Source organism: Candidatus Enterococcus leclercqii (assembly GCF_009933135.1).
Lineage (GTDB): Bacteria > Bacillota > Bacilli > Lactobacillales > Enterococcaceae > Enterococcus_C > Enterococcus_C leclercqii.
In genome coordinates, this window is the sequence record NZ_MAEH01000016.1 from 57,672 (window position 1) to 172,454 (window position 114,783).

At 43.3% G+C, this 114,783-nt stretch carries 120 protein-coding genes and 3 tRNA genes (2 of these 123 running past the window's edge); 24 read left to right on the top strand and 99 right to left on the bottom strand.

The genetic code is table 11. From position 1 onward, the window contains the following. The 13 genes from BAU14_RS10670 to BAU14_RS10730 form a co-directional block, all read right to left on the bottom strand. Positions 1–273, bottom strand: the 5' end (the start) of a protein-coding gene (locus tag BAU14_RS10670; RefSeq protein ID WP_161900096.1) for an AAA family ATPase. 1,959 nt of this gene lie to the left of the window's left edge; 273 of the gene's 2,232 nt are visible here — the first part of the coding sequence; it begins with the start codon at positions 271–273; its stop codon lies off the left edge, out of view. Next, positions 270–455 carry a hypothetical protein gene (locus tag BAU14_RS10675; RefSeq protein WP_161900097.1) on the bottom strand — a complete coding sequence of 62 codons (186 nt, stop codon included), beginning with the start codon at positions 453–455 and terminating at the stop codon, positions 270–272. Before BAU14_RS10675 ends, BAU14_RS10670 begins: the two co-directional genes overlap by 4 nt. A 3-nt stretch (positions 456–458) precedes the next feature. Beyond that, positions 459–2,051, bottom strand: coding sequence for a DEAD/DEAH box helicase (locus tag BAU14_RS10680; protein WP_161900098.1), 1,593 nt, complete (start codon positions 2,049–2,051; stop codon positions 459–461). 8 nt (positions 2,052–2,059) lie between these two features. Further along, entirely contained in the window at positions 2,060–2,806 is a 747-nt protein-coding gene (locus BAU14_RS10685; protein ID WP_161900099.1) for a hypothetical protein, read from the bottom strand. 5 nt (positions 2,807–2,811) lie between these two features. After that, entirely contained in the window at positions 2,812–3,240 is a 429-nt protein-coding gene (locus BAU14_RS10690) for a replication terminator protein (protein WP_161900100.1), read from the bottom strand. Between the two features lie 12 nt (positions 3,241–3,252). After that, on the bottom strand, positions 3,253–3,849 hold the full coding sequence (locus BAU14_RS10695; RefSeq protein WP_161900101.1) for a hypothetical protein: 597 nt from the start codon (positions 3,847–3,849) through the stop codon (positions 3,253–3,255). 19 nt (positions 3,850–3,868) lie between these two features. Beyond that, on the bottom strand, positions 3,869–4,957 hold the full coding sequence (locus BAU14_RS10700) for an ATP-binding protein (protein WP_161900102.1): 1,089 nt from the start codon (positions 4,955–4,957) through the stop codon (positions 3,869–3,871). Next, positions 4,957–6,273 (bottom strand): AAA family ATPase, encoded by a 1,317-nt coding sequence (locus BAU14_RS10705; protein WP_161900103.1) that lies wholly within the window; start codon positions 6,271–6,273, stop codon positions 4,957–4,959. Before BAU14_RS10705 ends, BAU14_RS10700 begins: the two co-directional genes overlap by 1 nt. Positions 6,274–6,284: 11 nt before the next feature. Then, complete coding sequence (locus tag BAU14_RS10710; protein WP_161900104.1) at positions 6,285–6,920, bottom strand: hypothetical protein; 636 nt, start codon at positions 6,918–6,920, stop codon at positions 6,285–6,287. Continuing rightward, positions 6,917–7,228 carry a hypothetical protein gene (locus BAU14_RS10715; protein ID WP_161900105.1) on the bottom strand — a complete coding sequence of 104 codons (312 nt, stop codon included), beginning with the start codon at positions 7,226–7,228 and terminating at the stop codon, positions 6,917–6,919. The genes BAU14_RS10710 and BAU14_RS10715 overlap by 4 nt, the downstream gene beginning before the upstream one ends. Positions 7,229–7,261: 33 nt before the next feature. Next, the gene (locus BAU14_RS10720) at positions 7,262–8,065 is read right to left on the bottom strand and encodes a helix-turn-helix domain-containing protein (protein WP_237580455.1); all 804 of its coding nucleotides are present in this window, start codon (positions 8,063–8,065) and stop codon (positions 7,262–7,264) included. Next, positions 8,062–8,241, bottom strand: coding sequence for a hypothetical protein (locus tag BAU14_RS10725; RefSeq protein WP_161900107.1), 180 nt, complete (start codon positions 8,239–8,241; stop codon positions 8,062–8,064). The genes BAU14_RS10720 and BAU14_RS10725 overlap by 4 nt, the downstream gene beginning before the upstream one ends. 73 nt (positions 8,242–8,314) lie before the next feature. Then, complete coding sequence (locus BAU14_RS10730; protein WP_237580456.1) at positions 8,315–8,539, bottom strand: hypothetical protein; 225 nt, start codon at positions 8,537–8,539, stop codon at positions 8,315–8,317. A 156-nt stretch (positions 8,540–8,695) separates the two neighbouring features. On the opposite strand from BAU14_RS10730, the gene BAU14_RS10735 reads away from it, so the two are divergent. Then, positions 8,696–8,884: a hypothetical protein gene (locus BAU14_RS10735; protein ID WP_161900108.1), complete on the top strand. Its 189-nt coding sequence runs from the start codon at positions 8,696–8,698 to the stop codon at positions 8,882–8,884. Between the two features lie 135 nt (positions 8,885–9,019). Here BAU14_RS10735 and BAU14_RS10740 read toward each other — a convergent pair whose 3' ends face one another. Then, positions 9,020–9,202 carry a hypothetical protein gene (locus BAU14_RS10740; RefSeq protein WP_161900109.1) on the bottom strand — a complete coding sequence of 61 codons (183 nt, stop codon included), beginning with the start codon at positions 9,200–9,202 and terminating at the stop codon, positions 9,020–9,022. A gap of 295 nt (positions 9,203–9,497) precedes the next feature. Here BAU14_RS10740 and BAU14_RS10745 point away from each other — a divergent pair, with 295 nt between their 5' ends. The 4 genes from BAU14_RS10745 to BAU14_RS10760 all read left to right on the top strand — a co-directional run bounded on the left by BAU14_RS10745 (position 9,498) and on the right by BAU14_RS10760 (position 12,375). After that, on the top strand, positions 9,498–9,866 hold the full coding sequence (locus BAU14_RS10745) for a helix-turn-helix domain-containing protein (protein WP_161900110.1): 369 nt from the start codon (positions 9,498–9,500) through the stop codon (positions 9,864–9,866). 1 nt (position 9,867) lies between these two features. Then, a complete protein-coding gene (locus BAU14_RS10750) occupies positions 9,868–10,542 on the top strand; it encodes an ImmA/IrrE family metallo-endopeptidase (protein WP_161900111.1) in 675 nt (224 codons plus the stop codon). Positions 10,543–10,605: 63 nt separating this feature from the next. Further along, positions 10,606–10,890: a hypothetical protein gene (locus BAU14_RS10755; protein ID WP_161900112.1), complete on the top strand. Its 285-nt coding sequence runs from the start codon at positions 10,606–10,608 to the stop codon at positions 10,888–10,890. Between the two features lie 351 nt (positions 10,891–11,241). After that, on the top strand, positions 11,242–12,375 hold the full coding sequence (locus tag BAU14_RS10760; RefSeq protein WP_161900113.1) for a tyrosine-type recombinase/integrase: 1,134 nt from the start codon (positions 11,242–11,244) through the stop codon (positions 12,373–12,375). 133 nt (positions 12,376–12,508) lie between these two features. Here the strand turns inward: BAU14_RS10760 and rplS are convergent, their stop codons facing one another. The 3 genes from rplS to BAU14_RS10775 all read right to left on the bottom strand — a co-directional run bounded on the left by rplS (position 12,509) and on the right by BAU14_RS10775 (position 14,310). Then, on the bottom strand, positions 12,509–12,856 hold the full coding sequence (gene rplS / locus BAU14_RS10765) for a 50S ribosomal protein L19 (protein ID WP_010754280.1): 348 nt from the start codon (positions 12,854–12,856) through the stop codon (positions 12,509–12,511). A 144-nt stretch (positions 12,857–13,000) separates the two neighbouring features. Then, the gene (locus BAU14_RS10770; RefSeq protein WP_161900114.1) at positions 13,001–13,681 is read right to left on the bottom strand and encodes an MATE family efflux transporter; all 681 of its coding nucleotides are present in this window, start codon (positions 13,679–13,681) and stop codon (positions 13,001–13,003) included. Between the two features lie 38 nt (positions 13,682–13,719). Continuing rightward, the gene (locus BAU14_RS10775) at positions 13,720–14,310 is read right to left on the bottom strand and encodes an MATE family efflux transporter (RefSeq protein ID WP_161900115.1); all 591 of its coding nucleotides are present in this window, start codon (positions 14,308–14,310) and stop codon (positions 13,720–13,722) included. A 346-nt stretch (positions 14,311–14,656) separates the two neighbouring features. Here BAU14_RS10775 and BAU14_RS10780 point away from each other — a divergent pair, with 346 nt between their 5' ends. Then, the gene (locus tag BAU14_RS10780; protein WP_161900116.1) at positions 14,657–15,163 is read left to right on the top strand and encodes a GNAT family N-acetyltransferase; all 507 of its coding nucleotides are present in this window, start codon (positions 14,657–14,659) and stop codon (positions 15,161–15,163) included. 62 nt (positions 15,164–15,225) lie between these two features. Here BAU14_RS10780 and trmD read toward each other — a convergent pair whose 3' ends face one another. The 12 genes from trmD to rpsP form a co-directional block, all read right to left on the bottom strand. Beyond that, complete coding sequence (gene trmD, locus BAU14_RS10785; RefSeq protein ID WP_161900117.1) at positions 15,226–15,984, bottom strand: tRNA (guanosine(37)-N1)-methyltransferase TrmD; 759 nt, start codon at positions 15,982–15,984, stop codon at positions 15,226–15,228. Beyond that, positions 15,974–16,498 (bottom strand): ribosome maturation factor RimM, encoded by a 525-nt coding sequence (gene rimM / locus BAU14_RS10790; RefSeq protein WP_161900118.1) that lies wholly within the window; start codon positions 16,496–16,498, stop codon positions 15,974–15,976. The genes trmD and rimM overlap by 11 nt, the downstream gene beginning before the upstream one ends. A 79-nt stretch (positions 16,499–16,577) precedes the next feature. Beyond that, positions 16,578–17,123, bottom strand: a complete 546-nt coding sequence (locus BAU14_RS10795) for a DUF3267 domain-containing protein (protein WP_161900119.1) — start codon at positions 17,121–17,123, stop codon at positions 16,578–16,580. Positions 17,124–17,413: 290 nt separating this feature from the next. Then, positions 17,414–18,697: a class C sortase gene (locus BAU14_RS14440; RefSeq protein ID WP_161900120.1), complete on the bottom strand. Its 1,284-nt coding sequence runs from the start codon at positions 18,695–18,697 to the stop codon at positions 17,414–17,416. A gap of 159 nt (positions 18,698–18,856) precedes the next feature. Further along, complete coding sequence (locus BAU14_RS10805; RefSeq protein WP_161900121.1) at positions 18,857–20,767, bottom strand: pilin N-terminal domain-containing protein; 1,911 nt, start codon at positions 20,765–20,767, stop codon at positions 18,857–18,859. A 2-nt stretch (positions 20,768–20,769) separates the two neighbouring features. Continuing rightward, positions 20,770–22,323, bottom strand: coding sequence for a SpaH/EbpB family LPXTG-anchored major pilin (locus BAU14_RS10810; protein WP_161900122.1), 1,554 nt, complete (start codon positions 22,321–22,323; stop codon positions 20,770–20,772). After that, positions 22,324–25,383 carry a VWA domain-containing protein gene (locus BAU14_RS10815; RefSeq protein ID WP_161900123.1) on the bottom strand — a complete coding sequence of 1,020 codons (3,060 nt, stop codon included), beginning with the start codon at positions 25,381–25,383 and terminating at the stop codon, positions 22,324–22,326. 426 nt (positions 25,384–25,809) lie between these two features. Continuing rightward, on the bottom strand, positions 25,810–26,679 hold the full coding sequence (locus tag BAU14_RS10820) for a hypothetical protein (protein ID WP_161900124.1): 870 nt from the start codon (positions 26,677–26,679) through the stop codon (positions 25,810–25,812). Between the two features lie 70 nt (positions 26,680–26,749). Then, positions 26,750–27,001, bottom strand: a complete 252-nt coding sequence (locus BAU14_RS10825) for a hypothetical protein (RefSeq protein ID WP_161900125.1) — start codon at positions 26,999–27,001, stop codon at positions 26,750–26,752. A gap of 152 nt (positions 27,002–27,153) precedes the next feature. Then, on the bottom strand, positions 27,154–27,405 hold the full coding sequence (locus BAU14_RS10830) for a hypothetical protein (RefSeq protein ID WP_161900126.1): 252 nt from the start codon (positions 27,403–27,405) through the stop codon (positions 27,154–27,156). 270 nt (positions 27,406–27,675) lie between these two features. After that, positions 27,676–27,921, bottom strand: a complete 246-nt coding sequence (locus tag BAU14_RS10835) for a KH domain-containing protein (RefSeq protein WP_161900127.1) — start codon at positions 27,919–27,921, stop codon at positions 27,676–27,678. Positions 27,922–27,932: 11 nt separating this feature from the next. Then, positions 27,933–28,205 (bottom strand): 30S ribosomal protein S16, encoded by a 273-nt coding sequence (gene rpsP, locus BAU14_RS10840; RefSeq protein ID WP_161869595.1) that lies wholly within the window; start codon positions 28,203–28,205, stop codon positions 27,933–27,935. A 266-nt stretch (positions 28,206–28,471) separates the two neighbouring features. Here rpsP and BAU14_RS10845 point away from each other — a divergent pair, with 266 nt between their 5' ends. The 3 genes from BAU14_RS10845 (at position 28,472) to BAU14_RS10855 (ending at position 29,920) form a co-directional block, all read left to right on the top strand. Continuing rightward, complete coding sequence (locus tag BAU14_RS10845; protein WP_161900128.1) at positions 28,472–29,014, top strand: hypothetical protein; 543 nt, start codon at positions 28,472–28,474, stop codon at positions 29,012–29,014. A gap of 12 nt (positions 29,015–29,026) precedes the next feature. Beyond that, the gene (locus BAU14_RS10850) at positions 29,027–29,251 is read left to right on the top strand and encodes a helix-turn-helix domain-containing protein (RefSeq protein ID WP_161900129.1); all 225 of its coding nucleotides are present in this window, start codon (positions 29,027–29,029) and stop codon (positions 29,249–29,251) included. Positions 29,252–29,365: 114 nt separating this feature from the next. Further along, the gene (locus BAU14_RS10855; RefSeq protein WP_161900130.1) at positions 29,366–29,920 is read left to right on the top strand and encodes an NADPH-dependent FMN reductase; all 555 of its coding nucleotides are present in this window, start codon (positions 29,366–29,368) and stop codon (positions 29,918–29,920) included. A gap of 235 nt (positions 29,921–30,155) precedes the next feature. Here BAU14_RS10855 and BAU14_RS10860 read toward each other — a convergent pair whose 3' ends face one another. The 4 genes from BAU14_RS10860 to BAU14_RS10875 all read right to left on the bottom strand — a co-directional run bounded on the left by BAU14_RS10860 (position 30,156) and on the right by BAU14_RS10875 (position 34,015). After that, on the bottom strand, positions 30,156–31,178 hold the full coding sequence (locus BAU14_RS10860) for a glycoside hydrolase family 18 protein (protein WP_161900131.1): 1,023 nt from the start codon (positions 31,176–31,178) through the stop codon (positions 30,156–30,158). A gap of 285 nt (positions 31,179–31,463) precedes the next feature. Further along, positions 31,464–32,735 carry a hypothetical protein gene (locus BAU14_RS10865; protein ID WP_161900132.1) on the bottom strand — a complete coding sequence of 424 codons (1,272 nt, stop codon included), beginning with the start codon at positions 32,733–32,735 and terminating at the stop codon, positions 31,464–31,466. A 15-nt stretch (positions 32,736–32,750) separates the two neighbouring features. Then, positions 32,751–33,632, bottom strand: coding sequence for an ABC transporter ATP-binding protein (locus BAU14_RS10870; protein WP_161900133.1), 882 nt, complete (start codon positions 33,630–33,632; stop codon positions 32,751–32,753). After that, on the bottom strand, positions 33,629–34,015 hold the full coding sequence (locus tag BAU14_RS10875; protein WP_161900134.1) for a GntR family transcriptional regulator: 387 nt from the start codon (positions 34,013–34,015) through the stop codon (positions 33,629–33,631). The genes BAU14_RS10870 and BAU14_RS10875 overlap by 4 nt, the downstream gene beginning before the upstream one ends. A gap of 122 nt (positions 34,016–34,137) precedes the next feature. Between BAU14_RS10875 and BAU14_RS10880 the strand changes: the two genes are divergently transcribed. Continuing rightward, positions 34,138–34,755, top strand: coding sequence for a DNA-3-methyladenine glycosylase I (locus tag BAU14_RS10880; protein WP_161900135.1), 618 nt, complete (start codon positions 34,138–34,140; stop codon positions 34,753–34,755). 79 nt (positions 34,756–34,834) lie between these two features. Beyond that, positions 34,835–35,638: an HAD-IIB family hydrolase gene (locus tag BAU14_RS10885; RefSeq protein WP_161900136.1), complete on the top strand. Its 804-nt coding sequence runs from the start codon at positions 34,835–34,837 to the stop codon at positions 35,636–35,638. Positions 35,639–35,898: 260 nt separating this feature from the next. Here the strand turns inward: BAU14_RS10885 and BAU14_RS10890 are convergent, their stop codons facing one another. The 9 genes from BAU14_RS10890 to BAU14_RS10930 form a co-directional block, all read right to left on the bottom strand. Continuing rightward, positions 35,899–36,417, bottom strand: a complete 519-nt coding sequence (locus BAU14_RS10890) for a GNAT family N-acetyltransferase (RefSeq protein ID WP_202622212.1) — start codon at positions 36,415–36,417, stop codon at positions 35,899–35,901. After that, positions 36,414–36,959 carry a GNAT family N-acetyltransferase gene (locus BAU14_RS10895; RefSeq protein WP_161900137.1) on the bottom strand — a complete coding sequence of 182 codons (546 nt, stop codon included), beginning with the start codon at positions 36,957–36,959 and terminating at the stop codon, positions 36,414–36,416. The genes BAU14_RS10890 and BAU14_RS10895 overlap by 4 nt, the downstream gene beginning before the upstream one ends. Then, positions 36,959–38,479: an Lsa family ABC-F type ribosomal protection protein gene (locus tag BAU14_RS10900; protein WP_161900138.1), complete on the bottom strand. Its 1,521-nt coding sequence runs from the start codon at positions 38,477–38,479 to the stop codon at positions 36,959–36,961. Before BAU14_RS10900 ends, BAU14_RS10895 begins: the two co-directional genes overlap by 1 nt. A gap of 324 nt (positions 38,480–38,803) precedes the next feature. Further along, positions 38,804–39,421 carry a Type 1 glutamine amidotransferase-like domain-containing protein gene (locus BAU14_RS10905; protein WP_161900139.1) on the bottom strand — a complete coding sequence of 206 codons (618 nt, stop codon included), beginning with the start codon at positions 39,419–39,421 and terminating at the stop codon, positions 38,804–38,806. Positions 39,422–39,446: 25 nt separating this feature from the next. Continuing rightward, positions 39,447–39,716, bottom strand: coding sequence for a DUF3923 family protein (locus tag BAU14_RS10910; RefSeq protein WP_161900140.1), 270 nt, complete (start codon positions 39,714–39,716; stop codon positions 39,447–39,449). Positions 39,717–40,282: 566 nt separating this feature from the next. Then, complete coding sequence (locus tag BAU14_RS10915; protein WP_161900141.1) at positions 40,283–43,762, bottom strand: SpaA isopeptide-forming pilin-related protein; 3,480 nt, start codon at positions 43,760–43,762, stop codon at positions 40,283–40,285. 392 nt (positions 43,763–44,154) lie between these two features. Further along, complete coding sequence (gene ffh, locus BAU14_RS10920; protein WP_161900142.1) at positions 44,155–45,567, bottom strand: signal recognition particle protein; 1,413 nt, start codon at positions 45,565–45,567, stop codon at positions 44,155–44,157. 15 nt (positions 45,568–45,582) lie between these two features. Continuing rightward, entirely contained in the window at positions 45,583–45,921 is a 339-nt protein-coding gene (locus BAU14_RS10925) for a putative DNA-binding protein (protein WP_161900143.1), read from the bottom strand. Between the two features lie 55 nt (positions 45,922–45,976). Next, the gene (locus tag BAU14_RS10930; RefSeq protein WP_161900144.1) at positions 45,977–46,441 is read right to left on the bottom strand and encodes a DUF523 domain-containing protein; all 465 of its coding nucleotides are present in this window, start codon (positions 46,439–46,441) and stop codon (positions 45,977–45,979) included. A gap of 238 nt (positions 46,442–46,679) precedes the next feature. Here BAU14_RS10930 and BAU14_RS10935 point away from each other — a divergent pair, with 238 nt between their 5' ends. From BAU14_RS10935 to BAU14_RS10945, 3 genes are all read left to right on the top strand, one after another. Continuing rightward, the gene (locus BAU14_RS10935; protein ID WP_161900145.1) at positions 46,680–47,417 is read left to right on the top strand and encodes a response regulator transcription factor; all 738 of its coding nucleotides are present in this window, start codon (positions 46,680–46,682) and stop codon (positions 47,415–47,417) included. Positions 47,418–47,419: 2 nt separating this feature from the next. Beyond that, positions 47,420–49,168: a sensor histidine kinase gene (locus tag BAU14_RS10940; RefSeq protein WP_161900146.1), complete on the top strand. Its 1,749-nt coding sequence runs from the start codon at positions 47,420–47,422 to the stop codon at positions 49,166–49,168. 308 nt (positions 49,169–49,476) lie between these two features. After that, on the top strand, positions 49,477–50,121 hold the full coding sequence (locus tag BAU14_RS10945) for an SDR family oxidoreductase (RefSeq protein WP_161900147.1): 645 nt from the start codon (positions 49,477–49,479) through the stop codon (positions 50,119–50,121). Positions 50,122–50,500: 379 nt separating this feature from the next. On the opposite strand, the gene BAU14_RS10950 is transcribed toward BAU14_RS10945, so the two are convergent. The 6 genes from BAU14_RS10950 to BAU14_RS10970 all read right to left on the bottom strand — a co-directional run bounded on the left by BAU14_RS10950 (position 50,501) and on the right by BAU14_RS10970 (position 56,904). Further along, the gene (locus BAU14_RS10950) at positions 50,501–51,382 is read right to left on the bottom strand and encodes a phosphate ABC transporter substrate-binding protein PstS family protein (protein WP_420022090.1); all 882 of its coding nucleotides are present in this window, start codon (positions 51,380–51,382) and stop codon (positions 50,501–50,503) included. A 456-nt stretch (positions 51,383–51,838) separates the two neighbouring features. After that, complete coding sequence (locus tag BAU14_RS14445; protein WP_272927991.1) at positions 51,839–51,973, bottom strand: hypothetical protein; 135 nt, start codon at positions 51,971–51,973, stop codon at positions 51,839–51,841. Positions 51,974–52,029: 56 nt separating this feature from the next. Then, complete coding sequence (locus BAU14_RS10955; RefSeq protein WP_161900148.1) at positions 52,030–54,111, bottom strand: ABC transporter permease; 2,082 nt, start codon at positions 54,109–54,111, stop codon at positions 52,030–52,032. Beyond that, positions 54,086–54,856 carry an ABC transporter ATP-binding protein gene (locus tag BAU14_RS10960; protein WP_161900149.1) on the bottom strand — a complete coding sequence of 257 codons (771 nt, stop codon included), beginning with the start codon at positions 54,854–54,856 and terminating at the stop codon, positions 54,086–54,088. The genes BAU14_RS10955 and BAU14_RS10960 overlap by 26 nt, the downstream gene beginning before the upstream one ends. Positions 54,857–55,234: 378 nt before the next feature. After that, positions 55,235–56,218, bottom strand: a complete 984-nt coding sequence (locus tag BAU14_RS10965) for a sensor histidine kinase (protein WP_161900150.1) — start codon at positions 56,216–56,218, stop codon at positions 55,235–55,237. Then, the gene (locus BAU14_RS10970) at positions 56,218–56,904 is read right to left on the bottom strand and encodes a response regulator transcription factor (RefSeq protein WP_161900151.1); all 687 of its coding nucleotides are present in this window, start codon (positions 56,902–56,904) and stop codon (positions 56,218–56,220) included. Before BAU14_RS10970 ends, BAU14_RS10965 begins: the two co-directional genes overlap by 1 nt. Before the next feature lie 171 nt (positions 56,905–57,075). On the opposite strand from BAU14_RS10970, the gene BAU14_RS10975 reads away from it, so the two are divergent. Then, entirely contained in the window at positions 57,076–57,279 is a 204-nt protein-coding gene (locus BAU14_RS10975; RefSeq protein WP_202622213.1) for a hypothetical protein, read from the top strand. Positions 57,280–57,657: 378 nt separating this feature from the next. Here the strand turns inward: BAU14_RS10975 and BAU14_RS10980 are convergent, their stop codons facing one another. After that, positions 57,658–58,830: a pyridoxal phosphate-dependent aminotransferase gene (locus BAU14_RS10980; RefSeq protein ID WP_161900152.1), complete on the bottom strand. Its 1,173-nt coding sequence runs from the start codon at positions 58,828–58,830 to the stop codon at positions 57,658–57,660. Between the two features lie 191 nt (positions 58,831–59,021). Continuing rightward, positions 59,022–59,789, bottom strand: coding sequence for an epoxyqueuosine reductase QueH (locus tag BAU14_RS10985; protein ID WP_237580457.1), 768 nt, complete (start codon positions 59,787–59,789; stop codon positions 59,022–59,024). Positions 59,790–59,983: 194 nt separating this feature from the next. On the opposite strand from BAU14_RS10985, the gene BAU14_RS10990 reads away from it, so the two are divergent. From BAU14_RS10990 to BAU14_RS11000, 3 genes are all read left to right on the top strand, one after another. Then, positions 59,984–60,376, top strand: a complete 393-nt coding sequence (locus BAU14_RS10990) for a hypothetical protein (RefSeq protein ID WP_161900153.1) — start codon at positions 59,984–59,986, stop codon at positions 60,374–60,376. A 507-nt stretch (positions 60,377–60,883) separates the two neighbouring features. After that, positions 60,884–62,074 carry an MFS transporter gene (locus BAU14_RS10995; RefSeq protein WP_161900154.1) on the top strand — a complete coding sequence of 397 codons (1,191 nt, stop codon included), beginning with the start codon at positions 60,884–60,886 and terminating at the stop codon, positions 62,072–62,074. Positions 62,075–62,090: 16 nt separating this feature from the next. Beyond that, entirely contained in the window at positions 62,091–62,696 is a 606-nt protein-coding gene (locus tag BAU14_RS11000) for a TetR/AcrR family transcriptional regulator (protein WP_161900155.1), read from the top strand. A gap of 588 nt (positions 62,697–63,284) precedes the next feature. Here the strand turns inward: BAU14_RS11000 and BAU14_RS11005 are convergent. The 22 genes from BAU14_RS11005 to BAU14_RS11110 form a co-directional block, all read right to left on the bottom strand. Further along, entirely contained in the window at positions 63,285–63,800 is a 516-nt protein-coding gene (locus tag BAU14_RS11005) for a type II toxin-antitoxin system Phd/YefM family antitoxin (RefSeq protein WP_161900156.1), read from the bottom strand. A gap of 315 nt (positions 63,801–64,115) precedes the next feature. Then, entirely contained in the window at positions 64,116–66,296 is a 2,181-nt protein-coding gene (locus BAU14_RS11010; RefSeq protein WP_161900221.1) for a heavy metal translocating P-type ATPase, read from the bottom strand. 160 nt (positions 66,297–66,456) lie between these two features. Continuing rightward, entirely contained in the window at positions 66,457–68,658 is a 2,202-nt protein-coding gene (locus BAU14_RS11015) for a heavy metal translocating P-type ATPase (protein ID WP_161900157.1), read from the bottom strand. Beyond that, positions 68,658–68,867, bottom strand: coding sequence for a copper chaperone CopZ (copZ, locus tag BAU14_RS11020; protein WP_161900158.1), 210 nt, complete (start codon positions 68,865–68,867; stop codon positions 68,658–68,660). Before copZ ends, BAU14_RS11015 begins: the two co-directional genes overlap by 1 nt. Positions 68,868–68,889: 22 nt before the next feature. Next, positions 68,890–69,366: a CopY/TcrY family copper transport repressor gene (locus tag BAU14_RS11025; RefSeq protein WP_161900159.1), complete on the bottom strand. Its 477-nt coding sequence runs from the start codon at positions 69,364–69,366 to the stop codon at positions 68,890–68,892. A 125-nt stretch (positions 69,367–69,491) separates the two neighbouring features. Further along, on the bottom strand, positions 69,492–70,481 hold the full coding sequence (locus BAU14_RS11030) for an aldose epimerase family protein (protein WP_161900160.1): 990 nt from the start codon (positions 70,479–70,481) through the stop codon (positions 69,492–69,494). Between the two features lie 202 nt (positions 70,482–70,683). Next, positions 70,684–70,755: transfer RNA gene (locus BAU14_RS11035), tRNA-Gln, on the bottom strand. 5 nt (positions 70,756–70,760) lie between these two features. Beyond that, a tRNA-Tyr gene (locus BAU14_RS11040) sits at positions 70,761–70,844 on the bottom strand. Positions 70,845–70,976: 132 nt separating this feature from the next. Beyond that, positions 70,977–71,210 (bottom strand): DUF2969 domain-containing protein, encoded by a 234-nt coding sequence (locus tag BAU14_RS11045; RefSeq protein WP_161900161.1) that lies wholly within the window; start codon positions 71,208–71,210, stop codon positions 70,977–70,979. 167 nt (positions 71,211–71,377) lie between these two features. Then, entirely contained in the window at positions 71,378–71,857 is a 480-nt protein-coding gene (locus BAU14_RS11050) for an NUDIX domain-containing protein (RefSeq protein ID WP_161900162.1), read from the bottom strand. A 65-nt stretch (positions 71,858–71,922) separates the two neighbouring features. Continuing rightward, positions 71,923–72,723, bottom strand: a complete 801-nt coding sequence (locus tag BAU14_RS11055) for a DUF2785 domain-containing protein (RefSeq protein ID WP_161900163.1) — start codon at positions 72,721–72,723, stop codon at positions 71,923–71,925. 100 nt (positions 72,724–72,823) lie between these two features. Continuing rightward, the gene (locus BAU14_RS11060; protein ID WP_161900164.1) at positions 72,824–73,645 is read right to left on the bottom strand and encodes a helix-turn-helix domain-containing protein; all 822 of its coding nucleotides are present in this window, start codon (positions 73,643–73,645) and stop codon (positions 72,824–72,826) included. A gap of 260 nt (positions 73,646–73,905) precedes the next feature. Continuing rightward, the gene (locus BAU14_RS11065; RefSeq protein WP_161900165.1) at positions 73,906–74,550 is read right to left on the bottom strand and encodes a CBS domain-containing protein; all 645 of its coding nucleotides are present in this window, start codon (positions 74,548–74,550) and stop codon (positions 73,906–73,908) included. A 3-nt stretch (positions 74,551–74,553) separates the two neighbouring features. Beyond that, positions 74,554–75,255, bottom strand: coding sequence for an ABC transporter ATP-binding protein (locus BAU14_RS11070; RefSeq protein WP_161900166.1), 702 nt, complete (start codon positions 75,253–75,255; stop codon positions 74,554–74,556). Next, a complete protein-coding gene (locus BAU14_RS11075; protein WP_161900167.1) occupies positions 75,255–76,031 on the bottom strand; it encodes an ABC transporter ATP-binding protein in 777 nt (258 codons plus the stop codon). Before BAU14_RS11075 ends, BAU14_RS11070 begins: the two co-directional genes overlap by 1 nt. Beyond that, positions 76,012–76,989 (bottom strand): branched-chain amino acid ABC transporter permease, encoded by a 978-nt coding sequence (locus tag BAU14_RS11080; protein ID WP_161900168.1) that lies wholly within the window; start codon positions 76,987–76,989, stop codon positions 76,012–76,014. Before BAU14_RS11080 ends, BAU14_RS11075 begins: the two co-directional genes overlap by 20 nt. 9 nt (positions 76,990–76,998) lie before the next feature. After that, the gene (locus tag BAU14_RS11085; RefSeq protein WP_161900169.1) at positions 76,999–77,880 is read right to left on the bottom strand and encodes a branched-chain amino acid ABC transporter permease; all 882 of its coding nucleotides are present in this window, start codon (positions 77,878–77,880) and stop codon (positions 76,999–77,001) included. Between the two features lie 78 nt (positions 77,881–77,958). After that, positions 77,959–79,143: an ABC transporter substrate-binding protein gene (locus tag BAU14_RS11090; RefSeq protein WP_161900170.1), complete on the bottom strand. Its 1,185-nt coding sequence runs from the start codon at positions 79,141–79,143 to the stop codon at positions 77,959–77,961. A 457-nt stretch (positions 79,144–79,600) separates the two neighbouring features. After that, positions 79,601–80,101, bottom strand: a complete 501-nt coding sequence (locus tag BAU14_RS11095) for a GNAT family N-acetyltransferase (RefSeq protein ID WP_161900171.1) — start codon at positions 80,099–80,101, stop codon at positions 79,601–79,603. Further along, entirely contained in the window at positions 80,098–80,385 is a 288-nt protein-coding gene (yidD, locus tag BAU14_RS11100) for a membrane protein insertion efficiency factor YidD (protein WP_161900172.1), read from the bottom strand. The genes BAU14_RS11095 and yidD overlap by 4 nt, the downstream gene beginning before the upstream one ends. Positions 80,386–80,793: 408 nt before the next feature. Next, on the bottom strand, positions 80,794–81,486 hold the full coding sequence (locus tag BAU14_RS11105; protein WP_161900173.1) for a 3D domain-containing protein: 693 nt from the start codon (positions 81,484–81,486) through the stop codon (positions 80,794–80,796). Positions 81,487–81,982: 496 nt separating this feature from the next. Continuing rightward, positions 81,983–82,942 carry a 2-dehydropantoate 2-reductase N-terminal domain-containing protein gene (locus BAU14_RS11110; RefSeq protein WP_161900174.1) on the bottom strand — a complete coding sequence of 320 codons (960 nt, stop codon included), beginning with the start codon at positions 82,940–82,942 and terminating at the stop codon, positions 81,983–81,985. 144 nt (positions 82,943–83,086) lie between these two features. Here BAU14_RS11110 and BAU14_RS11115 point away from each other — a divergent pair, with 144 nt between their 5' ends. Beyond that, positions 83,087–83,590, top strand: a complete 504-nt coding sequence (locus BAU14_RS11115) for a TetR/AcrR family transcriptional regulator (RefSeq protein ID WP_161900175.1) — start codon at positions 83,087–83,089, stop codon at positions 83,588–83,590. A gap of 100 nt (positions 83,591–83,690) precedes the next feature. Here the strand turns inward: BAU14_RS11115 and BAU14_RS11120 are convergent, their stop codons facing one another. From BAU14_RS11120 to BAU14_RS11200, 17 genes are all read right to left on the bottom strand, one after another. Then, complete coding sequence (locus BAU14_RS11120; RefSeq protein ID WP_161900176.1) at positions 83,691–83,867, bottom strand: DNA-directed RNA polymerase subunit beta; 177 nt, start codon at positions 83,865–83,867, stop codon at positions 83,691–83,693. A 63-nt stretch (positions 83,868–83,930) separates the two neighbouring features. Further along, entirely contained in the window at positions 83,931–85,232 is a 1,302-nt protein-coding gene (gene murA / locus BAU14_RS11125; RefSeq protein WP_161900177.1) for a UDP-N-acetylglucosamine 1-carboxyvinyltransferase, read from the bottom strand. A 94-nt stretch (positions 85,233–85,326) separates the two neighbouring features. After that, the gene (locus BAU14_RS11130; RefSeq protein ID WP_161900178.1) at positions 85,327–85,563 is read right to left on the bottom strand and encodes a DUF1146 family protein; all 237 of its coding nucleotides are present in this window, start codon (positions 85,561–85,563) and stop codon (positions 85,327–85,329) included. A gap of 444 nt (positions 85,564–86,007) precedes the next feature. Further along, the gene (locus BAU14_RS11135) at positions 86,008–86,433 is read right to left on the bottom strand and encodes a F0F1 ATP synthase subunit epsilon (protein ID WP_161900179.1); all 426 of its coding nucleotides are present in this window, start codon (positions 86,431–86,433) and stop codon (positions 86,008–86,010) included. A 45-nt stretch (positions 86,434–86,478) separates the two neighbouring features. Further along, positions 86,479–87,885 carry a F0F1 ATP synthase subunit beta gene (gene atpD, locus BAU14_RS11140; protein WP_161900180.1) on the bottom strand — a complete coding sequence of 469 codons (1,407 nt, stop codon included), beginning with the start codon at positions 87,883–87,885 and terminating at the stop codon, positions 86,479–86,481. A 186-nt stretch (positions 87,886–88,071) separates the two neighbouring features. Then, positions 88,072–88,974 carry a F0F1 ATP synthase subunit gamma gene (locus BAU14_RS11145; protein ID WP_161900181.1) on the bottom strand — a complete coding sequence of 301 codons (903 nt, stop codon included), beginning with the start codon at positions 88,972–88,974 and terminating at the stop codon, positions 88,072–88,074. Positions 88,975–89,024: 50 nt separating this feature from the next. Beyond that, positions 89,025–90,587: a F0F1 ATP synthase subunit alpha gene (gene atpA / locus BAU14_RS11150; protein ID WP_161900182.1), complete on the bottom strand. Its 1,563-nt coding sequence runs from the start codon at positions 90,585–90,587 to the stop codon at positions 89,025–89,027. A 60-nt stretch (positions 90,588–90,647) separates the two neighbouring features. Continuing rightward, the gene (locus BAU14_RS11155; protein WP_161900183.1) at positions 90,648–91,187 is read right to left on the bottom strand and encodes a F0F1 ATP synthase subunit delta; all 540 of its coding nucleotides are present in this window, start codon (positions 91,185–91,187) and stop codon (positions 90,648–90,650) included. After that, positions 91,174–91,698 carry a F0F1 ATP synthase subunit B gene (gene atpF / locus BAU14_RS11160; protein ID WP_161900184.1) on the bottom strand — a complete coding sequence of 175 codons (525 nt, stop codon included), beginning with the start codon at positions 91,696–91,698 and terminating at the stop codon, positions 91,174–91,176. The genes BAU14_RS11155 and atpF overlap by 14 nt, the downstream gene beginning before the upstream one ends. Before the next feature lie 104 nt (positions 91,699–91,802). Next, the gene (gene atpE / locus BAU14_RS11165; RefSeq protein WP_161869654.1) at positions 91,803–92,015 is read right to left on the bottom strand and encodes an ATP synthase F0 subunit C; all 213 of its coding nucleotides are present in this window, start codon (positions 92,013–92,015) and stop codon (positions 91,803–91,805) included. A 52-nt stretch (positions 92,016–92,067) separates the two neighbouring features. Beyond that, complete coding sequence (atpB, locus tag BAU14_RS11170; RefSeq protein ID WP_161900185.1) at positions 92,068–92,796, bottom strand: F0F1 ATP synthase subunit A; 729 nt, start codon at positions 92,794–92,796, stop codon at positions 92,068–92,070. Positions 92,797–93,238: 442 nt separating this feature from the next. Next, complete coding sequence (gene smpB / locus BAU14_RS11175; RefSeq protein WP_161900186.1) at positions 93,239–93,700, bottom strand: SsrA-binding protein SmpB; 462 nt, start codon at positions 93,698–93,700, stop codon at positions 93,239–93,241. Positions 93,701–93,792: 92 nt separating this feature from the next. After that, positions 93,793–96,162: a ribonuclease R gene (gene rnr, locus BAU14_RS11180; protein WP_202622219.1), complete on the bottom strand. Its 2,370-nt coding sequence runs from the start codon at positions 96,160–96,162 to the stop codon at positions 93,793–93,795. Beyond that, the gene (locus tag BAU14_RS11185; protein WP_161900188.1) at positions 96,159–96,920 is read right to left on the bottom strand and encodes an alpha/beta hydrolase; all 762 of its coding nucleotides are present in this window, start codon (positions 96,918–96,920) and stop codon (positions 96,159–96,161) included. The genes rnr and BAU14_RS11185 overlap by 4 nt, the downstream gene beginning before the upstream one ends. A 324-nt stretch (positions 96,921–97,244) precedes the next feature. After that, complete coding sequence (secG, locus tag BAU14_RS11190) at positions 97,245–97,481, bottom strand: preprotein translocase subunit SecG (protein WP_161900189.1); 237 nt, start codon at positions 97,479–97,481, stop codon at positions 97,245–97,247. 271 nt (positions 97,482–97,752) lie between these two features. Continuing rightward, on the bottom strand, positions 97,753–98,028 hold the full coding sequence (locus BAU14_RS11195) for a GNAT family N-acetyltransferase (RefSeq protein WP_161900190.1): 276 nt from the start codon (positions 98,026–98,028) through the stop codon (positions 97,753–97,755). 59 nt (positions 98,029–98,087) lie between these two features. Further along, the gene (locus tag BAU14_RS11200; protein ID WP_161900191.1) at positions 98,088–98,354 is read right to left on the bottom strand and encodes a (4Fe-4S)-binding protein; all 267 of its coding nucleotides are present in this window, start codon (positions 98,352–98,354) and stop codon (positions 98,088–98,090) included. A 307-nt stretch (positions 98,355–98,661) separates the two neighbouring features. On the opposite strand from BAU14_RS11200, the gene BAU14_RS11205 reads away from it, so the two are divergent. After that, entirely contained in the window at positions 98,662–99,351 is a 690-nt protein-coding gene (locus BAU14_RS11205; protein WP_161900192.1) for a hypothetical protein, read from the top strand. Positions 99,352–99,418: 67 nt separating this feature from the next. Here BAU14_RS11205 and BAU14_RS11210 read toward each other — a convergent pair whose 3' ends face one another. After that, positions 99,419–100,393: an alpha/beta hydrolase gene (locus BAU14_RS11210; protein WP_202622215.1), complete on the bottom strand. Its 975-nt coding sequence runs from the start codon at positions 100,391–100,393 to the stop codon at positions 99,419–99,421. 332 nt (positions 100,394–100,725) lie between these two features. Between BAU14_RS11210 and BAU14_RS11215 the strand changes: the two genes are divergently transcribed. Beyond that, positions 100,726–101,430: a TIGR00266 family protein gene (locus BAU14_RS11215; protein WP_161900193.1), complete on the top strand. Its 705-nt coding sequence runs from the start codon at positions 100,726–100,728 to the stop codon at positions 101,428–101,430. Between the two features lie 140 nt (positions 101,431–101,570). After that, entirely contained in the window at positions 101,571–103,298 is a 1,728-nt protein-coding gene (gene spxB, locus BAU14_RS11220; protein WP_161900194.1) for a pyruvate oxidase, read from the top strand. Between the two features lie 83 nt (positions 103,299–103,381). Here the strand turns inward: spxB and BAU14_RS11225 are convergent, their stop codons facing one another. From BAU14_RS11225 to rpoN, 7 genes are all read right to left on the bottom strand, one after another. Further along, positions 103,382–104,407: a branched-chain amino acid aminotransferase gene (locus BAU14_RS11225; RefSeq protein WP_161900195.1), complete on the bottom strand. Its 1,026-nt coding sequence runs from the start codon at positions 104,405–104,407 to the stop codon at positions 103,382–103,384. Between the two features lie 265 nt (positions 104,408–104,672). After that, positions 104,673–105,977 (bottom strand): phosphopyruvate hydratase, encoded by a 1,305-nt coding sequence (gene eno / locus BAU14_RS11230; RefSeq protein WP_161900196.1) that lies wholly within the window; start codon positions 105,975–105,977, stop codon positions 104,673–104,675. A gap of 118 nt (positions 105,978–106,095) precedes the next feature. Beyond that, positions 106,096–106,851: a triose-phosphate isomerase gene (tpiA, locus tag BAU14_RS11235; protein ID WP_161900197.1), complete on the bottom strand. Its 756-nt coding sequence runs from the start codon at positions 106,849–106,851 to the stop codon at positions 106,096–106,098. Positions 106,852–106,962: 111 nt separating this feature from the next. Next, the gene (locus BAU14_RS11240; protein ID WP_161900198.1) at positions 106,963–108,153 is read right to left on the bottom strand and encodes a phosphoglycerate kinase; all 1,191 of its coding nucleotides are present in this window, start codon (positions 108,151–108,153) and stop codon (positions 106,963–106,965) included. Positions 108,154–108,287: 134 nt separating this feature from the next. Then, a complete protein-coding gene (gene gap, locus BAU14_RS11245; protein WP_161900199.1) occupies positions 108,288–109,289 on the bottom strand; it encodes a type I glyceraldehyde-3-phosphate dehydrogenase in 1,002 nt (333 codons plus the stop codon). 41 nt (positions 109,290–109,330) lie between these two features. After that, positions 109,331–110,422 (bottom strand): sugar-binding transcriptional regulator, encoded by a 1,092-nt coding sequence (locus BAU14_RS11250; protein WP_202622216.1) that lies wholly within the window; start codon positions 110,420–110,422, stop codon positions 109,331–109,333. Positions 110,423–110,601: 179 nt separating this feature from the next. Beyond that, the gene (rpoN, locus tag BAU14_RS11255; RefSeq protein WP_161900201.1) at positions 110,602–111,921 is read right to left on the bottom strand and encodes an RNA polymerase factor sigma-54; all 1,320 of its coding nucleotides are present in this window, start codon (positions 111,919–111,921) and stop codon (positions 110,602–110,604) included. Positions 111,922–111,973: 52 nt separating this feature from the next. Between rpoN and BAU14_RS11260 the strand changes: the two genes are divergently transcribed. Beyond that, positions 111,974–112,045 (top strand) — tRNA-Arg (locus BAU14_RS11260). 543 nt (positions 112,046–112,588) lie between these two features. Here BAU14_RS11260 and rpoE read toward each other — a convergent pair. Next, positions 112,589–113,212 (bottom strand): DNA-directed RNA polymerase subunit delta, encoded by a 624-nt coding sequence (gene rpoE, locus BAU14_RS11265; protein WP_161900202.1) that lies wholly within the window; start codon positions 113,210–113,212, stop codon positions 112,589–112,591. A gap of 163 nt (positions 113,213–113,375) precedes the next feature. Further along, positions 113,376–113,810 (bottom strand): DUF1934 domain-containing protein, encoded by a 435-nt coding sequence (locus tag BAU14_RS11270; RefSeq protein WP_161900203.1) that lies wholly within the window; start codon positions 113,808–113,810, stop codon positions 113,376–113,378. Positions 113,811–114,086: 276 nt separating this feature from the next. Here BAU14_RS11270 and BAU14_RS11275 point away from each other — a divergent pair, with 276 nt between their 5' ends. After that, positions 114,087–114,783, top strand: the 5' portion of a protein-coding gene (locus tag BAU14_RS11275) for a lipoate--protein ligase family protein (protein WP_161900204.1). 128 nt of this gene lie beyond the right edge of the window; the window shows 697 of its 825 coding nt (coding positions 1–697); the start codon lies at positions 114,087–114,089; its stop codon lies off the right edge, out of view.

The following is a 114,783-nucleotide window of genomic DNA, read 5'->3' on the forward strand; positions in this document are numbered from 1 at the left end:
TTTATAAGGAGAAACCCAGCCGCTATCTTTTGCCAACTGGGTAATGGTAGCTCCTGTTACTGGTTGATTGGTTCCTTCAAAGCTATCCCATTTTTTGAAACATTCTCCGCTGTGGTAACGTTCAGGATCGGACTGGCTCCAACTATCCCAGTCTGCCGCTGTGTAACCTTCGTGTTTTAAAGCCATGCCGACATTGACCCATTCCTGATAACTAAGTCCAGCTGGATTCACATATTCCAATAATTCATTTAAATCAACTTTATTTTCACTCATAGCTTCACCAGTTTCTTCGCATACGGATTCCAGCGAAAACATTCCCTAGTCCGAATATTGATCACTAACTTTGTTCCACAAATTGCTATTGCTGAAAAATGTTCGCTATCAATCTGACGATATTTCCGCAATCCTTGATAGCCGAATTTTTCCACGATCAAACGGATTTTCTTTTTTGGCATTTGCTATCCCTCCGGTACATACGTAGAAGGAATAACACCTGCAGGAGTTCGCCAGCCACTCGCAGCAATTCGACTAATCATTGAACGGGCACTTTCAAACGTCCAAGTTCCAACTCGTTTGAAACCACGTTGTTCAAGCTGTCTAATTTGTCGAGGAGTAGCCAGGCCAGCATTCTTTCGCTTATTCAAGCGTTCTAGCATCAGGCTAGCTTTTCCCGCATTATCAATTTGATCAGGTAGAATTCCCAGTTTTTCTAAAGCTTTTACCTGTTGGTCAGAAGGTGGAGCCATTTCCCAACCGAAGGAAGGCACGTAGCTCGTAAGGTCTTCAGCTTGAATAGACATTTCAAATTGCAATGGATCTACTAATTTTTGTTTCCGACGACGCATTTCCGCCAATTGTTTAGCCAAGGCTTCTTCACGTTCGGCCACAACATCTTTTTCTGCTTGTACTTCTGCTTCTTCGAGATCAAGAGCGATTCCTTCTGCCCCAGCTTCCTCGATGTTTTCCGTCATCTTCTTGGCCACATCATCAGAGGTAGTAATCAAATGTGCCGGATGGCAAAGCTCATGGCGTTCGGTATGCCAGAGAAAATCTAGCAGTAAAAGTTCTTCTTTTCCGGGAGATAATCGAGTTCCCCGCCCTACCATTTGACTGTAAAGAGAGCGAACCTTTGTCGGTCTGAGAACTACGATGCAATCAACTGCCGGGCTGTCCCATCCTTCCGTTAAGAGCATTGAATTACAGAGCACGTTGTACTTGTCGTTTTCGAAGTCTTCTAGGATTTCCGCCCGGTCCTTAGATTCACCATTGACTTCCGCAGCACGAAATCCTCGGTCGTTCAAAATATCTCGAAACTTCTTAGACGTTTTGACTAATGGCAAGAAAACAACTGTCTTCCTGTTTTTACAGTGCTTTGCCATTTCATCAGCTATCTGATAAAGATACGGGTCTAGTGCAGTACCTAAATCCTTGGTGGAGAAATCTCCAGCTTGTTGCTTCACGGCTGAGAGGTCTAATTTAAGAGGAATCGTCAGAGCTTTAATTGGGGAAAGAAAGCCTTCTTTGATGGCCTTAGGTAACGTGTACTCGTAGGCCAAGGATTCAAAGTATGTTCCTAGGTTTTGCATGTCCCCTCTATCAGGAGTTGCGGTAACACCAAGAACATTTGATTGTTCGAAATGCTGTAACACTCGCTGGTAGCCATCACTGATAACATGGTGAGCTTCATCGACTACAATCGTGTCAAAATAATCGGGAGGAAACTGGCTAAGCCGTTTCTCCCGTTGCATGGTCTGTACGGATCCAACGACTACCCGGAAGAAACTTCCGACGCTAGTCTGTTCCGCTTTTTCGGTTGCTGTTTTAAGTCCAGTCGACTTTTCTAGTTTATCGGAAGCCTGGTCAAGCAATTCACCGCGGTGGGCCAGGACGAGCACACGCTCGCCCAATTTCACCCGATCCTCGATGACCTTACTGAATACGATTGTCTTCCCGCAGCCGGTAGGGAGGACTAAGAGCGTTCGTTTCTTCCCAGCTTCCCATTCCTGTTGGATGGCAGTTCGTGCTTCCTGTTGGTAAGATCGAAGTTTCATAGTGCCTCCTATGCAATAATCGTAATCCGGCCAGATTCAATTTCTTCAGCCAACTGATCCTTGAGATACTCACGGATATTCACAATTGCCTGATTTCGCCAAGCACCACCATCTGCTTCGAAGATGGCACCACGAGGACCGTCTTTCATCCGGAAAATGAACTGACTCTCAGGTTGTTCAACTTCCAGGAACGTTCGATACGGAGCTAAGTCGACTGGATTAGGTACTCGTACATCCGCTTTCGTTGCAATGCCTTGATTGATGGTAACTGCTTGGCTCACACCATCGTCACCAGTTTGGCGGATATTATCCTCGGATACATTTCCCACTACTTGTAGCAAGATAGCTCGGTGATCGTTTGGCACAAACTTCGATTGCAGGGCAATATTGAAAGATTCCATGTCGTGGAAATAGCCGAAGCCAAAATCTGGAACAATAGCTTGTGCGACAGCCAAGGATTCCCGGTTGCCATCAATTTCAAGTGGTCCTCTTAGATAAACAGTCGTTTCATTTTTGATATGAACCAGCAGCGACGTATCTTTCCGCTCAATACCTGATTTGATGTAATTCACAAATCCAGACAGGGTATTGATTTCAAGAGCTGATTTTGCGACGATAGCTCGTTCTCGAATTTCCGACACATTTCCCTCTTGGTCTACGCCAAAAATACGACCGTCATCTAGTTCTACAATACGTTCATCGGGACGTACCCCTAATGCTGCCAATCTATCAATTGCTGCTACTGTTAAATCCATCTAAATCATCCTCTCTTTTGTTGTAAATCAATAATTTGTTTTTGCTTTGCTTGCTCTTTTTCGATCACATCAATCGGTACCCCGACATCGGTTTTTACTTCGCCATCCACGGGATCAATAAATGTTTGACCAGGTACGGTAGATTTCAACTCATGAGCTTCCACTTTGCCTGTTGCTAGATCCTTACCGGTCAATACAGTGGTTGAGACACCTTCTACAGGTGCAACCTTGACTGAGAAATCACTCGATACGGTTACAACTTGGCGGTTCTCGTCTGGCTTGAATTCAAGTTTGATTGTTACGCCGCGTTTGGCCGTTGCTGGTGTATTCGGATCATGAATATTGGCAAATACTTTTTCGAGTTCGCCATTCAGTTTTTCCTGAATGGCGCCGTTCGCTAATTCTGAGAGCTGCAAGTCAATTTCTTTTGTCATGAATCCGTCCCCCTAAAATGCCCCTGGTGTGTAATTACCTGGTTGTTGTGGAGCTTGATTGAAACCAGTTTGTGGTTGATTTTGCATTGGCTGTTGTGGGTAAGTTGGTTGTTGTGGCACTGTCTGTTGATAATTTGGTTGTGCCACTGGTTGACCAAGCTGTTGAACAATCGTTGGCGTTTCCTTATCTGCATAGTAAGAAGAATCGCTTGGGTAAAAACGATCTACTTCGTTGTATAAATTATCTTTATAGGTTCGGTTCTTAATCTTCACAGCCCCTCTTGCCCCTACTACGTTATTCCAGTTCATCTTCAATGGTTCGCCTTTGCGCTTTTGACCAATTGCAGAAAAGAACGCAGATAGTAAGCCTTCCGTAGAAGAGTGCAAATAAAGATTATTTACAACTGTTGCTTCTCCTTTATCCGTTGTGATTTTCAGTGTAATCTTAGCCATGTTGCAGGCAGATAATTTTGAACTTGGCCCAGGAGTATAGCGAGCACGTTCGAATTTATCTACTGTGAAAATATAATCTCCTGGTTCTAGTACGATTGGTTCTGTACTGTCTTGTTGAATTACGTCATCCCATCCAAATTCATGATCTTGATACATATAAAATTCCTCCTATTATTTAAAATGCTTGTTTACTACGATTTTCTTGAATCATGGCAAAGACTTGCGGCCATGCTCCTACTAAAACACCATTGATATAGCCTTCTTCATAATTAGCAATCGGTGTTCCAACGGCGTAATACCCTTTTGATTCAGTTGCCATTTGAATCTCAGCAGGCAAAACATTATTTTGAATCATCAAATCTTTAAGAGCTTGAGGAATCCCCGTGTAGTCTACTGGATCAGGTGCAAAATTCGGCGTAGTATCTGGCTGGATAACTGTTGGTTGCTCAGGTTGAACTGGCGTCGGAATTGTCGCTGGTGCTTCCGGTGTAGGCACAACTGGCTCTGGAACTACTGGTGCTGGTTGTGTAACTGGTTGTACGGGTGAAAAAATATGCGCTAAATGTGCAAAGTTCAAATCCATTTCATCAGGTAAATTAAACCGATTCTTCGCATCCCATGCTGGATGATGAGTGGTATAAATGACCCGTTTCCCACCTTGTCCTTTGAATTTAGTACCTTTATCGTCGGTCGCCACCGACATTGTTTTGTAATTACAAAACAGCACCATGTCCGCCCATTCCTTAACAAGGGCAGCAGTCTTTGCTGTGGTTTTATTTCCAAGTTTTAACTCCCAGCGGTCATACGCACCTAATTCATCTGGTTGCTCAAATTTCGTAATCTTCGCATGGGCAGTTAGTACCACGTTAATTCCCATTTCAATTAGGTCGGTAAGACGATTCAAAAATTTCCCAAACTCTTCTTCTAATTGGATATAGCCCTCGCCATAGCCAAACTTTGTAATACTATCCTTATTCCCGCGGGAGCAGACAAATTCGGTTGCTAATCGTTCAGCCCAATCAATCGTATCCACCACTAGGGTTTTACAAGGCATGGCTTGCTTAACAAATTCAATTTGTTGCAGTAGCATGGTCCAGCTACTAGGCTTATCAAGACGGGCAACATCCATGTTATTGGTACTACCTTCCGTATCAATAAAAAGTGGTTCTGGAAATTGCGCTGCCAAAGAGGACTTACCAATTCCTTCTGGACCATAGACCACTACTTTTTGTGCCTTCGCAATAGGACCTTTCGAAATATTCATTAAAATGTTCCTTCCTTCCATTTAGTTTGTTGAGGTGCTGGTCCGACCTCAATTGCATCCGGAGTAACAGTTTCATTCTTCACTGCGTAACCATCCTCGATAATTATTTCGCATTCATCGCCAGTGCTGACCCGGGTGGCAATCGCCTGTAGGCCTTCTTGTTCAAGCCATTGGCCAAACTCTTCTAATGACTGCATATCCATCTGTTCCAATTTATCCAACAGAATAAAGCCACAGTCTGGTTTCAGTTTCCGGACGATTGCCGTGGAAACTTTTAACTGATCAGACCCGGACATGTTGTCCCAGCGTTGACCGTTGTAGGTCAGCTCCCCTTCCACTACAGATAGACCAGGCAAAGGCAAATCAGCCTTATCAAGTAATTCAGCTTTCTGTCGACGAATTTCATCAATCTTGGTAGTTTCGGCAATATACTGAGCTTCGTATTCTTTGGCATCATCTTCGGCTTTTTCTTTGTCAAGATTGGCCCGGACTTTCCGATTGATTTCATCAATTTGTGCCAAGTTCTGTTCCAACTGTTCGGTCGATTCATCTTGTAAATCCACTGCGGACTTTTGAGCAATTTCTAGGTTTTGTGAGGTCTCAGCATGCTGCGCTTCCATCTGCAGGAGCTGTTGGCGAGTTTGCTCAATCCGCTGACGTTCGAGCTCCCACTGCTGACTGATTGCATGGACTTGCTCCCGTTTCCGTTGATTCTCGCCATTTCTTGCTAGAATCTCTTGCTGTTGGGCAATTAGCTCGCTAACTTCGACAGGTAATTTAGGCGCATCCGGATAATAGGTTTGTTCAGCCGCATATTTCTTTTTCTGATCAGCAATCTGACCAATTGCGTGACGATGATTGTAGATTTCCTGTTCTAAGCGTTCCAATTCATACAATTGAGGACCGACACCGATAATTTGAAGGAGAGTATTCGCCTTTTCTTTGCTGGTAGAGTCCATAAATTTTGGAAGGTCAATGGCAAGCTCCTCTACGAAGCTATTTAGGAGGTTCTGACCGCCTTTTTGGCCGTTAGGGTCAACTACCTTCAAGTCTGAATTCTTTCCCTTGCGCTCCACAATCAGGCCGTTGTCCATGACAATATGGAGATGTGGTGGATTTACTGAGCCTTCTCGATGAGCTTGGCTAGGCTTGTACTTGTTGCCACCTAGACCCCAAGCGATTGCATCTAATACACTAGTCTTGCCTTGGTTATTATTCCCGCCCACAATGGTTAGGCCATTAGCGGTTGGCTCAATTTTCACTGCTTTGACGCGCTTGACATTCTCGATTTCGAGTTTATTAATTTTTACCGACATCTAATTCCCTCCTAAATATGGCAATCCACTAAAGTAAAAAAGTAATCCGGATATTTCTTGAGTACATCATTAAATTTTGAACTATACTCTTTACGACTTTCAGCAGTCGCAGAGTTGATTCCAAACCAACCCATTTCACCTTTTTCAAGCCATTCTCCTTCGGGGGTGACAATAGCAAAAGTGGCAAAACTAGATTGATCAATCGCATAACTCTCTCTATCACCAAACTGATTCTTGTAGTAGTCCCCACTCAAGAAGCTTGGAAAATCACTTTTTTCTTCGCCAGGTTTTAATTCGTGCCCCTCTACTACTACATCCCAAAAACGAATTGCTTCTTCGTATTCTTTTTGAACTATTCCAAGGTTGATTTTGTTAATGATTGATTGATTTGCATATTTCCCATCAATTAATGGAATTCCGCCATCCCAACGACCACCAATGGAATACCAATCCCACTTTCTATTAGGGTTTTCCCAATACCCCTTTTGATTCATTTCCTCGTCAAAATCTGCATCATCATCAGGATAGAATTTCAAATACTTTTTAGGGCAATCATCCATATTATTTTCTTGAAATGGAGCCAATGCTTTATCAACTAAATTCTTGCTTGGGCTTTTTGTAATAACTCCTACAGAAAAATGACTCATTTGTTTTTACCTCCGAAAATCTGATCAAAGATATTGGAAAACTCGCCGATATCTTCTTTTTCTGATACTGTCTCCGTAATTTCTATAGCTTTTAATCCTGCTTCACGTAAAATTTTCGTGGGAATTGGTAGATCTTTATCAAAATCTCTTTCTTGAGCTGCTAAACAAAACGCTACATCAGTTAAATTGCCAGTAAGCATAGTTATTACATTGGATTTCTTATTCAAGGTGCAAATCCCTGACACGCCTTCTTTTTTGCACTCCTCTTGTAGCTCTTTTAATAAGTTTTGAATTTTTTCGTTAATCATGATACGCTCTCCTTAGTATTAGTATTGACTGACTCATTGCTTGCCGGCCGAGTCGGTCTTTTTTGTTGCCAACAATTCTCCATTGGGTAAAAAGTATTGTTCTGTACGCTGACCATTAACGATTACTATGATCAAAATCAAACTGATTTGTTTTGATTCGATTGAAACATTTGACGGGTTCTCTACTGTTTTAACCATCGTAGTGTCCTCCTTTTTCTTAGGAATATGGGCAAAACGAGCATCATTAAATTTATCCATAGCCTTCTTAGACTTAATACTAGTTGTCCCATTTTTAGGAGACGTATTAATTGTTCCGTCTTTTCTTAAACGGTTAATTTTCCCTACCACCTGTTCGTAAGTCCTGTTGCACAATCTTCCGAGTTCTGTGTGATTGCAGCAATATCCATTTTCATCAAATTGAATATTCACTAATAGAGTATCAACTTCTGTTTGGGTCCAGTTTTTCTGAGCAATAGTTTGTTTCAACTTGCCGGTTTTTTTGAGCCTCATAATCCTACCGCCAATTGAACTTTCCGACCTATCAAGACTGTTCCCAATATCTGCGTAACTTTCGCCTTTTTTGTACATAGCAATAATTCTTTTATCTTCACTATCTGTAAACTTTCGCCCTTTAGGATCAAACGCCTTGCTAAAATCAGTTTGCGGAAATTGTCCATCTCTTCGTAATTTGTAGATTTTTACATCTACCGATTTCCGAGTACGACCTAACTTTTTTGCAAGTTGTTCAACGTTCAAGACCACATTTGTTTCAGCAAGAAGTGCATTCTTTTTGAGGTATTCGATTTCTTTAGTAGTCCAATTTTTCAATCGAATCACCCCCTTCTAGCTCGTTTACCCAACAAGTAAGTTCCGCCAATGATTACTGGTGACCAGGTAAGGCATAACGCTGCTATAATTGACTGACTTGCCAGAAATGCCACAACGGTGGAAAAAATTCCAAGAAACACCAAAAACAAAATCCATTCGAACGTATAATCTTTAATTTCTTTCATTTCATTCTCCTTTCGCCAATCATAGACACTGCTAGAAACAGGGTGCCAATCGCCGCAGCTAGTAAATAAATTTTCATGACCGTTCTCCAACTCGCTCATAGTGAAGGCGCTTGGCGGATTCGTCCTGCATGAATCTTTCATAAATCTCCATGTTGATGTAGACCTCTTGCGACGTAACCGCAATGTATCCTCCCCGGTATTTCGGAACTTTGAACTTTTTCATACGTCGAACGTAAGTTGACTCAGAGTAGCCTTTCTTTTCCATGAACTCTTTCTTGGTCAGGATATTTTCATTCACTGGAATTCCTCCCTACTCTTCCCAAACCCTAAAATGTCATCGCCGTTTCGTGTTGTTTTGATTAAATCAGTCATTTGTTATTTTCCTTTCTTTTCTTTGGTATAATTTCCTTATTAGCTAGTGGTCAGCTGAAATACTGATAAGGGGGTGTTAACAATGAGTAAAACTGATAAGGAACTAGCCATTGATGTAGCCATCGCTGTAATCAATGCCCATCCTGCTACAAAAGTTGCACTTAGTAGCGGTGGTAGCACAGAGGTATATGGACTTGACCTGAAATCAATCAACAACATCATTCAGTCTGTTCATAAAACGCTTCAAAGTTTGCCTGAGGAAAAACATTAACACTCGCAGTAACTTTATACTTTTCATTTAGAACTTCTAGGTCCGCTAGGAGTTCTTTTGCTTGTTCAAATGTTTCAAGTTGCGCTGTTATGGTGATTCCAGTTGATTCTTCCTTCCTCATTTTCCGTTTCCCTCCTATCGAATTTTGTATTTTGAAACAATATCCGTGATCTGTTTCCAATGATTATCCGGATTTTTCAAAATTTTTCTCAAGTACTGTTCTGTGATGTTCATTGCACTAGCAACATCTGGAATGCTCCAATTATTGCTTTCGAAGTGTGCCATGATTTTTTTTACCGTCTCTTGCGCATTCGCCATCGTACATCCTCCTTTCTAGAAATTAGAAACAAGTTCGACAACATTTTTCTAAACTCCGTTGACATTTTTAGATTGATAATCTATACTGAGAACATAGTTAAATAAGACATAAAAACACTGTTTTTATAGCTTTCTTGGCGGTCAGCTTATTCTAATCAGGTGTATTTTTTACTGTCTTTTTTGTTGGCGAACTTGTTTACAAGAATCAGTATAGATTATTAATGTATTTAAGTCAATAACATTTACATTATTTATCTAAATTATTTTTGTGAGCATTCAGAAAGGTTGATTTTCAATGAATACTTACGAAAGAATCAAAGAATTAGCGAAACTAAAAAAGATATCAATCAGACAACTAGAAATTAACTTTGGTTACTCAAATGGATATATCGGGAGTTGGAAAAGACAGACTCCTAATTCGGTTGAATTAGCACGTTTAGCTGACTACTTTGATGTTAGCGTAGACTATCTTCTCGGCCGTACGGATAATCCTTCCATATCAAATGAGGATTCCAACAAGTCCATGGCTAAACAAGTTATGATGCGCATGAACACAAACGGATTAACCGAAGAGGACCTAGAAGACATAGAGAAGGAAATGGAAACATTTTTTAAATGGCGTTTGGAACAGATACGACAAGAACGAGAACAAGGTGGCAAGTGATATGTCAGAAGCTGTAGATGAGTATTTACATTTTTCTCAATTGATTAATTCAGAACTCGCTCTAATGATGTTAGATAGCGAGATGAACTCTGAAAATTACAATCGACAAGTCGTTTGGACGCAGATCTTACAACAAGGCGTTCAAATTAGAGGGTATCGTTTTCCCGGAAAATCTAGGGGAGTTATTTCTGGAATGATTGTTAAAGATGAACTTGAGACTACTCTCACTTACAATATGTCAATGCCAATTAATCACCAAAATTTCACCATATCACATGAGATGACTCACTTTTTACATCATATGAAATCGGGAACTGGAATGTTTTCTGATACGAAAGATTGTTTGGAGTATAGTCCTGTCGAGATGATTCAAGAATTTCAAGCAAATATTGGAGCATCTGCTATCCTAATTCCGGATGCTGTTCTGATTGCTGAACTAAAAAAAGGAACCGCACCTGTCCACCTTTCAAAAAGGTATGGGATTTCAGAAGCGGCTCTATATATGAGACTTGCTCAGACAATGCACACTCACATCGGTTCTTCCTGGGATCTTTCTCGAAAATCAGCATCCCGAATGGTGAACACTAATGCTACAGGATCACTTCGAACACTTGGGCATAATTGGGAAAAAATTGCTATGTACACTGATCCTTTTTACGAACTTTTAGCGATATAAAAAAGCCCATGCTGCGAACCTCGATTTCGAGATATCGTAAAAATATTATTGGAGGAATGAAAAATGGCGAAATTGAAATGCCCCAGCTGTAAGAGCACTAACGTACAATTGATCGGGACTGATGTGAACATAAAGAAAACAAAAAGCAGCTCCAGTCTAAATTTGAACCCATTGAAACCATTTACCGTCTTTAATCACAAAGAGAAAAAAATCAAGAAAAAATCTAAGGGTAAGGTCGCAGCGGCCGTTTTAAGTGGCGGTACATCCCTTATGTTTGGAGGAACAAAAGATAATAAGTCCCGAGAGTATCATTGCATCGAGTGCGGCAAAGTATTTCGCGGAAAGTAGGGCTACCTTTCCGTACCTAAAACCAATCTACTCGTATTTTCGACAGAGATATACTCTTCAGGAGGATAATAATGAAAAGTAAAATAAAGAAGGCCAGAAAAAAACTACATGAAGATGTAGCTTCTATTTACTTCGGAAAACCTTTATTTGCGAGGATTACTTTGTGGATTATAATAGCGATACTCGCAATTGATCTAGTTTATCGCTTTTTAATCAAATAGTTCAGTTTTCAAGTACATCAATCAAAAAAAACACCCACTGCCCCTGACAAGAACGTGGATGTGTTGAAAATAAACCGCAAATAGGCTTATTCGTTATGCCTATTTTACCAAAGATAGGAGTGGATTACCAATGTGGATTGAAAAAAGAGCAAATGGAAAGTACAGGTATTCTGAACGGTACGAAGACCCCTACACCGGTAAGCTCAAACGTGTCAGTATCACCTTTGACAATAAGACCAGGCAGACGCAGAAAGACGCTCAGTATGCACTAAACAACAAGATTGCTGACGCGATGAATCAGATTCAACTAAAGAAACCGAACATCACCCTCAAACAGCTTTATGATGAATGGTATGAGGTCTACAAGCAGCAGGTCGCAGAAGGTACCTACTACCCAACTAAAGATATGCTTAAAGCACCGCTGAAGGACATTGGACACGATGCAATTGTAAACAAAATTGATTATGTACTCCTAAATAAGATCCTCGATGGCTATGTCTACGAAAAGGAACTCTCCAACTCATATGTCTCCACTATCAAATCAAAACTGAACCAGATGATGAAGTATGCCGTTCGTCAAGGATATATTATAAATAATCCAATAGAAAAGGTAGAAATCAATTTCAAGAGAAATACTGGTGGACAGAAGATTAAAGATAAGTTTCTTGAAGATGATGAGTATAAACAGCTAATAGCATATACTGAGAAAGCAAATAGCCGATATGCCTTACTTTTCCAATGGCTTTATCTCACCGGTATGCGTGCAGGCGAAGGAACTGCACTCCAGAAATCTGACGTTGTTCAGCAAGAGGACGGCGAATGGATTGCAAAGGTTGACGGAACCATGCTGGCGAAAGGTCGCAAGGTACACGAGATGGCGAAATCCAATATGCCCAAAACAGCTGCTGGTGTACGTGACGTCATTCTGTCTTCGAAGGCTGTCGAAATTTATCAAAAACAGTTAGAAATGAATCCAGAGGGTTCTTTCCTGTTTCAGACATCTCACGGTACCCCCTTTCAGCTGCAGGCCGTCAACTCATTTCTTCGTAATCATAAAGTTCGAATGGGCTTTTCCGAAGATAAACCCCTGAGTTCGCATATCTTTCGCCACACTCACATTTCAAAATTAGCTGAAATTGGTGTCCCTATGTATGTGATTCAAGATCGAGTGGGTCACGAGGATAGCAAGATTACACAGCAGATTTATCTCCATGTCACGAAGAAAACAAAAGAGAAGCTCGCCACAAATTTAGAACTGCTTTGAAAGCTTGCCCCCATTCTGCCCCCAGAGCTAATATTTAGAGCTATTTTACACATTTCCCACAAACAAATATAACAAATAAAAAGAAAAAGACCACTGATTTAACAGTGGTCTTTCGTCATTCATATAACAGATATTAACGACGGATTTCTTTGATACGAGCTGCTTTACCGTGCAATGCGCGCAGGTAGTACAGTTTCGCACGACGAACTTTACCGTAACGTACGACTTCGATTTTTGCAACACGCGGTGTGTGCAATGGGAAAGTACGTTCAACACCCACACCGTTAGAGATTTTACGAACAGTGTAAGTTTCGCTGATACCAGCGCCGCGGCGTTTGATAACAACACCTTCAAACAACTGGATACGTTCACGAGTTCCTTCGACAACCTTTGCGTGAACACGTACAGTGTCCCCTGGGCGGAAAGCCGGGATGTCAGAGCGTAATTGCTCTTGAGTCAATTCTTGAATCAATGGGTTCATTTTGCATTCTCCTAATTTCCAAACATTCATAAGGTCATATACCCCAGCGGAATATCGTAATTGTTGAGCAGTGCGCTCACCAAAATATGTTACCACACAGATGAGCCCCTGTAAAGTAAATTTTATAAACGGCATCTGGATGGCCTACTTCTCTTCCCCATGACGGATGCGGCACAGTCGGCGCTTAAAACTTAGCTGAAAGGCGCCTGCTGCTCCTAAATTTCCAGCAGCAGCTAATAACAAGATAACCTCCAAGCGATTGGGAAGTAACCAGAGCAACAGGAGCACTAATCCGTTGACACACGCAGTAATTTTTAAAGCCACTTCTTCGCCGCTGAGAGCTTGTAGACTATACTTGTGAACTTCATAAAATGGTCGAGTGCTTTCACAAAGAATCACTACACCCAAAACCGAGACAGCCGTCTGGGCAACTTGAGGAATATCTGTTACCAAAGAAATCAGTGACTTTTGCCAAAACCAACTACAAATAGCCAGAATCCCATAAATTCCAATAATCAGTTGTAGCGTTATTTTTGGTAGTTGCCTAGCTTCATCTAACTCTCGCTTTCCAATTTTTTCACCTATAAGAACCAGCAACCCGCTGCAATACATAAACATCGGTGCTAGAAAAATCTCGGTCAATGTTCGGCAAACCTGATAAGCGGCAAATATCAGACCACCTAACCGGACAAGAGCGGCCGTCAGTAGGACTTGGAACACCGAACCTTCTAGCAATTCTTGTAAAAATAAGATTCCGCTCTTTTTCAACAGGAACAGCCATTGCTCTCCTCTGATGCCTCTTAGAGCTGCTAATTCATCTCTCAATAGCCAACCATAATATAGACAAAGTATGGCTTCAGAGGCTAGACCGGCGCAAGCAATGCCAATATCCGCTCGTTTCCTGTCAATAGTTGGACTGCCAATAGCCAAGTCAAAGCTAGCTGTACACCGCTACTAAAGACTCCAGCACGAAAAACAGCGCCGGTTTTTTTGACAACTTTCAACTGATTTGATAGTGAAAACACGCACAGCGTCAGCAAAATGTGCCAACTACTAATTCTCATATAGCGGTTTCCCAGCTCAAGAAGTTCACCATCAAACCGATAGATTCCTTTCAAAATCACACCGCTAAACAGCAGACCTAAGCTGACGAGCAATACGCCTAAGCCCAAATTCAATAGCAACAAGGATTTGAACAAAGTTCGGGCAGCTGGCGAATGTTTATCCTCAACTCTTGAAGCATAGATCATATAGGAAACTGTTCCACTACCCAAAATACCAATCAGAGAATACAAGAGTCCGTCTACCGTCCCAATCACAGCGATGGCATTCGCAGAAATATGACCGGAAACAACTGCGAGCCAAAATTCAACAATTAATTGAACAATATTTTTACCTACAAGCGGCAACGAAAAGGTGTTTAGTTCGTTACGCAGATTACGATTTTGATTCATTTTCAACAACCCTTCCACTGAACTGAAAAGATTATTTCTGCGTAAGCAAAAAAAGACCGCTAGCCGCCGTCTCCCAAAAAACTCTGCTTGTCGCACCTTTTCAGGATCAGTTATACAAAAATTCATCTCAAATAAACCTCCCTTAGAAGCTTATTTTTATCCGTTTGGAAGATGAATTATCGTACAGGCGCTGCCATTTTGGCATCCCGTCCTTTCATGGTTGTTTCTCCTATAAAAAGCATAGCATGGAAAACAGCTGTTCTCAAGAAAAAGTAAGCGGTCCTGTTTTGGTGTTGTCGTCAGTTCTGCTACACTAAAGAAAAGACGCACAAAAGGAGTGAGCTTCATGATTATCACTGATAAGTTGCTTCAAGAAGATATTCCCCAGTTTTGGGCTATCGACAAAGCGGTTTGGACTTGTGACAATACCCCGGCGCTTTTTCAATACGAGGATTTCGACCGCTATGCAGAAGGACTTTGGCGGCAGCAACTTTTGATAGCCAAAGACGAGAGCACCGGCGAGGTTTTGGGTTCTGTAAGCTATCACCACCCTTCCCCTCTGCCTGGACACAGCCGCCAGTGGGAATTGGGCATCAGCATTGCCCCTAAAGCGCAAGGGCAAGGCGTTGGTCGTCGCTTAATGAAGGAATTGATTCGCCGGGCCCCCGCAGAAAAAATCGGAAAAATATCATTGAAAGTCTTCACAACGAATCCAGGTGCCCGTACTTTTTACAAAAAGCTCGGCTTCGTGGACGAAGGTCTCCTGCAAAAAGAATTTTGGCTGGACGGTCGCTGGGTGGACGAATACCTTATGGCTTATTACATTGATGACACGCTCTCAGTCGAAACTTAAAAAAACAACTCAGGCTCCCTGCCGGTCAACTAAGGACCAAGGCGGGTTTCTGAGTTGTCTTTTTAGTTTTCTGTGTCGTTTTCTGCAGCTGTCTCTTTTTTTACTGCTGCTAAGAGTTTCACCATTTCAGGTGTCAGCGGGAATTTTTCCAGCATATCTGGTCGTCTGGTATAAGTACGTCGAAGAGATTCTTTTAGCCGCCATGTTTCAATTAGCTTGTGATTGCCGTTTAACAAGACTTCCGGTACCGCCATGCCCTTGAACTCAGCAGGACGAGTATATTGGGGATGCTCCAACAAACCAGTAGAATGAGAATCAGTTTGTGCAGAGGTTTCATTCCCCAAAACTTCTGGTAATAAGCGGACAGTCGCATCAATCATAACCATCGCCCCCAGCTCGCCACCGGTCAAAACATAGTCTCCCAATGAAACTTCATCGGTCACCAATGTCCGAATGCGCTCGTCATAGCCTTCATAATGTCCGCAAATAAATACCAGGTGCTCTTCTTGAGAAAACTCTTCTGCTAGTTCCTGATCGAATTTCTTGCCAGCAGGATCCAACAAGATTACCCGCTTTTTGGTATCCGGGGTCTCAGCTTCAATCGCTTTGATATTGTCATAGATAGGCTGCACTTTCAAAAGCATCCCCGCACCGCCGCCATAGGGATAATCGTCGACAGTGTGGTGCTTATTGTCAGAGAAATCTCGAAAGTTGGAGACATTGATTTCCAGTAATTCTTTGTCCCGTGCTTTGCCGATGATGGATTCTCCCATCGGGCCTTCAAACATCCGCGGGAACAGTGTCAATACATCAATCCGCATCGTCCAACAACCCTTCCGGAATTTCTACTGTCACAACTTCATTTTCCAAATCGATTTTTTTCACTACAGATTCGATATAAGGAATCAGCGCATCTTTTTGTCCTTTGCGCTGAACGACCCAAACATCATTGGCTCCTGGTGACAAAATTTCCTTAACCTTGCCAATAACCCTGCCGTCTTCTTCTACTACAGTTAACCCGATGATTTCATGGTAATAAAACTCATTTTCTTCAAGATCCACCAAGTCTTCCTTCGAGACCTTCAAAATACCATCTCGAAACGGCTCCACATCATTGATATTAGGATAGCCTTCAAAAGTCAACAGATCAAAGTTTTTATGTTTGCGATGGCCGGCTACTGTCAGTTCTAAAGGTGCTTTATGCTCTCGGAACAACACGAGTGTAGCTCCTTTTTGATAACGCTCTTCAGGAAAATCCGTCTGGGAAATCACCCGCACTTCGCCACGGATTCCGTGAGTGTTGACGATTTTTCCTACATTTAAATACTCGGTCACGATGGACGCCTCCTTAGTTGATTCAACAGATCAGCTCTTTTCAGATCCGTTTTATTTTAGCATGTTGGCCGCACCTTGGCTACTTGACTTGTGGCAAATAGAGGTCAATTCCTTGCGAGGTGGCTTCGATCATGACCGTCTTCGGCGCTTTTCGCAGACGCCACCCCAAATAAAAATCCCCGATACAAGAAGCCCCGTGGGTAATCAGCAGCAATCCCAGCCAAAAATAAACACCGAACACTGCCATAAGCACTCCACCAATCATAGATAATAGAACAAACGGTGCCAAAGTAATCCAAATAAACTGCCCTTTCGTGTAGCGACTTTTGGGACTAGTCACATGAGAAAAGCCATTTTTGACACCTCGTACCAACTTTTTCCCCGGCGCAAAGGCTTTGAAAAAAAGTGCGTGCACAGCTTCATGAAGCAGCGTGACTCCCAAGTAGCCGCCGAAAAACAGCAAAGCATCTGTCGCAAAAGCCAAATGCTTGATAGAAACTTGCAAGCGGTCTGTCAGCACCCATGCTGTTGCCAATAATAGAATAAACAATACCAATGCGCCCCAGTTTAGACGCAGGGCTGTCTTAGAACCTTCCAATAGGTTATATGATTTAAAAAGATACACTGATCTCATTCCTGTCTTTAATGAATTGCCGTTATTATATCATATCTTGCAAGTGTAACCGTGCATTTTCTGAAAATCATCAGAATATTGACGAAATTTTAAACCCCTACTTAAAATTCCTATGACACGAATGATAAGAGCCGCGAATTTCCTGCTTGAGCACCGGCAAAATCGCCTCACCTTCATTCTTCCTCCTCACGCAAAGCTCCCACACCGGACAGCAAAAAAAACGCCAGATTTTTCCGGAGGCTATGGGTAGCCGACCGCCAAAGGGAGGAGGCTGCCGGCACTCATTGGGAGAGGATAAATATGGAATAACCCTGATCGGCTTTCACCAATCGGATAGGGCTCGTTTTAAGGGGCGTCAGCGTAAAGCGCTGTGCCTTTGGTTTAGTGATTTTTACTTTGAAGCGTAGGCTGCTGTCACCGACAGCTTTAATTAGATATCGCCCACCACGCACATCAGCAATTACAAAGCGCCCAGTCTCGTCGGTCACAGCCGCCAACTGTTGGCCGTCACGTTGCACTGGAATTTTGCCATTTTTGGAATACAATGCAAATTGCAGTCCGTTGATCGGCTGACCTGCTTCATCTTGAATTAAAAAAAGCAGCTCGTAGCGACGTCCTTTGATCAATACACCTCGCAACCAACGAGAAAATAGCCAAAGCAACAAGATAACAGTCACGACTGCCCCGCCGAGAATCAGAATCTGTTTCAGCTTACGATCATTGTCAGACTTGTTCAGTTCTTTTTTCATTTCCGGAACGTAGGGAATTCGATGCCCCCGTACTAACAGGCGATGAGAATTGATCATATACGGCGTACATGTCAGCAAGGTAACCAAGTCTTTCCCTGCTTCGATATGCAAATCTTCCGTTTCAGTCGGCTCGATGACCTTCAGCTGATCTATTTCATAGGCGTGGGTCTCATTATTGATCTCAATATAGAAATGGTCGCCTTCTTTGAGATTCGGCAGATCAGTAAACAGTTTGGCTTCTGGCAAGCCTCGATGACCAGAAATCACGCTGTGGGTATCTTTGCCTCCTGTTGGATACGAAGTTCCTTCCAGCAGTGACGTCCCTTTACTTAGAAATAGATCCGTCGTTTCATCAAAAATCGGCAGCTTGACGTTGATCTTCGGAATGCGAATAATTCCAATCGTATGGGTCTGGTAGTAGTCCGGTGTCGATTCTTCTTTGACCTTCTTGCGGGCATCAGAAAAAGGATCTGCCCCGGGATTACTGCCTTCTTTGGCCAGTTTTTTATTCTTGGCCTCTTGCTCAGCTTTGACCTTTGCCAATGCTGCTTCATTTTCCTTGTTGGCCTTGTTTTGATAGTAGGTAATAATCTGCTGATCCAAAATCTCGTTGACCTTGTCACTGACAAATGGATACAACAGAGCAATCACTCCAGCAACCAAGATAGCAATCATCAGAATATCGGTGATCAATCGTTTGGTATGTTTGGGTGCTTTATCCTTTTTTTGATTGCGTGTTTGGTTTGGCGCTTCATTACCGCCATCATTTTGCAGATTTTGCGGCGGTTGTTGCTCCGAGTTTTTTTTTCGTCCCATCTTCTCAACCTTTTCTTTGATTCTATGTAGTAGGAGACGGCGGCAGCTAATCAAGCCGGCCACCGTCTCTGAGCATTTTTTTACTTTTCTATCTCACTATTCTATTGAAACCACTCACTTTAAGCAATTGTTACTAACGCTTACTTAAGCATCTTTCAATCAACCTTCGATATGACGGCGCCCTTTAGCAAAGTACACATACGCACCACCGATTGCTGCAATACCGACTGCTACAAAAGCAACGATCCCCATGCCACCAGTTGAAGGAAGTGTGCCTTTGTGTTTGTTATTGACTTGCTGCAACTCTGTTTCGCCATCATCAGCCTTAAATGTCACACCCAGGTCTTTTGAAGGCAAAACATAACCTTCTGGAGCTTCTGTTTCTACAAGTGAGTATTCAATTTTGTTTCCTTTTTCATCATTTTGTGCCAAACCATTGACTGTGAAGACACCATCTTTTCCAGAAACGAAAACAGTACCTTCAACTTCAGTATCCACCCATTTCACAGCATATTCTGCAATCAAGTCGCTGGAAGTATATGACTCTACTTTTTCCCCGTTAGAATCTTGATACTGAAGATATTGTTCGCCTTTTTTTACAACAAATTTAGCATCTTTTAGTGTTTCACCTGTTGCTAGATCTTTTTTGACAAATTTCTTACCATATGTTTTGACTTTAGCAGTATCAGTTTTTGGGTCAAAGTTGTTAACAAATGTGACTGTATTATTTATATCAGTGGCAATCGTAGCACCTGGTTTAATCTTCATGGTAGCTTTGAATTGAATCGTCTTACCAGCATATTTAGCTAACTCTTGGATATGATTAGTGAAATAAAGAGTGAACGAGACACCATCTTCTGCAGTATATGTTGCCAAATTGCCAATCTTTATTTTGTCCTCCTTGATAGAAGCAGAGGCCAGAATATCATCCTTAGTCGAAGTCAGTTGGAGATTTTTATCATACGTATCCTTTAATTTAAACTGTGTATAGTCTGCAATATCTAGAGGGATCTTCTGTTCAATGGTGAACACGATAGGAGCATTAACATCAAAGTCTTTTTCTTTTGGTGTTTTAACCGGAGCAGGCACTTGATAGTTATAGGCTTCAGCTTCCTTAGCTTCTTTCTCATTTTTAGTTTTATCAAAATAGTAATAGGTAATATTCAAATCGTTATCTACGTGAGCAGTAACCACCGCTTCTTCCCCAAAATGATACCCCTTAACTGTTTCGACTTCATAAAACTTATAGTCACCAGGGGATAGCAACAAATCACCAGTCGTCACAAGACCTTCCTCATTAGAGGTAAATATTGCAGCTTCTGTTTTAGCCGCTGCTTCATCTACAGTGAAATTGTTATCACTACCAAGGTATTTCTCCTTATCATTTCTCAGCACAAATTTTGCCCCTTTTAAAGGATTTGCTGTGCCGTTAACGTCTACACCAAATTTAGTGAATTGAAGAGCTTTCGTTACGACTTCATTCTTTGGATAGACATGAACTTCTGAACGATATTCATTATTATTATTATTATTGTCTGTTACTGAAGGCAAACCCAATATAAAGGGTGCAGATTTGGATTGTACGACACCTGCAGGAAAACCTGTTTCAACAAAAAGATAGACTGCGTTTTTCCCATTCGAAGTAGTCGGTAAATCGGACTCAGATTGTCCATTTTCGTCTGTTGGCTCGAATGCGATTCCTTCCGCGTCATTAGAAAGTTGTTTGGCAGCAGTAACAGCGGCATCTTCCTTTTGTTCCTTAGAGCCAGTTGCAGCATTATATGCTTTCCAATATTCAGTAGTTACATCATATGCAGTAAAAGTAACACCTTCTAATGGTTTTCCAAGCTTTTGGAGTTCTTCTTCGCCAAATTCATCTCCATTGTTTGATATATTTATATCACCTAAATCAGAAAATTGTCTTTTGTGCAAAATCACCGTTTGCGTTTCTGGCACTGTTTCTTCAGCGCTAGCTTTTGTAGCGAACCCGCCAAGCCCCAGTAAAAATGGTAATACCATGATTACCGATGCAATGATTCCCCATGCTCTATTTCCCGATTTCGATTTCATTTTCATTTCTCCTTTTTCCCTGCTTTTTTATTGTTCTGCCACAAGATGACCACTACCACAGCGATCAAGATGGCGCCTAACCAGATCATAGAATGATTAACCGTATCATTGGTTTTCGGATAACGAGCCGTTCGATGTGTTTTTGGCTGTTTCGGTTTTTTACCGGTATCCGGAGTTTTTGGTTTATTCGGTTCGTTCGGTTCATTTGGTTCACTTGGATCAGTCGGTGGCACCTCTGTTTGCAAGTTGACAACTTTTAACGGCAGGTCCCCGCTTTTTTGATAACTGTCAGCACTAACTGTGAAAGTGACAGGTTGATTACTCAATTGATAGCCGGCGGGTGCTTTGACTTCTTGCAGGCTGTATTCCCCATAAGCTAATCCGTTGATTTCAAAGGCTCCTTGGCTATCTGAAACAAGGGTTACCAGCTGATTATCCGCTGAATCTTCCGTCCATGCATAGCCGGCTTCGGTCTTAGTCAACAGCTGGTCTTTGTTATTCAAAACGTGAAATTCAGCATTTTTCAAACCAGTCGTTTGTTCTTTCAAATCAACTTTTTTGAATTTCATTCCGCCAGTTTCTACTTCGACTTTTCGTTCAATCGTCTCATGGTCGGTATCCAATTTGGCTATGTTCGTAAATAGATCGGTTTTTAAAACTTCTGCGACAAGCTGCATCTCATAGCTGACTGTCACGGTCTTACCGGCAAATGCACCGAGGGCTTTAATATCTGTAAAGTCGATTGTAAAGCCGTTTGCTCGTGTCGAGACATTGTACATACCGGAAAGCTCGTTGCCTTCTTGCGTCAGTTTCAAACTATCTTTTTGATAATGCAAGGCAGAATCAGAATCATCCATGATTACAAACTTCTTATAATCCAAAATGTCCAAAGGTATTTCCGTGGTTACCTCGAAGGGAATGATATCGCCAAATTCATAACTTGCATTCTTGCCAATAACTTCTTTTTTGAAGCTCGGCTTTTCATGAGGAATCTCCTCGTTCTTCGGATAGAGATGAATCGTAGTCAGAGGTTGATTTTCTGACAAGTACACCGGCAACACAACCACCATATTTTTTGCTTTTTCCTTCACGACACTTGGCGCTTTTGCTTCGTGAAACAGATAAACAGCATCTCTGTTTTGGAAGTCTTTTGCAGGCAACTGGAACTGAGCCGTGCCTTCTTCCCCTGCAACAGTTTGTGTGACAGCCGTTGCTGCGGATGCTTCCAATTTATCTTCAGACATATTGCTGAGAATATTTTGGGCATCTTCAACAGACTGCCCCTCTTTTCGCAACTGATAAAACTCCTCTGACACATCATAGGCTGCAAAAGTCACATCATTTAACCCGCGATATTCCTTCAACAAATCAGCGTGCTCACCTGTCGTATCACCAATATTTGGAAGATCTTCAGGTAGCTGACCATCTGGAAAGACGATTTTGTGAAGAATAAAGTCAACATTTTCTTCACCAGCTGCTTCTGCGCGTCCACCGGCAATCAGTAACGTTGGAATCACTAAGAGAGCAAATAACGCAATTTTCATCACTTTTTTCATTTATGCCACCCCCTGATCTTTACGACGAAGGAAGTAGATCCCTGCTGCTGTCACCGCAATGCCACCAGTCAGAAGAATCAGCCAGATACCCGAACCACCTGTCGCTGGGAGTGGGACTTTTGGTGTGTTTTTGACAGCAAACTCAATCACTTTTGGGGATTCACCTGTAATCCAATTGTCAAGTATTTGATCAACAGAGTTACCCACCACTGAAACAACACCATTTTCTTTAATTTCAATAGTAATCGGCTTGTCTAAAACTTGATAACCATCAGGTGCTTTCTTCTCTTCTAAACTATATGTTTGTCCTCTGTCCAGACTTTGTGAATAGTTATCAGGCAAAACATAGTGTCCTTTTTTAGTCTCTTTGAGGGTAACACCATCATCTGGTAGACCATTCCCCTTAAGAATGAATTCTGCTCCAGATAGTAGAGTTTTTTCGCTGTCGTCTGATCTTTTAATAATTTCCAGTCCAAGTTTGGTAAAAATCTTTTTATTTGTCCAAGTATTGTTGTCGCTAGTCCCTATTGATTCATAGCCAGTCGGAACATCCGTTTCTTTAGTAGCCGTGTATGTGAAATTCTTCCCGCTGTTATCAAACTCTGGAAGCCAAACTGTTTTGTTGGAAACCTGGATAGAATCAAAACTTTGTTCCCATGTATCATGGCCGTCTTGTTTGTCCATTTTGACTGTTCCGTATTCAACACCATTTCTTGCAATTGAAAATGACACATCGGTTCTTCCGGTTTTATCGCCATCAAACTCTTCCCAAATCTTTTTGATTGAGATTTGTGTCCCAGGTGCTTTACCAGAGGGAATCCCAAAGTCAACTTCATTTGATGGGTTATTCCCATTTGGTATCAGCGTGGTCTGCCCATTCATTTGATACCATTTGTTAGGAACAAAATTTTCATCCTCCGTATTGATGTGAAGCTGGTAATGAAGTTGAATTTCCTGTCCTTTACCCAAGTTCAGATTTTTTAAAGAAATCAGGTCATTGTCATTGCTTATCTCTAACGTTGGTAATATCGCAGTCGAAGACGTGACACGTGAAATTTCTACAGAATTTTTATCTAACAAGAATTGTTCCCCAATAGGATCTGATACCGTACCGTCGTTGATTGTACTTGTCAGTTGAACAGCTTTCTTTGTCAGATAGTCAGAGATCTCAGATGCACTTTCTGCAGATTCATAATAAAAAGTACCGTCCGTATTGGTGGTAACAATTTTTTTCATTTTTTCTTCTACTTGTTCTGTAGACAAGTAGCTTTTATCACCAGTGAGTTGAATACCCAATCCATGAATTTCTATCCCACGATCTTTGATTAATTTTGCTTCACCGAGTGTGGCAGGGTATGTGTCTGCAATAACTGGGCCGCCTTTTCCACCAGCAAAATAGCTTGAAGAGAGTTTATCTGTACTACCTTGGCCCTCCACTTTAGTACTGAATTCTGTTCCATAAACCTCACCATCAAGAGTGCTAGCTTTCGTTACTTTGTAGGAGTATGTTGGCACACCATCAGTCAATAAGACGATGACATTACGGCCGGTCCCTTTGAACATGTTACCTGCCTCACGCAAGGCTTTTTGCGTAAATGTTCCGCCATTTGGTGTATGACTCGCAATTTTAGTTTCAATTTCTTTTTTGGCAGTCGAAAAATTACTTAAGCCAACAGAAAAGTTGGTGTAGTTCCCATTGCGGTCCCCATCCTCGCTCGAATACCCAACGTATCCTAAACTAACTTTGTCTGAAATGCCACTCTTACTTATTTCATCCAAAAAGTTTTTAACACCTGTCTTTGCATATTCCACTCGATCATTATCTTTCATGCTTCCGGACCAATCGACAACTAGAACAATATTTAGTGGCTCAATCTTCTTTTTCACATTTCCACGAACATTTAGGAACACATCAAACAATCCTGGAGTGTCGGTTTCCTTAGCGTATTTTCGAATTGCAAAGTCAGCAGTTTCACCTTCTCCTCCATATTCAATATAAGAGTTCGTATCATTCTTAGCTGAACCATCCCAGTTGGTTACATTATCCCAACTAGCAGAGGTTCCACCTTGATGATTTTTCACATTTTCATTTCCATTAGGAACCCAACTATTCTCAGGATAGATTCCGGAATTGTCTGTTGTATATGTGGGTACAATGTTTTTGTAATCAATCTTATCTTCTTGAACAGCAGCACTTCGCGTAATCAGCTGCGCTTTGCCGTTCTCGGCATTCCGTGCTTCTGCTGCTTTTTTCGCTGCTTCAAAGGCAGCATCGTCTGCATCACCGAGATGCGTCGTTTCTGTTTCTGTCGAAGAGACCGTCTCGCCAGTTACATCTTCAGTGGTACTTTCTGATACTTCCCCTTGTGAGCTTTCTGTTGTCGTCTCGGTGTTGCCTGACGTTTCCGTTTCTGTCGTTGCACTGCTCTCTTGAGTAGGTTCTACTTTGACTTCGATTGAAACCCCGGGATTACCCGCCAACAAATCATTGTCACTGTTTGATTCAGTTACTGCTGTCTCTGCAGACTGGAGCATTGCGGCATCATCGGCGGTCGCTTTATCGGCCGTTGCTTCTGCAGCTGGTACTTCCCACAGATGAGGCACTGCCGTCACACTTCCCAGATCTCCTGCTGTAACAAATGTCACCATCGTAGATCCTAGTAACGTTCCTGTTGCTTGCTGTTCCTGCAGACCTCCAACAAGGTTCCCCTCCAAATCCGTCACACCCAACACCAGATCCGGATTTGAATTTTCAGTAACCGTTAGTTGATCCGGTACTACCGTTTGTCCATTGTGGTCTGTCAGATCCAGCGCAAAACGAGTCGGTGGATTGTGACTCTCCTTATTCAGTTTTAATGTCCACATAACATGATCAGAATCGGCATCAATAGGAGCGTAACTGAGAGATGCCCAACCAAGATCATTGTGAAACAGTTCTTTTTCATCCGGCTGTTGTGTCACAGCGATAGCAGTTATATTGGAAACTGCCATGATGATGATTTGTGCAAGTAACACAAAAAGAGCCGAAAAGGTTAAAAACTTCCTCCGCTTCATGGTCATTTTATCTACCCCCTTTAATTTTTCTCCCATTGGTAGACATCATACGCAGATTTGTGCAAAAACACAAAAGAAGCTTTTATTGGAAACAACAGGTTTTCAGCGTTTTCATAAAAAATTTCACAAGGCATATTTTTTCAATTGTTCTTTACTAAACTTTATTAAAATTTAAACTTGTTCTAAAAAGAAAACAATTTTAAATTATCAAACGGTTCAATATGCTATAAATGCCTTTAAGTTGATTCAAAGATATTCTAACCTTCGTTATTAAATGAAGTGACATTTTGTTCTGCATTGTTTTTTTCATTTTTCAATGATTTTTCCTACATTTGTGATTTCGTTCACTTCTCTTCATTTTTTTAGCCAAAAAAAAAATCGAAAAACATCCTGAAAAGAATGTTTTCCGAAATATTACCATCGTTTTCTGATTTATTTCACTGTTGAAACTGCCATTTCCAAAGCAGATAACGGGTCTTCGTCACTTGCCGTGTAGACCACTTGATCTCTTTGCCAGGTCACCGTACTCGCCCGATAATTCTTTTCACTAGCCAAATCAATAGTAATCATCCCCACTGATTTTGGTACCGGCAAAAAGGCTTTTTCCAGGTATTCGACGACTTCTTTGGCAGTGGGAACGGGATCTTGTCCTTCGACATTGCTGGCTCGAACGGTGAGCGCCCAATTCCCTTCTTTCCAGTTGAGGTAAGAAGAGCCTGCTGCACCTTGCATATAACCGGCGATATTGTGTCCGAGATTGACCTTTTTACCGCCGTCGTCATAGACATAATCGACCGCATCTTTGGCCTGTCCGACAGTTTGATAGGTGGTCTTCTTGAAAGACGCAAAGGGTTTCTCATGGTTGAGGTCCTTGTGGTTCATGATTAGCGGCTGGTCCAGCGCATAATACAGAATACTAAAATTGTCTGTATCTCCAGTGCTGGCAATATTCAGATAGCTGCCGCCAGCATGAGGAACCGCAGAAGGCATGACGACGTCTGCAAAGTGCTGCTTTAGCTCCTTGAATGCATCCGGTGTGGCATTGGCAGCTGAGCTCTCTTCTGAAGACTTGCTGGAACTGGCGGTACTTGAATTACCAGAACTTGTTGTCGTAGAGCTGGCAGTGCTACTAGCTGATGCCATGTCACTGCTTGTTTTTTCAGAAGTCTGTTTCGTGGAGCCGGTAGCTTGGGATTTGGTCGTTTCTGTCGCTGAACTCGCGGAAGACTTCGCGGTTTCTCCAGGATGACCACAGGCGGACAAGAGGAGCACCCCTATTAATAAAAAAACACTCTTTTTCATTACCCTTCACCTCGTTTTCTTTATTTAAGGGTAATCCTTACAAGAAAAAAAGACAAATAGAATGCGCTTCTTACAAGAGTTCCCCAAACCAGTCACCAACAGTGTGGATGGCCTGTTTCACAAAATTACTAGCTTGTGTCAGCCATTGCTGCAAATTTCCTTCAGTGGTTACTGTGTTGAACCAGTTGCTCAAATCGTCACGATAGATCCAAATTAAAAACAGTGCAAAAGCAATGCCGATTAATCGCCACAAAAATGAGCCAACTTTAATGATACCGATGATAATAGCCAGAATAACGATTACTGCGATAATCTGTTCCATAAGCTCACTTCCTTTCTTATACTGAGACTCGCTATCTTCACTAATTATCTCGTAAAAAGCTGCGGCTTTCATGAGTCCTAAGACTGAAAATCAGCAGGTAAGCTGAACAGAATCGCCTCAGGAAGCTTTTTCTCAATAAAAAAACCGGGAGATCAAATTAGATCGCCCAGTCCATAAAGTACTTTATCCAAAACATGCTTGGTGGTAGTCGAAACATCTGTCATAAAGCTCATCAAGCCGTCCCCAGCCACCGATTGGCTGAACCAAGTCACGATATCTTCTTTATACAACCAGATCAGCAGGATTGCGGCAACCAATCCTATCATACGCCATAAAAATTTCGCATACTTCATCACTGCCACCAGTGCACAGACGATGAGGATGACCAAAACAACAGTTAACATCCGTTATCCCCCTTATTCTCCAGAACCTTTCACTTGCAACAGAAGCGCCCGCAATTCCCCAATCGAGGCACGTTTCCTAAATCTTTTCCTAGATTACCACAAGTCGCGACTGAGTAAAACAGCTCTTCAAGACTATGAGAAATTTCTCGGCGTTTTTTGCGGATTTTCAAGTATTCCTTGGCAACCCGATAGGCTGAGAAGTTGTAGTTGGATAAGAATCTGATAACAAAAAAAACACCGCTTTCCGAAGAAGAGCGGTGTTCATTAGTATTATTTGCCGTCAAGGATATTCAGACGAACCTTTTTGGGGCCGTCTGTCCGCACACCGTAAACAATTGTCCGAATGGCTTTCGCGACCCGACCTTGTTTGCCAATGATGCGACCAATATCTTCCGGCGCGACGGTCAAGTTATACTCGAAAAATTCATCGGATTCGACGATTTCCAGGTTCACTTGATCCGGTTCAGTAACCAGCGGACGTACGATCGTCAAGACTAAATCTCTTAAATCAGTCATAGGCCGGCACCTTATTTCGTAAACTTAGCTTCGTGATGTTTTTTCATAACGCCTTGTTGAGACAAGATGTTACGAACTGTGTCAGAAGGTTGCGCACCTTTAGACAACCAATCCAAAACCAGATCTTCTTTAATCACGACTTCTGCTGGGTTAACCAACGGGTTGTAGGTCCCTACAGTTTCGATGAATCGTCCATCACGAGGAGAACGAGAATCTGCTACGACGATACGGTAAAAAGGTTTCTTTTTAGAACCCATACGTTTCAAACGGATTTTTACTGCCATTACTTACACCTCCATATAATTTTCTCACAATGGGTAGTTTATCAGGTTTTCACGACGGTGTAAAGAGTTTTTTCTTTACAGGTAAAAAAAGCGGCTTTGATTTAGAATTTATTGCCTTGCAACTCCAACAAAAATTATCATTTATCGATAAATAATTATTGATGAAAATAAAATGACTAGCTATCCTTAAAGATATAAAGAACTAAATTTCTGCATAAGTTTCAATCGTTTCGACTAAAAATCCAGGTACTGAAAGGAAGATCCCCATGAAGAAAAAACGGATTATTCGTCTGTCAAAGGTCCTCTCTCTTCTTTTATTCTTTTTGTTGGCACTTGTTTGCTTGGTGTTGTTACTAGGAATTGGCAGCCTTTTTGTCAAAAATAGCAGTTTTAACATCCAGCGACCCCACTCGCAGGGTATCATCTTTTTTCATGTGTCTTTTGGCCCACTCGATGAGGGAAGTACCGAAACCAGCAAAATTGCTAATCTACTCGCGCTTATTTTTACACTTCCTCCTTGGATGGCTCTGTATTATCAAGCAGGTTCCTATTTTGCTTTACTTTCAGAAGGGGCCTCCCCTTTTGCTGCCCCACTAATCAAAAAAATGCGCCAAGTGAATCTACTCTTGTATGTTGCTGATCTTCTGCCGTTGTTGGTCTGGCCGCTGATTCAATGGTTGTTTACCGGCAGCTTGGACATTTCCCTCGTCTTATCAAACACGCTGTTTATGGCGATTGTGCTAACTATTCTAATCGAAATCTTCCGCTATGGCGCCGATCTGCAGCAGGAAGTCGAAGAAACAGTCTAGGAGGGAAAGGTTATGATTATCTCTCGTCTGGATCGAATGATGGCTGATCGCAAAATCAGCCTGAACGAACTTTCGCAGCAAGTAGGGATCACCAATGTCAATTTATCAAAGCTCAAGAACGGCCACGTCCATGCGGTGCGCTTCTCTACATTAGATGCCATTTGTCGGGTATTGGACTGCCAACCAGGAGATATCCTGGAATATATTCCTGATTCGCCTATTAATGAAGAAAAATAAGTCTTCATTGACCCCAGTTAGGCATATCTTTTGTTTTTTTACTCCAATCTCGATAGAATTTAGTTATAATGTAAAGCTTTTTGTTTAAATATAAACACATAGGAGGAACCATTTATGACAAAGAAAATCGGTTTTATCGTCGGTAGCCTGCGCACTGCTTCTTATAATAAAAAAGTAGCAGAAAAATTTGCAGAACTGTTACCTGCAGGATTTGAAGCAGAATTTATCGAAATTGGTAATCTGCCTTTGTACAACGAAGATCTGGATGCAGAAAACAATGTACCGGTGGAATGGCAAGCCTTTCGTGACCAAGTAGCTCCGCTGGATGGGATTTTCTTCTTCACCCCTGAATACAATCGTTCGGTTCCAGCTGCACTGAAAAATGCGTTGGATGTGGGTTCTCGCCCATATGGTGCCAGCGTCTGGGGCGGCAAACCAGCCTTGGTGGTCTCCGTTTCTCCAGGTGGTATCGGTGGATTTGGTGCCAACCATCATTTACGCCAATCCCTTGTTTTCTTGGATATGCCAACTTTACAACAGCCGGAAGCCTATATCGGCGGTATCGTTAATTTGGTGGATGAAAACGGTGTAATTGCAGAAGGTACCGTTAACTTCTTCCGCACAATCATTACAAAATATGTTGATTTTTACAACAAGCTGAAAGCATAAGCTAGATAAAAAAAGCGGAGACACAGCTCATTTCTAAGTGATAGCAAGAAAATCCCTCAACTTAGTAAACAAGAAACTAGTGGTGTTAACGTCCGTCGAATAAGTATTGCCAAGCGAAAAGACAAGCAATTTTCCATGCTTTGATGGAAAGCTGCTTGTCTTTTACTTATAGTGCACCTTTGCTAAGTTATCGTTAGAGGACTGGTGACAGGAAGGCTGTCACCGTCCTTTATTATTATTCTTGTATTACGTTTGCTGCAGCTCGCAGTAAATCCCCTGTCAAATCCAATGAATACTCCCAGAACATCAATCCTCGCAGCTCCTCTGCCATTACATATTCCGCTTTTTCCTTCATTGAACGTTCGTCGTCAAAAGACATGAACTGCTCCCCATCAAAATAATACGGCGCATGGGCTTCTTCATCCCAATAAAGGTTTTCCGGATGAGCGTCAAACAGAGGCTTTAATTGATTGTAGTTGTTGGTCTCGCCACCAGCTGCCTGGGCTTTGGCTCCTACAGGATGCTGGGTATCTGCGAAGCCTCGCCAGATACGACTGTAAAATGCGCAGCCGATAACAATTTTCTCATTTGGAATATTTTTTGCCCGCAGATTTTCCACCGCTTCCATAACGCTCAATTCTTGGCCTTGATAGGGAGCTAAGTTGGTATGGTGACCGGCGATTTTAGTGAAACTCCCCCGCATGTCATAAGTCATCACATTGACAAAATCCAGATAGTCAATATATTCATACTTTTCGTTAGGGCTCATGGTATCCAAAAGCGGTTTGGCTGCTCCGATAGCTGCTGTCAAAAGATAGCTGCGCCCATTGTTTGCCGTCAACTCGTTTAACTTTTCCCGTAGCTCTTTGACAAAGCTCAAAAAATTAGCGGCATCCTCCGGTGATGCTTTGATGCCCGCCAGATCCATTCCCGGGTACTCCCAATCCAGGTCGATACCGTCAAAATCATAGCGTTCCATGTAGGCGATTAAGTTTTCAATCAATTCGTGACGATTTTCAGCAGTCGCCACCCCATCAGAAAAACCATCGGCACTCCAACCGCCAATACTGATACAGCTGCGCAAATGAGGATGTTCTTGTTTTAATTCATTAACCAGGTGAATCTTTTTCAATTCGCGGACGATTTCCAACTCGATGATGTTTGCAAAGGCATAGTTGATGATCGTCAGTTTTTCTGCTGCAATGTCTTCTTTCTCCCATACTTTGTTGTCGTCTAAATAAGCAATAATTTCTTTCATAAATCCTCCAATAAAATCGGCAATGCCATTTTTTTAAGCGATTACATTTTCACTTTAAAGAAATGCGGGTTCTTCCTCAATATGTAAAAGTTGATCGACTGTGTGGGATTTTTTTTGGCACTAAGCTGCTGCATTGACTACTCAATACGTCTATTCTCTAAATAAAAAAGCAGCGTAAAGAGCGGCCTCTTTTACACTGCTTTAAAAAACTTTCGAAATATCAAATCCTGAACTTAATCCATAACCAATTGTCTTTAGCCACTAGCAGTTATTACTGCCTATCTGCTATCCTCGGCCTTTCAAAGCGCGCTTTTCCAAATGGGCTTGCCATTTTTCTGAGCAGAATCGTCTGATCTGACCAAAGAACAACAACACTGTCGCAATCGTTGCGGCAATCACAAGTACAAGAATAGTCGTGCGGATGGCACTTCCTAATGGGTAGCGCCACACCACTTCACTGTCGCTGTCTTGCAATAAGTTTGAATAGAGATATGTGTTCCAGACTGGATTGAAGACCGTCAACATATAAAAGCTTGAGTAGAAAGTCATCACAAACCAAATTGGCCAACGAGATTCGGGATACAATAAAAATTCACCATCATGTTCTAAAGACAATGTCTGATATTTTCGATAGGCCCAGACTAAACACAAAAGTGCAACAAAAACCATTATAATTCCTAACAGCCAGTTTCCCGAATTTTTCCCGATATCAAAGGGAAGCATCTGCTGATACCCAAAAATTATATCCTCTGAACTATAGTCAATCCCGTGGCGCATCATACTGATTAGATCCGTCACTTGAGAAAAACCTTGTGGTAGATAAATTAAGGTCCACATAAAGACAACATAGGTCAATGGTCCGAATACTAAGTTACCTACCATCGTCCCCATAAAGCAGCTGATCAAAAAAGCAAACAGGCACGTCATGAAGCTGGTTCCCATTGAGATGAACAGCTCGCCCCAGCTGGCATTCATATACGGTGCCGGAATTCCTAATTTCACGGTGACTACTAGAAGCAGACTGCCGACAAGAAAGGCCGCAAGTACCGGGAGCCCGACATAAAACAGCTTTCCTAAAAAAAGTTGACGCCGGCTAACCGGCAAGCTGAACAAAAACCGATTGAAGGCCGTCTTCTGATCGACAAAAAACAAGAGGAAACCACTGATTGCGATGAGACTGACAATGACAATTCCTGTATTTGCTAAGTATTGACTGTAATAATCGTCCTGGGAGTCGTATCTTCCTGAAGCCATCTTTTTGAGTCGCTCATGAGGTCCTTCATTCCCGTACCCTGCTTGAAAAAAATAGGAAGCAAGCTCGACTGACTCATCGAAAGTCAATGTCACTTCTTTGATATTTCCTTTGTCATCACTGTACGAATAGCTCTCGGGATATTCCTGAAATTCTTTTTTATGTTCCTCGCTACGAAGCCAGTTTTGATTTTGATGCCAATTATGGACTGCCGAAAAACTCATCAAACAGAAATACCCTAAAACGAGAACCAGCATAGCAATTAGCGCTTTGCCATAGCGCTTCATATAGATTTCTTTGACCATTTTTTTCACTTCCTTCTATTGAATAAAACCTTCCCTGCTGAGATTGGCTTCAAACAGATCTTCCAAAGACAATGGCAATTCTTCCATCAGCAGTGGGTCCTGTTCTCGAAGTGCCGCAGCTAAATCTGGTGTAAACCGTTCAAAAACAGCCGTAATCACTCGGCCTTGAAGCGTAAGCAGTTTGGAGTTTTCCTTGACGACATCTGGTATTTTCTTGGTTTTGAAAACCAACTGCAGCTTACGAGCATTTTCTCGCATCGACTCCAGACGATAGTCGCGAATGATGGTTTTGCCCTTCAATAGTAGGGCGCGATCAATAATATCTTCCAGCTCTTTTAAATTGTGAGAAGCAATCAGTGCACAGCGACCATGTTCACCAGCAATATGTCCCAACAACATACCGATGACCTTTTTTCGAATAATAACATCCAGCCCATCAAAAGGTTCATCCAATAGCAGATACTTTGCACTAGAAGAAATCGCCAGAATCATCTGGTAAAGTCCTTGCATCCCTTTTGACATTCGACGATAGCTCAAATGATCCGGCAACTGGTTTTCCTTCATCAGTTGCAGATAAAGATCTTGATTAAACATAGGGTATGCTGCGCGATAAAAGCCGTTGATTTTTTTCAAATTATAGGTTTTCAAAAAGTTGTCCAACTCATCAATATAAAAAATCTCACCCTTTTTGGAAACCTCTTGATAGATGGAAACATCGTCAATGAGTATATCGCCGGCTTCTGGCAGGTAATCACCAGCCAGGGTACGAAAAAGAGTGGTCTTCCCCGAGCCGTTACGACCGATAAGCCCGACGATTTCGTTGTCGTACAACTCGAAGTTAATTTGATTGATGATGATTCGATCATCCATCTGCTTTCTGAGATTGTTTACTTTCATTGCACCATCCCTCCCAAAGTTTCATAGCTGTCTCGAATCCAGCTGGTCATTTCCTTTTCAGTCACTTGAAGATGGATGGCTTCCACGATCAGTTCTGCAAAGTTTTCTTTGACTTGCCGAATCTTGAATTCATCCCGCGGCTGATCACTAACTTTATTGACAAAAGTTCCTTTGCCTTTAATTGTGACCAACACCTGCTCAGACTCCAACACTTTATAAGCCTTACTGACTGTATTCGGATTCATTAAGAGAATTTTTGCCATCTCTCTGACAGAAGGCAGCCGGTCGCCGGCATTTAAGACACCTTGTAAGACTTCTTCTTTCACTGCCAGAACCAGTTGCTCATAATAAGGCTTACTGGATCGTTTATCGATTGTCACCATCGGCTTGCTCCTTTCTTCAACTGTTCTACGTGTACTACTATACACAGTACACAAAAAAGCTGCAATCTTTTTTGAGAAAAGTTTGTTAGACTATAGAAAACCACCCGAGGAGGAGAACTGAAATGACGGAAAAGAAACGCTGCCACTGGGGAACTGCCAGTGAAAAAATGATGAGCTATCATGATGAGATCTGGGGGGTGCCGGAATTCGACGATCAGAAATTATTTGCCAAGCTAATCTTAGACATGAATCAAGCTGGTTTGAGTTGGAACACGATTTTAAACAAATGGGAAAGCTTTGAGAGCGCCTATGATGGCTTTTCAATCGAAAAGGTGGCAGCTTTTACGCCGGAAAAAGTGGCCGCGTTGATGGAAGATCCCGGCATCATTCGCAATCGTCGTAAAATTGAAGCCGCTGTTAACAATGCCCAAAAGGTTTTACAACTCCAAGCAGAATTCGGTAGCTTCAGCAATTATCTCTGGAAATTTGCTGGTGGTCAGCCACAGGTCAACTATTGGGAAACCGAAGCTGACGTACCCGCCAATAGCCCCCTATCCGATGCTATCAGCAAAGATTTAAAACGCCGCGGCTTCAAATTTATTGGAACAACCATCATCTACGCCTTTTTGCAGGCAGTCGGTATCATCAATGACCATACGGTTGACTGTTTTCGCCACGACGAATTGCTGACAAGTTGGGCGCATTCACAAAATACAGAACAATTCCTACCAAAATCGTAAATCTCCTTGCAGCTTTACGATTTTCACTGAGGATAGCAGCATTGGCTGTTACAATAAAAGAAAAAAACGAGGACAAGACATGATTAAATTAGTCATAACCGATTTGGATGGCACCTTCTTGGATCCTGACAGTCGTTTCGATGAAGTCTATTACCAAAAAGTTCGTGAACTTATGCAAAAGCAGCAGGTAGCATTTGCCCCTTGCACAGGAAAGCAAAGTGAACGAGTCGAAGAACTGTTTGCGAACGTTGGCTCAGATGATCTGTGGATCTTAGGTGACAGCGCCAGCCGCATTAAGCACAACGGCCAGTTTGTCTATGAATCGCTTCTTTCCAATCAGACGGCACTGGTCATCATCGCCAAGCTACGCGCCTTGCATCAAGATTACGGGATCATCGCGCGAACAGACCAGACAGCTTACATCGCTGCCGACACTCCAGAAAACTGCCGAGAAAAAATTCGAGGTTCCTACACCAATGTGACTGAAATCAAAGACTATCAAGAAATTACGGATGATTTTGTCAAAATTACACTCTTTGATCCTTATGAGCGGGCTTTTGAAATTCGGCCACAGTTAGCGGAATTTGATGATCGGGCCTACATCGTTGCATCAGAAGCGGCCTGGATTGATATCACAAATCACCAGGTTCATAAGGGAACCACGGTTGCCAAACTACAAGAAATCCTAGGAGTTACCTCGGCAGAAACGATGGTTTTTGGTGACGGCTACAACGACCTCGAATTGATGACCTGTGGCAAGTTCAGCTTTGCCATGCGTAATGGTTTTCCCGAGACTCAGGCTGTCGCCCGCTACATCTGCGGTAGCAATGCAGAGAACGCCGTATTGACAACAATCGAACAAATTTTGTCACTGCAAGACTGAACTAAAAGCGGACAATTGCCACTTTCCCGTAGGAACGGATAAACAATCAAAAACAAAATGGTGACCGGCCAACAGTTCAGTATCTTAAATAAGGCAATCGTTATGTCTTACTCCGTATCTGAAGTTTTTTAGTCATGAAAAGACGGCTATCTTCCATTAAAATTATTGGAAGAGGGCCGTCTTTTGCAGCTTGTATTCGGTTGTTTTTTTCATAAAACAGCAATAAGACGATTGTCTGCCTGCTTTAGAAAATCATTCATTTACACTCGTTTTGCAACAAATAAGTAATGAGGCATCTCGATGCCCCGATAGTGTTTGACGTAGCGATCCCGGATAGTCATACCATTTCTAATAGCAACGTTCATCGAGGCCAGATTCGTATCACGGACTGTCGAACACACCTCTGGCAGCTGCAGTGTTTCAAATGCATACTTTTTGACAGCCTGAGCCGCTTCTGTCATATACCCTTGGTGCCAAGCGCTGGAAATCAGATGGTAGCCGATTTCCGGAAATTCTTGTCCCTTTACAGTTTGCATGGTGATGCCACACTCCCCGATTACCGCACCATCGCTTTTGTGCTCAATTGCCCAAAGTCCGTAGCCATATTTCTCATAGCTCTGGAGATTCCATTGAAGCCACTCAGCGATTTTCGTTTCGTTAAAGGCACCTTCATAAGCATACATCACCTGGTCGTCCCCTAAAAATGTTGCTAACAAGTCTTCTTCACCGGGTTGCCACTTTCGTAAGCGCAAGCGGGGAGTTTCTAAAATCAGTGTCATAGTTGCATGCCTCCCTTTAGTAATCGCCATTCTTTTTGTAGCAATCCATAATCATACTGAGGATACCAGTTGCCTTCGTGGTAGATACTCTCGCGATTTGTTCCTTCCAAAATGAATCCCAGTTTCTCATAAAGGGCAATCGCCTCTTCATTATAGCCATGGACAGACAGCCGAACTTTGTGCAATCCGATATGATCAAAAGCAAAAGCAAGGAGCAATGTCATTGCCTCTTTGGCGTAACCCTTGTGGCGACTAGTGGGATCTAAAATAGCCAGACCAATCTCTCCGTTGCGATTTTTGACTTTTATACCAGACAATGTGATAAATCCTACCGCCTGGCTATCTTCAATACGCCGGATCACAAAACTAAAGTCACTGTTGCTCTGGGTATCTTCAAACATCGCCCCCCAGTCTTTTTCTTGAAAAGGATGGAAGATGTCTTCCGGGATTCCTGCCATCATCTTTTTATCCCACTGCCACACTGCAAAATCACTGCCGTCTCCCTCCCGATACTCGGTGAGATCAATTTTTGTTCCCTGCATCATACGTCCTCCTCACATTCATCCGCAGTTTTCAAATAGATAACTTCTGTCGCTACCTGCTCTAAAAACACCTCATCATGCTCGACAAGTAGCATCGTCGGCTGTGTCGTTTTGATCATTTCTTCCAACTGTTCTTGATTAAAAATATCCAAATAATTTAATGGTTCGTCCCAGATGAAAAGTTCCGCTGGAGTTGCCAGCGACTTAGCCAACTCCACTCTTTTTCGTTGCCCCATACTCATCTCCTGAATTCGATTTTGAAACACACTTCGTTCAAAACCCAACTTTTTCAAATTGTTCAACAAATCCTGATAGCTGAGTTGATGGCTTTCAGCAAATTCTGGCAACGTGCCACTGTTGTCCTCATAATTTTGTCTGACATAGCTGATTGCTAATTGTTGAGGCCTTATGATTTCGCCAGTAGCTTTTCCAGTAAATTCTCCTCTAAGCCAGCGGATGATGGAAGATTTACCGGAACCATTTGCGCCTTGGATGGCTAAGCGCTGCCCTTGATATAACTCAAAAGAAATCGGTGCAAACAACGGCTTTTCCTCGTAAGAAAGCTGCAGGTCAGTTACTTTCAGCAACAAGTCATGGTGGGTAGGTTGATAGTTAATCTTTAGTGGATCGATGTATTCAATATCTTTCAGCAGCTCTTCTTTCTCTGAAATTTGATGTTCCATCCGCCGCTCAAGATTCTTCGCTTTTTTCATCACGCGAGCAGCTCGCGCACCGATAAAACCGGTGTCGCCAATTCCACCGCTGCCTTTCACATTCGCCTTGCCATATTTGTCCTTCTCTCGACCTCGGGACCATTCCGCTTTATCCGCAGCTGTCTGTTTCAAACGGCCAATTTCTTTTTTCAATTTTTGGTTTTGGTCCTGTTCAAAGCGATCTCGCAGCTGCTTTTGATCTTCATAAACCGAAAAGTTCCCCTGATATAGCAGCAAACGACTCTTCTCAATGGCTAGGATATGATCCACTACCTCATCAACAAAGCCCCGATCATGGCTCACCAGAATAAATCCTTGTTTTTTTTGCTTTAGATAATCGGCTACTTGTTTTCGAGCTTCAATGTCCAAGTGATTGGTTGGCTCATCAATCAGTGGGAAATTCACCTCATCCACAAATAACAGCGCCAACAGCACCTTTGTCTGTTCCCCACCGGATAGTGTCGCAAATTCTCGCCACAAAATATCCGGATCTACTTTTAACAGATTCAGTTCCCGTTGAATCTGCCAATCCTCAAAATCCGCTAACTCTTGTAACAGATAATAAGTCAGCTGCGCCTTATTTTTTACCGGTTGGGGAAAATAAGTGAAGCTCAGCTGATGGCGGATTGTGCCGCTATAAGGCAGTTTATCTTGTAAGATATTCAGCAGCGTGGTTTTTCCCCGGCCATTACGTCCAACCAACCCCAGCTTCCAGTCTGACTGGATTACTAATTGTGCATCATCAAAAATATTTTGCCCTTGATTGTCGTAGCCAAATGTCAGATGTTTGATTTCAATCGTCGACATCGTATCACCTCTTTTAACGTGTATCTTCTTTAATGCACCACGAGACCTTTTGACGATTCCAGCGTCGAAAAAGGCCCTTCCTATTTTCAGGAAAGGCCGGCACAACTATTTTGCCCACAAAAAAAGCAAAAAAGACCTGCCGTAAAAACACTGCCAATCCCGAAAATCTGCACACTGAGTCCTTGATCTTACAAGTGTTCAGTCTTAATGCAGCTTCAACAGATTGGTCAGTTTTTCAACGGAAGATCCCTCATTTCGAATTTATTGTAATCAGATTAGCACGCAACAACACATTTGACAACCCCCAAGCACCATCCACCAACTTTATCGATACGGTAGCAGACAATATTCGCCATCTTTCAAACGAAATAGTTGCAGGTTATGGGCCTTTTCAAACTTCGATAGACGTTTCTCGATATTATCGCCAAAAAGGTCATCACGATCGTAATGGGGGAAGACTGCTGTATCTATTAATTTCAAACCAGTAAAATCTGTCAATTGTGGATGATTCATTTTCGGAGTAAATTCCTCGACAACAGCAATAGTCGGGCCTAATACCATCGCTCCAGCACTGGTTCCAATTAAAAATGCCTCTTGCTCTTTCAATTTTCTAAAAGCAAAATCCCCTTTTGCTTTACGAATTTCTGCCAACAGCTCGTAAGGATTGCCGCCATTCAAATACACTACCTGCGCCCCTGATAATATTGCCAGCGGATCATTAGCAAAATCAAATAAGGTGACCTGCCCTCGCAAAAAGCCCATCTTCAAAAATTGATTTATTGTCTTCTTGACATAGCAATTATTACCTCGCTCCTTAGCAGCCGTTGTCACGATACACACGTTCAATTCGGCAGGATATCTTTGGTGAATAGCTAACTCCTCCAAAAAAACGTTGACAACAGCTTTCGTAGAAAATCCCGTTGCTGTCAGCAGTATCGGCATGGTATCCACCCCTTTTAATAAAAGCTTAGTGGCTAGGTCCTTGGTTCAGCGAATGGGCTTTAGCTTGTTTTTGGCCTTTGCCTTTGTCTTTTTCTTTTCCCGCTAAATAATAGCGCCATGCCAGTTGGATAAACAAAATCAATACCCCACCGATTCCCAACACTGCATAGGCCAACATTCGGGAAGTTTGGCTGCTTCTTGTGGCCGTCTCGGCAAAGTCCCATTCACTTACAAAAAATCCCAGTGCCAAAAACAGTACACACCAATAAATATTTGCTAATCGCCAGAATTTCATCATCAACACTCCACTGGCAAGCGCATACAAAATTGCCCGCCATTTTCTTATAAATAAATTATAGCACATTCATTTTACAATCAGTTTCTCATTTTACGAAATAGAGATGTTTTTACTAAAATATTTTTCGGAGAGAATGGTCAATCACCCTCACAAGTATAATGTACAGCGAATTATCTCTAGATTTCACAAGCTGAAAATAACCGTTGCAAAAAGCATCCAGATTCTCTTCAGGAAAAGGAAATGTGACAATAGTTGAGTCACCGTCCTACGAACCGAACAATACCAAACGGGAGCCCCCAAAAGCCGAGTATCTTCCATTAAAATCATTGGAAGATACTCGGCTTTTCATTGCTAAAAATTTCAAAGGCCGACTTTCCTTGATTTCATCAAGGGAAGTCAGCCTAATTCACTTCTCTTTACACGTATGATCATGTTCTCTCTTCTAACTAAGACATCAAGGTAGTCACAAAATTTCCTCATCCGTATACTTTTTATTAATTGTGATTAAACATCCGCTATTTAGCACTTGGAAATTACTTATTTCACATTTCCTCTTTTTTCTCTTAATTGTTCTTTTTACGATAGAAAAGATAAAGAGCGGCTGCTAAAAAGCCGATACCGCTAAGTGAGAGATACCATGTGGAGCCTTCACCGGTTTTCGGATAGGGCTTATCGCTTGTTGAAGAATCGCTGTTTCTTCCGGTTGTTTTTTCAGTCGTATCTGAAGAAGATGACGACGTTTTTTTAACGTTAACCATGTGCAGCTGCAGCACCTGTGTCTCATTGGCTTTCTTGATGGTAAATTCCAAAGGTGTTGGATCCAGCTGATACTCAGGTAATGTCTCTTTCTCAATCAGTCGATAGCTGCCAAAAGGAAGTCCTTTTATAAAAATACGACCATTGTTATCCGTTTTGTAAGTAGCCATTTGAGTACCATCACTTTTTTCCAAAGAGAAAACAACACCGGCCATCACTTTCCCTGTGTCTTTGTCTCTTTTTTCAAGGGCGATTTGCCCCGTGGCGGTGGTCTTCTTGTGATTGATCACAGTTATGGTTTCTTCATCAGTTTCTTTGTTGCTGACATACAAATGATACAGCTTTCCATCAGGCTGGTAGCCGTTTGGTGCTTTGGTTTCAATAACATCATATTTACCAAATGGCAGGTTTTCAAAATAGGCCTCTCCCTGATCGTTTGTTACCGATTTTTGGATAAATTTTTGTTCATGATCGTTGCGAATAGCAAATTCGGCACCTGCTAAAGGTACGCCGTTTTCATCAAGTTTAATAATCTTTCCACTGCCCAGTTGCGTTGCTGTTTTAACATTGACCCACTTTTCTATGGTTACTGGTTTTTCCTCATCGTAACCGACGCTGACTTTCTTCACCAGATTAGTGGTACTATAGCCAGCCGGCGCTTGCAATTCACGAACTTCATAAATGCCTTGAGTCAGGTCATCAAAACGAACTTTTCCTGCAGCGTCGGTTTCTTTTTCAATATATTCTTTTTGTCCCAGCATACGTAGACCAAAAAGGGCCCCACTCAAGGCAGCACCACTGTCTTGATCGGTCTTTTCGATTTCCAGTGCCCCTTTTTGTACTGCTCCTTTTTGATTGCTCCAATTTCCTAAATTGATATCTTGACCAGTTTCGCTGACTTTCACCACTATGGGTCTTGGTGTCAACTCGTAACCTGCCAATGTTTTTAATTCTGCGACAGTATAAAAAGCCCCGACATTTAGATCAGAAAATTTGACGATACCATTGCTGTCTGTTTTTTTCGTGACAAATTCATGCTGACCAAATTCTCTAACGCCAAATTCCACACCGGCTAAGGGTTCTCCAGTTTCGCCATCAATTTTGGTTAGTTGGATCGTTCCTTTTTTGGTTTCCTGTGGTTGATTGGTAACTTCGACAACTTTTCTTTCTCCTTGCTCGCCTACATAGATAATTTGAGTATGGGGATCGAGTTGGTAGCCATCCGGTGCTTCTAATTCGACCACCTCATAGTAGCCCGCATCAAGCCCGGCAAATTGGGCATTGCCCTCTGCGTCTGTTTTTACTTTGACAAATTCGTGTTCTCGTAAGCCCCGCAAACCAAAAACTGCACCAGCTAAATCATTGTGGCTATTGGCATCACTTTTATGGATAGTAATTGCCACTTTTTCAACTGCTTTTTGCTGATTTTCTAAGGTTATACTAAAGGAGGGAGCGTCTGCATCAATCGTTACTTCATGGATTTCGCTGGATAACTCGTAGCCAGTGGGCGCTTTCGTTTCAATAATCTCATACTCTCCATAATCAAGGTCGCTAAAAGTTAAATTCCCTTTAGTATCCGTTACTTGTACGGCGATAAAGTTGGTTTCTCCCTTGGCACGAATACCGAATTCGGCACCAGCCAATGCGTCCTTTGTCTCACTGTCTTCTTTGTACAAGTGCACTTCGCCATCTTTTTCTTGATCGATTTCTGGTAGCCATGGATTGTAGAAATTGTGGATTTCCATGCCGTCTCGTTGGTGGAGATTTTTAACGAAAACATAGCCATTAATGCTTCCTGAATGGTAAACAACAGTTGCCTGTGGTGCGATAACACTGCCAATGGTAAAGCTATGGTAATAGTTTTTTCCATTGTCTTTTCCGTAATTATCGGCGCCATTTTCATTGATTCCAGGTAATGAAGTATCCGGATAGCTGCCGTCATCTTCGACATAGTTGGTGATACTTTGCGCATTTGGTAAGTAAAAAGAAACTTTGCTTGCCAATTGGCTATAAGTACCGGCATCCTGTTGGACAGCTCCGGCGATACTAGTACCATTCATGACGATTTTTGTTGCATTGGAATTAACGATAATCTGCTTGTAGCGATCCCCTTGCAAAAACTCTGCGGGAATCGGCAATGTCTTGATTTCTAGAGGATCTTGTTCATTGGCCAGCTTTAACACTAGCACTTTTGGATCATTGGTAGAGGCATATAGCTGGATGCCGTCTTTATCATAAACCTTTTCCCCTAATTCACTGGTCAAGTAATCGAGTTTTTTTACCATTTGATCTTCTTGTTCCTGTAATTTGGCAAAAGCACCATCAATGAGATTATCACTTGCTTTATAGGCGATAGCAGAGAACCACTCGCCTAAATTTTTGTAAATCCAATCACTCATATTCATGCGCCCGACTAACCAACCTTGTGTCTTTCCGTTGGTGGTTCGGTTTTCTACTACTGGTTTTACCCAGTCATTAGTGGCACGGTTGTCAATTTTTCCACCGATTAAGACGTTTACGTATTGGTCATCTCTAATGGGGTCCCCGATGGTTGTATTTACTTCTCGAAACGAAGCGCCGTAAGTAAAAGTTTGCAAATCATCGGGAAAAACACTATCTCCTTTAACAGCCAGCGCTCCTTCTGTATCGGCAAGGTTAGCAGAATGCTGCCCGGTTAGATACGCATTATAGTCCCAAAGATTCCCCAGCTTGTCGTCGTCTTCTGCCGGCAGCTCCAACACTGGATTTCCTTTGACAGCTTTACTAGCTCTTTGCGGCACCACAGCTTTACTTGTCTCAGTGGCGGTACTTTCTGTGGTTGACACACTCGAAGTTGTCCCGCTAGTGTCCGTTCCAGTAGTTTTAGTCGTGGAAGCAGCAGACATTTTCGACTCTATTGTTGCTGTAGTCAGAGAAGCAACTGCTGCAATAGTCACAGTCACGGCCTTAGTCTCTTTTTTACCTGCGACATTTTGTATCGCTGTCACAGTGTATTTTCCGGCTTTCTTTGCTAGATACTGATAAGTTACAGTTCCCGCCTCAGCTTTCATTTTTTGTAAATCAAATCCGGTAGCAGGTGTTACTTCAACCGTCACCGCTTCAGGATCTGTAGCAGAAATCACTAGTTTTCCTTGGTCGGCTACGTTGGTTGGTAGCGGGTCAAAGGCCAGTTTTAACCCGACGTCTGCAGCCCACGCAGAACTGGAAAAAACAACAGATAAGAAAATGGGTAAGATAAGTGTTCCGGCAAAAAGAATTTTCCCTAACTTTCGAATCATTTTCTTCATTATAAATCCCCCTTTAAAGCGAGCATATCATCAATAAAATGATCTTACAAACAAATGAAATCGGCCCAACTATGGCTGCCACTCCGTTTCAATTTTCAGGTTGTCCGTGGAATCTTTTCATCTCCAGATTAGAGATTGCAGTCAAGGCTGGACTAGCGTAAATTTGTTACATTAACAACAAAGGGAATGTGATCTAAGCAATTTCCAAGCGCTAAACAGCGGATGTTTAACCACAATTAATAAAAAAGTATTTTGAAATTTTTAACAATGAAAAAAGAAGTCACTTCCATTAAAAATAATGGAAGTGACTTCTCTTTTGCTTGCGTCTCACGTTTGGTATTGTTCGGTTCACAGGACAGTGACACAACTATTGTCCCAGCCCCTGCCTTTGCTTATTTGCGTTTTTTCTTTTTCTTGTTCTTTTTCACCATGCGGTTCATGGCCATTTTACCCAGCTTGCCTTTAACACCAGTGCCAAACATTTGATCCATTCCTGCTGGCATACTCCCTTTAGACATTTGCTGCATCATTTTTTGGCTTTCTTTGAACTGCTTGATGAAACGATTGACATCCACCACTGAGTTGCCTGAGCCGGCAGCAATCCGTCGGCGACGACTTGGATTCAACAGATCTGGATTTTCCCGCTCTGCTGTGGTCATGGACAACACGATAGCTTTTTGTCGTGCCAGCAATTTCGGATCGACTTTGACATTCTCGATACCTGGAATCTGACTCATTCCCGGAATCATCTTGATCAAATCTTCCAGCGGGCCCATGTTTTGAACCTGATCCATCTGTTCGATAAAGTCATTGAAGTCAAAAGAGTTTTCCTTCATTTTGCGGGCCAGTTCTTCCGCTTGCTTTTCATCGTATTCTTGTTGGGCTTTTTCGATCAGGGTCAGCATGTCCCCCATTCCCAAAATACGGCTGGCCATCCGGTCCGGGTGGAACACTTCCAGATCGGTGAGTTTTTCGCCGGTACCGGTAAATTTAATCGGCGCACCGGTGACTTGACGAATGGACAGAGCCGCACCGCCTCGGGTATCACCATCCAATTTGGTGATGACAACCCCGGTAATCCCCAACTGCTGATTGAAGCTATCGGCTACATTGACCGCATCTTGACCGGTCATAGCATCAACTACCAACAAGATTTCATCCGGTTGAGCGATTTCTTTGATCTGCTTTAATTCATCCATCAAAGCTTCATCAATGTGCAGTCGTCCTGCCGTATCGATCAAGACATAGTCATTTTTCTTTTCTTGAGCCAAAGCCATCCCTTGGCGAACGATTTCTACCGGGTTGACCTCGGTTCCCATATCAAAGACGGGCACATCCAGTTGCTGGCCCAATACTTTTAATTGGTCAATGGCCGCCGGACGATATACGTCTCCTGCAATCATGAGCGGACGCGCATTTTCTGTCTTGATTAGCTGATTAGCCAATTTCCCGGCAAAGGTAGTTTTCCCGGCCCCTTGCAGCCCCACCATCATGATGACTGTCGGGATCTTCGGTGATTTATTCAGCGGAACTGTTTCTTCCCCTAATGTCTTGGTCAGCTCTTCATTGACGATTTTGACAATCTGCTGTGCAGGGGACAAGCTGTCCAATACTTCCGAACCGACTGCCCGCTCCCGAACATTTTTAGTAAATTCTTTGACTACTTGTAAATTGACGTCGGCTTCCAACAATGCCAAGCGGATCTCCCGCATCATTTCCTTAACGTCAGCTTCACTTACTTTTCCTTTTTTACGTAAACGGCTCATGGCCGACTGTAAACGTTCTGTTAAACTCTCAAATGCCATAGTGTGTTCATTCCTTTATTCGTCGATTTCCTGAATCTTTTCCACAAAGTTGGTCAAGGTCGCATCATTGGGATACTGCTCTTGCAAATAGCTGGACAGCTCCTCCAAGACTTCTCCTCGTACGATGTAATCTGAGAAGAGATGCAACTTGCGCTCATAGTCTTCCAGAATTTTTTCGGTCCTTTTAATATTATCATAAACCGCCTGCCGACTCACCTGAAATTCTTCCGCAATCTCACCTAATGAAAAATCATCGGCGTAATACAGTTCCATATAGTTCATCTGTTTTTCCGTCAAGAGCGTGGAGTAAAACTCAAACAACGCGTTCATCCGGTTGGTTTTCTCAATTTCCATTGCGCCAACTCCTTAAGTGAATTCTTTGATACTTGCCGCTGTGCATTGGGAAGTCTCAGCTTTCTGTCAAAGCCTGCTGCCAATTTTCTTCTGAATAAACTTGCAGCCCATTTTGTTGAAACAATGCGGTGGCTACACCCACACCAGTGATCTTGGTTCCAGAAAAACTCCCATCATAGATCATCTGACTACCGCAAGAAGGGCTGCGTTCTTTTAAAATAAGTCGATTGATTCCCAGTTTTTGCAACTGAGCGAGTGCGTTGACGGCGCCAGCTTTGAAGGCTTCGGTGACATCCTTTCCCGCCGTATCGACGACTTTAGCAGTTCCCTGCCAGACCGCAAAACCGTCCCCACCAATAATCTCTGCCGGCTGGCGAGGGGTGGACAAGCCGCCTAAAACCTCTGGACAAATCAACAGGGCTTTTTGCTCTGACACCAATGCGGCCAACTCGCTGATTTTTTGTGTGCCACCGTCATAGCGACAACAGATTCCACCAAGACAGGCGCTGATTCCGATCATTGCATCGGCTCCTTTTCTGAATTGTCTACTACATTGATACCCTTCAACATACTTTCAAAAACACGAAACTTCAGTTGCCATTATAGCATTTTTTCAGCGGCTAAAATAGTAGCAGTCTGGATTCTATGCTAGAATGAAAGCAAACAATTCCGGCCATTGTTGACCTCTTTGTACTTTTATACTACTGGCGGTAATGACCGGTTGCTGCGCCCATAAGAACATCTTTAAAGGAGCAATTATGAAAAAAGTATTGATCGTAGACGACGAACCCTCAATCGTGACCCTTTTGACCTTCAATTTGGAAAAAGAGGGCTATCAAGTAACTAGTGCCACCGACGGAACCACCGGTCTTCAGCTAGCTCTCACCAATCACTTTGATTTTATTATATTAGATATCATGCTGCCGGGCCTAGATGGTATGGAGATTACCAAAAAGCTGCGGCAGGAGAAAGTCGAAACACCTATTCTGCTGCTGACAGCAAAGGATGATACCATCGATCGGATCTTAGGGCTTGAAATCGGGGCCGATGATTACCTGACCAAGCCGTTCAGTCCACGAGAGGTTTCTGCGCGGATGAAAGCCATTTTTCGCCGTTTGCAACCTCGAAAAGCTGCAGAAAGCGACAACGCCGATAAGAAAGAAATGATTGATGAAAAAAATGAACAGCTAACCATTGGTGCCATCACGGCGGATCTCGATAATTTCGAAGTACGGGTAGCCGATGAGCCGATTTTCCTTACCCCCAAAGAGTTCGAATTGTTGGTCTACTTCATGAAGCGCAAAGATCGGGTAATTGATCGGGATACCCTTTTAGATCGCATCTGGAACTTCGATTTTGCCGGACAGAGCCGAATCGTGGATGTCCATGTGTCACATTTACGGGAAAAGATTGAAAAGGATCCTAAAAATCCGGAATACCTGGTGACGGTTCGCGGCTTCGGTTACAAGTTTCAAGAACCGAAAGCGAGTCTATGAACATGAAAAAGCACTACGGTGAATATTTGGCCTGGCTGACAGTCCTATTGCTGATCTTTGCTAGTGCTTGGCAGTTGATTGGCGGTTTTTACCAACGACAGGTCTTAAGTCAACAACAAGATTATCTGGAAAAAAAAGGGGAACTGCTGATTCGAATGGCAAAAACCCCTGTCAGCCAAGAAGACTTGGCCCACCTCAGCGAAGACTATGTAACGGCCTCTGGTGAACGAGTGACCCTTCTGGATGGGAAGGGAAACATCCTTCACGATACCTTTGATCCAACCCTGCAAGGCACTCGTAGTGATCGACCGGAAGTCAAAACGGTATTGCAAGGTGGCAAACTGGGCGTCTCCTTACGAGAAAGTGATACGTTGGATCAGGAACTATTGTATGTGGCACTCCCGATTACAGTAGACGGCCAATTAGACAAGATTCTCCGTATCGCTGAACCCACGGCTGGCTTCATGGCCGCATCTGGCGGGGTACGCCGCTCTATCTTTGTCGTCTATAGTGTCCTCTGCCTACTGATTACACTGTTGATTTTGCATTTTTTACGACAGAAAAATCGTCCAATTGAAAAAATCCTGCCTGTCCTAAAAAAAATGGTGGCTCAGCCGGAAAAGACTGAACTGATTATGCAGACTTCGCCTCAATGGCAAGAGTTGTATCAAACCATCAACAAGCTCAGTGAACAGCTGACTGAGACCTACCAAGCATACACAGCTACTGAAAATCAGTTGCACACCTTGTTAAATGAATTGATGATTGGCGTCTTTATTTTAGATGATCAAAAACAGCTAATCATGATGAATCCTACGATGAAAGAACAATTGGGACTTTACGGAAAGCTGCAACTGCCTTCAGAATTTGCGGCAATTATCAAGGACCCTTCTTTGATTCAACTGATTTACAGAGTAAGCCCGCAACAGCCCGTACTACAAGAAGAACTGAAATTGAAGTTACCAGAAGAAAAAGTACTGGATATCAATTTGCGTCTATTCAACGAGCAGCAACAGTTGATGGGGATTTCTTATGATCTGACTCGCATTCGTCAACTGGAAAAAATGCAGAAAGACTTCGTGGGCAATGTTTCTCACGAACTAAAAACGCCAGTCACTTCACTAATTGGCTTCACGGAGACATTACTGGATGGCGCAATGGCAGACCCTGACACCACCCGCGAATTTTTGCAAATCATGCAACAGGATGCCCGGCGTTTGGAGCGTTTGATTAAAGAAATTATTCAATTGTCTAAAACCGATAACCCGCCGAGCTATGAACTGCAGCCCTTGAAGTTAGCGACGATCTTTGAACAGCTGCAGGAAAGTTTTCGGCATTTGTTAGCGGAAAAACAGGTTCAGCTGCGCTTTGAAGGGGACGCTCCAGAAACCTGGTACACCAGTCGGGAATTGTTTTACCCCATTGTCAAAAACCTAGTGGAAAATGCCATCCAGTATTCTCCGCAAAAAAGCGAAGTGCTTCTTCATTGGGAAGAAACTCCGACAGGTGCCTTGAAGCTCAGTGTTCAGGACCAGGGAATTGGGATTGAACAAGAGGACCAAGCACGAATCTTTGAGCGTTTTTATCGTGTTGATAAAGCTCGCGCCCGTCATTCTGGTGGTACTGGTTTGGGCTTAGCAATCGTAAAAGATTACACCGAATCTCTAGGCGGCAGTGTCAAATTAGACAGTCATCCCGGTGTGGGTTCGCGCTTTACTGTCCTTTTGCCGCGAAATGTGCCTCACCAGTAAGTAGCGACAATTGCTCCCTATCCATGAACTGAAACAGCCGAAGCCTCCTTGTAGACGACTATTTGTTTAGTCGACACAACAGAGGCTTCGGCTGTTTGGTCTTATCAGCTGGCAAAGAAGTGCCAAATTTCCACTAGCTATATTCATATGGCGCTTCGTACTCTTGAATGAGTGAAAGACGACAGAAGGCAGAGTTTGTCGCAGACTTCTTATTTTTGAAGTCAAATGGTTTCATTTTCTACCTTCTCAGTTGTATAACCAATGCGTAGGAAGATGAACATTCGTCTCATCACAAGGAGGAAGTTGTCATGAAAATTTTAATTTTAGGTGCTCACGGAAAAATCGCCCAGATCGTGGAGGCTCGTCTAACCAAAGAAGTGCCAAACCTAGAGCAGACCTTATTTTTACGTCACGCTTCTCGCATGGAGCACAGCGCAAAGACGCAAACAACCGTCATCGAAGGAAGTGCCGATAATCCTGCTGACCTGGCAAAAGTTTTACCAGGAAGCGACATCGTCTACGCCAATCTGGCAGGAGATACTATCGAAACCGAAGCAAAAGTCGTAACTACTGCTATGAAACAAGCAGGTGTCAAACGCCTGATCTGGATTTCAACTTTGGGAATTTATGATGAAGTCCCTGGCAACTACGGGAAATGGAATCATCAGATGCTGGATGGCGGCTATCTGGAAACTTACGCTGCTGCGGCAAAGATTGTTGAAGAATCGGGATTGGATTATACAATCATTCGCCCAGCCTGGCTGAGCAACAAAGAAGAAATTGATTACGAGCTGACAGAAAAAGGTACTCCCTTTAAAGGGACTGAAGTTTCACGAGCAAGTGTTGCCGATTTGATTGTAAACCTCATTTCCGACCCAGCTTTACACATCGGCAGTTCCCTCGGTGTGGATAAACCAGGCACTGCTGGAGACAAGCCGGAATGGTATCGCTAAGCAATAATCAGCGCTTGAGTTTTTAACAACGAATAAAATCTAGTCACCCTCCTGCGAAGTCAGCACTGCCAATGGTGAGCCACATGCAAGGAAATGTGACCTACGTGATTTCCAAGTGCTAAATAGCGGATCTTTAACCACAATTAATAAAAAATATACGGATGGGAAAGATTTATAACCATCTTGATGTCTTAGTCCGAAGAAAGAACATGACCATACACGTCAAGGAAAGTCAGCCTTTGAAATTTTTAGCAATGAAAAGCCGACGATCTTCCATTAAAATCAATGGAAGATCGTCGGCTTTTGGGGTCTTACGTTTGGTATTGTTCAGTTCACAGGACGGTGACTCAACTATTATCACAGCGTCTTCAATGGCAGCTTAAAGATTTTTGACCTGGCCATCTGCTGCGCGTTCAACTTTCATTTCTTTAATCGACAAGTAGCCCAGATCTTTTACAGGCCCTGTTTGGACCGTATCTTCCAGCATGTAATCTAAGAATTTCTTCACATCACCGCTTGGCTCGCCTTTGGTATACATGTGTTCATAAGACCAGATTTTCCAATCATTGGTGGCGATATTTTCTGCAGTCGGTGCCACACCATCAATCGACAAGCTTTGAAGAGAATCATCCAAGTAAGACAATGCCAAATAACTGATGGCCCCTGGTGTTTCTGCAACAATTTTTTTCACGGTTCCTGAAGAATCCTGCTCCTGTGATTGAACAGATTCCGCTCCGTCTAATGCCCACTTTTCGAAAGTCGCACGGGTACCACTGCCGGATGCTCGATTGATGACGGCGATTTCTTGATCCTTGCCGCCGACTTCTTTCCAATTTTTAACCTTGTCGGTGAAGATAGCTACCAACTGCTGTTTGGTCAACTCTTTGACGCCAGCTTCTTTGTTGACTACCGGTGCCATTCCTACTACAGCCACTTTATGATCGACTAATTCAGCCGCCGGTACCCCTTCTTTTTCTTCGGCAAAGACATCCGAGTTGCCAATCTGTACCGCACCAGAAGCTACTTGTGAAAGCCCTGTACCGCTGCCACCACCTTGCACGGTGATTTGATAATTGGTATTTTCTTGTTCAAATGATTCGCGAGCAGCATCTACCAGCGGCTGTAAGGCTGTTGAGCCAACTGCTAAGATTTCCACTTTGCCACCCTTGCTAGCGGTATCCCCGGTTTTGGTATCTGCTTTACTTTCATTGTTGCCACAACCGGCTAATAACAATCCTGCGGCCAGTACGATCATACCCATTTTTTTCAATTTCACTTTGCTCTCTCCTTTTTTGTAACGAGTACCTGTGATGACGCGGCAACCATTTCCCATTTGCCTTTTACGCTCCTTGCCAGATTGTAAAAATATGGCTGCACCTGTATCAGTGGTACGCTTTAACTTACAAACCCAGTTTAGCAACAGGATGTAAAACTATCGCCAAAAGTATGTAAAGTTTGGATAAAGCCCTGTAAAGATTTCGTAAATTGTCCAGTAGTAAAATACTCAAAACGTGAGACACAGTAAACAGACAAGTAACTTCCATTAAAGAACCGGAAGTTACTTGTCTATTATTTGTCACACATGCCAAATGGTGTCGACCCTTTGTACGTATGATAAGACCTGTTCCTTTCACGAAGGAAAATCACAGCTATTTTCTAATAGCTATTTTCATAGAATAGACCGTTTTCCAGCCGCCAGTCCTTTGACCTGCGTGCTTTACTTCAACGAATTTTTCTGTCCTTCCACATCCTTCAAAGCATCTCGCACCGCCAGACGGATGACCCAATAAAGAATCACAAATCCCAGTGCAAAAAACATCAAATTGACCAACAAATTCATACCGATGAACATCGTAATCCCCCCTATTTTATGTTGCGTCAATCATAGCATAAAGGAAGTGCTTCTTGTTAAAAGGCTTGCGGATTTTCCGCGCGATTGTCCAAGTGGACAAGATAACGCCAACGACAGATCAAAAATAAGACAGCCATCAAAGCGACATAGCAGGCAATGATGATGAAAAAGTAATGCCAAATACTCAAAGAAGCCAATTGGACAATTCCCCAGTAGGCAACTGCTGAATGCAAGGTAGCCACGATCATTGGAATAAAGAACATCCCCATCATCTGCTTAGTCACAATTTGATGGCGTTGCTTAGGTTGAAGACCGATTTGATACAGACTACGATGGTACCGACCTTCTTTGTCCAGATCACCAAACAAGCGGAAATACATAATTGAAGCGGTAAAGATAAAGAAAACGCCACCCAACAAAACACCAATCATCAAAATTAAGCCGTTGTCCTGCCGCTGTCTTTGCCACACTTCGAAACGAGACTGATAGCTGATATAGTTTTCTGAAAAATTCTTTTCATAGGCTGCTTCTCGTGCTTTTGTCGAAAGCGTATCATCACTTTCTATTTCCTGCATTCTAGACGTAAATTGCTCTTGGCGCTCGTTTAACAGGGTCAAAATCTTTTGATTGACTTCTTCATCTGATTGCCATTCCTTGAAATCGATAATCTGGAACCTTGTCTTCCCGTAATACTCCTCTGGAACTGCAAAGTCAGCCACCAATTCGTCAGGTGCTACCAAAAAGCGATACATGGTGGCAATTCGAAAGCGGGTCGGTACCTGGGTAACTGTGAGCTGCTTTTTCTGGTTGCCACGGGTCAGAATTGTCATGGATTCCTGACGCTCAGCAGCAGATTTGTTCTTGATTTCTGTCTGTTCCGCTGCACTGGAAGCTGGTGAAATCAACTCATCGACTGCCGGATGCAGTTCTTGTCCTCCCAGCGCTTTTGCTACCCGATTGTAATCACTGGCTTTCATGGCGTAAATCATATAAGTACCGTCTTCTTCATCAATTCCTTTTGGAAAATACTGGGTCGGGTAAGTATCCGCGATTTCATAGACCACCTCGTGTCCCGCCTGTTTGATAGTATCAACGATTTTTTCTCCCATTTCCAAAGAAGCTTGACCATCCCCGTCGTTATCTACAGAATCATCCAAAACATAAGCTGCCGAAACCGAATTGCGACTACCGGTCTCAGAACTGCCTAACGCACTGGTTACACTGATTCCTACCAAGGCGACAGAAGCGGTACAGGCAATCAGCGCATACATGGTAGCATTTTCCTTGGCTTTATAAATGCCTTCTGCAATTCCCAGCAGCTTTTCCCCCTGCCAGTAAGAACCTCGGTGTTGTGCCCATTTATAAAAATAGACCACCACTTGATGAAAGAATAAGAAGGTCGCAAAAACCGTCAGCAAAACACAAGCTAAAATCCAAGTCAGTGCATAGCCGTTAATATTGTGGACAAACGCCCACAATGATCCGTAGCCGGCTACCAAAGCAACAAAGGCCAGAACCACCAATACAGGATGGGTTTTCGGCAATGGTTGCGGAGTTTCATCGCTTTTTCCCAGTTGGTTAAGATTTTCAGTCTCAATGCGAAAGGTCATCACCGTACTAATGAATAAATACAGCAGAAGAAAAATGCTAATCGTCAGCAGAATCCCTTTTGCAGGAAAATAAAAAGCCAAGCCCGTTGTAATCCCCAGCAAATTCTGAATGACGATCAAAATAACTTTGGTGAATAAGACTCCCAAACTGACACCAGTAAATATGGAGGCGACACCCAGCAGCATATTTTCGCCAAAGAGAATTTTCCGCAAGTCTTTAGGCTTCATTCCCAACATCAAATAAATGCCTAAATCTCGTTTGCGGGCTTTCACAAATGTCCAAAAGGAATACCACAAAAACACAATAGACAGCAAAACGATTAACACCTGACTAGCAGCCATTCCCAGATTAGCCAGTTGACTTACGTTATCACTGGAGCCGTTAATTCCGTTGGCCATTTGCGGATGGAAAGTAAGCATGGCAAATGTGAAAAAGACGAAGACCGAGAACGTACTAGCCAAAAAATAGCTGCCATAGGTACGAGCAGAACGGAGAACGTTATTAATAATCAGCTTGAAGAAGCTCATGAGACCGCCCTCCCAAGTGACTCAAAACAGTCAATATTTTTTGATAAAATTCTTCTCGGTCATCGCCTAAATAGATTTCATTATAAAAGCGGCCATCTTTGATAAAAATAACTCGATTACAAAAACTTGCCGAAAAAGCATCGTGAGTTACCATCAATGTCGTTACTTGACGTTCTTTATTCATAGTCGTCAAGAGCTCCATCACGGAATTGGCTGATTTGGAATCCAAATTTCCCGTGGGCTCGTCCGCCAAAATCAGACTAGGGTCATGAATCAGTGCCCGACAGATGGACACTCGCTGTGCCTCCCCACCGGAAAGCTGATAAATTCGCTTGTTTCTCAGGTGGGCGATCCCCAATTCCCCCATCAAACGCTCGGCTTCTTTCATCATTACAGCGGGCTTTTCCCGATCCAATGTCAAGGGCAACACGATGTTTTCAATCACCGTTAGCGGCGCCAACAAGTTATAATTCTGAAAGACAAAGCCCAACTTGGTTCGGCGAAAATCTGCCAAACGATTCTTGTTGTACTGATGAGGATTTTCTCCTTCCAATACAATACTGCCAGATGTTGGTTGATCGAGGGTCGCGACACAATTCAATAAGGTCGTCTTGCCACTACCTGATGGTCCCATAATGGCAACAAACTCCCCTTTTTGAATCTTTAAATCGATTCCTCGTAAGACTTCGACGGTAACTTCGCCGTCATAGTTTTTCACCAACTGCTTGATTTCTAATAATGCCATGGCGCTTTCCTCCTTGAGTTTACTGTTGAGAACTATTGAATTTCTCTAGTTGATAATAGGAAACTGAGCAATCACTATCCTGTTGGTTGATGAGTTCTTCTTTGACTCCAGTCTATCAAGGGACAGCCTTTTTACCTATTTGTTAAGTTGACGAAATTCTTACAATTTCGTAAGACAACTGGTAAAAGAGCCAGTCAGCCTTTCACATCCAGTTATAAACAGCTGCGCTTTTATTAAAACTAGCCAAAGGGGAATTTTTTGACGATAAAAAAGCCGAAAAACATGCCTCATGTTGCGAACTTCTAACAAGGAAGTCGACAATTCTTTGAGGAATCTTTCGACTAATAGCTGCAATCTTTGCGCTATATAATTTGTGTTTTAGTCAGCGGCGTCTACTATCCTGTCAGGAAACACCAATGTCACTGTTGTTCCAATTCCCACCTCAGAAGTGATTTCAAAATCAATACCCAATTCAGAAGCGACTTGATCTGCTAAATAGAGCCCCATTCCGGTGGCTTCCCCTTGCTTACGACCATTTTCTCCAGTAAAAAAAGGCCTTTTGACCCGGGGCAGATCCCCCGCGGGAATACCGATTCCGCGATCTATAATCCGCAAAACAACACTGCCATCATAAACCGCGCCTTCTAGCAAAACGCTTTTTTGTGGCAGTGAGTATTTGATACTGTTGATCAACAGCTGCTCAATCAAAAACTGCAGCCACTTTTCATCAGAAATCACTTGCAGACCTGGCTGGATTCTGACTTCAGGGAATACTTGATGCTGTATAAAGAAATTCTTCTGCTGGTTCACAGTTTTGTTGACGATTGTTGCTAAGGAGAGTTGTTGCAAAACAAAGTCCCCACCAAAGCCATCGCTCAAGCGCGCTTCGTTCAAAGCCAAATTCAAGCCACTTTTCAGTCGCTGGGTTTCTTTCAAAACCTCTACGGAATCCATTTTGTTTTCTTGTGCCATCATTTCCAATACACTGATGGGCGTCTTCATCTGGTGGGTCCACAAATTCATAAAAGTAATCTGCTGCTCCCGGGCACGGGTACTTTGCATCAGCTGGTCTTCTTGTTGCTGCAATAGTCCATTTACTTTGTAGCTGATAATTTGGCTCTCACTATCGGTATCTCCGGGCAAAATCGTGCGGGTCTTTCCGGATAGAAAATCGTACCAGTGGCGTTTTCGCAGATAGTCAATGAAAAAGCAGCCGCTTAAAAGCACCAATCCTAAAAAAAGCAAATAACTTAATAGATGCCAATTCTCCCATTTTGCCAATCCTAAAATCAAAACTATGAACAGCTGAACACCAAAAACCAGCAGAAACTGCAATCGATGAGTTTTCCAATACAGCCTCATCACTCTTCCCCCCAGTCCAGCTGATACCCTTGCCCTCGCAACGTGTGAATTTTACCTACAAGTCCCATATCTTCAAGCTTTTTTCGCAACCTGCCCATGTTTACCGACAACGTATTGTCATCGACAAAGCGTTCATCGTCCCATAATTTCATCAAAAACGTTTCTCGCTTCACAATCGTAGGCGCGTTTTGGATCAACAGCTCCATCAATTCCCCTTCTTTTTTGGTTAGAAGTTCACGCTTTTGACCATAACGAATCTCAAAGCGCTCCGGAAAATATTGCAGCTCTCGATAGCTGAAGATCCGTTCACCGGCAACAGAATATTCACCATAGGCTCGTCGCAAGTGGCTTTTAATTTTGGCAATCAGTACTTCATTGGCAAAAGGTTTCACTAAATAATCATCCCCACCATATTCCATCGCCATCACCTGATCCATGGGATGATCTCGGGCGGACAAAAAAACGATTGGGACATTGGAAAGTTTCCGCAATTCCCTAGTCCAGTAAAACCCGTCAAAATAGGGCAGATTAATATCCATCAGCACCAAATCCGGTAATAATTGGGCGAACTCTTTTGTCAAGTCTGCAAAATCTTGGGCAGCAGTGACGGTAAAGCCATATTTCGCAATCGCCTCTTTGACCACTTTGGCTAAGGCGGCATCGTCTTCAATCAAAAAAATTTTCATTTACTGTGCCCCGTTTCTCTACATTTTTGCTCCTGTATGAACCCCACGTCCCCTTCAATTCTATCAAACTTAACCTACGATGGTAACCCACAATCCAGCAAGTGCTCCGGCAACCCTTATCCGAAAAAAAGTCGTATACTGAGACTATCAAAAAGAAAGAAGGTCATGATTATGTTAGAGATCCATTACATTCCCATCGGTGACGAAGAAACAGTGGCAACTTATGACAAGGCCAGTGACTTTGTCGCAGCCCAATACAAAGAAGTCCCTGACTTGCAAGACAATTACCGCGTGACCAAAGCTTTGGTGGACGGAAAAGAAATCGAACTCAGTGACAAAACCATCGCTGGCTTATTCGCCTATTTGAATAAGTAAAATAAGTTTTCTACCATAAAAAAAGCCGAATCAGCCGCACATTCTTTCCCAGTTGTTGGAATATGCGTTTGGTTCGGTTTTTTTAGGCGCACAAACAGGCATGGATTACTAAATACGCCTTTGTGGATAAGTTCCGTAAATAACAGCAAAATTGTTTCATAAGCTGTGAAAACATAGCGAGAACACGATTCTGGCAGAATGAAAATAGTTCAATAATCGACCATTTTCCAATACTGCAGCTGCTGTAAATCATGAAAAAGCGGTTACTTGGCGGCGTGATTTCTGCCCTCAGTACACAGCCAATTTGCGACGCTGTCATAGCTGCCGCCTGTTTAACCGCGCTTTCACTTCTTCAAGCTACCAAAAAAAGGCTGCTGACTATTGTTGGCGATTCAGATAGTCTGATAGTCGCTTCATTGCTTCTTGTAGTGTTTCCATGCCAGCTGCATAGCTGATACGGACATAGCCTTCTGCCTCCGGACCAAAAGCGATTCCCGGAATAACAGCCAATTTATTCTTTTCTGCCAAATCAATGCAAAAGGCCATCGAATCTTGGCTGAAGCCTTCTGGAATCTTGGCAAAGATGTAAAAAGCGCCTGATGGTTTGGCTACCGTAAAGCCCATCTGTGTCATTTCTCCGTAGACAAAATCGCGACGTTGCCGGTATTCTTCCTTCATCACATCTGCATCATACAAGCCCTCCACCAAAGCACGAACCGCGGCTTTTTGTGAAATTGTTGAAGCAGCAGTAACCAGATATTGGTGGACTTTGATAATCTCAGCAGTCAGCTGTTCCGGCGCAAAAATAAAGCCAATCCGCCAGCCGGTCATGGCGTGGGATTTGGATAAGCCATTGATCATCACTGTTTGTTCCGGCAAGAATTCTGCGATGGAGACATGGGTCTGATCGTAACTCAACTCACTGTACACTTCATCACTGATGACAAATACCGGATAGTTTCGCAAAACATCAGCGATTGCTTGCACTTGCTGCCGGTTATAAGTTACCCCTGTAGGATTGCTGGGGTAATTCAAAATAACTGCTTTGACCTGCTCGCCATGTTCTTGCAAGGCAGCTTCCAAGCGCTCTGGTGACAATACAAACCCGTTGTCAGTCGTATCAATATAGACTGGTTTTGCGCCTGCCAGAGTGATTACCGGCTCATAGCCTGGATAAATTGGTGCCGGTAATAGCACCTTGTCGCCAGCTTCCAGCATTGCCAGCAATGAAGCAGAGATGGCTTCTGTTGCCCCTACGGTCACCAATACTTCTTTTTGAGGATCAAAGGTCAAACCATATTTTTCCTTCATGAAAAAAGCAGCTGCTTCCCGAACATCTGTCAAGCCTGCCATGCCACTATAATGACTAAAATTGTCGGTAATCGCCTGACGCCCAGCTTCTTTGACATGCTCCGGCGTATTGAAATCCGGCTCTCCCAAAGTCAGTTTCAACATACCTTCAATCCCGGAAACACGCTCATCAAATTGTCGGATGAGTGATACCGCAATTTTATAGACTTGCTTATTAAAACGTTCATTCATATTCGTCATCGAAAAACTCCTCTCAAAAAATCTGTTTTGCCGCCAATGGCACTCTGGCTGCTTTATTCACAGCGTAACAGACGTTTGTTTATCCTACATCCTATCACAATTTCCTTCAACGAAAAAGTAAAAGCCGGATAGAAAACGCAAAGCAGCGTTTTCTATCCGGCTTTTGTTAATAACTGCGATCAAAATAAGGACTAAGCATCCACGGGATCAGATTCAGGCTGATTTGCCACTTCTGCCAAAGATGCTTCTGCCTCTTCTTTGACTTTCTTGAGGTCAATGCCTTGTTGATTGGCGGCAAATACACAACCACAATAACATTGGCGATAGATATCATATTCTTTGCACATTTGAATCGACCGTTGATAGCCCCCCCGTTTTTTAAAATCGGAAGGCAGATAAGCTACATCATATATCTTTTGGATATCCAGCCCAATCTCATTGATCAATTGGGCATCTTTCATTGGCGAAATCGTCAAGGCACTGCCAAAATAATCAAACCCCAGCGCAACCGCGGCTTCTGCCACCAAGTCCAGTCTCATTTGAAAACAGGCGCTGCAGCGTTTGCCTCCTTCAGGCTCATCCTGAAGCTGGCTTCTACGAACTAAGGCAACGAATTCATTTGGTTTATAATCAGCAGCAATGAAGCCTACTTGTTGACCCGTTTGTTTATTAAAGTCTTCGACAAACTGCTGTTGCACCAATAAACGTCTTTGATATTCTGCTTTTGGATGGATATTCGAGTTTGCAAAATAAATAGTAACGTCGGCATAGCTCGTCAAAAATTCCAGGGTATAGGTGCTGCAAGGTGCACAACAACTATGGATCAAAATCTTAGGTCGCTGTTTTTTATTCTGCCAATTTTCAACTAATCCCAATAACAATTTATCGTAATTTACTTTTGTTTTTAACGGTTGTTTTTCAAGTGCTTTCATCTCGCTATGGGGTTCCTCCTGCTTCATGATTTTAAACGTCCATCTATTATAACCGAATGGCCGAAACAGTTCTCGGTTAAATCAGAACAGTTATCTTTCATTTTTAAAAGAATCAACTAAAAAAAATCTCATATAAAAAAGAAATCGGTACAGTTGCATTGTTTCCCTTGATAAATGAACGTAAAATGAAAATGAAATAACATATATTCAGGAGGTGTTCTATGAACAAGCAACTATATCGGCTACCTTTAATGTTATCTATTATCCCTTTTGTCTACCTATCTCTTTGGCTGGATACATATTTTCAATCTGTACTGGGCTTTTTCTTTTCACTGGTCTTAGCCGTTTTACTGGGTTTTTATTTCAAAGCTTCAGGTCAACTACGACTGTGGGTTTTAGGCAATATCGTCAGTACCTTGATTTCGCTTGTCTTACAACATCAGCATCCTGAATGGCATTTTTACTACCAGCCCTTCAATCCTTCTTGGTTAGTTTTGGGGCTCTCCTTACTGTATCTAATCCCGCAGTTGTTCGGCATCTTTTGGGCCGCATTCTTGAACATCAGGATCTCCAAAGACGATCGAAAAATCAGTGTTCATAAAAACGGCCGCTGATTGTTGCAATCATAGGAAAAACCGGACCCAATCAGACTATAGGAGCTGTGATAATAGTTGGGTCACCAGCCAACAAACCGAAGAAACCAAACATGAGATTCCAAAAGCCGACGATCTTCCATTAAATCATTGGAAGATCGTCGGCTTTTCATTGCTAAAAATTTCGACTGTAGGCTTTCCTAGATTTCATCAAGCCAAGTCAAGTCAGCGCCCTTCACTTTTTTTCTTTACAGGAATGGCAGTGTTCTCTCTTTGGACTAAGGCATCAAGAATGTCACAAATTTTCCTCATCCGTATCCTTTTCATTGTAGTTAAACATACGCTGTTTAGTACTTGGAAATTACTTAAGTCACACTTCCCATAGCCTGTATCACGGTTAGTAGTGATTGTATTTGGAAATAATCCGCACTATCTGATTGACTTTTTTAGTACGACAGGGCTATAATAGCCCTGTCGTACTAAAACCATTATACGATAGGCTATAGATATATTTAGGAGGTATTTTCAATGGAAAAATACAAATCATCATTAGAATCTAGCAGTAAAATATGGACACGAGATTTTATACTTATTGCGATAATAAACATGGCTATATTTACCGGGTTCAACATGATAAGTATAGCCATGCCCTTGTACGTCACTTCCTTGGGAGGAGCAGACTTCCTAACCGGACTTGTTACTACTTTTGCTACTGCTTCTGCTTTGATCATCAGAGCCTTTACTGGCATACTCTTAGACAAATTCGGATTTAAAGCAATACTTATATCTGGTATCGGAATAATGGCGGCCAGCACAATTGCTTATGCTGTTTTCCCTATTGTGGGTGTGATTTTAGCAATCCGTTTATTACATGGAATTGGTTGGGGACTTAGCTCAACATCAACATCAACCATTGCCTCAGATGTCATCCCAAAAAAGCGATTCGCTGAAGGCATCGGCTATTTCGCCCTTACCTCTTCTCTTGCGGTAGCCGTAGCACCGGCTCTTGCTATTGCAATTGTTCAAAATATTGGAATGTTACCTGTAATTATCATTGCTAGTGGATGTACCATTTTAGCAATATTCCTATCATTTTATGAACATTACCCAAAACAAACCAAAGTCGCTCATAAGCAAAAATTCAGCTTTACTAATATGTTTGACAGAAAAGCCTTGCTGCCATCTGGTCTTATGCTTCTTGTTAACTGTGCATTTGGATCTGTAACAACTTTTATCGCTCTTCATGGACAAGCTCAAGGTGTTCAAAATATTTCTCTCTATTTTACAGTATATGCTATTGTTACAATTATCAGCAGACCAGTTGTTGGAAAAGTTATTGATAAAGTAGGATTTTACTTACCATCTATATTATCTTTATTAGGAGTCGTAATGACGCTGGTTATTATTTCTTTCTCTACAAATATTACTATGTTTTGTCTCGCGGGAATTTTTGGAGGCCTGGGGATTGGTACAATTATGGGGACGCTTCAAACAATGGCGGTCTCTTCTGTATCAACAGAAAGACGAGGTGTAGCCACATCGACTTTCTTATTTGGAGTAGACGCTGGTATTGCTTTGGGAGCCGTAATTTCTGGAGCACTTGCGGGGGCTTTTGGATATAGTATAATGTTTTTATTAATGTCTGTATTTCCAGCTATCGCTTTGTTAATAGTTCTTTTATTTGGAAAAACTAAAATAGCAGACTATTCAACTAAATAAAAACAGAGGTAAATATATGAGAAATGATACTCGAAAAGAAATATTAGGTGTAGCAAAGAAGCTTTTTAACGAACGTGGGTACAATAACGTTTCAACAAGAGACATAGCTAATGTGCTTAATATCAGCAAAGGAAATCTTACTTATTACTTTAAGAAGAAAGAAGACATAATAGAAGCACTCCTTACTGAAACACCTAATACACGAGTGAAAAATGCACCGAAAACTCTAGAAGAACTAAATTTTTTCTTTGAGGATATGCAAAAAACTGTGCAAGAAAATGCTTTTTATTTTTGGCATTACACACAATTTGCAGAAATATCATCAACTATTCAAAATATGCAGTTTGAAACGCTCAATGAAAATCAGTCTTTGTTGGAGAAAACAATCCTTTTATTAAATGAAGCTGGTCTAGTAAAAGAAGAACAGTACATCGGAGAATATAATCGTCTGATAGATACACTTTTACTCTCATGCATATATTGGGTTCAGTTTGGACTTCTCAAAAAGACCACAGAAGATAACTTTCTAATACAAGCCTGGAGTATAATGTATCCTTTCTTAAGTGCTGATGGAATAGAAGCTTTAAACGATATAATAAATCCCGAATGGTTTAGTAAATAGAATAATTACTGAAGAGTTTAAAATCAAAAACAGAAGATATGATTTCCATACACACTTTTACTGTGAAGTTTAAGTGTGTATTTTTTATGACTTTAGTCAATTTCGGGCGCAAAGCTTGCGAAAAAAGCCAACTGGGCATTTCTATACGTGGATGAAATAGCTTTGGCTATAAAAAATCCTTTCGAAATACTAGTAAGTGGCGACCAACCGCTCATCGTATCGAAAGGAGTTTTTTCATGTAAATGACGATAAAAGTCAGCAGACACTTGTTGGATTTGTAAGTATCACACTATATGCAATCATAATGAATAAAGGGTAAACGGATGAAGAATTTTGTGACAATCATTGTGTCTTAATCTAAAGAGAGAACATGACCACACAGGGAAAGAGAGAAAACGAATGACGATGATTTTCCTTCACGAAATCTAGAAAAGTCTATGTTTGGAATTTTTAGCAATGAAAAGCTGACGATCATCCAATGATTTTAATGGAAGATCGTCAGCTTTTCGTTGCGCCTCACGTTTGATCGTGTGCGTTTTTCAGAGGAGGGTGACTCAACTATTGTCACAGCAGCTCCTAGGTTACTTATCAAACTTCTTTTAAATGGATCTTTTTGATAATCAGCTTATCAAACATCGTCGTCTGATTATCCTGTTCACCAATCACTTCTGCTACCACATTTTTACCTTCGTGTTTCTTTCTTAGCTGATAGACGATTTTGCCGGTCTGTTTCAATTCATTCACCATATCCACGACCCCGCCAAAACCGGTCTTTCGAGTAATAAATCCTAAAGCCACCATTCGTTCATCCAGGTTTTTCGCTGAAACAGTTGAGCCGGTGATCAATGCTTCTCTCATGACATTCAAAAAGTCATCTAGTCCGTCGACTGTTTCAATCTGAGTTTCTTCTGGCTCTGGTCGATTGTGGAGTTCTTGCAGGAGGTTCTCATATTGTTCCTGTGTCAGCATGACCCCTGCGACCTTTTCGCGATTAAAAACATAGACGGCGGTTCCCGCTTGACGAGCCTGATCAAAAACATCCATCGGTGATTTTTTAACTTCAGTGATCGACGTTGTGGGCACTTCCAACTTTTTCAGTTCCATTCTGGTCACTCCTAATATGTCTGCAGATACCGAAATACACAGGTATCCGGCTCAAGTGCGATCCTTTCTTTAAAAGGCCGCGGTCTTATTCAACGTTCACATTATATCATAAACCGACCTTTTCACCACAGCCAACTGAGAAAAATCTCACGGCTAAAAAGAACGCTTGTCTGCTTCCTTAAAGTTGATATGGCTTATAGAAACCCCAAAAATGGAACTGTCCGCCTCTCTTCTACTTTCTGATTTCTCAGTGTCACTGACAGCTTAAGTTACTTTTCTTATAATACTGTAGTCAGTCACAGCTCAGAAAGACAGCTATTTTTTTATCTTCAAAGTCAACGCATTGATGGCAACAATGATGGTACTCAACGACATCAAAATCGCGCCGACAGCCGGATTCAAAATAATTCCAATAGGGGCCAAAATACCTGCGGCTAACGGAATGGCGAAGATATTGTAGCCGGCTCCCCACCAGAGATTTTGGATCATTTTTCTGCGGGTCTGTTTTGCTAAATCGAGAAAGTGCAGAATGTCTTCCGGATTGGAATTCGTCAACACCACATCAGCTGAATCAATGGCAACATCTGTACCGGCACCAATCGCGATTCCAATCGTGGCACGAGCCAAGCTAGGTGCGTCATTGATTCCATCGCCAACCATAGCCACGCGGTTGCCTTCTTTGGTCAGCTTGGCAACAATGGCTTCTTTTCCGTCTGGGAGGAGTTCAGCATAAAAGTTATCCAAGCCCAGATATTTTGCAACAGCTTCTGCGGCGTGCTGATTATCCCCAGTTAACATCACCGGCTCGATACCACGCGTTTTAAGAGCTGCGATAAACGTCTTAGCTTCCGGTTTAATCTGGTCCCCTAAGGCAATCAAAGCTGCCAGCTGATCATCTACCAGAAGATAGCTGATAGTGTTTCCCTGTTCTTGATAGCTCGCTGCTTTTTTTGCAGGAACGGTTATTGACAAGCGGGTCAGTTCCTTTTCATTGATGATCTTTAGCTGATGCCCATCTGCTTCACCAGAAAGACCGACACCGGCGATATTTTTCACATTGGAGCCGGCAGCGGGGGTTATTTTTTGCTCTTCCAAATATTTCATAATCCCAGTAGCGATTGGGTGGTTTGCTGAAGACTCCAAAGCACCAATCCAAGACAACAGCGTTTGATCTTTTTCTGTGGTAGAAAAATTTTCGAATCCGGTCACGGCAAAGGTTCCGGCCGTCAATGTTCCGGTTTTATCCAATAACACCATATCCAAGTCATGGGCATTTTCCAAAGCATTGCGGTTTTTCAGCAGCAAGCCATTTTTAGCAGCGATCGAAGTGGAGCGAGCAATCACCAATGGAATCGCCAATCCCAGCGCATGGGGACAAGCAATTACAAATACCGTCACCATACGATCCATCGCAGTTGGCAAATCACTGACAATCAGCCAGACAACAAAAGCTGTAATCCCGGCTGCAAGGGCAACATAAAAGAGCCATTTTGCAACTTTATCCGCCAATCCCTCCAACTTAGACTTTTCTGATTGGGCACGGCGGACCATTTCCATCACTTTTGCCAAATAGCCGTTTTCACCAGTGCCTGTCACTTTGATTCGAATCGTGCCATTGCCGTTCACCGAGCCGCCAATGACGTTATCGCCCACCTGCTTTTTGACCCCACGGGACTCGCCGGTCACAGCAGATTCGTCTACGGTACTTTCACCGTCTTCGATGACACCATCCGTTGGCATTTTGTCGCCGGCACGGACGATTAGACGATCACCCTCATTAACAGCTTGCAAGGAAATTTTTTCTTCCCCGCCATCAGCAGTGATGCGCGTCACGGTATCCGGCAACAATTCCGCCAGTTTTTGTACCGCATTGCTGGCATTAGAAATGGCGTTCATCTCCACCCAATGCCCTAAAAGCATAATGACAATCAGTGTCGCCAATTCCCAGAAAAAGTCCATGACGTGCTCGCCATGAAGAAAATGGTTAGCAATAAAAGCATAGATACTGTAAACGTACGAAACGGAAATCCCCATTGCAACCAGCGTCATCATGGCAGGACTCTTTTGTTTCAACTCCATCTTGGCACCACTCAAAAACGGCTGCCCTCCATAGAAGAAGAGGACTGTCGCCAAGATCAAAACAATCCAATCCGAACCTGGGAAGGTAAATTGAAATGGCAGTTTAATTCCCATCATCGGAGACAATACAATAATCGGAATCGCCAGCACCAGGGAAAGCCAAAACTTCTGCTTAAAGTTTCCCATATGCATGGAATGATCCATCCCCCCCATGTCGTGGCCCATGTGACTCATATCATGGCCCATCATTTGATGATCCATCCCACTCATATCTTGATGATTCATCTGACTGTGATCCATTTCACTCATATCTTGGTGATTCATTTGATTGTGATCCATTTCACTCATATCTTGGTGATTCATTTGACTATGATCCATCTGACTATGATCCATCTTGGACATCTCTTGATGGTTCATTTGAGAATCCCGTGAGTCATTTCCTAATGGATTTTGTTTTTTACTATCGGACATTTTATTCACACCCTTCATTTAGATAACTTCCTTTATCCAATCGTATCATTTAAGTAAAAAAAATTCATTTTGTGAGCATTTCTCCCACAAAATGAATTTTTCAACATCAAAGTTTCTTGCGATTCAAGCTGAGAGAATTCAACAATACGCTGACTGAACTGAAAGCCATTGCACCACCCGCAACAATCGGATTCAAAAAGCCTAACGCGGCAAAAGGAATACCAATGGTGTTGTAGATAAAGGCCCAGAACAAGTTCTGTTTGATTTTACGAATCGTCGCCTGCGACAGCTCGATCATCTTGCCAACATAAGTCAAATCACTGTGAATCAAGGTAACATCCGCGGTTTCCATGGCGATATCCGTGCCATTTCCCATAGCAATTCCGATATCCGCCAGAGCCAAGGCAGGTGCATCATTGATTCCATCCCCCACCATGCCGACGACTTCACCTTTTGCTTTCAACAGTGCCACTTTTTCCGATTTGTCTTCAGGTAGAACTTCCGCAAAAATATGGTCTGTTGGAATTCCTACTTGTTTGCCAATATATTGCGCTGCTTTGGCATTGTCACCGGTCAACATGTAGACTGCAACACCGGACTGCTGCAACTGAGCGATAGCTGCTTTTGAGGTCTCTTTAATCTGATCGGCAACAGCAATGGCCCCCAAGACACTGTGCTCATCCGCTAAAAGCATCAGTGTTTTGCCTTCTTCTGCCCAACGACTGATTGCCCCATCATAAGCTGAAATTTCTGCAGCATCTTTCACAAAATTCCGTGTACCTAAGCGATAGTTCACACCCGCAACCTGTCCAGTGATCCCAAAACCAGGAACTGCCGCAAAATTGCCGACTTCTTGTAAAGCGGTCCCCTGTTCCTCAGCATACGCGATAATCGCCTGTGCCAATGGGTGCTCTGACTGATTTTCCAAGCTGGCAATTACTCCCAGAAGATGGGGATCACTCAGCTGTAAATCAGTCACGACTGGTTTTCCGACAGTGATGGTACCGGTTTTATCCAAAATGACACTGGAAATATGTGAAGCCGTCTCCAGCGCCTGACCACCTTTGATCAGGATACCGTTTTTGGCACCAAGCCCAGTCCCTACCATGATGGCTGTGGGAGTAGCCAATCCAAGGGCACAAGGACAAGCAATAACCAAAACTGCCACACTGTGAATCAATGCCACCTGCCAATTCCCAACAATCAAACCGGTAGCTATCAGTGTCACAAGAGCTGCAATCAACACTACTGGTACAAAAATTCCGGAAATCTTGTCGGCAATTTGTTGGATAGGAGCTTTTGATCCTTGCGCATCCTCTACCATGCGAATAATCCGGGCCAGCACGGTTTCGTTACCGACCTTCAGCGCCTTGATCTTGATTGTACCCGTTGTATTTACCGTACCGCCGAAAATCGTATCACCGACACTTTTTTCAACAGGTAAGCTCTCTCCTGTCAGCATGCTTTCGTCGACAGATGTTCGACCATCAAGAATCGCAGCATCTACTGGAATTTGTTCTCCGGGCCGCACGAGTAGTTGCATGCCAACGGTAACTTGTTCTAATGGCAGCTCAACACTGCTGCCATCTGCCTGCAAAACGCTGGCAGTTTTTGCCTGGAGCCCCATCAATTGCTTGATTGCATTAGAAGTTTTCGTCTTAGCCAAAGTCTCCAAGTATTTTCCCAACAGAATCAAAGTAATAATCATGCCGCTGGATTCAAAATAAAGTTCATGGGGTTTGCCAGCAAAAAAGCCATTGTAGACACTCAACAGATAGGCCGCCGTGGTCCCCATTGCCACTAGCACATCCATGTTTGGTGCTTTGGTTTTAATCGCGTGATAGGCACCTTTATAAAAGCGCATCCCCACCACAAACTGAATCGGTGTCACCAACACCAGCTGTACCCATGGTTCATGAAAGAACATAACCAGTGGCTGATGAACACCTGCCATCATCAGCAACATAGCAATCATCAATGGAGCTACCAAAATAGCACTGACAATCAAATCCCGCTTCATATTCCGTAAATGGCGGGCTTTTTCTTCTGCCACTTGTTTCTGATGGTTTTCATCGTCCAAGATGGCCCCATAGCCGATTTGCTCCACACAAGCAATCAGCTCCTCAGCCGTCAAATCGGTATAAGAAACAGTTGCTTTTTCTGTCGCCAGATTGACATTCGCAGAAAGAACCCCCGGCTGTTGATTCAGTTCCTTTTCTACACGGGCTGAACAGTTGGCGCAAGTCATGCCGGTAATCACAAAGCTCTGTGTTTGCGTTTCTTCACCTGCCGTCTGTGCCTGAGTCATCAGATCACCTCAGCAGGATAGCCGGCTTCTGTGACTTTTGTCGCGATTTGAGCTGCAGAAACCTGGCTATCATCAAATTTGACGACGCCGTTTTCTTTTTTTAAATTGATCTTCACTTTTTGGATTCCCGGCAATTCATTGATGCCGTTTTCTACTCGAGCTACACAGTGTTGGCAGCTCATGCCTTTGATTGAAAATGTTTGTTTCATAATAAATTCCTCCATTTTATGATTATGATTTCATATTCGAGCTTGTTGTTTGGTGTTCCCGACACTCACATTGTCCTGGAACACAGTTGCAGTGGATCACGGCTGCCGGTGTTTTTTCGGACAACGCTTCTTGGATCATTGCGATGTCTGCTGCCGTAAGTTCTGCTTCTTGGACCAAGTCGGCGATCGTCATACCGACTTTTTTCGCACAGATGTGGGCGAAGAGATTTTCAGTGGCACTTTTCATCGTTGCTTCTTCCCCGACTGTTGGAAAATAAATGTACTTCTTCCCACAAGGCTCAGTGCGGACCGCATCTTTTTTCACTAAGCGTCCCAAAAGCGTTTTGACTGTTGCCAGCTTCCAATCCATCGTTTGTCCCAGAATATCAGCGATTTGCTGGGCATCTGCTTGACCCAATGTCCACAAGACTCGCATCACTTCCCACTCTGAATCCGAGATTTTCACTGCCTCAACTGTCGTATCGATCGTCTTTTCCATGTCGCACCTCCTTTGTTTACAAACGTAATCGCTCCTTACACAAATGAGTTTACACTTGTAATCGATAAAGGTCAATAAAAAAAGAGCAGAAAAATAAAATTTTTTTCTGCTCCCTCTGAGAATCATCAGAATTTCAATTTAAACCGGCTTTCAGCCAAGAAGGGTTTACCCGGCTCCAACAAGATACTGCCAAATTGTGGGTAAGCTTCTGTCCCAGGGATTGACTGGGGTTCGATAGCCACAGCCGCATGTTGTGACATCACCCCATTCTTAAAGGCCAGGCCGGCTTCGGCATCACGAGTTGTATAAATGACAACTGCAGGTTCTGTCGTTTGTAATTCCAGCGCAATCTTGCCATCCGGTGCCGTCAACGTCAAAACAACACCGTCATTGTCATCAAAAACAAATGGGTCATCCAACAAGGTCTCCCCGATTTTTCTACCAGCCAAAAAGTCAAATTTTGTGTCAGCTACTGCTAATAGATTTCCTGTCGTTGTCACATCCTCATTGGTCTCCCCCACTTTGGAAGCGCGGATCTGCAAGGTATGCTCATCGATCGTATTTTCTGGGCTGCCGGTTAGATTGTAATAGCCATGGTTCGTCGGATTGAAGATGGTTGGCTTGTCCGTCTCTGCTTCAAATGTGAAGCGGTAGTCGTTTTCATCTGTCAAACGATACGTGGCTTTCACTTTGACATTTCCAGGAAAACCGTGGGCCCCATCTGGATCAGTGAAAGTAAATACCACGCCCGCTTCCCCTTCTTCTTGAAATGGCGTAGCGTCAAATGTTTGCTTGTCATAACCTGCCAAGCCGCCATGTAATGTATTGCCGGATTGACTGTCCTCGGTATGATAGGTTTCGCCATTCAGCTGAAAAGATGCGCCCGCCACTCGACCGGCGATTGGTCCAATCGTTGCATTGTAATAGGGATTTTCTTGATAACCTGCCAAATCTTTCGGGCCCACCAAGATATCGATTTCTTTGCCTTCTACCGGTACAATCAAATCCAATGCCCGGGCTCCGAAGGGACTAAGAGCCAATTTAATACCGTTTTTGTTTTCTACCAGATAATAATCTTGATAGGCATCATTGTGTAATGCTCGAACTGTTGCCATCTGTAGTTCCCACCTTTTTTCAATTATTGTAAGTCCTTACACTCATTTTCCAGTATAAGGCCTGCAAGAATAGTCGTCAAAGTTTTTTAGTGATATTTACTTAATAATTTACTTGATTCCTTGTTTTAATCGAAGTCGCCATGGTTATTTATTGTTATGAACAGCACAAAAAAACTCTCTGCCATTAACAGAGAGTTTGCAACTGGGGTAGCTGGATTCGAACCAACGCATGAGGGAGTCAAAGTCCCTTGCCTTACCGCTTGGCTATACCCCAATAAATGGTGGAGGAGAGTGGATTCGAACCACTGAACCCGAAGGAACGGATTTACAGTCCGTCGCGTTTAGCCTCTTCGCTACTCCTCCATCTGAGCCGGTCGCATGTGTTATCTCAACCCGACTTCATTATGATACTAAAAACCTTTTTTGATTGCAAGTGTAAATTTCAATTTTTTTTACAAGAAAGTCATTTTTTTATTCAAATAATTCCTTTGAGGTTCAATCATGCAGATTATGCTGCATCAAAATCGCTTCTACCGCCAACTCGACAGTCTTGTAAGCCCCCAAGTCCTCTTCTCCCAAGAACGCTTCATGCTCTTTAGGTCCTACTGTCATTACTTCACCGATCATTTTTTTGCCAATCAATAGTTGATTGACGGTATAGTCGGTACCTTTAATGGTGCGCTTGGTCTCTTCCACCCGCACTTCGATATCTTTGTTTTTCTTAGACATGGTCTTCACCTCGTACTGATAATCTGATAACCTCGCGACTTAATCGGCTATTGCCATTGATTCCGCCTAACTAGCTTACCACAGCCATCAAAAAAAAGCACGAGAATAACGCAACCAGGCCTTTCACTTGCAGAAAAACTTCATTGCGACTTTTTTAAGGATTAGCCTTACATTTTTTGGTAAAGCTTTGGTAGCCGATAAGATTGAAAATAATCTAGAATTATCTTTTCGTGGCGCGCAATCTCTAACGGTAGCTTTTCAAATGTAAACCAGTGAGCGGCATCCGTTTCTGAAGTTTCCTGCACTAGCTGTATATCGCCGGCATTTCCATAATAACTAATCACGACGTTGGAGCATTGATCCCCATTAGGATACCTATAGAAAAAGTCCGGTCCACCAAAAACTTGTACCAGCTCCAGACTATCTTCTTTCAATTGAACTCCTGTTTCTTCGCGTAATTCACGTATCGCAGCACTACGAGGATCTTCATTGATTTCAATCGAGCCCGCAGGTAATCCCCAATAGTTATTGTCTTTGCGATGAATCAACAGCACCTCTTTTTGAGAATTGACAAGAATCACCGAGACACCGGCAGTCACTACCACTCGATTGCCAATCACTTTGCGCAGTTCCATCAAATAACCCATCTGCTTTTTTCCTCCTCAAATCTCACTGATCACTTTCTCGGCAAATAACATAACTAGCTGCCAGACTACACGATCTGATACTTCTGATAAAATTGCTTCATGGCTGTCGTAATCTGTGCCTGTGTCACAGGAAAAATCAAGTCCTGACAGACCAACTCAAAAGAAAGGCACATGCAAAACTTGGTGTAGCAGAGATTAAAGTCGTTTTCTCTGGATTCAACGGCTGCCTGTAACACCTGTAGCCACTCCCCAGATTCCACATCTGTCAGTTGTCCACTGGTTAAAAGTGCAAGATAGGGTTTGACCATTCGATCCTCTTCACCAAACAGAAAATCCTCGACTTCCACCAATCCTCGTTTAAGTCCCTTCAATACCCCAACAATATCTTGTTTTTGAAATGCTGGAGACAATACCGCAGCTTGTAACAAATCGGCCCCATGAGCAAACGCATGAGCCCAACCATACTCAGAAACAAACCCGCGATTATCCTTTTCCTGTTGATAATAAAGAATGGCAGCCTCAATGATTTGCCGCTGTTCGGATGCATCTGGCCATCCATCTCGTTTTTGAAAGCGTAAAACCACTGTCAAAAAAAGACTGGTAAAGCTTCGAATAAACACGCCGTTGCCCTTCCTTTGATCAATGTCAGTGAACAACAGCTCATCATTCAAAACCTGAGCCAAAAGTTCCTTCCGAAGCGAAAGTGGGATTCGTCTTTCTTCAAACAAGCGACACCAGCCACTGTAAATGCCTTCGTCCCGAAGATCAGGATCTAAATCCCCGATATGAGACAGCATCCACTCTCCCCACTCTTTTGACAACATCTGATTGCTCGCTAAAAATTCTTTGAAACTGATGAGGTCCATATACGTACCCTCCCTCTGTGATCATTGTTGTTCCTACGAAAAATTCTCTTTCGCTTTCCTCAAAATTCCCGTCGTTTACGCTTTTCTTTACTGCTTTTCGCTATTCCGTTGGCAGTCGTTTCTTTTTACGCCACAGCTTGAGGATCTCTGTGGTTGAATGATTTTGATAAGAATGATAAAGGTGCTGTTTGGGATCTAACACTTTTAAGAGGCGCGCCAAATTTTCTGAGGCCTGCTTACTGATAGCCAGCATGTCATATCCCCCATCTGTTTTCCCATAGAAAAGCCCCGGTAAGTTCCCCTGTTTGAGTCTTGCCTCAAAAAAAGGAGCAATGACCAACACATCCATCGCTGAAAACGGCACGCCAATCAGTTTGCTTGTCTCGAGCCAGTCCACTGCTGTCGTTCGCCACAAACCGCTCTCAGTCATAAACAAATAGATGCCATTATCGTAGTCGAAAAGTTTTTGATAGCTGTGGGTCGCTTTTTTTGTCACTGCCTTGTCACTGGATAAATTACTGCTCACGCCTACTGGTACTGCTGGCAAAACTGTCTGCCAAAAAATCTTTTCCGGCAAAAGTTTGGTGGCAATGGGTTCAAAAATTTCAGTTGCCAGAAAATCTTGCTGCTCTTGAGTAGGTGCCTGATCTCGACATAAAATTTTCCCGCTGTCTGCAACCAGCTCTTCTGTTTTCAAGTTGTTCAATGCCATGATACGTTCCTCCTGTAGCTGCAGCAGCTCGTCTAGAGAAAAGTCATAAAGCATCGCTAACTCTTTTAGCATTCCAATATCCGGTAAACTCTTATCCAGCTCCCATTTTGAAATACTTTGGCGAGAAATTCGCAGCTTTTCTGCAACCTCTAGTTGTGACCAACCTCTTTGCTGCCGCAATGATTTTAGACGACTTCCTATCGTCAGCATCAGACTACCTCCTTTCGATGACAGATACCAAAAAATTCGTCGCACCAATTTGCTGCGCCAGCTTTTGTTGCCGCAACAGAGAGGTGCAGCCCTTGCTGATTGTCGGTTTTTCCTCAGCAAACACTCCGCAGGCGACGACTTTCTCCAGTTTAACTTATTGGGTTTACTCTTATTGTAGCAATCTTTTGTCGGGCACGAAACAAAAAACAGAAGCCTTCATTTTTTCGAAGTCTTCTGTCGTTTCCTTCAATATTCTAACCTCAGCCTTTGGTCAATACTACATCAATCACCAAATACCCGGCACCAGTGAGTAATTCCCGAATCTTTTCGGTATTGCGAGATTCGACTTGAATCTCGACAATGGTGGTCAGTTCCATGCGATTAACAACAATTGTCAATATGCTCAGATCATTGTCAGAAAGCAGCCGGGCAATATCTGCCAAAATTCCCTTGTGATCTTCAGTAATCTGTAGGCTGACACGAGCTCCGCCATCATTGTAGCCGGTGATTTTGAGAAAAGCATCAAAAATATCGTTATTGGTAATCATCCCCACCAGCTGTTCTTTCTCCAACACAGGCAGAACCCCTACATTATTTTGACGCATGCGATAAATCGCATCTTCCAAAAGATCATCCGGTGCAATTGTTAGCACCTTTTTTTCCATAACGTCAGCCACCGTTGTTTTGTTTAGCAAATAGTTGGCTTCATAGACACTCAGGCTGGTCGCTTTTGAGGGCATGGCTTCTGCGATGATCCCCTCTGTAATCAACCCGACTAACTTATCGTTTTTCAAAACTGGCAGCCGGTGGATGTCGTTTTTTTTCATCAGATCTACCGCATCGAAAATCGGTGTTGTGGGACTGACGGCGATCACATTTTTAGTCATAAAATCACGTACGCTCATGGTTTACCCTCCTAAATAAGCTTTCTTGACTTCTTCAGATTCCAATAGCTCCTGTCCGGTACCAGAAAGCACGACTTTTCCTGTTTCTAACACATATCCGCGGTCAGCCACTGACAATGCCATTTTGGCATTTTGCTCGATCAACAAGATTGTTGTTCCTTGTTGATTGATTTCCTGAATAATAGAAAAAATTTCCTTGATGAAAATTGGTGCCAATCCCATCGATGGTTCATCCAACAATAATAGTTTGGGCTTAGACATGAGGGCCCGTCCCATGGCTAACATTTGTTGTTCGCCGCCGGACAATGTGGCTGCATCTTGATTTTTCCGCTCTTTCAAGACGGGAAATTTTTGGAATACTTGCTCGTAATCTGTCTTTATCTCCCCGTCTTTTCGCAGATACGCCCCCATCTCCAGGTTTTCCATCACCGATAGGCCGGAAAAAACATGCCTGCCTTCCGGGACTTGTGACAACCCGTTAGCTACAATTTTTTGCGGTGCTGTCTTGGTGATTTCATTGTCTTCAAAAGTAATCGATCCTTGTGAAGGTCGAATTAGTCCGGAAATTGTTCGCAGAATTGTTGTTTTGCCGGCACCATTCGCACCAATCAAGGTCACGATTTCACCTTGGTTGACTTCAAAGGAAACGTCGTGGACCGCCTGAATCATACCATAATGAACGGCTAGATTTTGAATTTTCAACATCACATCTCGCCTCCCAAATACGCCTCGATAACTCGAGGATTGTTTTTAATCTCATCTGGCGTCCCGTGAGCAATTAATTGCCCGTATTCCAAAACATAGATTCGTTGGCAAACTTCCATCACCAGACTCATATCGTGTTCAATCAACAGGATAGTAATCTGGAAATCTTTTTGGACCTTGCGAATCAGCTGTGTCAAATCGGCAGTTTCTTGTGGATTCATTCCCGCTGCAGGTTCATCCAAAAACAACAGTTTGGGATCGGTTGCCAATGCCCGTACGATTTCCAGACGCCGCTGTTCCCCATAAGGAAGATTCTTCGCCAAGGTCTCTCCTTTATTTTCCAAGCCAAAAATCGCCAACAATTCCAGCGCTTTTTGCCGCAAATTCGCTTCTGTTTTATAAAACTTCGGCAGACGCAGAATACTACTGAAAAAACCTTCTTTATGCTTGGCATTCATGGCAATCAAGACATTGTCCATCACAGTCAGCTCTTTGAAGAGACGAATATTTTGAAAGGTACGGGATAATCCGGCAGTAGCTACTTTATAAGGTTTCATGCCATTGAGTCGTTCTTCTTTTCCTTGATTATAAAACAAGACATCCCCACTGGAAGGCTCATATACGCCAGTCAATAGATTAAATAGCGTCGTCTTACCGGCGCCATTTGGTCCAATCAGTCCAACCAACTCGTTTGTGTCCAGTTCTAGATTCACATGGGAGACGGCTGCCAGGCCGCCGAAGTTTTTCGTCAGATTTTTAACGGTCAACAGAGGCATCTGCATCCGCTCCTTTCTTAGTAAATTTATGGAAGAGCCCTTTTACGGAAAATTCCCAAGTACCTAAGAGTCCCCCAGGTTTGAAAATCATAATCACGATTAAAGCCAGCGCATAGATAATCATTCTAAGAGAGCCGGTATCTTGCAACAACGTGTTCATTACCCCCAGCACAATTGCTGCCAAAACAGCACCGGTAGTCGAACCCATGCCACCGAATACCACAATAATCAGAATATCCACTGATTTCATAAAGCCATAGTCACCGGGAAAAACTGACTGCTTATAACCGGCGAACAATGTGCCCGCCACACTGGCAGTCATGGCCCCAATCACAAAAGCCATTACCTTGTATTTTGTAGTGTTAACACCCATGGATTCCGCTGCAATTTCATCTTCTCGAACTGACAGAACCGCTCGTCCCGGCCCACTGTGAATAAAGTTCACCACAATCAGAATCGTCAATGCAGCAAAGGCAAAGACCATTTCCCATGTCGTATATTGCGGAATTCCAAAAATCCCTGCCGGTCCATTAGTGATTCCGTCCATGTTGACAATCAAAATACGAATGATTTCAGCAACTCCCAAAGTGGCAATCGCCAGATAATCTCCCTTCAACCGCAACGTTGGTATCCCAACGGCCAATGCAACAACGCCGGAAATTACGACGCCGGCCAGCATGCCCAAAAAGAAGCCACCATATGTGGGCAGTTGCATACCCAAAATTGCGCCCGCATAGGCACCGATAGCCATAAATCCTGCATGTCCCAATGAAAATTGACCGGAATAACCAATGATCAAATTCAATCCTACCGCCAAGATCACATTGATTCCAATATTGACGATGGCATTGTCCAAAAACAAATCAATGATTCCCAGATTGTAGAGCATAAATAAAATAAAGTAACAGCCGACGATCAGTGCCAGCCAGATTAGATTGTATTTTAATGTCTTTTTCATGACTGCCACCTACACTTTCTCTTTGACATTCTTACCCAATATACCTGCTGGACGTACCAGCAAAATGATGATTAAAACCAGATATACCAAGGCATCTTTGAAAGCTGAAAAGCCCAACGCTGTGGCAATAGTCTCAATCAGCCCGATAACAAATCCCCCTAGTGCCGCACCAGGAATGATCCCGATTCCTCCCAATACCGCAGCGACAAAGGACTTCAACCCCGGCGCAACCCCCATCATAGGATCGATAGAGTTGTAATACAATCCAATCAACATCCCACCAGCCGCCGCCAGTGCAGAACCGATGGCAAAGGTGAAGGAAATCGTTCGGTTGACATTAATCCCCATCAATCGGGCGGCATCGCCATCCACTGAGACAGCTCGCATCGCTTTTCCCATCTTGGTCTTTTGAATAATAAGTTGCAATAGAACCATCAAAAGCAGAGAAACAAATAAAATAATCAGCTGGATATTGCTGACTTTAAGGATACCCAAATTATAGGTTTTCAGTGCAATAACCTGCGGAAACGGCCGTGCATCCGATTTAAAGAAATAGGTCATCAAATTCTGTAGCAAATAGCTAACTCCGATGGCTGTAATCAAGGCAGAAATCCGTGTCGCCTTACGCAGCGGCCGGTATGCCAAAAATTCGATCACAACTCCCAGACAGGCACAGGCAGCCATCGCAATGAGCATCGCCGGAAAGAAGCCGATTTTCGCGTTATAATTCAAAATAAAATAGCCGATAAAACTACCAATCATGTAGACTTCACCATGTGCGAAGTTGATTAGCTTGATAATCCCGTAGACCATCGTGTAGCCCAATGCCAACAAAGCATAGATTGAACCTAGAAATAGCCCATTCACCAGTTGCTGTACGATCATTTCCATAGCGTCACTGCCCTTTCATTCAAAGCCTAAAAGGAGGAACGCCCGTTACGGACGCTCCACCTTTGCAATCTGTATTTATCAAGGATTAACCACGTCGGCAGTTGTTTCCTCACCGTTTTGCATACCCAATACGACAGCAGATTTTTCCGGATTGTGTTCTTTATCGATGGTCATTGTTCCGGTTACACCTTCGAAATCTTTCAGCTCTGACAACCCTTTTGTGATGGCTGCTGAATCAGCGGACCCTTGATCTTCGATGGCTTGTTTTACCATATAAACAGCATCGTAGCTAAGGGCATTGAAAGACGACGGTTCTTTGTCATATTTCTTTTTGAAAGCCTCGATAAACGTTTTTGCCTTTTCGCTGGTATCAACTTTGGTGGAGAAGTGAGAAGCGTAATAGACTTGATTCACATTCTCTTTGCCGGCGATTTCAACATATTTCGGATCAGAAAATCCATCTGGCCCCAGGATTGGCACATCGATACCCATTTCACGGGCTTGTTTGGTAATCAAACCAGTTTCTTCATAATAACCTGGCAGATACAAAACATTGAAGTCTTTATCTTTAATCTTGGTGAGCACCGCCTGGAAGTCCTTGTCTCCTTTGGTAAAATTCTCTTCGGCGACGATTTCTCCTTCATAGGCATCTTTGAAAGCTTTGGTCAGTCCCTTGGCATAGTCGCTGGAATTATCCCCCAAAATCGCTGCTTTATCCGTTTTCAGCGTTTCATGGGCATAGATTGCCAATACTTTTCCTTGGAAACTATCTTGGAAACAAGTCCGAAAAGCGTATTCTTGTACTTTGCCATTTTGAACTGTAATAGAGTCATCCGTCCCAGAAGGTGTCACCAAAGGTACTTTGACTTTAGTCGTAGTCGGCAGAGACGCTTTGACTGCCCCAGAGGTTGCCGGTCCAACAATCGCAACGACACCATCTTTTGTAGTCAAGCTGGTAGTTACTGAGACTGCTTCTGTACTGTCCGATTTATTGTCTTTGGTGATTAGTTCGATCTTTTTCCCATCGATTCCGCCGGCAGCATTGATCTCTTCTACCGCCATCTCGATGCCTTCTTTTTCTTGGTTGCCGTATGCAGCGACTGCACCGGACAATTCCATATTCATCCCCAACTTGATCGTATCACCGGAAGTATTGCCACTACCAGTCGAGCCCGACGTATCAGAGCCTGATCCTTTCGGTGCCGCGCTACAGGCAGACAACAGCAGCATACCTGTAAACAAAAACGCCAATTTCTTTTTCATCCCATTTCCTCCATTTTCTTAATAATTATAATAGAGCTTCTCTCCAAGTATGCTTTTTAATATACTGAAACTTTCATGACAAGTCAATACAATATTCAGAAAATTCGATTATTTCTGAAGAGAATGTTTTATTAATATAAGCTCATCTTATTATAAATATTTTATCATAATAAAAACGAGATGAAAAATAATACCTCAACTGCTCTCAAACAGCAGCTTTTCAGCGCCAGCTTTGACAGCTCTCTTCTTACAACACCAACACTCTGGGAACGCGGCTATTGTAAGTCCCAGCTTCTTAAAAGAATTTACGATCATCAAAAAAGCTTCCGCAAAAAAATTGCAGCAGCTTTCATGTTTATCGTTTCCTTATTATTTCTAAGTCGGCGGGTTTGCCGCAAGACAGTCTAAGAGACATCAGGATGGCTCACAGCGGCATTTTGTTCTGCATCAAGGAGAATTAACTTCCTCTTCGCTGCAGGATTACTTGATTTCTCAAGCGAACGCCCTCTTCATAAATCGGTTCTGCATAGTGTTGGATAAAGTAGTCTTTAACCACCGCAATTTGGCGAAAGCCCTTTTTTTGATACAAGGAAAGCGCTGGCGAAGTCAAATCCCCAGTCTTGATTAGAACAGGCTTTTGCGGTGCTTGCGCCGTTGTCAGTGACAGACACTCATCTAACAGGCGACTGCCGATCCCCTGATTTTGAAACTGTTGAGCAACCGCAACGTTTAAAATCTCAAATTCCTCAGCTCGTTCTTCAAAAACGGTAACACCCACAGCCCCGGCAGCAGTCAGAGGAGATAGCGCCTCAGCCTTCTCTTGCCACGCAATCAGCACCCGGCTGCGCTCCAGATAACTCGCGACCAACTGCCGATCAGGATCAGCATCTAAAAGTAACGACCAGGGCAGCAGTTCCTTTTGCTGTTGCGGATCGATTTCTGAGATTTTCAGCTTCATTTGGCAGGTGCTCCTTTTCGATAAGTATATATCGGTCGTTCCTTATCCACAGTATTGCGTTTCAAGGAAAACTTGCGGGGAACATAATCGATACCACCTTTGACAAAGGGGTGGCACCGAAGAATCCGCGCTATGCCCATCAACAACCCTTTTATAGCCCCGTGGACTTGGATCGCCTGAATCATATAACTGGAACACGTAGGATAATAACGGCAGCTAGGAGGAAACAAAGGTGAAATAAAGCGTTGGTAGCCCCGCACCATACCAATTAACAGACGTTTCATAAGGTGAATCCCTTCTTTTATTGTTTCTCAAATCATAGCTTCTTTCCAACTAAAAAACAAGGAAACAACTCATTTTCACCCATCGCTTAGCCGAAACAGCTATCTTTTGAATGCAAAAGGAATGTGCCCCAAGTAATTTCCAAGTGCTAAACAGCGGATGTTTAATCGCAATGAATAAAAAGTATACGGATGAGGAAAAGTTGTGACCCTATCCATGTTTTAGTCCGAAGAGAGAACATGACCATCCGTGTCAAGAGAAGTCAGCATTTAAAATTTTTAGCAATGAAAAGCCGACGATCTTCCAGTGTTTTTAATGGAAGATCGTCGGCTTTTTTGGGGCCTCACGTTTGGTATTGTTCGGTTCGTAGGACGGGGACTCAACTATTTATCCCGGTCATATTGTCATTATCAGCCTAAAATCGTCACTTGAACCTGACGCCGGCCCCAAGCATAACATTGGTCAGCGGTAGAAAAGTGTACATCGATAATATTGCCTTTGATTGCGCTACCTGTATCTACGGCATAAGCTTCACCATAGCCTTCAACGTAGAGCCGTGTGCCCAACGGAATCACACTCGGATCCACTGCCACTGCAATCGGATTGCTCAACAGGTTTTGCCCAGTAGCAGTAACAGTACCGCCACCTAACGCATCAGCAGGATCGGAACTATACGCGGTGGATTCCATAATAAGTGTCCGGCCACCACTTGGCGCTGCACTCGTTGCTTCTTGTGCAGCGGCTTGTTCGGCTGCCGCTTGTTCAGCTGCTTCCTGTTCAGCCTTTTCTTTAGCGGCTTTTTCAGCTGCTTCTTTTGCTGCTTTTTCTTTTGCGGCCTTCTCTTTGGCGGCTTTTTCACGAGCCGCTTTTTCTTTGGCTGCCTTTTCCTTGGCAGCAATATCTTTTTTCACAAGTGTCACTGCTTGATTGTCTTTGCTGACTTCAGCAAGTGACGTAGACAAATTCATTACCGTATCTTTTGCAACGATTTGTGTATCAATCGTCGCTTCTTCCGGTTGGTTTTCATTTGCATATACTGGTAACAGACTTCCAAATGCCAAGACAGCAGTTGCACCAATCAATGGCCATAAACGAGTATTCATAAAGTCGTTTTCCCTCCTAAGTAGCTCACGAAGGGTATCTTATCACGGGGTCTCCCCCCTTTGGTTACAGTCCTGTTAAGGCTCTTTGACACAAAAATAGAAAACGCTTCATTTTTCGTTACAAATGAAATAAACTCTGTGTAATTTAATTTTAACTCGAAGCCGAATCGTTAAAATAGCCTGATACAACAGGAATCTCTTCTAAAAAGATTAAATTAAAATGATAATTGGATTCCCACCTCTTACAACAGATGGATTCTTGAAAATCCGATAAAAAACTCGGAAATCATTGTACTTTTTCAGCTAAAATAGGCCAATATTACAAAACAGTAACAATTAATTCAGTCTGGCATAGTCCATAATTGACTTTCTGTCGCCAGAATAATCCGAGCAGGTAAACCAGCCAGAAGAGATTTTTTAAAGCGGCAACAAAAAAATACTCGGGTGAAGACCAGAATTGTCCTTTCTCTGCTCCAATGAAACTAGCCTTTAGCAGCTATTTTAATGATTTAGTCGTGATTCCCCCATCTTTTTCATAAGCAGCTAGCGCCAATTGCCGCAGTTTTTCATAGTTTGGAAGATTCAGGTATTTTTTTTGTTTGAATTCATCAAAAGCGGTATACAGCGCTACAATCTCAGCAAAATCCCCTTGTTGCATTTTTAAGATTGGGGTTCCATAGAGGCCTCGTAGTATCCGGTAAGCGCTATTTGCCTTGCCAAATAGCTTCAGAAACCAACTAGGTGTGACAGAATACCCATTTTGAGTCAAGATCCGAAACATTTCTGGATAAGCAGCGGCAGCCAGGCGCATGATTTTCTCTTTCTCTTCTTTTGAATAATCATTTTGCTGGAACAAATAGTCCAAGCTGTTTAAGATCATCACAAAACCACCGTGACTTTTCAACCACTGATCAAGCTCTGAATCAATTTTCCATTTAAAAGCTGTCGTAGCAAACGCTGCTGCTAGTAAGGGTTCAATTGCTGCTGAAGAGGGCTGACTGACTTTTAAACCGCCTGTCCCAAATCGTAAAATCGCAATCTTCCCAGCGCGTCGTGTGCCACCGGTCGTTTGAAAGCCAAATGCAATGTTCTTTTTCGACTGGCTTTGTGCTTTTAAGGCTGTCGCTAAACCAGTTGTATCCATCTGATTGCCTACAAAGATAATGTGTTGACTGGCATTACCGGCTAAAATGGGCAGGACCATGTTAAAATCACTGTATTTCATCGTGACAAAAACGAGATCATAGAAATCTTGGCTTTTCAACTCTTCAATCACATTGATTCGCTGTCGCGTCGTTTTACGCTGCAATTGATGATACAAAACCAATCCCTGCGCCTCTAAATCGCTTTTACGTTGATTACGCGCTAATAGCGTCACCTCATTTTCAATATTCTGTGCCAAAACAGAGGCTAAATAGCTTCCCTGAATGCCTGCACCATAAATTAAAATTCGCATCTCGTTCTCCTTTTCTCAACAGGTGTTGATTACTATTCATTCGTACATTATAGTAAGGAAGAACAGCTGCCACTACAATCAACAAAAAGACGAAGCTGTTGAGTAACCAACAAAAAAATGAAATTGTTAGGAGCTATCCTTCCTATGGATCGAAGAAAGCGAAAAACACAAGCGGCCATTACACAAGCACTTTTGTCCCAGCTGCAAAAAAGCGACTTTGCCACAATAACAGTTAGTCAGCTTTGTGAGCTGGCTGATATCAATCGCGGGACCTTCTATTTGAATTATCTCGACAAGTTTGACTTGTTGGAAAGAGTTATCCAAACAGAGATCGACACCTTGATTACCTATTGTCAAACAAGCGAGAAGACTTCCCAACCATTGACTGCCACCTTTGCCTACTTAACAGAGCACAAAAACCGTTTTAGTCTTCTTATAAAAGCTGACACACAAGATGTGTTTAGTTCTTATCTAGTGCGGTACTTATTGAAAAGTGAATTGGCCAATGCCAGCAGCAGCCAAACCGAAGCCATCTTTATCGCAAATGGCGTAGTTGGCGTTTTGAAAAACTTTTTATTAAATCCTAAAAGCAACGGAAACGAACTGATAGAACTGGAAGTCTTTATTGCCAAATTCAAAAAAGTCTAGTCATTTACAGCAGTGTAGCAAGCTGAAAGAGACAAACAGCTGCTGGTATAAGCAAAAAAAGAAGCCTTTTTCCGCAAGTAGCGGTGGCTTCTTTTCATTATTATTTGATGAATTCAAGAATGTGGGTCCATAAACCTGGGTAGAACACCTTTAACGGCATACCGCCGCCGATCCCACCGTAGCCGATCATGGTCCCGAGTATAAACATACCCATAGCCAATAAGATCACGATTAAGATCTTCACCAATGTCGTCAAAATGTAACGGTTCAACCGCATAGGTCTAATTTCCCCTTTCTTTTAATGAACAGCTTTCAATTTCTATTATTACGTAGGATAAGCTTACGCAGTTACTGCTGACTTTTTATCGGAAACTGACTGACTATCAACACGTTCAACTGATGCCCCTAATTTTTGCAGTTTTTCATGGAATTTATAGTAGCCACGATCAAGATATTTCAAGTTACGAACACGAGTGATACCAGTCGCAGTCAAACCTACCAAAATCAATGCTGCAGCCGCTCGCAAATCTGTTGCATAAACCAGTGCACCTTGCATTTGATGACCCCCTTCAATGACAGCTACACTGCCATCAATCTTAACATGGGCGTTCATGCGGCGCATTTCTTCTAAATGTTGGAAACGATTTTCAAAGACTGTTTCGGTAACAATGCTCGTTCCTTGGGCCAACATTTGAATCGCAGTCATTTGTGCTTGCATATCTGTTGGGAAGCCAGGGTGAGGCATGGTTTTGACATCCGTTGGTTTCAATACAGCTGGGCCTACTACTCGGAGTCCGTCTGCTTCTTCAGTGATTTTAGCACCCATTTCTGTCAATTTAGAAATCAATGGGCGGTTGTGTTCGCTGATCGCATCCAAAATCAAGACGTCACCTTGTGTCATAGCAGCTGCCACCATAAAAGTACCCGCTTCGATACGGTCTTGAACAATGGAGTGATTAACCGCATGAAGATGATCCACGCCTTCAATTCGCATTGTTTCTGTACCTGCACCGTGGACAGATGCTCCCATTTTGTTCAGGATGTTTGCCAAGTCGACAATTTCCGGTTCACGAGCCACGTTTTCAATGATCGTTGTCCCTTTGGCTTTGACGGCCGCCATCATGATATTTTGAGTCGCACCGACACTTGGGAAATCTAAGTAGACAGTATTGCCTTGCAGACCATTTTCAGCGATTGCCTCAATGTAGCCATCTCGTTGATGGATGGTTGCTCCCAATGCTGCAAAACCTTTCAAATGCAAGTCTATTGGTCGCTTACCGATTGCACAGCCACCAGGCATAGCAACTTTTGCATGACCATTGCGGGCCAACAGTGGTCCCATAACAACGATAGACGCCCGCATTTGACTCACCAATTCATAAGGTGCTTCTTCCTTCAAAGGCTTTGAAGCATCGATAGTTACTTGATTCATTGCTTGATCAAAATCGACAGCTACATTCAGCTGACGAATTACTTCGTTCATCGTCAAGACATCTGACAGGATTGGTACATTTTTAAGGGTTGTAACGCCTTCTTCAGCCAACAATGTTGCTGCTAAAATCGGAAGTACTGCATTCTTGGCTCCTTCGATTTTAACTGTACCTTTTAATTGATTACCACCGTGGACGATGATCTCTTCCATAATTTTCCCTCCAGAAATAGCTTTGAGCATGAAAAAAAGCCCAAAATCTGTACTATTATACCATATACCGATAAAATTAGTACCATTTTATTTTTCAATTATTGAATGTCAAAAAGAGGTTTCTGCACAGAGCCAAAATCTCCAAAAAGAAAGAACTGGCCTGATAGCCAATGACGATAGCTACCAACGACAGGAGTAACCGAACTTGAGGAGTGTGGTACGACCGAAAAAAAGTATCCAACCGAATCGCCTTCAGACTCCAAAATGCGAGATAAATAAATGCGAAATGACTTACGATCCGTAACATCGCATCAATTCCATAGAACGCCATAGCACCCCTGCTTTCAAAAAAACTCAATACGTAGATACTACCATAAATACGTCAGAATGAAAAATTACTTTCCTCGCCTGAAAACTTTCAACGGTTTTTTAAAAGTCTTCTCCTCATTCTACCGGCTTCTGTCATTTATTTGAAACAATTATCATCAGATTTATGTAATTTTTTTTCAAATCTTCAAGCATTCTGGGTTCATCGAATCAGCAGGTCTTTCGTTCACTAGAGAATCTAAAGTTTTTATTAATTGTTGTTTAAGATTTTTTCTGGCATCGATTGATTGGAAAAAGAGTTTAACCGGTTTCAGACACGTTCAAACCAATCATTACTTGCTTGGGAGGCTCTTCGAAGCAGTTGTTTTACTGCTCTTCTTCAAAAATCCTCTTCGTTCAAAATAAAAAACCGCCGGAAAAAATCCGGCGATCCTCGATTTATTGCAGATTAACCGTGTTTGGATACATTGATCCGATTGATGGCACGATGCAATGCAACTGTTGCCCGTCGCAACTGGTCGACATCGTCTGACTGTTTGGCTTCTTCGATCATCTTCTCTGCTCTGATCTTTGCCCGTTCGGCACGAGAAACATCGATATCTCGTTCTCGTTCGGCACTGTCAGCAATGATCGAAACAACATCGTCACGCACTTCCATGATCCCCCCATTGACTGCAATCCAGTCAACGTGGGTATCGGAATCTACCCGTTTTACACGGACCTCATCGATTGCCAAAGGCGCGATGATTGGCGCATGCCGCGCCATAATTCCGATTTCACCACTGAGTGTTTTCGCAACGACGATCCGCGCATGGTGTTCATACACCAGACCATCAGGTGTTACCACGTTTACGGTCAAATATCTTTCTTCCATGGGCCACCTCTTTCTGACTGCACAGCTAGTTCAAGCCGTCAGCTGCTAATATCCCAGTTTTTTCGCTTTTTCAGCGACTTCTTCGATTCGTCCAACACTACGGAAGGCTTCTTCAGGAAGGTCGTCATATTTGCCTTCAAGGATTTCGCGGAAGCCCTTGATGGTTTCTTCAACTGGAACATATGAACCTGGCAGGCCAGTAAATTGTTCAGCGACATGGAAGTTTTGCGACAAGAAGAACTGGATCCGGCGAGCCCGGGCAACCAGCACTTTTTCTTCATCTGACAATTCATCCATCCCCAAAATGGCGATGATGTCTTGCAGTTCACGGTAGCGTTGCAAAACGTGTTGGACTTCTGTCGCAACCTGGTAGTGTTCTTCGCCGACAATTTCAGGTGCCAAAGCACTTGAAGAAGATGCCAACGGATCCACCGCAGGATAAATCCCTTGTTCGGTCAATTTACGTTCCAAGTTGGTAGTCGCATCCAAATGGGCGAAAGCTGTTGCCGGCGCCGGGTCAGTATAGTCATCGGCGGGAACATAGATCGCTTGAATTGAAGTAATAGAACCCTTCTTAGTCGACGTAATACGTTCTTGCAATTGACCCATTTCTGTCGCCAATGTTGGTTGATAACCCACGGCTGACGGCATCCGTCCTAACAGAGCGGATACTTCGGAACCCGCTTGAGTAAAACGGAAAATATTATCAATAAACAACAGCACGTCTTGGCCGGCTTCATCACGGAAATATTCTGCGATTGTCAAGCCTGTCAGGGCCACCCGCATCCGGGCACCAGGCGGCTCATTCATCTGACCAAACACCATGGCTGTCTTCTCGATAACGCCTGATTCTTTCATTTCGTAATACAGGTCATTCCCTTCACGGGTACGTTCGCCAACACCGGTGAAGACTGAAATACCGCCATGTTCTTGGGCGATATTGTGAATCAATTCTTGGATCAAGACGGTTTTACCAACACCGGCACCACCGAACAGTCCGACTTTACCACCTTTTAAATAAGGGGCCAACAAGTCGATAACTTTGATCCCAGTTTCCAGGATTTCAGTACTGGTAGACAATTCATCAAAGGCTGGTGCACTTTTATGGATACTGCTACGTTCGGCATCTTTGGCAAAAGGTGCCTCCATATCGATTGTGTCACCTAAAACGTTGAACACACGACCTAGGGTGTCTTGTCCAACTGGTACGGAGATAGAGCTGCCGGTATCGACAACCTCCATTCCCCGTTGCAGACCGTCTGTTGATTCCATGGCAATGGTCCGAATGACACCGTCACCCAGCTCCAAAGCTGCTTCCAAAACGATCTTGCTTTTTTGTTCATCGTTGCGGTACACCACAAGGGCGTTATTGATATCCGGTAATGATTGATCCAACGAGAATTCCACGTCGACAACGGGACCGATGACCTGAACAATCTTGCCTGAACTCATGTGTTTTCCTCCTTGCTTCGTGTGCTGAGAGCGCTCGTTTCAAGCTCTTGAAAATCGTCGTTTCACTGGGGAAGACTCCCCCAATGAGCCACGTATTCTCTTTCTCTGAAACGGTTGTGTGTTGTAATTGTCGGAGCGAACCGACTGCCAACACACGACAGTTTGTCAGCACCGGTTATTTCGTAATCATTCCAGAGCTGCTGCCCCGGCAACAATTTCGGTGATTTCTTGTGTAATCGCACCTTGGCGAGCTCGATTGTAAGAGATCGTCAAGTCGCCGATAATATTACGAGCGTTGTCGGTGGCTGTCTTCATGGCAGTCATTCCGGCAGCATGTTCTGCCGTTTTGGCATCCACGATTGCTCCGTAAATCAAGCTTTCCGCGTATTGCGGTAACAGTTGATCTAAAATTGCTTCTTTCGAAGGCTCAAACAAGTACTCCTGTTCGTAGCTTTCGGCTTCGTCAGGATCCAAGTCGGTGATAGGCAGCATCTTTTCCACGCGGAATTGACTGGTCAGAGAGTTGATATGGTGGTTATAACATACGTACAGCTCATCAAAAACTTCATTTTGATACATCGTCGTTGCCATCGTCACAATCTTCCGTACTTCTTCAAAGCCAGGTTGATCTGACAAATTACGCAGCTCGTATGCAAGATTGATGCCTCGAGCCTTGAAAAAATCTGCGCCCGTCGCTCCGATGGCAATCATCACATAGTCCTCTTGTGATGTGTGATCGTCTTGGAGCATCGTCATCATCTGTTTCAAAATGGAACTGTTATATCCGCCCACCAGTCCGCCATCAGAAGTGATGACGATATAGCCGGTTTTTTTCACTGGGCGACTGATAAGCATACTATTGTAGTTGACGCCGTCTTGCACATTGTTGGTGTAGATGTCTGTCAACTCTTGTGCTGTCATATGAGTGACCACTTCTCGTACTTTCTGAGCATAAATCTGAAAGTGTTTCGAATGACTTTCAGATTTGGTCAGTTTTGCGGCAGATACCATCTGCATCGCATTGGTGATCTGACTGGTTTTTTTCGTAGAAGCGATGCGTTGCTTGATCTCATTCAAGGAAGCACCCATGTCCGATCATCCTTTCTTGTACTAAAGTAAAGTCTTAGTTCCCGAAAAAATTAAGAACGGTCTTCTTCCATCGTCTTCAATTTTTCTTGTGGTGTTGCAGTGCGGCTATTGGAAGCCATAAATAAGTCTTTGGCTTCTTTGATTGCTGCATCCAACTCTTGTGCATCCGGCAAGTCCTTAGTGGTCCGGATGGTTTCAAACAAGTCATCGTGACTCGCTTCAATTTGTTCAAACAAAAACTCTTGGAAGTCCAAGACTTTGCCCACTGGGATACTGTCGATAAAGCCGTGAGTTAAGGCATATAAAATCACAACTTGTTTTTCTACTGCCAACGGATTGTGCAGTTTTTGCTTCAATACTTCAACGGTTCGACGACCGCGGTTTAATTTTGCTTGCGTCGCCTGGTCTAAATCAGAACCAAATTGAGTGAAGGCTTCCAGTTCCCGGTAGCTGGCCAAATCCAGCCGCAGCGTGCCGGCAACTTTTTTCATCGCTTTGATTTGAGCAGAACCCCCAACACGGGAAACTGACAACCCAGCATCAATCGCTGGACGCGTACCAGCATAAAACAGGTCGCTTTCCAAGAAAATCTGACCATCAGTGATAGAGATAACGTTGGTTGGGATATAAGCCGAAATATCACCGGCTTGGGTTTCAACAAATGGCAGTGCAGTCATAGAACCGCCGCCTAATTCATCGGATAACTTAGCAGCCCGCTCCAATAAGCGAGAATGCAGATAGAAGACATCCCCTGGGTAGGCTTCACGACCGGGTGGCCGGCGCAAAAGCAGTGACAATTCACGATAAGCAACCGCCTGTTTGGACAAGTCATCAAAGACGATCAATACATGTTTGCCGTTGTACATGAATTCTTCACCCATTGCTGTACCTGCATAAGGTGCGATGTACAACATTGGTGCTGGCTGAGAAGCCCCAGCTGAAACGACAATCGTGTAATCCAATGCGCCAAATTTCCGCAGTGTTTCCACTTGTGCCCGGACGGTTGAGTCCTTTTGACCAATCGCTACATAAATACAGATCATGTCTTGACCTTTTTGGTTGATGATCGCATCGATAGCAATTGAAGTTTTCCCGGTTTTCCGGTCACCGATAACCAGTTCCCGTTGGCCGCGGCCGATTGGAACCAAGGCATCGATGGCCTTCAAGCCGGTCTGCATCGGTTCAGAAACTGATTTACGCTGCATAACTCCCGGTGCCATCGCTTCTACTGGTCGGAATTTAGTTGTATTGATTGGACCTAAACCATCGATGGGTTGCCCCAAAGGATTGACGACACGACCAATCATAGCGTCCCCAACAGGAACTTCCATGATTTTACCAGTACGTTTAACTTTGTCACCTTCACGAATGGTTTCGAAATCCCCCAGGATGATAATCCCGACGTCATTTGTTTCCAAGTTTTGCGCCATACCGAATGCACCGTTGGAGAATTCCAACAGCTCACCACTCATGGCATTTTCCAAACCGTGAGCCCGCGCGATACCGTCCCCAACATAGGTGACAGTGCCGACTTCTTCAACTGAAAGCTCACTTTGGTAATTTTTGATCTGTTCTTTGATCAAAGCGCTGATTTCTTCAGCTTTGATGGCCATTCGATTCACCTCTTTACTAATGTGCTGGACAGCATTGACTAGGCCAATGCCGACGAGCTTCTACTTCAATAATTCCCGCAGTTTTGTCAACTGGGTCGCAACACTACCGTCAATTACCCGATCCTGAACTTCGACGATCACGCCGCCGACAATAGCAGGATCAACTTTTTCGGTCAACTGCGCAGTTTCATATCCCAGTCGTTTGGCAATCGACGCTTCCAAACGGCTCTTTTGCTGATCAGTCATAGGGACAGCTGTTGTCACCTGACCTAAAATCAAGCCTTGTTCTTCATCGTAACGACGTTCGTATTCGTCGATGATCAACGGCAAATCCGCCAGACGATTGTAGCGATTGACCACTAGCAGGAAGTTCTTCATAATCCCGGAAAACGGTGCTGTCAACTGATCTAACAACTGTCGTTTCGCTGACAGATCTAAGCGGACATCACTGAGCAAGTTTCCCAAATCTGGAATCTCTTCGTAAATTTTGCGGAGGCTCAATAAATCATTGTAGACCGCTTCCGACTGATTCTCCTCTGCCGCCAGTTCGAAGAGAGCTTTGCCGTATCGCTTGCCTACGGTGTATTTATTTAGCTTCATTTTGTGAACCCAAACCTTCGATATATTGGTTGATCAATGATTCGTGGGCATCGGCAGTGAGTTCCTTATTCAAAATCTTGGCTGCGATTTGCAAAGAAAGGTCAGCGACATCGTCTTTGACAGACGTCATGGCTGTTTCTTTTTGCATTTCGATATCCGCTTGAGCTTTGTCCTTCAAACGGGAAACCTCTTCTTTAGTTTCATCCAAGATCTTTTGACGGCTGGATTCTCCACTGTCTTTCGCGGTTTTAATAATTTCAGCAGCTTCAGATTGCGAAGACATCAATTTTTGTTGACGTTCTTCTTCCATCTTGGCAGCTTTGAGCCGCGACTGCTCCGCTGAATCTAAATCATTGGCGATCTGATCTTCACGTTTCTTCATTATATCGGTGATTGGTCCCCATGCGAATTTCTTCAACAGGATTAACAGAATCAAAAACGATCCCGTTACCACCACCATGCTCGAGATTGTTGTGTTTTGAATCTCGGCAAGTACCAGATGATTCAGCATACGCTTGTACTCCTTTACTTAGGCTGATAACGTTGCGTTCAGGTGCATGTAAAAAAGCGAAAGGCACCCATCGCGTAACGTTTGCTTTTCGCTTTTATAATCTTCTACATCAAAACGAGAATAAAAGCAATTACGATACCCAAGATTGGCACAGCTTCTACCAGGGCAACCCCGATAAACATCGTTGAACGTAATTGACCGGCAATCTCAGGTTGACGAGCCATTGATTCCAAAGTTTGTGAGATAACGCGTCCGTTACCATAGCCGGCACCGATTGCGGCACCTAATACTGCGATTGCTGCTGCGATTGAATTCAAGTCCATAATTTTTTTCCTCCTAAAGTTGTGAAAATTGATAATGTTTGATGCATCAGTGTTCTGACTCCACCTTGTGGCTCATGAATACCATGGACAAAGTGACGAATACATAAGCTTGGATCGCACCGATAAACAGTGAGAATCCGATCCAGATCATCTCAAGGGGCATCACAATCGGTAGTGACCACCAGCCTAAACCGTTGGCCATCGTAACGATTAATCCCAGCAAAACTTCGCCGGCATAGATATTCCCATAAAGACGTAACCCCAACGTGATCACGTTGGTGAACTCTTCAATGATCTTGATTGGCAGCAAAAACGCCACCGGCTCCAGGAAGGAGTTCTTGATGTAACCGCCAAATCCAAATTTTTGGACCCCGAAGAAATGAGTCATGACGATCATCATCATAGCAAGAGACATCGTAACGATCGGGTCGGCTGTGGGACTCTTCCATAGAGAAAGCTCCTGTCCGCCGCTTTCAACAGCGATCTTAGTGACCAGACCAATTTCATTTGCAACGAAAATGAACAGAAACAAGGTCACTGACAGCAAATGAAAGTTGTTGACTTCTTTTGTCGAAAGATTGTCTTTCAAGATGCCCCGCACAAAATCGATCAACCATTCGATCACATTCTGCTTTCCCTTTGGCCTCAATTGCAAGTTGCGGGTACATATGAAGACAAAGGCAAATACAATAATACAACTAAGCAAAGTCATGATCACCACAGTACCATCGAACCAGACTGGACCGATTTGGAACATCAAGGATTTTTCTTTCAAAATTCCTCACCTCTTTTCCTGCAAGATCCCTCAAAATATTTTGGTAAATAATGCCAAAAAAGCTTTAAGGCGGGTAACCACTGGGTATCATACCACCGTGAAAAGAAAATTTCAAAGTATTTTCACGAAAATTAGACAATCACAAATTTTTGCCTATTTTTGGATGACGCGACGGCATTTCCCACATTGGATATTCACAACAGAAAGGTCTTTTTTTAGTCAAAGACCTTCTATTATTGATTAAATGCTAACAAAAAGGCCTGATTTAATAAAGCAATAGCCCTTGGTTGGTCACAAAGAATTTAGATAAGAAGCAGATGAGAGAAAATGCTTGTTTTCTAAATTGTACTTTTTTCAAGGAAGATTTGTTGATTTCAGGTAGCAGCCCTTACAGCCGCCCTTCTTTTGTTTTTCTTCAAGACATTCTCAGACTGTTCTATTGTCAGCCCCGATCCTTCAAAGCTCGTGAAATCTGACGTTCTTGGTCTTTTCTCTTCAATGTTTCCCTTTTGTCATATTGCTTTTTCCCTTTGGCCAAACCAATCAATACTTTGGCATAACCATCTTTGATATAGACTTTCAAAGGGACCACCGCCATTCCTGCTTGCTTCATTTCTCCATATAAGCGGTCAATCTGTTTGCGGTGCATCAACAATTTACGGGTTCGCAAAGGATCGTGATTAAAAATGTTGCCCTGCTCATAAGGGCTGATGTGGACGTTGTACAAAAAGGCCTCGCCGTTGCGGATTCGGACAAAGCCGTCCTTCAAATTAATCCGGCTGTTGCGGATTGCCTTGATTTCAGTTCCTTGCAGAACCATTCCCGCCTCGATGGTATCCACGATTGTGTAATCATGACGGGCTTTTTTATTTTGGGCGATCAGTCGGCCCTCACCTTTTGGCATGTGGCTTCCTCATTTCTAGTAAAAATTTCTCGTTTTGCAGCTATGAAAAGCGGTTTGCGCGGTTTACCAGTAAGCTTTCCAATGCTTTATTGTTACTTACGGCCTTTTTTCTTTATCCCTTTATAAAAAGGCTTTTTCGTTTTGCTCTTATCTTTTCGTCCTTTTTTTCCAGCAGATTCTGCGGAACGATGGGCATTTTTCTTGCCGGCTTTTTGGTTACTATTACTTTGACGCTCCCGCTTGTCGTTATTCCGTCGACGTTTGCGGTTTACTTGCGGTCGTTGCATCGGTTCAACTTCCTCAGCAGATACCAGCTCAAAATCAATGTCCTGGGTTACCGGATCGGCTTTGACGACTTTTACTCTGACCTTTTGACCAATTTTAAACGTCAGCCCCGTGCGTTCCCCCACCAAAACCAGCTGGGTTTCCATATAATGGAAATAGTCTTGTTTCAAAGTATTGATATGAATCAGACCTTCGATTGTATTAGGAAGTTCTATGAAAAGTCCAAATTTCACCACAGAGCTGATGATGCCATCAAACTCTTCTCCGACGTGTTCGGCCATATATTCGGCTTTTTTCATGGCATCGACTTCACGTTCACAATCCACGGCCCGCCGTTCCATCTGAGACGAATGCAGCGCAATCTCTGGCAATTTTTCAGCCCATTTCTCCTGATTTTCACTACGGATATCTTCTGAATAAGAGCGGATTAGACGATGCACGATCAAATCAGGGTAACGGCGAATCGGTGAAGTAAAGTGAGTATAGTAATCCGCAGCCAAGCCGTAATGTCCCAGGTTTTCCTCGGAATACTTCGCTTGTTGCATAGAGCGCAGTAACATGGTATTTACCACGAAGGACTCTGGTTTTTCGGCGACGTCGGCCACCACTTTTTGCAGATCTTTTGGAGTGATGCTGCCTTTAGTGGCTCTCACTACTAACCCCAATGTTGCCGCAAAATCAAAGAAGCGTCGCAACTTGTCTTCTTTTGGTTCTTCGTGAATCCGGTAGATAAATGGCAAGTGGCGTCGATTGAAATGCTCCGCGACGGTTTCATTGGCAGCCAGCATGAAGGACTCAATTAAGCGCTCTCCTACCCCACGCTCTCGCAACAGAATATCTTGGGGATTGCCATTTTCATCCACCAACACTTTAGCTTCTCGATCTTCAAAAGAAACAGCACCACGGCGGATTCGTTTGTTTTCTAAAATACGGTGCAGCTCTGCCATCTCCTGAAACATAGGTACCAAAACGTGGTAGCGAGTCATCGTCTCTTCATCGGCTGTTTCAAGTATTTGATTGACAGCAGTATAGGTCATGCGCTCAGTCGTTTGAATAATACTGGAAAAGATTTCGTGTGCCACCACATCCCCATTTTCATTAATTTCCATTTCACAGCTCATAGTGAGTCGCGGCACGCGGGGGTTCAAGGAACAAATGCCATTAGACAAGCGCTGTGGAATCATTGGAATTACCCGGTCAGTCAAATAGACACTCGTCCCTCGTTCAAAAGCTTCTCCATCCAAAGGGCTGTCCTCCGTAACGTAATAAGAAACGTCAGCTATATGCACCCCTAAAAAGTAATGGCCATTTTCCAATTTACGAACGGTCACCGCATCATCCAGATCTTTGGCATCTTCTCCATCGATTGTTACAATCAGTTGCTCCCGCAAATCCCGTCGCTCTGGAAACGCCTCGGGATCAATGCTGTCAGGAACGCTATCCGCCTGTTTCAACACCGCTTCCGGAAAAGCTGTCGGAATCCCATGAGCAGCAATAATCGACAAAATATCCATTCCCGGATCATTTTTGTGTCCCAATACGGATTTGACGATTCCTTCCAGACTAGTGGCATAGCCTTGTTCCGGATAATGGGTGATTTCCACCAACACGATGGCGCCATCCACCGGTCGGATGCCTTCAGCGGCTACCATTACTTTTAATTCCGCCTGCTTTTTGTCTTTAGGTTTCACAACACCATATAAATCGGTTTCCGCGATTTCTTCTTCGGAAAACAAAGTGAACTCTCCTACCAACTGCGTGATGGCCCGTTTACGAACTTCTACCACTTTGCCTTCGGGTCCCTTGTCGCCAAAGGGATCCGCAGCGGCTGTGATATCCACAGCAACAGTATCACCATCCATGGCATAGCCGGTTGCCCCTTTGGGAATATAGATATCCTCTTCTTCCGTGTCATAATCGACAAAGCCAAAGCCCCGCTCATTTCCCCGAAAGACGCCTTCAATTAAAACTTGCGGTTCAGGCAGCTTGATTTTTCCTTTTTTGGTAAAGACTAGACTGCCTTCTCGTTCCATGGCTGCGATGGTCTGCACTAGCGCTTTGTAATCCGCACTTTTTTGTAATTTCAGACCGGCTGCAATCTCTTCGGCGGAAAAACTCTTTTTCTCCTGGCCGCCGATATACCGCCGAATCTGTTCTTTCAAATTTTCTTTCACTATTTTTCCTCATTCCAAGGTAGATTTTCAATAAAGTTCAAGACGGTCGCTTCAAATTGTTTATGGACCGGATCAACGGTGATCACATGCCCACTTTCGGCAAACCAGTGAAGACTGACATCTGTTTGCGGCAATGCTTGCAGCGTTTGATAAACCGTCGTTGCCGCGATCATCTCGTCTTTGCCTCCTTGTGCCAGATAGATTGGCACCTGTAGAAGCGAGAGTCGTTTTGCAACCTGCTCTCCTAGAGCTTCGATTGCTTGCAGCTGTCCGCCAACCAATTCGCTAATCTGTCCCAACTTCTCTGCTTGTAGCACAGGGTCAAGACCGACTGTTTGATAGACTTGTTCGGCATAACGGAAAAAGTTTTCCGGTACTTGATTTTCAGTTTTGAACAGTGGTGAGCAAAAAAGGCCCCCACCGATACTCTCCGGGTGCTCTTCTTCCAGCAAGTCCATCGCCAAAATGCCGCCCATAGACAAGCCGAAAATGGCTACTTCCTCACATTCTTTGCGCAACTGCAAAAATGCCTGTCGAGCATCTTGTCGCCAATCCTCAACCGAAGCCGCCAAGATATCCAATGGCTCAAACGTGCCGTGTCCAGTTAAGATAGGTGCCGACACTGTATAATCGTTTTTTTCCAAAATCCGACTGAGCATCCGTACATCATTGGAGCTCCCGGAATATGCATGTAATAGCAGAATGCCTCGCCGACTTTTTTTCACAAAAAAAGGCCGCGGTAAACTTGGTTTTCGTTGCATCTTTTCTCACCTCGCAAATCCCATTCTATCACAACGCAGCAGAAATATCGGCAAAAAGAAACGCAGGCGCATCCTACGTGGCTGTTGTGCACAAACTAAACAATACAAGTAATCTAGCTGCTGCTATTTTAAGAGCTGGGCTAGTGAAAAGCTGACTGTTTTTAGCGATTATTGAAGAAAGCCCACTGTCGCCAGTTTAATTCATCGGAAGAGGAGCTTTCCAGTATTTCTTCCTCCATTACGCAGTTGTAGACTGAACAATCAATTAGCCTTTTTAGCAAAAAAACCGTGACCTGCAGCTTTACAGGTCACGGTACAGTGTGCTTATTTTGATGACAGATAAGCCAATAAGAACAGCAAGATCATCCAGGTAGCACCCATGATCGCCGTTGCTCGTTGCATGACAGCTTCAAACCCGCGGGCCTTCTGCTTACCGAACAATTCACCAGCTCCGCCTGAAAAGGCACTGGCAGCACTGTTTTGCTTGCTTGGTTGCATCATGATGGCAATAATGATCAAAACCGACAAGATGATGACCAAAGCCAGTAGAAATTCATACATTCGGTGATAGCTCCCTTCATTGCGAAATACGTCTAATATACTTTACCATATCCCCACTTTTTTGGCTACCTGAAAACGGCTTCCAAAAAAAATTGCATTCTGTTTTCAAGGTCAGTAAACCTACGAGCTTGTACGAAAGGAAATTTTTCAAGAATAAAAAATGAAAGCCTGCTTGTCCCTCTACCTTTCATCAAAAAACCGCTGATCTCTAAAGACCAGCGGTAACAGCGAAACAATCTGTAGTCAAGACCCTCGCTGGATAAAACTCTCACTATTTGCGCAATACGTCGCCGTATTCCGCTTTTTCATTGAATTCCTTTTTCGCAAATGGACACAATGGAATAATTTTCAAATTGTCGCGACGAGCTTTTTCTACGCCTGCTTTAACTAATTTTTCAGCGTAGCTTTGGCCGCGGTATGCGGGGTCTACATAAGTGTGGTCGATGATGATCAGTTCATCACCAGCATTTGACCAAGTCATTTCACCGATTTCCGCTCCTTCGTCATTGTAGAGGGCAAAACGATTTTTTTCTTCTTTGATTTCCATAATTTACTCCTGCTTTCTGTTATTGATGGCATCAACTGAACAATCAAGTATTCCGATTGTTAGTTTTTGCGAATAAACTTCAATGCGCCGGTGGGACAGGTATTAATTACCCGTTCGTTGTCATCGGCACCACCGTTATCGGCGATGATCCAAGGGCGACGACCTACTTCAAATACAGCAGGATTGCCTCGCACGCAGTTTCCAACATGGGCACAGATGTCCTTGTTGTAATAAATGTCGATGTCTTCACCGGTATATTTCCGATACCCTTGAGCCAGCAATGATTCCTCAGTGTTCTGTGCATCACCGATTCTGCTTCCGTCCATTGTATTTCCTCCTTTTTACACTCACGTCAATCATTTATTTTCTGACTAACGCAACTGCGACATGATGAATTTTTCATGCAATAATCTGTCATTGAGCTGTGCTCTGCTATGCAGTCCCCCACAGATATCCCTTTTTAAAATAACCACTTTAATTGAAGGAACACACATGGCTTTCTCTCAATAAGAAAACGCTTGTCTCAAATCACTTACATTTTATCAGCGAAGGGAAAATGTTACAAGTATTTGTATTCATCGTCACAATGTCTGAAAAAACCGAAAGTTGCTATAATTGATTTGAGGTGAAAAGATGATCAAAAAAAGCTATCTGATCTTTCAAGGTACAATCTGGGTGGTCTTTCTTTGTTTAGACCTGCTCCCAAATAGTCCTGAAAGATTCAGTGACCCGTTGAAATACTGTGGACTGTTGTCGTGTCTCGGCTTCGTCATCTTACACAGAAAACAAGCTGATCCAATCGATTGGCATCATTTATTTTGGGGGCTGGCTCTGACTTGCGGTTGCGACTACTTCTTGTTATTTACGGATTCCGCCTTTTTTCCACTTCTGATCTTTGCCGGCGTCCATGTAATCTACAGTCATCGCAACTTTCCCCAGCTACAAAAAAAGATTGTCCTCGCATATGTTGGTGGTGCGCTGCTTTTGCTATTAGGCATACAGCAGAAATGGTCGTACAGTATCTTTTCTTCCGGGCTGTTTTATGCTGTTTTTTTGCTGACAGATGTCATTTCAACCTTTCGATCACAGCATCCCAAACGACAGCTTCTACAAGTTGCACTCCTCTTATTTTTACTTTGCGATATCACGGTAGCAGCTTTTAATTTGTTACCGGGAAGCACCCAGAGACTTGTCGGTCCGTTGATGTGGTTCTTTTATTTTCCAGCCCAAGTCCTCTTAAGCCTCAGTGCCGCTCCCCTGCAGCTTTTAACAAAAAAATCGCCGCCTGGAGATACGGCGCTCTCAGCACGAAATGTGGAGTAAAGGAGTAAAAATGTAAAAAAGGTTCGACTGCGGGCAATTAACGCCCCTCAGTCGAACCTTTTTTAGTTCAGTTACTCTTTGATTTAGCAGCTTTCGGAAAATGAGTAGAAATAAACGTAGCTACCGTTTCCCAATAGTCAGCGGGCTGCTGTGTTTTTGCCTGCATGTGTCCTGTCGTTTCAAAGATGACACAGCTTTTCTCACCAGCGGTAGCCTCCATCAAAGTCGTCGTCTCCGTTACGGGTACCAATGGATCTTGCCGATCATGAAGAAACAGTACCGGCAGATGATTGCTCCCCAACTGGCGGGTCACTGAAGCCCGGATTAAAGAATAGCCCATTTTGCGACGAGCATAACGGTTGGCTAATACCATAAACCGATTCACCGGATATTTGGTGTATTTGTGCAGCAGCCACTTGAACTCACTGTAAACAGAGGTATAAGCACTGTCGGAAATAATCAGTTTGACATTGTCCGGCAATTTTTCACCGCTCGCCATCAAAACAGCCGCTGCACCTAAAGAACAGCCATGGAGAATGATTTTTGCAGCGGGGTCCTGCTCACAAATTACTTGGATCCATTGCACCAAGTCAAGACGGTCTAACCACCCCATGCCAATGATTTTTCCCTCGCTGCGCCCGTGTCCCCGCAGATCCGGAACCAAAACGTTGTATCCTTCATGATAATAATGCATAGCAACATCAGCCATATCTTGAAATCCGGTACTGCGGTAGCCATGAACGGCGATGACCCACCGCTGCCCTTCCTGCAAAAAGGCGGCACCGGTCAGCCGCAGACGATCCGGTGTTTCAATCTGCCAAGTGTTTTCCTGCAGCCAAAAATCAGCTCGCTCCTGCTGCTTGGAGTCGGTCACATCTTCCCAACCGGGATTCAACAGGCGGGCGCCGTCTTTCATAAACCAATCATTCTCTCGTTCCACGGCTGCATTCACAAAGAACTTCGCCCAACGGTTCAAGTAAATCAATCCTGAAGCAAGGAGCGCCAACAGCACTATCAGAACCAAAATTATCCATTTTATCATTAAATTCATCCTTACCCATTACTTTTGATGCTTTGATTACGATTCATTCCTTCAAGGCAAAATTTGCCAGCGATAACAGGCTAACCAAAAGTCCTCAATCGTCCGATAAAATCAGCTCTCTTAAAACTCTCGGGACTCGCCTCTGTCTTGCCCAAGAAAACTCACTTTTTAGTTTAACACGGTTTACAGCCGTTACCAAAAAATTGTCACAACCTTTACGCGGGCTTAATTTTCGGCAATCCCGTATAATCAAACTCGTAAAGGACGACAAGGTACCGCTCTTGCGTCCTTTGACTGACAAATCTCACACATCAAAGAAATGAGGGAGCAAAATGAATTATCGTCTGACGTCACAATCCGTTTTTCCATTAGTAGAAATTACATTGAGGAAAGGCGAACAGATTCAGTTAGAATCCGGAGCAATGGTTTATCACAACGGTCAAATTGATCTTGAAGGACACATGAATGCCAACGGAAAGAAAGGAATCGGCGGTGCTTTGCGTGCGCTGGGTCGTTCAGTTACCAGCGGAGAGAGCTTTTTCATCACCACCGCTACCGGCAAAGCTGACAATGCTGTGATCGCCATCGCACCCTCGACACCCGGCACAATCCGAGAACTAGCCATTGGAGCTACTCAATGGCGCTTGAATACTGGGGCCTATTTGAGTTCTGACAGCGGCGTTCATTACAACATGGTTCGGCAGAATATCGGTGGCGCCCTCTTTGGTGGCACTGGCGGCTTATTCGTGATGGAAACAGCCGGTAGCGGAACGATGCTGGTGACCGGCTATGGAGATATCGTGGAAGTCACACTGGATGGCAGCCATCCTTTTGTCGTAGATAACCATCATGTTGTCGCTTGGAGTGACAGTTTGAATTACCAAATCGAAGTGGCCTCTGGAGTCTTTGGCTTCAAAACCGGCGAAGGACTAGTCAATACCTTTACCGGCAGCGGGACAATTCTGATTCAAAGCCGCAATATCGAAGCCCTAGCAGGTTTGATCAGTCCTTATATCAGCACCAGCAGCAATAACTGACAACTAGCCGCCTGCTTCTCAAAAAAACGTCAGAAAGCGTTTTACTATCTATTTGTAAGCTTATGTTTTGTACTTTTTTCAAAGTGGGAATACAATAATAAAGTAAGTTATCAAACAACTATCAGAAAGAAGTGGACAGTATGTCAACAATCAATGCAGGCGTGGCAATGGTCAAAGTCATGAAGGCTTGGGGAATTGACCACATTTATGGCATTCCTGGAGGTTCCTTCAACTCCACCATGGACGCATTATACAAAGAACAAGATGAAATCAAATACATTCAAGTACGGCATGAAGAAGCAGGTTCGTTGGCAGCTGCGGCTGATGCAAAATTAACCGGCAAAGTGGGTGCTGTCTTTGGTTCAGCTGGTCCCGGTGCGAGCCATTTAATCAATGGTCTTTACGATGCCCAAATGGACCACGTTCCAGTATTGGCATTACTTGGTCAAGTAGCCAGCACAGCTATGAACTACAATTCTTTCCAAGAATTGAATGAAAATCCAATGTTCGCCGATGTCAGTGTCTATAACCGAACAGTTATGACACCAGAAAGTTTGCCCCATGTCGTAGACGAAGCAATCAAAGCCGCTTACCAATACAACGGTGTGGCTGTAGTTACAATTCCGGTTGATTTCGGCTATGCAGAAATCGAAGACAACTACTTGCCAACTGCCTATACCCGTCAAACAAGTTTGCCACAGCTAGACGAAGCACAATTGGAAAAAGCACTGCCTCTCATTGAAGAAGCCAAACAACCGGTGCTTTACATTGGTCAAGGGTTACGAGGACATTTTGATGCGATTAAAGCCTTTTCTGAACACTTCAGCATGCCGATCATCAATGCGGTTTTAGCTAAAGGCATCGTTCCAGACCGTTACGAAAACTATCTCGGTTCAGCTGCCCGGGTCGCAACCAAACCTGCCAACGAAGCTGCCGCTGCTGCCGATTTGGTGGTTTATGTTGGTACAGATATGCCCTTTACCCAATTCTTCGTTAACCCGGCAGCGAAATTTATTCAAATTGACATCGATGCTTCCAAATTTGGCCGTCGCCACAAAGCTGACGTTGCTATCTTAGCAGACGGTGCCCAAGCTTTGGACCGCTTAGTAGAGCTGGGAGCTTCCCGTCCAGCTGATGAATGGTTGAAAGCAAATCAAGAAAATATCAAAAACTGGCATGCATGGCGCCACAGCTTCGACAACTTCGACGATGGTAAATTGTTGCGTCCTGAACCAGTCTATGCGGAAGTTAACCGAATCGCCAAAGACGATGCGATTTTCGTTGTAGACGTCGGTAACGTCACTACTCATTCCGTACGTCATCTGGATATGAACGGCAAGCAAGCCTTCACGACATCCGGATGGTTTGCAACGATGGGTTACGGGGTACCTGGTGGGATTGCTGCCAAACTCAGCTACCCAAATCGCCAAGTATTCACCTTCTCTGGTGACGGTGGTTATGCCATGAACATGCCCGACATCATCACCCAAGTCAAATACAAATTACCAATCATCAATGTTGTGTTGACAAATGATACGTTAGGCTTTATTCAAGCAGAGCAAGAAACGACTAACACCGCGCTGTTTGGTGTTGATTTGGCAGATGCTGACTTTGGTAAAGCTTCTGAAGCACTGGGAGCTAAAGGATTCACTGTAACCAGTTACGACCAGTTGCGGCCAGCCTTTGATGCTGCTGCTAAAGCAGAAGGTCCAGTCGTGATCGAAGTTAAAATCAAAAACGAAGATCCACTACCTGTAGAAGCTTTGCAATTGGATTCTTCCAAGTTCTCAGACGAACAAATCAAAGCCTTCTCTGATAAGTTCCACGTTCATGATATGCCTACATTGAATGAACTTTTAAGTAAATAAGATGATAGATAAAAAACCTCCGACGAGAATTTTTCGTCGGAGGTTTTTTATTCTGCTATTTATCTTACCTCGTCAATAAGCGATTAATCCTTTACCGAGATTGTTTGAATCCAACCCTCTGGTGCGGAACTATCGCCAAACTGGATGCCCGTCAGTTCCTCATATAGTTTACGAGTCACCGGACCGACTGCGGTTTCCGAATAGAACACATGGAAATCATCACCATATTGAATACCACCAATCGGACTGATAACCGCTGCAGTTCCGCAAGCACCCGCCTCTACAAAACGATCCAACTCAGCAATTGGGCAGTCCCCTTCTGCCACTGCCAATCCCAAACGATGCTCGGCTAAGTACAATAGCGAATACTTCGTGATGCTTGGCAGGATAGAGGGGGATTTAGGAGTTACAAATGTTCCGTCAGCCGTAATTCCAAAGAAATTGGCAGAACCTACTTCTTCGATTTTAGTATGGGTTTCCGGATCCAAATAAATGCAGTCGGAAAAATTCCTTTCATGAGCCAATTCTCCCGGCAGCAAGCTCGCAGCATAGTTTCCTCCCACTTTAGCGGCTCCGGTTCCTTGTGGTGCGGCTCGATCGTAATCAGACACGATAAAGTTCGTCGGTGCCAGTCCTCCTTTGAAATAAGCCCCTACAGGCATACAGAAAACTAAAAAAATATACTCATTAGCAGGATGGACGCCGATATTTTCACCCACACCAATCAAAATCGGTCGAATGTATAACGTAGCTCCCGTCCCATAAGGCGGAACATACTCTTCATTGGCCTTGACTGTTTCCTTAACACCTTTCAAAAACAAGTCTTCTGGAACCATCGGCATCAACAGCCGTCGTGCACTCCGATTCATTCGCTGGCTATTCTGATCCGGGCGGAAAAGATTGATTGCGCCATCTTTGCGGCGATAAGCTTTCAATCCTTCAAAACATTGCTGCCCATAATGTATTGCTGGCGAACCTTCATGTATATGCAGGATATTGTCCTCAATCAGTTCCCCATCATCCCAGGCGCCGTTTTTCCAATGAGCAATAAAACGAAATGGGGTTTTGATGTAGGAAAATCCTAGCTCATCCCACTTAATATCAACCATCCTGATCCCTCCGATCTATTTTTTCTATGGTACTACAATTTTTTGCTGCTGTCATGAAAATGTTGTAAAAATTTTCAGATTATTGCAAGCAGCTATTTTCTTCCATTTGCAGGAAGCTTATTTCATGCTGTCGGAGGGCAATAACTTAAAAAGGCCCCTACCTGACAAGATTGTCAAATAGGAGCCTTCATTCAGCGCGAATCTTTCCTTACGAATCACTGCGAAACAACAAGTTTCTCAGCGAGAGTAACATAAATTTCGCAGATTATTTGTTTTTCAAGTTGTAGAATGCGTTAACGCCTTTGTATTCAGCAACTTCGCCCAATTGGTCTTCGATACGCAACAATTGGTTGTATTTAGCAATCCGGTCAGTACGTGACAGAGAACCTGTTTTGATTTGACCAGCGTTTGTTGCAACAGCGATGTCAGAGATTGTAGAATCTTCTGTTTCGCCTGAACGGTGAGAAACAACTGCAGTGTAGCCAGCTTCTTTCGCCATTTCGATAGCGTTGAAAGTTTCAGTCAAAGTACCGATTTGGTTCACTTTGATCAAGATTGAGTTACCAATCCCTTTTTCGATACCTTCAGCCAATTTTTCAGTGTTGGTTACGAACAAGTCATCACCAACCAATTGGATTTTGTCGCCCAAACGGTCAGTCAACAATTTCCAACCATCCCAGTCGTTTTCATCCATACCGTCTTCGATAGTGATGATGAATGGGTATTTTTCAACCAATTCAGCCAAGTATTCAACTTGTTCAGCAGAAGTGCGTTTTGCTCCGCCTTCGCCTTCGAATTTAGCGTAGTTGTAAACGCCGTCTTCGTAGAATTCAGAAGCTGCACAGTCAAAGCCAAGACGTACATCGTCGCCAACTTTGTAGCCTGCTTTTTCAATTGCTTTAACGATTGTTTCAACAGCATCTTCAGTTCCGTCAAAACGAGGTGCAAAACCACCTTCGTCACCAACAGAAGTTTCCAAGCCGCGTTCTGCCAAGATAGATTTCAAAGCGTGGAATACTTCGGCACCCATCCGCAAACCTTCTTTGAAAGTAGGTGCGCCGACTGGCAAGATCATGAATTCTTGGAAAGCGATTGGTGCATCAGAGTGAGAACCACCGTTGATGATGTTCATCATTGGAGTAGGCAAAACTTTAGTGTTGAAGCCGCCCAAGTAGTGATACAAAGGAACTTCCAAGTAGTCAGCAGCTGCACGCGCAACAGCGATTGATACGCCCAAGATAGCGTTGGCGCCCAATTTGCCTTTGTTAGCAGTGCCGTCCAAAGCGATCATCGCTTTGTCGATAGCCATTTGATCGCGGACATCGTAACCGATGATAGCTTCAGCCAAGATGTTGTTTACATTGTCAACAGCTTTTTGAACGCCTTTGCCGCCGTAACGGGATTTGTCGCCGTCACGCAATTCAACTGCTTCATGTTCCCCAGTAGAGGCACCAGAAGGAACCATACCGCGGCCGAATGCACCTGATTCAGTGTAAACTTCTACTTCGATTGTTGGATTACCACGTGAATCCAGGACTTCGCGTGCATAAACATCAGTAATAATTGACATGTTTTGTCTCTCTCCTTTGAGTTTGTTTTTCTAAAAGGCCGAAGCCTCTATGAACAATTTTATTGAACTTATGGAATTTCTGCAAATCAAAACTCGCAATTCTCATAAGAAATTCAGATTATTTTACAGCTTTCAACAAAGCTAAGAATGAATCTGCTTCCAAACTAGCGCCGCCGACCAATGCGCCGTCAACGTTTTCTTTCGCCATATATTCAGCGATATTTTCTGGTTTGACAGAACCGCCGTATTGGATCCGAACGCTTTCAGAAACTTCATTGTCATACAATTTTTCAACTGTTTTACGAACCACACCACAGATTTCATCTGCAATATTAGCATCCGCAGATTTACCAGTGCCAATAGCCCAAATTGGTTCGTAAGCGATAACCATGTTGGAGACTTGACCAGGAGTCAAATCTTTCAAGCCAGCAGTGATTTGTGTTTCAATCCATTCCGCTGTTTTGCCTGCTTCATAAGTTTCCAATGATTCGCCACAGCACAAGATTGGTGTCATGCCGTTTGCAAAGATTACTTTCGCTTTTTTGTTGATTTCTTCGTCTGTTTCATGGAAGTATTCACGACGTTCGGAATGGCCGATGATGACGTATTCGATTCCCATGTCAGCCAAAGCTGCTGGAGAAGTTTCACCAGTGAAGGCACCGGCATTTTCCCAGTAGCAGTTTTGAGCTGCTAATTGTACTTCTGAGCCTTTGGTTTTGCAGCGCAGTGGTGCCAAGAACAATGCCGGAGAACCGATGACTGAATCCACAACATCTTTTGAAGGGATTGCATCTTTAACAGCCAAAGCAAATTCTTTGGCTTCGGACAATGTTTTGTTCATTTTCCAGTTGCCTGCGATGATTGGTTTACGCATTTGAGTTATCTCCTTTAAAATTCGCTTGCAGTACTCGGTTGAGTACGACAGAAAACACGGGAACCGGTCCAACCGAGGAAAGCCTCGGAAGAACCTTTTTCCGTTTCGAAATTATTTATCGTTAATTGCAGCCAGGCCAGGAAGTGTTTTACCTTCCAAGAGTTCCAAAGAAGCACCGCCACCAGTAGAAATGTGTGTAAATTTATCAGCAAAGCCCAATTGTTCAGCTGCTGCTGCAGAATCGCCACCACCGATAATTGTAGTTGCACCTTCCAAGTTGGCAATTGCTTCACATACACCGATTGTACCGTTCGCAAAATTAGACATTTCAAACACACCCATAGGTCCGTTCCAAACGACAGTCTTTGCACCAGCCAAAGTTTCAGCAAACAAAGCGATAGACGCAGGACCGATGTCCAATGCCATTACGTCGCCTTCGATTTCCCCTTCGATAGTTTCTACAGGGACATCGTTTGAGAATTCTGCTGCACAAACATTGTCGATTGGCAATACTAATTTGTCGCCGGCTTCAGCGATTAATTCTTTTGCCAATTCGATTTTGTCAGCTTCAACCAATGATTTACCGATTTTCATGCCTTTTGCAGCGTAGAAAGTATAAGTCATACCGCCACCGATCAAGATCTTGTCCGCTTTTGGAATCAAGTTTTTGATTACGCCGATTTTGTCAGATACTTTTGCGCCACCCAAGATAGCAATCATTGGACGTTTTGGATCTTCAACTGCTTCACCGATGAACTTGATTTCTTTTTCCATCAAGAAACCGGCAACAGTTGGGATACCTGTAGAAGCAATACCTACGTTTGAAGCGTGGGCCCGGTGTGCAGTCCCGAAGGCATCATTAACAAAAACATCCCCAAGAGATGCCCAGTATTTGCCCAATTCAGAATCGTTTTTACTTTCTTTTTTACCGTCGATATCTTCGAAGCGAGTGTTTTCAAATACCAAAACGTCGCCGTCTTTCATGTCAGCAATTGCAGCTTCCAATTTTTCGCCACGCGTTTCAGGCACGAAAGTAACTTCTTTGCCTAACAATTCACCCAAACGTTTAGCAACTGGCGCCAAAGATTTGCCAGCTTTATCTTCTTCAGTTTTCACACGGCCAAGGTGAGAAAACAGAATAGCTTTTCCGCCGTGATCAATTACATATTTGATAGTTGGCAGGGCTGCTTTGATACGAGTATCGTCGCCAATCACGCCATCTTTCAAAGGCACGTTGAAGTCGACACGGACCAAGACTTTTTTATCTTTTAAATCAAGATCTTCGATAGTTTTTTTAGCCATGTTGGTTCATTCCTCCAGTACATTGATTTCATTGCAAACGAGCTGTTCAGTAACAGATCGGAAGAAAAAAAGCGGGGAAGCGACGCGCTTCCCCGCTTCAAGTTCAAACTATGAACGCGTTATTGTAAGAAATCTTACAAGTTAGCGAAGTATTCCAAAGTACGAACCAATTGAGCAGTGTAAGACATTTCATTGTCGTACCAAGCAACTGTTTTAACCAATTGTTTGTCGCCAATTGTCATTACTTTTGTTTGAGTTTCGTCAAACAATGAACCGAAAGTCATGCCTACGATATCAGAAGAAACGATTGGGTCAGCAGTGTAACCGTAAGATTCGTTTGAAGCTTCTTTCATTGCTGCATTGATTTCGTCAGCTGTAACTGGTTTTTCCAAAACAGTTACTAATTCAGTCAATGAACCAGTTGGAACTGGTACACGTTGCGCAGCACCATCCAATTTGCCGTTCAGTTCAGGGATAACCAAACCGATTGCTTTAGCAGCACCAGTTGTGTTAGGAACGATGTTAGCAGCAGCTGCACGGGCACGACGGAAGTCACCTTTAGGATGTGGAGCATCCAAAGTGTTTTGGTCGCCTGTGTAAGCGTGGATAGTTGTCATCAAGCCTTCAACGATACCGAATTTGTCTTGCAAAGTTTTAGCCATAGGAGCCAAGCAGTTAGTAGTACATGAAGCACCAGAAATAACTGTTTCTTCGCCAGTCAAAGTTTCGTGGTTAACGTTGTAAACGATTGTTGGTACATCGTTACCACCAGGAGCAGAGATAACCACGCGTTTAGCGCCGGCTTTCAAGTGCAATTCAGCTTTTTCTTTAGAAGTGAAGAAACCTGTACATTCCAAAACGATATCTACGCCAAGTTCGCCCCAAGGCAGTTCTTCAGGGTTGCGGTTAGCCAAGACTTTAACTTCTTTGCCGTTTACGTTGAATGAACCTTCGTGAACTTCAACAGTACCGTTGAAACGACCTTGAGTTGTGTCGTATTTCAACAAGTGAGCCAACATTTTAGCATCTGTCAAGTCGTTGATTGCTACTACTTCGATTCCATCTACATCTTGGATACGACGGAATGCCAAGCGTCCGATACGTCCGAAACCATTAATACCTACTTTAACTGTCATTTGAGATTTCCTCCTTATGAAAATCAAAAAAGTTATTTATTTTAAAGGGTCGCCCCTTTTAAAATCTCGTTTGCAGCGGCTTCATCTGTGATGAGCCACGTTTGCTTCGGTGCATTTTTCATATAGGCACCGATTGCTTTTGCCTTGCTTTTGCCACCGGCGATTGCGACGATGATGGGAACTTTCTTCAGTTCTGCCAACTCGATGCCAATCCGGGGGACTTTATGAACCACTTCTCCTTGTTCATTGAAGAAATAGCCAAATGACTCGGCAACGGCGTTTTGCTGTTTGAGCATCACGATCTCGTCTTCGGTCATCTTACGGCGTGCAGCCATGTGAACAGCGCGTCCAATACTGTGAATTACACAATTTGCGTGACTGATCAAATCCAAAACTTCTTGGATGGAAGGCTCAGTCAACAAGGAGCGATAGGTGGCAGCACTCAATTGTTCTGGGACATACAAAGCTCGGTAGTCTCCATTCGTTCGCATTGCCATAACAGAAGCAACGGAATTGGCCTGTACCGTCACTGCTTCGCCGATTCCTCCGCGGGCAGGTACAAACAGGTTGTGGCGTTTTTCGCTTTCCAAATTGGTCAAGCGTTCTGCCGCAGCGGCCATCGTTGAACCGCCCATTACCGCTATTATATTATTACCTTCCGGAAGCAATAAGTCCAATGATTCGTTTAAACAGTCACCGAACTCTGCGACGATTTTTTGCTGTCGATCACTGTCACCAACTGAAACTAAGCAACGCTGGATTCCAAAATGATCGGCTAGCTTTTTTTCAATCTGGTGCATCCCGAAGAGCTGATCCATGATTTTTCCGAGGCTGTTATAGACGTCTTCGCCTTTTTCAGTCAAGGTCATGCCGCTTTTATCAGCATTGATCAATTGCAGTTTTTTCAATGTGTCGGTCTCAGAACGTAAGACACGTTCTGTCAATTCCAAACTTTCCGCCAGATTGCGTCGGCCAATGGGCTGCATCCAATAGATATTCCGCAGAATTTTGAAACGTTCCTGCAGCACAGCCAGGATATCCGGTGCGACTGTTTCGATCAATTTTAATTCATCCAGCACACGGCACCCCTCCGAGGGACTATTTTCGTCCAGCATAGACCTAAAGTGACCCATCTGGTCTAAAAAAAATGAAACACGCTGAAAAATCAACGACCTCACATGTATGATAGTACCATTTCTGAGCAGTTCATGCAACCGAAACAACCTATCTTTCCAACAGCTTTTCATAGATTTTTTTACGATAACAAAAAAACACAGCAGTCTCCTTTGCTGTGTTTTTATTAATCCTGCCTTTAGTCAAACCGTTTTCTTTTGGATGAACTGGGGATTTTCAGTGCTTCGCGATATTTTGCAACCGTCCGTCGAGAAAGCTCAAATGATTCGGCTTTCAATAATTCGACCAGCTTTTGATCAGAGAGTGGTTTTCCTTTATCTTCGTCATTAATCAGCTCTCGCAGTCGTTTTTTGATGGTATTGGCTGAGATGTCTTCACCGTCTTCGTTTTGACCGCCCACTTTTTGACTGAAGAAGCTTTTGAGTTCGAAGACACCGAACTTCGTTTCCATATATTTTCCATTAACTGCGCGACTTACTGTGGATTCATGTACTTCCAGTTCATCAGCGATTACTTTCATGGTCAGTGGTTTCAGCGGCCGATGTTCCTGCATAAAGAAGTCTCGCTGATGTTCAACAATTGCCCCGGCGGCTCGTAGGATTGTATCTCCCCGCTGTTGAATCGTCTTTTGCAGCCATTGGAAATCCTGCTTCTTTTCTTCTAAATACTTGATTACTTCAGGGTCCTTGCTTTTGGTCATCTGATCAAAATACGTTTGTTGGAATTTAACTTCCGGCATGCCGCGGCGATTGGAAGAAACAAGAATCTCTTCTCCTGTTACTTTTACCAGCACGTCTGGAATAATGTATAAGCCATCTGTCGAACCAAAACTCGCACCAGGGGTAGGCGTCAGAGTTTGAATAAAGTCAAATACCCGCTGAATGTCAGAAACCGGCACCGCCAACGCTTTAGCGATTTCTGGCCATTTGCGATCCACCAGCTCTTGAAAATGCTCTTCCAATACTAAATAAGCAATCTCCGGCGCCGCATCATCTCGTTCTGTCTGTAACATCAAGCACTCTTGCAAATCTCGAGCCCCGACTCCCGGTGGATCCAACTGTTGAATCAGCGTCAGTGCATCCAGCATCTGAACGGCATTTGCCCCTGTTTGATCACAGGCCTCATCTAACGTGGTGGTCAAAAATCCGTTGAGATCGATATACTCTACCAGATAAAGTACCAGTGTTCGTAAATAAGTATCGCGATAGTTCAAATGAATTTGATCAATCAGATGCTCAAACAGTGAAATACGGGTATCCGGGATTTGATTAAGGTAATTGATTTCGGTCCCACTGTTTGACATTGGCTTTGAATAATTCAATGTATAGTTAGGCTCAATCACTTCAATGAGCGGATTCTCCATGGCTTCACTGTCTACAAATTCAGACAGTTCTTCCACTGAGTATTGCAGTACTTGGATGGATTGCTGCAATTTCTGCGTCAGAGCAAGCTTTTGCTTTTGTGATTGCGCTTGCGAAAAATTTTGTTGAAATTTCATGAAATTTCCTCTTGTCTTTTTATGGATTATTCGTTACACTACTTATTGTTCGGCGCTCTTAGTGTAGTGGATATCACGTAAGATTCCGGTTCTTGAGACAGGGGTTCGATTCCCTTAGAGCGCGTCATTAGCAACATAGTTGATTATACTGGAATTTTTCCGGATAATCAAAACCAGAGTGCACCGCTTCCTAATTGGAGGCGGTGTTTTTTACTCTAGCTGTCTATGAACCAACGAACTTCTGAATTTAACAAGCCAATCATCTTGTTGGAAACTACTATCAAATGGATTACGACGATGCTCATTGCAGGCTAGCTGCTCTCAGCCGCTTGGCATAATTTCTTTTGGAATTGGTTTCATTGATAACCCCACGCTTGGATTTCTTCTAAAAATAAATTCTTTTTCGCGGATAGTCCAAATGGTTGCGACAATTCCTGTGTCAAAGTCTCTAGAAAGAACATCGCCATACATATAAATAGAAGTGAATGACACTGGCTTGCCTTAATGAAATCAAGATTAGTCAGCGTTTCAAATTTTGAACAATGAAAAACCAAGTCCCCTCCACTATTTTTTAATGGAAGTGACTTGGCTTTTATTGTAACTCACGTTTGATAGTGTTCGCTTCGTAAGAGATTGTTTAGACTATTGTCACTGTTCCTCATTAAGATCAGTGTTTTTCTTCGTCTTCATCCTCATCATCGAAGTCGTCATCTACGTCGTCATCATCAATAATGGAAAGATCTTCTTCGATACCACCAGGGACTTCTTCTTCATCATCTGATGGTTCATCTGCGCCGATTTCCTGCAGATCAGAATCGTATTCAGCGATTTCTTCATCATCGTCGTCATCGTCGTCATACAATTCTTTATCGTCTTCATCTTCCGTCAGATCGGTGTCTTCCGGATCATCGTCGTTATAATCGATTGCATCATCGTCATCATTGATAAACGCATTGACACGTTTGCGCTTGCGTTTTTTAGGTGTAGTTTCTTCGTCCTCATCTTCCAAGCCGGAGTTCAGCTCTTCATCGATGGAGTCAATTGCATACCAAGAACGCAATCCCCAGCGGTTTTCTCCCAATGAGATGAAACTGCCGTCGATGTTCAAGTCAGTATAAAACTGAGCCAGAGAATCGCGAATCTCGCTGTCGGATTTGCCAAGATAATTTTGGATTTGGTTGACCAAATCAGAAAAATCCATTACATCGCCTGTTTGTTCCAAAATTGCATGGGCAACTTCGATCATGGACAGCTCATTCTTGTTGAGCCCTTCAAATACTTTAATTTCCAAATTAGGACACGTCCTTTCACAGTCTACCCTTTATCATACAAAAACCAACCGCAAAAATCAATTTTAATTTTCAGACTGTCGGCAAACTTATCTTTCCCTTAGACGAGTAACTCCCGACATGGGCAGGCAAATCTTCATCCACCGAAAAATTCTTTGGAAAAAATCAAGCCGTAAAGTCCAAATCAATCTGATAATTTCCTACCAGTTCATCTGCCATAAACAAATCGTATTCAACAAAAATCTTACCAGATGTCGGTCGATCTTTTAGGCTAACCCGCAAATTCCGAGTGTAAGTGCCAAATAACATCTCGCCATAAGGAGTTCGATAACTGGTCTTCACCGTTTCCCGATAGACGAATTTCAATTTCAAGCGCATCTCACCTGAGCGGGTCAGCTGAACGGCACCGTCTGGCATAATTTTAATTGTGACCGGCACTTCAACACCGTCTGGTTGCAGCTCCTGGTAGCGAATGTACAAGGTATCGCCAATATTGACGATTTGACCGCTAATATCGAAATAAAAATCCTGGGTTTCCCCGTGTTGCGTGACTTTGGTGGCCAATTTGATAGACACCGGCAGTCCGTTTTTGATTGCCATAATTGATACTTCCCTTCTTGAATCTTCCCGCACTGTCCCGGCTACTCTGATTTGGGAGGTGCCAGTGCAGAGCTTTTTCTTTGAGGCGGATTTTTGTGACAGCTTCTCTGCCCATGATCGCCGCAAGTCACTTGTCTGCTCCGCCGTTTTTTCTTTATTGTTAACGGATTTTTACTTTTTGTCAATCAATCGCTTTTTCTCAGGACATATAGGTTATTTATTTATGGCTTTTCGTTTATAATATTGGTGTAAATCTTCAATTAAAGGAGTTTTTTTATGGGTACCCCCCTGATTTTAGATCAAACGCTTTACCCGCCAGATCAAAATTTGCTGCCTTTTGCAATCACGGACGTGCTGACGGAATATATCGGCAATCACGAGGAACCCCTGCTGCACTTCTGGCAATTGGAACACACGATGATCTTAGGCATGAAAGATACCCGGGTGCCTCATTTAAACGCTGGGATAGCTTCCCTGCAACAAGCCGGAATGGACGTAGTTGTCCGAAATTCTGGGGGGCTGGGCGTAATTGCCGATGCTGGTGTACTCAATATTTCTTTGATTCTCCCTTTGAAAGACACCCCCTTAACCACTGCTGCAGCCTATGAAAAAATGCTGGCCTTGACCCAACGAGCCTTTCCGGAACTGAGTCTCACTACCGGTGAAGTTACAACTTCTTATTGTCCAGGTGAATTTGATCTCAGCGTCAACGGTCGCAAAATCGCCGGCATTGCCCAACGACGGATCAAACAAGGTGTGGCGGTAATGATGTATCTGAGTGTCAACGGTGATCAACAGCAACGGGGGCAAATCGTTGAAGACTTCTATCATCAAGGCCTGCAACAAGCATTTGGAACCGATGGCTATCCGCCAGTAGACCCAGACAGTATGACAACGGTGGCCGACTGTCTGGCATCTCCTATCAGTATCAAAGAAGCGACCCAACGCTTTTGTACTGCCTTTCATCCAGCTG

Excerpts from the sequence above, each read along its gene's own strand:
- BAU14_RS10675 (WP_161900097.1), bottom strand. The coding sequence starts at position 455 with ATGCCAAAAAAGAAAATCCGTTTGATCGTGGAAAAATTCGGCTATCAA.
- BAU14_RS10680 (WP_161900098.1), bottom strand. The coding sequence starts at position 2,051 with ATGAAACTTCGATCTTACCAACAGGAAGCACGAACTGCCATCCAACAG.
- BAU14_RS10685 (WP_161900099.1), bottom strand. The coding sequence starts at position 2,806 with ATGGATTTAACAGTAGCAGCAATTGATAGATTGGCAGCATTAGGGGTA.
- BAU14_RS10690 (WP_161900100.1), bottom strand. The coding sequence starts at position 3,240 with ATGACAAAAGAAATTGACTTGCAGCTCTCAGAATTAGCGAACGGCGCC.
- BAU14_RS10695 (WP_161900101.1), bottom strand. The coding sequence starts at position 3,849 with ATGTATCAAGATCATGAATTTGGATGGGATGACGTAATTCAACAAGAC.
- BAU14_RS10700 (WP_161900102.1), bottom strand. The coding sequence starts at position 4,957 with ATGAATATTTCGAAAGGTCCTATTGCGAAGGCACAAAAAGTAGTGGTC.
- BAU14_RS10705 (WP_161900103.1), bottom strand. The coding sequence starts at position 6,273 with ATGTCGGTAAAAATTAATAAACTCGAAATCGAGAATGTCAAGCGCGTC.
- BAU14_RS10710 (WP_161900104.1), bottom strand. The coding sequence starts at position 6,920 with ATGAGTCATTTTTCTGTAGGAGTTATTACAAAAAGCCCAAGCAAGAAT.
- BAU14_RS10715 (WP_161900105.1), bottom strand. The coding sequence starts at position 7,228 with ATGATTAACGAAAAAATTCAAAACTTATTAAAAGAGCTACAAGAGGAG.
- BAU14_RS10725 (WP_161900107.1), bottom strand. The coding sequence starts at position 8,241 with ATGAAAGAAATTAAAGATTATACGTTCGAATGGATTTTGTTTTTGGTG.
- BAU14_RS10735 (WP_161900108.1), top strand. The coding sequence starts at position 8,696 with ATGAGTAAAACTGATAAGGAACTAGCCATTGATGTAGCCATCGCTGTA.
- BAU14_RS10740 (WP_161900109.1), bottom strand. The coding sequence starts at position 9,202 with ATGGCGAATGCGCAAGAGACGGTAAAAAAAATCATGGCACACTTCGAA.
- BAU14_RS10745 (WP_161900110.1), top strand. The coding sequence starts at position 9,498 with ATGAATACTTACGAAAGAATCAAAGAATTAGCGAAACTAAAAAAGATA.
- BAU14_RS10750 (WP_161900111.1), top strand. The coding sequence starts at position 9,868 with ATGTCAGAAGCTGTAGATGAGTATTTACATTTTTCTCAATTGATTAAT.
- BAU14_RS10755 (WP_161900112.1), top strand. The coding sequence starts at position 10,606 with ATGGCGAAATTGAAATGCCCCAGCTGTAAGAGCACTAACGTACAATTG.
- BAU14_RS10760 (WP_161900113.1), top strand. The coding sequence starts at position 11,242 with ATGTGGATTGAAAAAAGAGCAAATGGAAAGTACAGGTATTCTGAACGG.
- rplS (WP_010754280.1), bottom strand. The coding sequence starts at position 12,856 with ATGAACCCATTGATTCAAGAATTGACTCAAGAGCAATTACGCTCTGAC.
- BAU14_RS10775 (WP_161900115.1), bottom strand. The coding sequence starts at position 14,310 with ATGAATCAAAATCGTAATCTGCGTAACGAACTAAACACCTTTTCGTTG.
- BAU14_RS10780 (WP_161900116.1), top strand. The coding sequence starts at position 14,657 with ATGATTATCACTGATAAGTTGCTTCAAGAAGATATTCCCCAGTTTTGG.
- trmD (WP_161900117.1), bottom strand. The coding sequence starts at position 15,984 with ATGCGGATTGATGTATTGACACTGTTCCCGCGGATGTTTGAAGGCCCG.
- BAU14_RS14440 (WP_161900120.1), bottom strand. The coding sequence starts at position 18,697 with ATGGGACGAAAAAAAAACTCGGAGCAACAACCGCCGCAAAATCTGCAA.
- BAU14_RS10805 (WP_161900121.1), bottom strand. The coding sequence starts at position 20,767 with ATGAAATCGAAATCGGGAAATAGAGCATGGGGAATCATTGCATCGGTA.
- BAU14_RS10810 (WP_161900122.1), bottom strand. The coding sequence starts at position 22,323 with ATGAAAAAAGTGATGAAAATTGCGTTATTTGCTCTCTTAGTGATTCCA.
- BAU14_RS10815 (WP_161900123.1), bottom strand. The coding sequence starts at position 25,383 with ATGACCATGAAGCGGAGGAAGTTTTTAACCTTTTCGGCTCTTTTTGTG.
- BAU14_RS10820 (WP_161900124.1), bottom strand. The coding sequence starts at position 26,679 with ATGAAAAAGAGTGTTTTTTTATTAATAGGGGTGCTCCTCTTGTCCGCC.
- BAU14_RS10825 (WP_161900125.1), bottom strand. The coding sequence starts at position 27,001 with ATGGAACAGATTATCGCAGTAATCGTTATTCTGGCTATTATCATCGGT.
- BAU14_RS10830 (WP_161900126.1), bottom strand. The coding sequence starts at position 27,405 with ATGTTAACTGTTGTTTTGGTCATCCTCATCGTCTGTGCACTGGTGGCA.
- BAU14_RS10835 (WP_161900127.1), bottom strand. The coding sequence starts at position 27,921 with ATGACTGATTTAAGAGATTTAGTCTTGACGATCGTACGTCCGCTGGTT.
- rpsP (WP_161869595.1), bottom strand. The coding sequence starts at position 28,205 with ATGGCAGTAAAAATCCGTTTGAAACGTATGGGTTCTAAAAAGAAACCT.
- BAU14_RS10845 (WP_161900128.1), top strand. The coding sequence starts at position 28,472 with ATGAAGAAAAAACGGATTATTCGTCTGTCAAAGGTCCTCTCTCTTCTT.
- BAU14_RS10850 (WP_161900129.1), top strand. The coding sequence starts at position 29,027 with ATGATTATCTCTCGTCTGGATCGAATGATGGCTGATCGCAAAATCAGC.
- BAU14_RS10855 (WP_161900130.1), top strand. The coding sequence starts at position 29,366 with ATGACAAAGAAAATCGGTTTTATCGTCGGTAGCCTGCGCACTGCTTCT.
- BAU14_RS10860 (WP_161900131.1), bottom strand. The coding sequence starts at position 31,178 with ATGAAAGAAATTATTGCTTATTTAGACGACAACAAAGTATGGGAGAAA.
- BAU14_RS10865 (WP_161900132.1), bottom strand. The coding sequence starts at position 32,735 with ATGGTCAAAGAAATCTATATGAAGCGCTATGGCAAAGCGCTAATTGCT.
- BAU14_RS10870 (WP_161900133.1), bottom strand. The coding sequence starts at position 33,632 with ATGAAAGTAAACAATCTCAGAAAGCAGATGGATGATCGAATCATCATC.
- BAU14_RS10875 (WP_161900134.1), bottom strand. The coding sequence starts at position 34,015 with ATGGTGACAATCGATAAACGATCCAGTAAGCCTTATTATGAGCAACTG.
- BAU14_RS10880 (WP_161900135.1), top strand. The coding sequence starts at position 34,138 with ATGACGGAAAAGAAACGCTGCCACTGGGGAACTGCCAGTGAAAAAATG.
- BAU14_RS10885 (WP_161900136.1), top strand. The coding sequence starts at position 34,835 with ATGATTAAATTAGTCATAACCGATTTGGATGGCACCTTCTTGGATCCT.
- BAU14_RS10890 (WP_202622212.1), bottom strand. The coding sequence starts at position 36,417 with ATGACACTGATTTTAGAAACTCCCCGCTTGCGCTTACGAAAGTGGCAA.
- BAU14_RS10895 (WP_161900137.1), bottom strand. The coding sequence starts at position 36,959 with ATGCAGGGAACAAAAATTGATCTCACCGAGTATCGGGAGGGAGACGGC.
- BAU14_RS10900 (WP_161900138.1), bottom strand. The coding sequence starts at position 38,479 with ATGTCGACGATTGAAATCAAACATCTGACATTTGGCTACGACAATCAA.
- BAU14_RS10905 (WP_161900139.1), bottom strand. The coding sequence starts at position 39,421 with ATGCCGATACTGCTGACAGCAACGGGATTTTCTACGAAAGCTGTTGTC.
- BAU14_RS10910 (WP_161900140.1), bottom strand. The coding sequence starts at position 39,716 with ATGAAATTCTGGCGATTAGCAAATATTTATTGGTGTGTACTGTTTTTG.
- BAU14_RS10915 (WP_161900141.1), bottom strand. The coding sequence starts at position 43,762 with ATGAAGAAAATGATTCGAAAGTTAGGGAAAATTCTTTTTGCCGGAACA.
- ffh (WP_161900142.1), bottom strand. The coding sequence starts at position 45,567 with ATGGCATTTGAGAGTTTAACAGAACGTTTACAGTCGGCCATGAGCCGT.
- BAU14_RS10925 (WP_161900143.1), bottom strand. The coding sequence starts at position 45,921 with ATGGAAATTGAGAAAACCAACCGGATGAACGCGTTGTTTGAGTTTTAC.
- BAU14_RS10930 (WP_161900144.1), bottom strand. The coding sequence starts at position 46,441 with ATGATCGGAATCAGCGCCTGTCTTGGTGGAATCTGTTGTCGCTATGAC.
- BAU14_RS10935 (WP_161900145.1), top strand. The coding sequence starts at position 46,680 with ATGAAAAAAGTATTGATCGTAGACGACGAACCCTCAATCGTGACCCTT.
- BAU14_RS10940 (WP_161900146.1), top strand. The coding sequence starts at position 47,420 with ATGAAAAAGCACTACGGTGAATATTTGGCCTGGCTGACAGTCCTATTG.
- BAU14_RS10945 (WP_161900147.1), top strand. The coding sequence starts at position 49,477 with ATGAAAATTTTAATTTTAGGTGCTCACGGAAAAATCGCCCAGATCGTG.
- BAU14_RS10950 (WP_420022090.1), bottom strand. The coding sequence starts at position 51,382 with ATGGGTATGATCGTACTGGCCGCAGGATTGTTATTAGCCGGTTGTGGC.
- BAU14_RS14445 (WP_272927991.1), bottom strand. The coding sequence starts at position 51,973 with ATGTTCATCGGTATGAATTTGTTGGTCAATTTGATGTTTTTTGCACTG.
- BAU14_RS10955 (WP_161900148.1), bottom strand. The coding sequence starts at position 54,111 with ATGAGCTTCTTCAAGCTGATTATTAATAACGTTCTCCGTTCTGCTCGT.
- BAU14_RS10960 (WP_161900149.1), bottom strand. The coding sequence starts at position 54,856 with ATGGCATTATTAGAAATCAAGCAGTTGGTGAAAAACTATGACGGCGAA.
- BAU14_RS10965 (WP_161900150.1), bottom strand. The coding sequence starts at position 56,218 with ATGAGGCTGTATTGGAAAACTCATCGATTGCAGTTTCTGCTGGTTTTT.
- BAU14_RS10970 (WP_161900151.1), bottom strand. The coding sequence starts at position 56,904 with ATGAAAATTTTTTTGATTGAAGACGATGCCGCCTTAGCCAAAGTGGTC.
- BAU14_RS10975 (WP_202622213.1), top strand. The coding sequence starts at position 57,076 with ATGTTAGAGATCCATTACATTCCCATCGGTGACGAAGAAACAGTGGCA.
- BAU14_RS10980 (WP_161900152.1), bottom strand. The coding sequence starts at position 58,830 with ATGACGAATATGAATGAACGTTTTAATAAGCAAGTCTATAAAATTGCG.
- BAU14_RS10985 (WP_237580457.1), bottom strand. The coding sequence starts at position 59,789 with ATGAAGCAGGAGGAACCCCATAGCGAGATGAAAGCACTTGAAAAACAA.
- BAU14_RS10990 (WP_161900153.1), top strand. The coding sequence starts at position 59,984 with ATGAACAAGCAACTATATCGGCTACCTTTAATGTTATCTATTATCCCT.
- BAU14_RS10995 (WP_161900154.1), top strand. The coding sequence starts at position 60,884 with ATGGAAAAATACAAATCATCATTAGAATCTAGCAGTAAAATATGGACA.
- BAU14_RS11000 (WP_161900155.1), top strand. The coding sequence starts at position 62,091 with ATGAGAAATGATACTCGAAAAGAAATATTAGGTGTAGCAAAGAAGCTT.
- BAU14_RS11005 (WP_161900156.1), bottom strand. The coding sequence starts at position 63,800 with ATGGAACTGAAAAAGTTGGAAGTGCCCACAACGTCGATCACTGAAGTT.
- BAU14_RS11010 (WP_161900221.1), bottom strand. The coding sequence starts at position 66,296 with ATGAACCATCAAGAGATGTCCAAGATGGATCATAGTCAGATGGATCAT.
- BAU14_RS11015 (WP_161900157.1), bottom strand. The coding sequence starts at position 68,658 with ATGACTCAGGCACAGACGGCAGGTGAAGAAACGCAAACACAGAGCTTT.
- copZ (WP_161900158.1), bottom strand. The coding sequence starts at position 68,867 with ATGAAACAAACATTTTCAATCAAAGGCATGAGCTGCCAACACTGTGTA.
- BAU14_RS11025 (WP_161900159.1), bottom strand. The coding sequence starts at position 69,366 with ATGGAAAAGACGATCGATACGACAGTTGAGGCAGTGAAAATCTCGGAT.
- BAU14_RS11030 (WP_161900160.1), bottom strand. The coding sequence starts at position 70,481 with ATGGCAACAGTTCGAGCATTACACAATGATGCCTATCAAGATTATTAT.
- BAU14_RS11045 (WP_161900161.1), bottom strand. The coding sequence starts at position 71,210 with ATGTCTAAGAAAAACAAAGATATCGAAGTGCGGGTGGAAGAGACCAAG.
- BAU14_RS11050 (WP_161900162.1), bottom strand. The coding sequence starts at position 71,857 with ATGGGTTATTTGATGGAACTGCGCAAAGTGATTGGCAATCGAGTGGTA.
- BAU14_RS11055 (WP_161900163.1), bottom strand. The coding sequence starts at position 72,723 with ATGGACCTCATCAGTTTCAAAGAATTTTTAGCGAGCAATCAGATGTTG.
- BAU14_RS11060 (WP_161900164.1), bottom strand. The coding sequence starts at position 73,645 with ATGCTGACGATAGGAAGTCGTCTAAAATCATTGCGGCAGCAAAGAGGT.
- BAU14_RS11065 (WP_161900165.1), bottom strand. The coding sequence starts at position 74,550 with ATGAGCGTACGTGATTTTATGACTAAAAATGTGATCGCCGTCAGTCCC.
- BAU14_RS11070 (WP_161900166.1), bottom strand. The coding sequence starts at position 75,255 with ATGTTGAAAATTCAAAATCTAGCCGTTCATTATGGTATGATTCAGGCG.
- BAU14_RS11075 (WP_161900167.1), bottom strand. The coding sequence starts at position 76,031 with ATGCCTCTGTTGACCGTTAAAAATCTGACGAAAAACTTCGGCGGCCTG.
- BAU14_RS11080 (WP_161900168.1), bottom strand. The coding sequence starts at position 76,989 with ATGAAAAAGACATTAAAATACAATCTAATCTGGCTGGCACTGATCGTC.
- BAU14_RS11085 (WP_161900169.1), bottom strand. The coding sequence starts at position 77,880 with ATGGAAATGATCGTACAGCAACTGGTGAATGGGCTATTTCTAGGTTCA.
- BAU14_RS11090 (WP_161900170.1), bottom strand. The coding sequence starts at position 79,143 with ATGAAAAAGAAATTGGCGTTTTTGTTTACAGGTATGCTGCTGTTGTCT.
- BAU14_RS11095 (WP_161900171.1), bottom strand. The coding sequence starts at position 80,101 with ATGAAGCTGAAAATCTCAGAAATCGATCCGCAACAGCAAAAGGAACTG.
- yidD (WP_161900172.1), bottom strand. The coding sequence starts at position 80,385 with ATGAAACGTCTGTTAATTGGTATGGTGCGGGGCTACCAACGCTTTATT.
- BAU14_RS11105 (WP_161900173.1), bottom strand. The coding sequence starts at position 81,486 with ATGAATACTCGTTTATGGCCATTGATTGGTGCAACTGCTGTCTTGGCA.
- BAU14_RS11110 (WP_161900174.1), bottom strand. The coding sequence starts at position 82,942 with ATGCGAATTTTAATTTATGGTGCAGGCATTCAGGGAAGCTATTTAGCC.
- BAU14_RS11115 (WP_161900175.1), top strand. The coding sequence starts at position 83,087 with ATGGATCGAAGAAAGCGAAAAACACAAGCGGCCATTACACAAGCACTT.
- BAU14_RS11120 (WP_161900176.1), bottom strand. The coding sequence starts at position 83,867 with ATGCGGTTGAACCGTTACATTTTGACGACATTGGTGAAGATCTTAATC.
- murA (WP_161900177.1), bottom strand. The coding sequence starts at position 85,232 with ATGGAAGAGATCATCGTCCACGGTGGTAATCAATTAAAAGGTACAGTT.
- BAU14_RS11130 (WP_161900178.1), bottom strand. The coding sequence starts at position 85,563 with ATGGCGTTCTATGGAATTGATGCGATGTTACGGATCGTAAGTCATTTC.
- BAU14_RS11135 (WP_161900179.1), bottom strand. The coding sequence starts at position 86,433 with ATGGAAGAAAGATATTTGACCGTAAACGTGGTAACACCTGATGGTCTG.
- atpD (WP_161900180.1), bottom strand. The coding sequence starts at position 87,885 with ATGAGTTCAGGCAAGATTGTTCAGGTCATCGGTCCCGTTGTCGACGTG.
- BAU14_RS11145 (WP_161900181.1), bottom strand. The coding sequence starts at position 88,974 with ATGGGTGCTTCCTTGAATGAGATCAAGCAACGCATCGCTTCTACGAAA.
- atpA (WP_161900182.1), bottom strand. The coding sequence starts at position 90,587 with ATGGCCATCAAAGCTGAAGAAATCAGCGCTTTGATCAAAGAACAGATC.
- BAU14_RS11155 (WP_161900183.1), bottom strand. The coding sequence starts at position 91,187 with ATGAAGCTAAATAAATACACCGTAGGCAAGCGATACGGCAAAGCTCTC.
- atpF (WP_161900184.1), bottom strand. The coding sequence starts at position 91,698 with ATGCTGAATCATCTGGTACTTGCCGAGATTCAAAACACAACAATCTCG.
- smpB (WP_161900186.1), bottom strand. The coding sequence starts at position 93,700 with ATGCCAAAAGGTGAGGGCCGACTGATCGCCCAAAATAAAAAAGCCCGT.
- BAU14_RS11185 (WP_161900188.1), bottom strand. The coding sequence starts at position 96,920 with ATGCAACGAAAACCAAGTTTACCGCGGCCTTTTTTTGTGAAAAAAAGT.
- secG (WP_161900189.1), bottom strand. The coding sequence starts at position 97,481 with ATGTATGAATTTCTACTGGCTTTGGTCATCATCTTGTCGGTTTTGATC.
- BAU14_RS11195 (WP_161900190.1), bottom strand. The coding sequence starts at position 98,028 with ATGGAAATCAAAGAAGAAAAAAATCGTTTTGCCCTCTACAATGACGAA.
- BAU14_RS11200 (WP_161900191.1), bottom strand. The coding sequence starts at position 98,354 with ATGGACGGAAGCAGAATCGGTGATGCACAGAACACTGAGGAATCATTG.
- BAU14_RS11205 (WP_161900192.1), top strand. The coding sequence starts at position 98,662 with ATGATCAAAAAAAGCTATCTGATCTTTCAAGGTACAATCTGGGTGGTC.
- BAU14_RS11210 (WP_202622215.1), bottom strand. The coding sequence starts at position 100,393 with ATGATAAAATGGATAATTTTGGTTCTGATAGTGCTGTTGGCGCTCCTT.
- BAU14_RS11215 (WP_161900193.1), top strand. The coding sequence starts at position 100,726 with ATGAATTATCGTCTGACGTCACAATCCGTTTTTCCATTAGTAGAAATT.
- spxB (WP_161900194.1), top strand. The coding sequence starts at position 101,571 with ATGTCAACAATCAATGCAGGCGTGGCAATGGTCAAAGTCATGAAGGCT.
- BAU14_RS11225 (WP_161900195.1), bottom strand. The coding sequence starts at position 104,407 with ATGGTTGATATTAAGTGGGATGAGCTAGGATTTTCCTACATCAAAACC.
- eno (WP_161900196.1), bottom strand. The coding sequence starts at position 105,977 with ATGTCAATTATTACTGATGTTTATGCACGCGAAGTCCTGGATTCACGT.
- tpiA (WP_161900197.1), bottom strand. The coding sequence starts at position 106,851 with ATGCGTAAACCAATCATCGCAGGCAACTGGAAAATGAACAAAACATTG.
- BAU14_RS11240 (WP_161900198.1), bottom strand. The coding sequence starts at position 108,153 with ATGGCTAAAAAAACTATCGAAGATCTTGATTTAAAAGATAAAAAAGTC.
- gap (WP_161900199.1), bottom strand. The coding sequence starts at position 109,289 with ATGACAGTTAAAGTAGGTATTAATGGTTTCGGACGTATCGGACGCTTG.
- BAU14_RS11250 (WP_202622216.1), bottom strand. The coding sequence starts at position 110,422 with ATGGGTCACTTTAGGTCTATGCTGGACGAAAATAGTCCCTCGGAGGGG.
- rpoN (WP_161900201.1), bottom strand. The coding sequence starts at position 111,921 with ATGAAATTTCAACAAAATTTTTCGCAAGCGCAATCACAAAAGCAAAAG.
- BAU14_RS11270 (WP_161900203.1), bottom strand. The coding sequence starts at position 113,810 with ATGGCAATCAAAAACGGACTGCCGGTGTCTATCAAATTGGCCACCAAA.